This window comes from Klebsiella sp. MBT K-1, assembly GCF_002556465.1.
GTDB lineage: Bacteria > Pseudomonadota > Gammaproteobacteria > Enterobacterales > Enterobacteriaceae > Klebsiella > Klebsiella grimontii.
On the sequence record NZ_PDEL01000003.1, the window covers coordinates 1 to 115,343 of the forward strand.

Sequence of the window (115,343 nt, forward strand, 5' to 3'; positions counted from 1 at the left end):
TTTTTAACATAGTCGGCGTGGCCCGGGCAGTCTACGTGCGCGTAGTGGCGAGTCGGGGTGTCATATTCAACGTGAGAGGTGTTGATGGTGATACCACGAGCTTTTTCTTCCGGCGCGTTATCGATCTGGTCGAATGCACGAGCGGAACCACCGTAGGTTTTAGCCAGAACGGTAGTGATTGCAGCGGTCAGAGTAGTTTTACCATGGTCAACGTGGCCGATAGTACCGACGTTGACGTGCGGTTTTGTACGTTCAAATTTTTCTTTAGACACGGCTATATTCCTTACTATAGTGCTCTCCCCTTCTGGAGAGAGCACGGGACTTTGGTTTTAACCCTGCGGCTTATTTACCACGGGCTTCGATTACGGCCTGAGCAACGTTGTTCGGCGCATCATCATACTTCAGGAACTCCATGGAGTAAGAAGCACGACCTTTGGTCAGAGAACGCAGCTGAGTTGCATATCCGAACATTTCAGACAGCGGAACTTCAGCGTGGATCACAACGCCAGTCACGTTGGATTCCTGACCGCGCAGCATACCGCGACGACGGCTAAGGTCACCGATAACGTCACCAGTGTTCTCTTCCGGAGTTTCTACTTCAACCTTCATGATCGGCTCAAGCAGAACTGGTTTCGCTTTCTTAAAGCCATCTTTAAAGGCAATAGAAGCGGCCAGTTTAAACGCCAGTTCAGAGGAGTCAACGTCGTGGTAAGAACCGAAGTGCAGACGCACGCCCAGATCAACTACCGGGTAACCAGCCAGAGGACCCGCTTTCAGCTGCTCCTGGATGCCTTTATCAACGGCCGGGATGTATTCGCCAGGAATTACACCACCTTTGATGTCGTTGATGAACTCATAACCTTTCGGGTTAGAGCCCGGCTCCAGCGGGTACATGTCGATAACGACGTGACCATACTGACCGCGACCACCAGACTGTTTAGCGTGTTTACCTTCGATATCGGTAACTTTCGCGCGAATCGCTTCACGGTAAGCAACCTGAGGTTTACCGACGTTCGCTTCAACGTTGAATTCACGCTTCATACGGTCAACGATGATGTCGAGGTGCAGCTCACCCATACCGGCGATGATAGTCTGGTTAGATTCTTCGTCAGTCCATACGCGGAAAGACGGGTCTTCTTTAGCCAGACGGCCCAGAGCCAGACCCATTTTTTCCTGGTCAGCTTTGGTTTTCGGTTCAACAGCGATAGAGATTACCGGCTCAGGGAATTCCATACGCTCCAGAATGATCGGCGCATTAGGATCGCACAGAGTGTCACCCGTAGTTACGTCTTTCAGACCGATAGCAGCAGCGATATCGCCCGCGCGAACTTCTTTGATCTCTTCACGTTTGTTAGCGTGCATCTGTACGATACGACCGAAACGCTCACGTGCAGCTTTCACGGAGTTCAGGATGGTATCACCAGAGTTAACCACACCGGAGTACACGCGGAAGAAGGTCAGGTTACCCACGAACGGGTCGGTAGCGATTTTGAATGCCAGAGCAGCAAACGGCTCATCATCGCTAGCGTGACGCTCAGCCGGAGTATCTTTACCGTCGTCCAGGATACCGTTGATCGCAGGTACGTCAACCGGGGATGGCAGGTAGTCAACTACCGCATCCAGCATCGCCTGAACACCTTTGTTCTTGAACGCAGAACCACAGGTTACCAGGATGATTTCGTTGTTCAGAACGCGCTGACGCAGAGCAGTTTTAATCTCTTCTTCAGTCAGTTCTTCACCACCCAGGTATTTCTCCATCAGCTCTTCAGAAGCTTCAGCAGCGGACTCGATCAGGTTCTGGTGCCATTCTTCGGCCAGTTCCTGCATGTCTGCCGGGATATCTTCGTAAGTGAAGGTTACACCTGCATCTTCTTCGTTCCAGTTGATGGCTTTCATTTTCACCAGGTCAACAACACCGGTGAACGCTTCTTCAGCGCCAATCGCCAGCTGCAGCGGAACAGGGTTCGCGCCCAGACGGGTTTTGATCTGACCAACAACTTTCAGGAAGTTCGCACCCATACGGTCCATTTTGTTAACGAACGCAATGCGCGGAACTTTATATTTGTTTGCCTGACGCCATACGGTTTCAGACTGAGGCTGAACACCACCAACTGCGCAGTAAACCATTACTGCACCATCAAGCACACGCATGGAACGTTCTACTTCGATAGTGAAGTCAACGTGCCCCGGGGTGTCGATGATGTTTACGCGATGCGGTTCATACTGCTTAGCCATACCTGACCAGAATGCAGTAGTCGCTGCGGAGGTGATAGTAATACCACGCTCCTGCTCCTGTTCCATCCAGTCCATGGTGGCAGCGCCGTCATGAACTTCACCGATTTTGTGGTTTACACCGGTGTAGAACAGAATACGTTCGGTAGTAGTAGTTTTACCGGCGTCGATGTGCGCACTGATACCGATGTTACGGTAGCGTGCGATGGGTGTTGTACGAGCCATTTGATTCCTCGTTATTTCTTTAGGCGTTCAGTTAAGTTATCCAAAACGGGCGACTTACCTGAAGCGCCCGTCTGGTGACTATGACTCCGAAGGGATTACCAACGGTAGTGTGCGAACGCCTTGTTGGCTTCTGCCATACGGTGAACGTCTTCACGTTTCTTAACTGCAGTACCTTTGTTGTCTGCAGCATCAGAGAGTTCGTTCGCCAGACGCAGAGCCATGGATTTATCACCACGTTTACGAGCAGCTTCAACGATCCAACGCATTGCCAGAGCATTACGACGAACCGGACGGACTTCAACTGGAACCTGATAAGTAGAACCACCAACGCGGCGAGACTTAACTTCTACAGTCGGGCGCACGTTGTCGAGAGCGACTTCGAAAGCTTCCAGTTCATTTTTACCAGAGCGCTGAGCCAGGGTCTCCAGCGCGCTGTATACGATTGCTTCTGCAGTAGATTTTTTACCATCTACCATCAGGATATTTACAAATTTAGCCAGCAGTTCTGATCCGAACTTAGGATCCGGCAGGATTTTACGCTGACCAATGACGCGACGACGTGGCATGGAAATACTCCGTTGTTAATTCAGGATTGTCCAAAACTCTAAGAGTTTAGTTTGACATTAATATAAAACGTTTGGCCTTACTTAACGGAGAACCATTAAGCCTTAGGACGCTTCACGCCATACTTGGAGCGAGCTTGCTTACGGTCTTTAACGCCGGAGCAGTCAAGCGCACCACGAACGGTGTGGTAACGAACACCCGGAAGGTCTTTAACACGACCGCCACGGATCAGGATCACGGAGTGCTCCTGCAGGTTGTGACCTTCACCACCGATGTAGGAGGTGACTTCGAAACCGTTAGTCAGACGCACACGGCAAACTTTACGCAGTGCGGAGTTAGGTTTCTTAGGAGTGGTGGTATATACACGAGTACATACGCCACGTTTCTGCGGGCAGGCTTCCAGCGCCGGCACGTTGCTCTTTGCAACTTTGCGCGCGCGTGGTTTGCGTACCAGCTGGTTAATTGTTGCCATTAAATAGCTCCTGGTTTTAGCTTTTGCTTCGTAAACACGTAATAAATCGCCTCATATAATATGAGGACGCAGAATTTTAGGGCGGTGCCGAAAAGGTGTCAAGAAATATACAACAATCCCGCCATTACCATGCCAACTGACCCGCATGTTTGACGGTCAGTCTGACGAACTCAGTATAGCTAACCCTGATGACGCTGTCCGCAATTTGACCAGCCAGCCCGCGGGCTTCGATATCTTCTTGCAGAGCGTAGATAGAAATGGGGGCAGATTGCAGGATTTCAAGGAAACGCCCTTCCGCGATGGCGGCGATAACGCCGTCCGACAGCAGGAGAAGATCGTCACCCTCTTTTATCAAACGGCGCATCGTCGCCATATCAGCGTGCCAGGGGGAAGTGCTTAGCGTATGGAGCATTCAGGCCTCAGAAACGCAGTATCACGTTAAAATCATCAAGCCGGGCGCGCAGAGCCTCTGGCTCCAGCCATTCACCGTCAACGACCCACGGCGTAGCAGAATTCAGGCCGCGCTCCCGTGCTGAAGCAGCGCAAATCCAGCACTGTTCGATATCGTATAGCGATAAGAGTTTGAAGGTAGAGATATAGTCGCGCGCCAGCACCGCGGCAGGGCGCTGCTCTGAAAGCAGCTGAAATACGCCATCGCCCACGAAGAATACGCCGATCTCTTCCGTCAGGGCTGAGGTTGCCAGCAGGGCATCCAGCCCTTCCCTGCCCGATGCTGAACCATGAGGCGCAGACGAAAAAATAAAGGCTACGCGTTTCATCAGAACTGCACCATGCGATCGCAGGTTAACGCGGCTTCCGCCAGCGCGCCCAAGCCACTCAAGGTAAAACCCGGCTGCAAATTATGCGCAGGCAAACTCAGCTGCCGGGCCTCTTGTTCATCAGTGATTCCACGGCGTAAAGCTGCGGCTACACAGATATGCAAGGAAACAGCGTGTTCCTCATGCAGCGCCTGCCAGGCCCGAACCAGATCAAACTCGTCGCTGGCGGGTGCCGTAAGCTGATTCGCGTTGTAGACGCCTTCACGATAGAAAAAAATGCTAAGCAGCTCGTGCCCCTCCTGCAAAACGGCGCGGGCAAACTGTAATGCGCTGCTGGCCTGCTGGGTACCGTAAGCGGGGCCCGTCACCGTAATGGCAAAGCGCATTATTTATCCAGCCCCTGGAAATCTCCGCTTTTGAACTGACGAATGTAGAGATAAACCGTGTGCTTAGAGATGTTCAGCCGATCGGCTACCTGGTTAATGGCATCCTTGATATCAAAGATCCCTTTCTCATAGAGGTTCAGGACGATCTGCCGATTTTTGGCGTTGTTAGAAACGTTACGGTCAGCGTTCACCTCTTCAATTGTGAACTCAAGCGTCTGGGCAACCAGATCGTCAACCGATGAAGCAAAGTTGACCTGCGAGTTTACCTCCGTCGTTTCCGGCGGAATAAAGGTGCTCATTATTTGTGAGAACGGCACATCAAGATTCATGTTGATGCACAGCAGGCCGATAACCCGATGGTCACGGTTGCGGATGGCGATTGTGACCGATTTCATCAGCACACCGCTTTTTGCGCGGGTAAAATAGCATTTGGAAACGCTGCTATCGGCTCCAGTCATATCGTGCAGCATGCGCAGCGCAAGGTCGGTAATTGGCGAGCCGATTTGTCGGCCGGTGTGTTCACCGTTGGCGATACGAATAGCGGAACATTTTAAGTCCTGCAATGAGTGCAATACGATTTCACAGTGGGAACCGATGAGCATCGCTAACCCGTCCACTACCGCTTCATAGGATTTGAGGATATCGAAGTCGGTCTGGTCAAAAGGACGTTGATCCAGTAAATCAAGCTCACTGGTCTCGTTGGTTAAAAGCGACCTGGACATGAAAAAAAGCACTCCTTTTCAGGAGCCTGTCGTTATCGTCAGGGCAGGCTCATCATCATTATTAATCTATCTAAAGTAATACAGCGCCTGAGGTTCTTTCCAGTTTTAATTATATCTGCCCGCAATAAAAAAGCCGCCGCCCCTGGAGGCGGCGGCTTAAAACCGATTACTTCTTAGCGTCAGCGGCAGGGGCTTCAGCGGCTGCTTCAGGCTTGGCATCCGCTTTCGGGGCCGGTTTAATATCCAGCAGCTCTACATCAAATACCAGAGTAGAGTTCGCCGGGATGCCCGGTACGCCGGTTTTGCCGTAAGCCAGATCCGGTGGAATGACCAGCTGGATTTTACCGCCTTTCTTGATGTTCTTCAGGCCTTCGGTCCAGCCTGGGATCACGCCGTCCAGGCGGAAGGAAAGCGGCTCGCCGCGGGTGTAGGAGTTATCAAACTCTTTACCGTCGATAAGCGTACCTTTGTAGTTAACCACAACGGTATCGCTGTCTTTCGGCGCTTCACCGGTACCCGCTTTTTCGACTTTGTAGAGCAGGCCAGATTTAGAGGTTTTCACGCCTTTCTCTTTCGCAAAGGCGTCACGGTAAGCTTTGCCTTTCGCTTCATTCTCAGATGCGTCTTTTTCCATTTTCTGCTGAGCAGCCGTTTTTACGCGGGTTTCAAACGTCTGCAGAGTCTGTTCGATCTCCTGATCGGACAGTTTGCTCTTATCAGCAAAAGCGTCCTGAACACCGGCGATCAGCTGATCTTTATCTAATTTGATGCCCAGTTTTTCTTGTTCTTTCAGGGAGTTTTCCATGTAACGTCCCAGCGATGCACCCAGCGCATAAGCAGATTTCTGATCGTCATTTTTGAATGCCGATTTGCTGTCCGTTGCGGGTGCCGCTTTCGCTGTCGTCTCAGCAGCGAAGCTCAGCGGTGCATTCAGGGCGACGGCCATTGTGGTCGCCAGCAGCGTTACTTTAAACAGTGATTTCATCCATTTCTCCAGGGCCGGGGCATCTCACCCCAGGGTTATCGTAAAAAACAAAAAACGTACTATAGAACGTTGCAGAACAAATCAACATACAGACGTACCTGAATATCGCCTCATTTCAGACTATTTTTGTATGAATTAGTTTCCCGTCAGACGTAACGATGCTGCGCGGATGCTGAAACTTCAGTAGAATCCGCCCGCAGGATAAGACAGAAGAGGTTACTCATGCACGATAGCACTTTAGAGACTCGCCTTGCGGAGCTGGAGAGCAGACTGGCGTTTCAGGAAATCACTATTGAAGACCTCAACAAAACCGTCACCGCCCACGAGATAGAAATGGCAAGGATGCGCGAACATATGCGCCTGATGGTGGAAAAATTGAAAGCGACTCAGCCATCCCACATGGCTTCACAGGCGGAAGAAACGCCTCCTCCGCATTATTAAGACGTAAAAAAAGCGGGTCTCCCCGCTTTTTTCTATTCCGCAACGCGAGCGTAGCGGAATTAATGACAACCGCAGCCGCCGTTACCGCCGCAACCGCCTTTGCCGTGTTCGTGGCCATGGTCATGGCCGTGACCGCCGCAGCAACCGTCGTGATCGTGGTCGTGGCCATGATCGTGGCCGTGAGCACCGTGTACATGACCATGCTCCAGCTCTTCCGCCGTTGCTTCGCGAATCGCGACGACTTCAACGTTGAACTTCAGATTCTGACCAGCCAGCATGTGGTTACCGTCAACAACAACGTGTTCGTCACCCACTTCGGTGATTTCTACCGGTACCGGACCCTGATCGGTTTCCGCCAGGAAGCGCATGCCCACCTGCAGCTCATCAACGCCCATAAATACATCTTTAGGTACGCGCTGAACCAGGTTTTCGTCGTACTGACCGTACGCGTCGTTAGCGCCGACTTCGACGTCAAATTTGTCGCCTACGTCGTGGCCGTCCAGCGCGTTTTCCAGGCCGGAAATCAGGGAACCGTGACCATGCAGGTAGTCAAGCGGCGCGCTTACCGGAGACTCATCAACCAACACACCGTCTTCTGTACGTACCTGATAGGCCAGGCTGACCACCAGGTCTTTTGCTACTTTCATGATATCTCCTGAGCATGGGAAGAATAGTGGCGCAGATTGTAGCGGAATTCTGCAGCCGTGTACCCTCTAGCTTAAAAAAAGCCGATAGATAACGCTAGTCCGGATGAAAAATGCCTATCACTTGCTCTTCTTTGCGAACATGCTCGCGAACCTCTTTATCCGCCTCACGCATCTGGTGCCCGCACTTAACGCACTCAACAATATCGACATTATTCTCACGCCACATCGCCAGTGAATCCTGAGCCTGGCACGCCGGACATTTCGCACCGGCAATAAAACGTTTACGCACAGCCATATCATTTACCTTTATTCAAATTCATCCCAGCCGTCTAACTGCCTGCTCTCTTTTTGCATCTCACGCTGAAAGATCTCCTCCAGCTCGCGTCTGGCTTCCCGCACGCGGGATATCTGCAGGGTATCACTATGCACCGGCATTAACTCGCGCAGCATCCGCATATCAAGGCGCCGAAAGTGCAGCTGAGCGCGCTGCGCCTGATGGGGATGCATGCCCAGCGAGATCAGCGCTTTTCGTCCCAGCTCCAGCGCGCTGGAGAAGGTTTCGCGAGAAAATTGCGCCACTCCCGCCTGCAGCAGCTCATGGGCCTCAACGCGTCCCCGCGCTCGCACCAGAATATGCAGATGTGGAAAGTGTTGTTGACACATCTCCACCAGCTTCATGGTATCTTCCGGCTCGTTACAGGTAATTACGATCGACTGCGCGTCTTCGGCTCCCGCTGAGCGCAGGAGCTCCAGCTGCGTCGCATCGCCAAAATAGACTTTATAGCCATATTTACGCATCAGATTGACCGCGCTGATATCGCGCTCCAGTACCGTGATACGCATTTTGTTCGCCATCAGCAGACGGCCGATCACCTGACCGAAACGACCAAAACCCACGATAATGACCTGCGGTTTGTCATCTTCAACCCACGGCGCCTCACCCTCTTCTTCGGGTTGATTCAATCGCCGCGAAAGCACTTTATCGATGAGCGTCATCAGCAGCGGCGTGGTCATCATCGACAACGTCACCGTCACCAGCAACAGGGCCATCTGATCGTTTTGAAACAGACGAAGCGAAGCGGGGAGTGAAAACAGCACAAAGGCGAATTCCCCTCCCTGGCTCAGCACGCCGGCAAACTGCACCCGTTCCGAACTGCGCAGGCCGTATACCCGCGCCAGAAGATACAGGACGAGACCTTTTACCGTCACCAGCACTGCGACGCTGACCACAACCCACAGCAAATGGGTATAAAGCACTCCAAGATTCAGCGCCATGCCAACGGAAATAAAGAACAGACCGAGGAGAAGCCCTTTAAACGGATCGATGGCGATTTCCAGCTCGTGGCGATACTCACTCTCTGCCAGCAGAACGCCGGCGATAAAGGTCCCCAGCGCCATCGACAAACCGAGCGCATCCATAAACAAAGCCGATCCGAGCACCAGCAGTAGCGTCGCGGCGGTGAAGACTTCCCGCACGCCGGATCCGGCGATAAAACGAAATACCGGCCTCAGCAGATAACGCCCGCCGACCAGCATTCCGCCGAAAGCCAATACCTTCATCCCTATGGTGAGCCAGTTAAAATGGTCGTCACCAGAACCCGCAAGCAATGGAACCAGCGCCAGGGCCGGGATCACGGCCAGATCCTGAAACAGCAATACGGAGAAACCCAGCTGTCCGGATTCGCTGCGGCTCATGCCCTTCTCACGCATCAGCTGCAGCGCCATCGCGGTGGAAGACATCGCCAGCCCAATCCCGCCGACCACCGCAGCGCGCCATGAGAAGTCGCTCAGCATAAGCAAACCGCCAAGAATGAGCGCGCTGAAGGCGACCTGAGCGGCCCCGACGCCGAAAATGGAGCTTCTCAGCCGCCACAGTTTGGACGGATTCAGCTCCAGTCCGATGATAAACATCAGAAAGACGACGCCTAATTCTGAGAAGTGAAGAATTTCATCCACATCGCTGATGAACCCTAATCCCCAGGGGCCGATGGCGATACCGGCCAGCAGATACCCCAGTACGGCGCCAATACCCAGCCTCGCCGCCAGCGGTACCGCCACCACGGCGGCAAACAGAAATAACACCCCGGCCAGCAGTAAATCAGCTCCCGCCATTTGGACCTCCAGCCGTTACAGGATTAGCCAGCCAATCGCGGTAGGCGCGAGCGCGGCTTTTCAGGTCTTCGGGAGATTGCCGACGCGCCCAGTAGACGATAATCGGGCTCATCCAGTGCATACGGCACATGCCGGCAGTCAATTCAAAAGGGCGGAGAATGTCATTCATCGGATAACGATGGGCATCGCGCCGGTAGGCGCTCTCCGGCTCGCCGGTAGTAATGACGCTACGCCAGTACTTTCCCGCCAGCTGATTCCCTCCCGCCCCGCTGGCGAAGCCGCGGCTGAGCACCCTGTCCAGCCACTCTTTCATCAGCGCCGGGCAGCTCCAGGTATAGAGCGGATGCTGGAAAACAATCACCTCATGCTGGCGCAGGAGATCCTGCTCCCAGGCGATATCAATAAAAAAATCCGGATAGTGCGCGTAGAGATCGTGCACGGTCACATTCGACAACTGTAAGGCCGGTTCAAGCAAAACCCGGTTGGCCACGGAATCCTGAGATTCTGGGTGGGCATACAGCAGCAAAACTTTCGCTGTCTGAGACATCTTTCCCCTCCCGAACGTCTTCTGGCGGCCTGTGCAGCGGCTGCGTCCCGACGCAACCAGAATGACTTTGTGTATCATCTTCATTTTGGGCTACCATTGCGGCCCGGTTGAGCGATTCGCTCCACACTACATTATCATAATGACAAATTAACATAGTCAGAACATACGGCGCCTTATGATTGTTTTCTCCTCCTTACAAATTCGTCGCGGCGTACGCGTCCTGCTGGACAACGCCACCGCTACCATCAACCCAGGGCAAAAAGTCGGCCTGGTGGGTAAAAACGGCTGCGGTAAATCCACGCTGCTTTCGCTTTTGAAAAACGAGATTAGCGCCGACGGCGGCTCGATGACCTTCCCCGGCAGCTGGCAGCTGGCCTGGGTTAACCAGGAAACGCCTGCGCTTGCGCAGCCGGCTATTGACTATGTTATTGATGGCGATCGCGAATTCCGCAAGCTGGAGGCGGATCTGCACGCGGCCAACGAACGTAATGACGGTCATGCCATTGCGACGGTCCACGGTAAGCTGGACGCCATCGACGCCTGGACCATCCGCTCGCGCGCGGCCAGCCTGCTCCACGGGCTCGGTTTCAGCAACGAACAGCTTGAAAGACCGGTGAGCGACTTTTCCGGCGGCTGGCGTATGCGCCTTAACCTCGCTCAGGCGCTGATTTGCCGTTCCGATCTGCTGCTGCTTGATGAACCGACGAACCACCTCGATCTCGACGCGGTCATCTGGCTGGAGAAATGGCTCAAAGGCTATCCGGGGACCCTGATTCTGATCTCCCACGATCGCGACTTTCTCGATCCGATCGTCGACAAAATTATCCATATCGAACAGCAAACGATGTTCGAGTACACCGGCAACTACAGCTCATTTGAAGTGCAGCGCGCGACCCGCCTTTCGCAGCAACAATCGATGTACGAAAGCCAGCAGCTGCGCGTCGCGCATTTGCAGAGCTACATCGACCGTTTTCGCGCTAAAGCCACCAAAGCTAAACAGGCGCAAAGCCGTATCAAAATGCTCGAGCGCATGGAGCTCATCGCGCCTGCCCACGTGGATAATCCGTTCCACTTTAGCTTCCGCGCGCCGGAAAGCCTGCCCAATCCGCTGCTGAAGATGGAAAAGGTTAGCGCCGGCTATGGAGAGCGGGTGATTCTCGACTCAATCAAGCTGAATCTGGTTCCCGGTTCGCGCATTGGTCTGCTGGGGCGCAACGGCGCCGGTAAATCGACGCTGATTAAACTGCTGGCCGGTGAGCTACAGCCGCTGCACGGTGAGATTGGTCTGGCGAAAGGCATCAAGCTTGGCTACTTCGCTCAGCATCAGTTGGAATTTCTGCGCGCGGATGAATCCCCGCTGCAGCATCTTGCCCGCCTCGCGCCGCAGGAACTGGAGCAGAAACTGCGCGACTATCTGGGCGGTTTCGGCTTCCAGAGCGATAAGGTCAACGAACAGACGCAGCGTTTCTCCGGCGGCGAGAAAGCGCGCCTGGTGCTGGCGTTAATCGTCTGGCAACGGCCAAATCTGCTGCTGCTTGATGAACCCACCAACCACCTCGATCTCGATATGCGTCAGGCGCTAACCGAAGCGTTAATCGATTTTGAAGGCGCGCTGGTGGTGGTTTCGCACGACCGCCATCTGATTCGCTCCACCACCGACGACCTTTATCTGGTGCACGATAGCAAAGTCGAACCTTTCGACGGCGATCTCGAAGACTACCAGCAGTGGCTGAGCGACACGCAAAAGCAGGAAAACCAGGCCTCCGAAGAGCCGAAGGAAAACGGCAACAGTGCCCAGGCGCGTAAAGATCAGAAACGCCGGGAAGCCGAGCTGCGTACGCTGACCCAGCCGCTGCGCAAAGAGATTGCCCGCCTGGAAAAAGAGATGGAGAGGTTCAACACGCAGCTGGCGCAGGTGGAAGAGAAGCTGGGCGACAGCGAATTATACGATCAAAGCCGCAAAGCGGAGCTCACCGCCTGTTTACAGCAGCAGGCTAGCGCGAAGTCCGGGCTGGAAGAGTGTGAAATGGCCTGGCTGGATGCCCAGGAACAGCTGGAGCAGATGCTCCAGGAAGGCTAACGGCATGATGCAGTACCAAAAGGCGGGAACGCCCGCCTTTTTTAATCCCACTCCCCGCCGCTTAACGCTGCGCCGCCAGCCGGGCGCGGATCTGCGACAGCGAGGCATAGCCGTACAGCTTGCCATCCAGAAAGCGCGTTTTTAACTCGCCCTGCTGCTCCTGCTCCAGCGTTTGCCCATCGTACAGCTGCAGTTCCCCCACGGCGTCGCGTTCCACGCGCAGCAGACCACGCGCCGAACGTTTGAGGCCATTATCGGTTTTCGGCTCCTTAAAGAGGGCTCTTCCCTCGCCGTTCACCTCCCCCCAGGTCGCCTTCATCGCGAAGCCGAAGGTATCGCGGGTGTTGTACTGGTAGGTAAAGGAACCCACGCCGAACACCACGTTAGCGCTGGCAAAGCCTTTCGCTTCCAGGCGACGCAGGATCTCATCCGCTCTGGCGAGAGTAATGGAATCGCCGTAAATCAGGCCGACATGCGGATCCAGTACCTTGTATCCTTTTTCGTTAATCGTACCGCCGAAGATTTCCCACAGTACTTCAACGGAGCCTTTCTCCTCGGCGCTGCGCTCGCTGCGGGTGTCGTCGTCAGCCGCCGTTCCGCACAGAATAGCCACCGGATCGCCGCTGTCCGGACGGAATACGACTCGCCCCTGGCGCCGCATAATTATCGCCTTCAGCTCGCGGGTGTATTCGGTCAGCACCTGCCAGTAATCCCAGGTATCCGAGACGATAGAGACGAAACCCTGCGGGTGGACTTCGGTAATCAGCCGGCGAAAGGTTTCAATTTCCCGCTCGCGCTCGCCCATACACATCACGCTGTGTTCCGTGGCCGGAATGCTGGCGCCGATAAGCTCATCTTCACCGCGAGTGTAATAATCCCGGGCATACAGCAGCGAAGGCAGGCTATCGGTACCTTTGAAGCTGGCCAGATGTCCGCAGCCCGACTGCGCAGTGTCGTGCAGCCCGGACATCCCCCGAAACGAAAAGTCGTGACATTGGAAATCAAGGTGCGTCAGATCGCTACAGGTTTTCTCCGCCCAGCGTTCGCAAATCAGGCGATAGTGGTGGGCAATGGTCGCGTTGGTTGACGCTTTCCACAGCTCCGCCGAAAGCACCGTCTCCAGATAGTTCACCAGCCAGAAGAACTCAGGTTGCGTATTGGTGATGGTCAGCACCGGTACTTTCATCGGCACCTTGGTGCCTTCATCGAGCGCTTTGATATGCAGCGGTAAATAGCCAAGCCGATGCAGAGCACGAACAGGCTCCACCCCAACCGTATCGCGCCCCAGATAGCCGTCCATCACCTGCTTATACTCGTTGACGACCTCCTCTTCCGGGCGGGCGAAAAACGCCTCGTTAAACAGATCGACCAGGAACCACTGCAGAAACCCCTGCAGGCCGAAAAATACCAGCTTGCCGTCGGCCTGCGGCGACTGGAAAAAACGATCGCTGCGCGGAGTAAAGTTTGAGTAGACCTTCGTAGTCCCCTGCGGATACTGCACGCGATGGGAAACTTTATAACCATCAATAGCCAGAATCGGATTTATTTTCATCATATTATCCCCAATGTGCGCGGTAGATGGCGTCTATATCGATAAGCTCCAGCTGCGGGTGAGCCAGGGCAGGCGAAGTCAAAGAGGTGGTGGCGTAAACGGCATCGATGCCGTTATTCAGCAAATGCTCTACGCCTTTAGAAAAAACGCCGTGGGTCACATACAAACTCACGCTGCGGGCGCCCGCCGCGCGGAGCACCTGCGCCGAGCCGATAAAGGTGCCGCCAGCGTCGCACAGGTCGTCAACGATAAGCACCGCTTTACCTGCAACATCACCGGCCAGCAGAGAAAAACCGGTTAACGCGCCGCTGGCAAGGTCACGCTCTTTACCGAGGATCGCGAACTCTCCGGCACCGCAGGCTTTAGCCACAGGGTGAATCTTCTTGAGCGCGCCGGCATCCGGCGCCACCAGCATCAGCTCCCCGGTAGCAATAGCCTGACGCAGAACGGCGTTCTGCAGAAGACAGTGCTGCTGGGCAACCGCAACCATATTATTGACTGCCGCCGCGGCGGCATCGCTATGCGGGTCAAGCACCACGACTTTGTCAAAGCCAAGGGTATTAAGCTGCCGGGCGAAGACCTTCAAAGCAAAGCTGTCTCCCGGCACCATATGGCGATCCTGGCGCGCCCACGGCAGCCACGGCAGTTCCAGATGGCTAAACGCCACGTCGGTAACATGACGCACGGCCTCCACCAGCTGCGCCAGCAGCATAAAATCGTTCATATCGCGCAGAGTAACCGCCCGGATGCGCATCAAACGGGCGGAAGGCGGTAATTGTTCGGTCACCTTCAGCCACACAGCGCCATCGGGAAAGACGCCGCTGGCAAGCGTAAACGCCTCATCATCCAGTTCCAGGGTAAATTTTTCGCTCATGGTGACCTCCGCTCATTAAATTGTGTCCCTAAGACACAATCAATAGTGTCCCTAAGACACACATGATGCAAGTGTTAAATGTCATTTAAGCGGAAAAATGGATTAGGCTATTGAAAAATAATAACAAAAATAGAGACTTGCTGCTCAGGAAGGGGCTGGTACACTTGTCAGCGTTCTTTTCCGCTGCGAGCGCTCTATGACCACCGATGCCGAATACCTCAGCCAATACGATGCCAGCCGCTTTCCCTCGCCGCTGGTGACCGTCGATAGCGTCCTGTTTACCCTGCATGAAGGGGCGCTATGCGTTCTGCTGGTTGAGCGCGCTCATCCGCCGCAGCAGGGGGCGTGGGGGCTACCCGGCGGCTTTATCGATCTGGCGCACGATGATTCAACCCGCGCCACGGCGCTACGTAAGCTCACGGAAAAAACCGGGATTTCACCGTCATGGCTGGAGCAGCTCGACACCTTTTCCGGGCCGGATCGCGATCCGCGCGGCTGGAGCCTGACTATCGCCTGGTTTGCGTTAATCTCATGGGTAGATTGTCAGCCGCATATCGCCAGCGTCAGCGATGCCCGCTGGGTGCCGGTGGCGCAGCTGGATAGCTATTCGCTGGCTTTCGATCATCAAAAGATCATCGACGCCGGTCTGCACCGCTTACGCCAAAAAACGATGTACTCTTTACTGCCGGTTTACTGTCTGCCGGAGACCTTTACCCATGGTCAGCTGCTGGAAGCCACGGAAATCATCCTTGGTCAGCCGATTCAACGCAAAAGCCTGATTCGCCGCTTCGAAGCCTCCGGAATGTTTGAAGAGACCGGGGAAACAGCGGCAACCGGCGCGCGCAAAGCGCGGCTATGGCGGCGTAAACCCGGCGTCGATTTTCATCTCTTTTCACGTAACCTGCTGACCGATTAGCCGCAAGGCCACATATGGGCTAACCTGCGCACTTCATGCGCGGTATAGTATGTTATAAAGATTATTTATTGCTCTGGTGCTATGGTTGATATCACTCCTACAGAAATGACGCCCCCTGAAGACGACTCGCAGCAGTTTCATCCGATGCGCGGCGTAGGCAATCGTCATTTGCAAACCATGTTGCCGCGGCTAATCCGTCGCAAACTCCGCTTTACTCCCCACTGGCAGCGTCTGGAATTGCCGGACGGCGACTTTATCGATCTGGCGTGGAGCGAAGACCCTTCGCAGGCGCGTCATAAACCACGCCTGGTGGTGTTTCATGGCCTGGAGGGCAGCCTGCACAGCCCTTACGCCCACGGACTTATCCATGCGGCCATGCAGCGCGGCTGGCTGGGCGTGGTGATGCACTTTCGCGGCTGTAGCGGCGAACCCAACCGGAATAACCGCATCTACCACTCGGGCGAAACGGAAGATGGCTCCTGGTTTCTGCGCTGGCTCCAGCGCGAGTACGGCACGGCCCCCACCGCCGCGGTGGGATATTCGCTCGGGGGCAATATGCTGGGCTGCCTGCTGGCAAAAGAGGGCGACGCAATTCCCGTTGATGCCGCGGTTATCGTCTCGGCGCCGTTTATGCTGGAGGCCTGTAGCTATCATATGGACAAAGGTTTCTCCCGCGTTTATCAGCGCTATCTGCTCAACCTGCTGAAAGCCAACGCCGCGCGTAAGCTAAAAGCCTATCCCGGCTCTCTGCCCGTCGATTTACGCCAGCTAAAAAGCATGCGCCGTATTCGCGAATTTGACGATAGCATCACGGCCAGGATCCACGGCTTTGCCGATGCGCTGGACTATTATCGCCAATGTAGCGCCATGCCGCGCTTAAGCGATATCACTAAGCCCACGCTGATTATTCACGCGAAGGACGATCCCTTTATGGATCACCACTCGATTCCCCCGCAGGAACAGCTGCCGGCGAATGTCGAATATCAGCTCACGGAGCACGGCGGGCACGTTGGTTTCGTCGGCGGCACGCTGCGTAAGCCGGAAATGTGGCTTGAAAAAAGAATTCCGGATTGGCTAACCCGTTGGTTAGGAGCGCAAATATGATCATTCCCTGGCAAGATCTCGATCCCGAAACGCTGGATAACCTGATCGAAAGTTTTGTATTACGTGAAGGCACCGATTATGGTGAACATGAACGTTCGCTGACGGATAAAGTCGCTGATGTTAAACTGCAGTTGAAAAGCGGAGAAGTCGTGCTGGTGTGGTCAGAACTGCACGAGACGGTGAACATTATGCCCCGCAAGCAGTTTCACGGCTAAGGCGGCACACACTATCGTTTACTCTGGGAGTTGTTATGTCTGCCAAACATCCGGTGATTGCCGTCACGGGCTCCAGCGGCGCGGGAACCACGACCACCAGCCTCGCCTTTCGCAAAATCTTCGCCCAGCTTAATCTGCACGCCGCCGAAGTTGAAGGCGATAGCTTTCACCGCTATACCCGTCCGGAAATGGACATGGCGATCCGTAAAGCACGCGATCAGGGCAAACATATCAGCTACTTTGGCCCCGAGGCTAACGACTTCGGCCTGCTGGAACACACGTTCGCCGAATATGGGCAAAGCGGCAAAGGCCAGTCGCGCAAGTATTTACATACCTATGACGAGGCCGTGCCGTGGAATCAGGTTCCGGGGACCTTCACGCCCTGGCAGCCACTGCCCGAACCGACTGACGTCCTGTTTTATGAAGGCCTGCACGGCGGCGTGGTGACGCCGCAGCATAACGTAGCAAACCATGTCGACCTGCTGGTTGGCGTGGTGCCCATCGTCAATCTTGAGTGGATCCAGAAGCTTATTCGCGACACCAGCGAACGCGGCCACTCTCGTGAGGCGGTGATGGATTCCGTGGTCCGTTCGATGGAAGACTACATCAACTTTATCACCCCGCAGTTTTCGCGCACCCACCTCAACTTCCAGCGCGTACCGACGGTGGATACGTCCAACCCGTTTGCGGCCAAAGCCATCCCTTCGCTGGATGAAAGCTTTGTCGTTATCCATTTCCGTAATCTAAAAAATATCGATTTCCCCTGGCTTCTGGCGATGCTGCAGGGCTCGTTTATCTCGCATATGAATACGCTGGTGGTACCGGGCGGGAAAATGGGGCTGGCGATGGAACTGATCATGGCGCCGCTGGTTGAGCGCCTGATGGAAGGCAGGAAAATAAGCTAACGGTCAAAACCCCGGTGACGCGTTTGCCGGCCGGGGGCCTTTCGGCTTACCCTTCGATCACTTCATAAGAGTGGGTAATGTTTACCGCTTTCTCAAGCATCAGCGCGACGGAACAATACTTTTCCGCCGACAGGTCGACCGCGCGAGACACGGCAGCGTCCTTCAGTTCTTTACCGGTCACGATAAAATGCAGATTGATATGGGTAAACAGACGCGGAGCCTCTTCGCGACGCTCAGAAGTCAGCTTAACTTCGCAGTTGGTAACGTTATGACGGCCCTTCTGCAATATGGAAACCACATCGATCGCGCTGCATCCGCCTGCCGCCATCAGAACCATTTCCATTGGGCTGGGCGCTTTATCCCCGGAATTGCCGTCCATCAGAATCTGGTGACCAGAAGCCGACTCACCGATGAAGGTTAACCCTTCAACCCACTTCACTCGCGCTTGCATAAATTTAACTCCAGGGCTGTAATTTTCCCGACAGATTACGCGTACATAACAATTCTCGCAACGGAAGGCGACCTGGGTCATGCTGAAGCGAGACACCAGGAGACATGCGGCGAAAGCTATGCTAAAACAATCTGGATGCTACAGTAATACATTGATGTACTGCATGTATGCAGAGGAGTTCACATTACAGGCTGCAGAAAACTTTCAGCCGGATTCCCAGGTATAGGGATTCAATACGATTGCATGCCCGGATGCCGTGTAGTGTCGGCACCCGGAGATAGCTTATAACAGAGGATAACCGCGCATGGTGCTTGGCAAACCGCAAACAGACCCTACCCTTGAATGGTTCTTGTCTCATTGCCACATTCATAAGTACCCATCAAAGAGCACGCTGATCCACCAGGGTGAGAAAGCAGAAACGTTGTACTACATCGTTAAAGGCTCCGTGGCTGTACTCATCAAGGATGAAGAAGGTAAAGAGATGATCCTCTCTTACCTTAATCAGGGCGATTTCATCGGTGAATTAGGCTTGTTTGAAGAAGGCCAGGAGCGTAGCGCTTGGGTACGTGCGAAAACCGCATGTGAAGTGGCCGAAATCTCCTACAAAAAATTCCGTCAGCTGATCCAGGTTAACCCGGACATCCTGATGCGTCTCTCTTCGCAGATGGCTCGTCGTCTGCAGGTCACGTCTGAGAAAGTGGGCAACCTCGCCTTCCTTGACGTTACCGGTCGTATCGCTCAGACGCTGCTGAACCTGGCTAAACAGCCGGATGCGATGACCCATCCGGACGGTATGCAAATTAAAATTACCCGTCAGGAAATCGGCCAGATCGTCGGCTGCTCCCGCGAGACCGTTGGCCGCATCCTGAAAATGCTGGAAGATCAAAACCTGATCTCCGCGCACGGTAAAACTATCGTCGTCTACGGTACCCGTTAAGTCGGTAAAACGGCGTATTGCCTGACGATACGCCGTTTTTGTTTTCTCCTCATGTGGCGCAGGCTGATTTACCACCCTGAAGTCAACTATGCACTGCGGCAAACGCTGGTGTTGTGTCTGCCGGTCGCGATTGGGCTTCTGTTTGGCCACTTACAGCAGGGGCTTCTGTTCTCTCTGGTTCCCGCCTGCTGCAACATTGCCGGGCTGGATACGCCGCATAAGCGTTTCTTTAAGCGTCTGATTGTCGGCGGCAGCCTGTTTGCCGGCTGTAGCCTGATCGTCCAGCTTCTTCTGCAACGCGAAATCCCTTTGCCGCTAATCCTCACAGGTCTGGCGCTAATCCTCGGCGTCACGGCTGAAATCAGCTCTCTGCACGCGCGGCTGCTGCCTGCCTCGCTTATCGCGGCTATTTTTACCCTCAGTCTCGCGGGCAACATGCCGGTGTGGGAGCCGCTGTTAATCTACGCCCTCGGCACCTTATGGTATGGGGTGTTCAACTGGTTCTGGTTTTGGCTCTGGCGCGAGCAGCCGCTGCGCGAATCCTTAAGCCTGCTCTACCGTGAGCTCGCCAACTACTGCGAGGCCAAATACAGCCTGCTTACCCAGCATACGGACCCCGCCACATCGCTGCCGCCGCTGCTCAACCGCCAGCAAAAGGTGGTGGATCTGATTACCCAGTGCTATCAGCAGATGCATATGCTGGCGGCTAACCAGCGCAGCGATCACAAACGCCTACTGCGCGCTTTCCAGGTTGGACTGGACCTTCAGGAGCATATTTCCGTCAGCCTTCATCAGCCAGAAGAGGTGCAGAAGCTGGTGGAACGCAGTCACGCGGAAGCGGTGATTCGCTGGAACGCGCAAACCGTTGCCGCCCGCCTGCGGGAGCTGGCGGACGATCTGCTCTACCACCGTTATCCCCGGCGCTTTCAGATGGACAAACAGATCGGCGCGCTGGAAAAAATCGCCTGGCAGCATCCGGATAATCCTGTCGGCCAGTTCTGCGCCTGGCACTTCAGCCGTATTGCCAGAGTTCTGCGCACCCAGCGCCCGCTGTACGCGCGTAACCTGATGGCGGATAAAACCCGCCGCCTGCCGCTGCTGCCCGCGTTGAAAAACTATCTGTCGCTTAAGTCGCCGGCGTTACGTAACGCCGCGCGTATCAGCGTAATGCTGAGCGCCGCCAGCCTGATGGGCAGCGCGCTGCATCTGCCTAAGCCCTACTGGATCCTGATGACCGTGCTGTTCGTGACGCAAAACGGCTACGGCGCGACGCGGGTTCGTATCGTCCATCGGGCTGCCGGAACCATTGCGGGGCTGGTCATTGCCGGGCTCACGCTGCACTTTCACGTTCCTGAAGGCTATACGCTGACCGCGATGCTGTTCATTACGCTATTGAGCTACCTGATTATTCGCCAGCATTACGGCTGGGCGATGGTCGGATTTACCGTGACGGCGGTGTACACCCTGCAACTGCTCACCCTGAACGGCGAGCAGTTTATCGTCGCCAGACTGATTGATACGCTGATTGGCTGCCTGATTGCTTTCGGCGGCATGGTCTGGCTATGGCCGCAGTGGCAAAGCGGTCTGCTGCGCAAAAATGCCCACGACGCGCTGGAAGCCGATCAGGAAGCCATCAGGCTGATCCTCAGCGACGACCATCAGGCCCCGGCGCTGGCCTATCAGCGCATGCGCGTTAATCAGACGCATAACGCGCTGTTTAACTCGCTAAATCAGGCGATGCAGGAACCCGGTTTTAATTCCCACTATCTCGAAGACATGAAGCTGTGGGTGACCCACAGCCAGTTTATTGTCGAGCACATCAATGCCATGACTACCCTGGCGCGCGAGCACAATATGCTGACGCCGGATTTAGCCCAGCGTTATCTGGAGTCCTGCGAGATTGCGCTCCAGCGCTGCCAGCAGCGGCTGGATTCCGACGGGCCCGGCAGCGCGGGGGATGTGAATATTATGGAGGCGCAGGATGCGGAGGTCCCTCGCGGCCCGCTCAGTACGATGGAGCAGCACTTGCAGCGCATCCTCGGGCATCTGAACACCATGCACACCATTTCATCGGTGGCATGGCGTCAGCGTCCGCATCATGGCATCTGGCTGCGCGCCACTAAGCGCTAAGCACCCGCTCAACCGCCTGGGCAAAGCGCGCCATGCCTTCAGCAATATCGCTATCATCAATCACCAGCGACGGTACGAAGCGCATCACGTCCGGTCCGGCATTGAGCACCATGACGCCCGCCTCTGCGGCTGCATACAAGAAATCGCGCGCCTTCCCGTGATACTGCGGCTTCAGCTCGGCGCCGATCAGCAGACCCATGCCGCGAATATCGCTAAACAGATCGAACCGCGCGTCAATTTGCTGAAGGTGCTGAACAAACAGCTCGCGCTTCGCGGTGACGCCGTCCAGCACTTCCGGCGTGTTAATCAGATCGAAGGCCGCCCCGCCGACCGCGCAGGCCAGCGGGTTACCGCCGTAGGTCGAACCATGGGAACCGGCGTGGAAAGCGCTGGCGATATCATGGGTGGTCAGCATCGCGCTGATAGGGAAGCCGCCGCCAAGCGCCTTGGCGCTGGTCAGAATATCCGGCGTCACGCCGTAGTGCATATAGGCAAACAGCGAGCCGGTGCGCCCCATACCGCACTGGACTTCATCAAACACCAGCAGTGCCTGGTGCTGGTCGCAGAGATCGCGCAATCCTTGCAGGAATTCCGGCGTCGCCGCCGTCACTCCACCTTCACCCTGAATCGGCTCGACCACCACCGCGCAGGTATGATCGTCCATCACCGCTTTCACCGCGTGTAAATCGTTAAACGGTACGTGAACGATATCGGCCGGTTTCGGCCCGAAACCATCAGAATATTTGGGCTGACCGCCGACGGAGACGGTAAACAGCGACCGACCGTGAAAGGCGTTATGGAAAGCGATGATTTTGGTTTTGTACGGACTATGGCGCGTCACGGTGTAATGGCGCGCCAGCTTGAATGCCGTTTCGTTGGCTTCCGTCCCGGAGTTCATAAACACCACGCGATCGGCAAAAGTCGCATCCACCAGCTTACGCCCGAGGCGCAGGGCCGGTTCGTTGGTAAAAACGTTACTGGTATGCCACAGCTTTTCACCCTGCTCATGGAGTGCCGCCACCAGCGCCGGATGGCAATGACCGAGCGCGGTCACGGCAATCCCACCGGCGAAATCAACGTACTCTTTACCCTGCTGATCCCATACTCGGCTCCCCTTGCCCTTCACCGGAATAAATTCTGCCGGTGCATAAATCGGCAAAATGACTTCATCGAATGTAGCGCGGGTGATTGCCGGTTGTTCAGTTGCCATGTGGTGCCCATCCTTTACGTTATGCAGCAATGATTATGATAATCTAATCACAAAATATGCATAAAAAATCAACCCATGGCAACTACAAATCACCGATTGAGGAAGTTTGCCAGCAGCTGATGTCCCTGCTCGCTGAGAATACTCTCCGGATGAAACTGCACGCCCTCGAGATCGAAGATGCGGTGGCGAATGCCCATAATCTCCCCCTTTTCGCTGCGGGCGGTCACCTCAAAGCATTCAGGCAGCGTTAGCGGATCAATGAGCAGGGAGTGGTAGCGGGTCACCGTAAGCGGGTTATTCAGTCCAAGGAACACCCCTTGACCGGTATGGCTGACCGGGGACGTTTTCCCGTGCATCACTTTCGCGGCTCGTACGATCGCGGCGCCGAAAACCTGGGCAATCGCCTGATGGCCCAGACAAACGCCTAAGATCGGCGTCTTACCGGAAAAGTGGCGAATCACCGCCAGCGAAATCCCTGACTCATCGGGCGTGCAGGGGCCCGGCGAGATAACGATTTTCGCTGGCGCCAGAGCAATGATATCCGCTAACGTCAGCTCGTCATTACGTCTGACCAGAACTTCCGCGCCAAGCTCGCAGAAATACTGATACAAATTCCAGGTGAAAGAATCGTAGTTATCGATAAGCAGGATCATAGCGGCTCCGGGAACAAAGAACTGCGCTATTCTACTCAGTTTCCACGGCTTCGCTTACCACTTTGCGAAATATCGTCTGCAGCGGAGAAAGGTCGCCCATCGCTCCGCTCTGGTTGGCCTGGTTCCACGCATCGACCGCAATATCGCGCCAATCCAGCGTATAACCCGCATGGATAGCCAGCTGCTCAAAGAAAATGCGTTGCGCCATGCCGTTACCGAGACGGAAAGGATGCAGGACATTTATTTCGCAATAGTAATGAGCAAGACGTTCAATGAATTTATCCTGCGCGAGCCCCACCAGATAACCTTCCTCTTCAAGATCCTGAAGCAGCGCGTTTCCCTCTTTTTCGATATAGGCGAAATGGCAGAAGCGGGTGTCGCCCTGATAGATATCCACTTCACGCAGTTGCCCCGCCCAGTCGAAAACATCCTGATAGAGCTGGCGATGAATCGCGCACAGATGAGGCAATCCCCGCACCAACGGCCCGAGTTCAATGGTTGCCGCGCGTAATGCGGTCAGATCCCATGCCGCCTGCTCAAGGCGCTGAGCCTGGCGGATGCCCAGGCGGTTGCGCATGACCTTCAGGCCCGAGTAGAGATAAGGATCCCGCCCCTCGCCGAATTTATCGCTCATAGTGACTCCTTAACGCCTCAATACGCGCCAGAGCTTCTTCGGGGGTGAGGGTTATCAGCGGAATATCGACGCCCTCCAGCCGTCGGCTGGCCTGGAAATTAACGTTACGTCGAGCCTCCCAGAGACGGGATTTCTGTTTTTCGGTGAGTTTTTTCATTTAACACCTCCCTGACGATTCCGCGGTTGCCACAAGTATAAGCGGCAAAAAACGATTTCGCAGGGAAGCGGGGGAATGCGCGGGCATGAGTTACCCGCGCAAATAGGTTTACGGCAGCACTTTTGCGGAAAGAATCACGATAGGTTTCGACGGTACATTCTGATACGGCCCAACGTTATGGGTCGGCACCTGAGAAATCTTATCCGCTATGTCCATGCCTTTGACGACTTTACCAAACACCGCATAGCCGAAATCGCGCTGGCCATGATCGAGGAAGGCGTTATCCGCAATATTGATAAAGAACTGGCTGGTGGCGCTGTCCTGATCGGCGGTACGCGCCATGGCGATGGTGCCACGCGTGTTGCGCAGGCCGTTGTCGGCTTCGTTTTTAATCGGCGGATTAGGCTGCTTCTGCTGCATCTGTTCGTTAAAGCCGCCGCCCTGCACCATAAAACCTGGGATCACGCGGTGAAACGTGGTGTTGTTATAAAAACCGCTGTTCACGTACTTGAGGAAGTTATCAACCGAAATTGGCGCTTTCTGGCTATTCAGCTCAAGCTCAATATTGCCCGCAGACGTGGTCAGCAACACATGGGGATCGCCCTTTGCCGCCATGGCCGGGGAGAATGCTGAAATGGCGAAAACGGCAGCCACCGCCGCGAGAGTGGATTTGAGCATGGAAATTCCTTAACGGAGCAGAATAAAAACCGAGTGCTTTGATTCTAAAGAGCCTTTGCATCCTGGGCCAGCCTTTTACCTAATTTTACTTAGCTGAAACACTTGTAACGATGCGTCTATTGATCCGCCAAATAAATAAATGTGAAGTAAGTCACATTAATAATTGCAAAAAGATCTAATTTTCAGAATAAACGTTTGCTTGAATCACGCTAACGCATAAAATCTGTCCGCCCGGCGCAGAGTCAACGCGCTTTACATTTCTATTCACAGGCCAGTCATGACTAACAGCAACCGTATCAAGCTCACATGGATCAGCTTTTTCTCCTACGCCCTGACCGGCGCGTTGGTGATTGTCACCGGGATGGTGATGGGAAACATCGCAGATTATTTTCATCTGCCCGTTTCCAGTATGAGCAACACCTTTACCTTCCTTAACGCCGGTATCCTGATCTCTATCTTCCTGAACGCCTGGCTGATGGAAATTGTTCCGCTGAAAACCCAGCTGCGTTTTGGCTTTATCCTGATGGTTCTGGCCGTCGCGGGTTTAATGTTCAGCCACAGCCTGGCGCTGTTTTCCGCTTCAATGTTCGTGCTTGGCCTGGTCAGCGGGATCACCATGTCGATTGGTACCTTCCTGATCACCCATATGTATGAAGGTCGTCAGCGCGGGGCGCGTCTGCTGTTCACCGACTCCTTCTTCAGCATGGCGGGGATGATCTTCCCGATGCTGGCCGCTTATCTGCTGGCGCGCAGCATCGAGTGGTACTGGGTGTATGCCTGCATCGGCCTGGTCTACGTCGCGATTTTCGTGCTGACCTTCGGCTGTGAATTCCCGGTATTGGGTAAAAAAGCCCTGCAGGAAAGCCAGCCGGTAGCGAAAGAGAAATGGGGCATCGGCGTACTGTTTCTCTCTATCGCCGCGCTGTGCTATATCCTCGGCCAACTGGGCTTTATCTCCTGGGTGCCGGAATACGCCAAAGGCCTCGGTATGAGTCTTGGCGACGCAGGTAAACTGGTGAGTGATTTCTGGATGTCGTACATGATCGGCATGTGGTCATTCAGCTTTATTCTGCGCTTCTTCGACCTGCAGCGTATTCTGACGGTGCTGGCGGGCGTGGCGACGGTACTGATGTATCTGTTTATCAACGGTTCGCCGGAGCATATGCCGTGGTTTATCCTGACCCTCGGCTTCTTCTCCAGCGCTATCTATACGTCGATCATCACCCTGGGCTCGCTGCAGACCAAAGTGTCATCGCCGAAGCTGGTGAACTTCATTCTCACCTGCGGCACCGTAGGCACCATGCTGACCTTCGTGGTCACCGGTCCTATCGTTGCCGCCAGCGGCCCGCTGGCGGCGCTGCATACCGCTAACGTTCTCTACGCGATGGTATTTGTGATGTGTCTGATCCTCGGCTTCGTCTCCCGCCACCGTCAGAACAACGCGGCAGCGGAATCGCACTAAGCCTCAGGCCCCTTTGTTCCGGCAAAGGGGCTATTTCGGGTAAAGAACAGCTCCTCCCCGCCCCTGTCAGTCTGTACCCAGGTCTGCGCCAGCTGCGTGGTGGCAATCACTCTCCCCTGACGAATTGACCAGCGCACCGGCACCTGACAGCGCACGGCCTCAAACCCGTTTTCAGCGGGCAGAATCACCAGATTCGCCGGGTTCCCCGTTGTAATACCGTAATCGCTGAGGCCAAACGTTCGCGCGCTGTTTTCCGTCACCAGCTTCAGTCCATCATTAATCTGCTGATAGCCCATTATCTGACAAACGTGCAGCCCCATATGCAGCACCTGCAGCATATTGCCGGTACCCAGCGGATACCACGGGTCAAATACATCGTCATGGCCAAAGCAGACGTTAATTCCCGCCGCCATCAGCTCCTTCACGCGCGTAATGCCGCGGCGCTTCGGATAGTCGTCAAAGCGTCCCTGAAGATGAATATTGACCAGAGGATTGGCCACGAAGTTAATGCCCGACAGCTTCAGTAAACGAAAAAGACGTGACGTATACGCGCCATTGTAGGAGTGCATTGCGGTGGTATGGCTGGCGGTCACTCGCGGCCCAATACCCTCTTTTAACGCCAGGGCCGCCACGGTTTCAACGAACCGCGACTGTTCATCATCGATTTCATCGCAGTGGATATCCAGAGGCCGCTGATACTTTTTCGCCAGCCGGAAAGCAATGTGCAGGGATTCCACGCCATATTCGCGCGTGAATTCAAAATGCGGAATCGCGCCGACCACATCGGCGCCCAGACGCAGCGCCTCTTCCAGCAGAACCTCACCATTGGGATAGGATAAAATACCCTCTTGTGGGAAGGCGACAATCTGCAGCTCTACCCACGGCGCGACCTCCTTTTTGACCTCCAGCATGGCTTTGAGCGCGGTCAGCGTAGGGTCGGAAACATCAACGTGGGTACGAACAAACTGGATGCCGTTGGCGATTTGCCATTTTAGCGTCTTCCACGCGCGAGCTTTAACGTCCTCATGGCTCAATAACGCCTTCCGCTCCGCCCAACGCTCAATCCCTTCAAACAGGGTTCCGGACTGATTCCAGTTCGGCTCACCGGCGGTTTGCGTAGTATCAAGATGGATATGCGGCTCAATAAACGGAGGGATCGCCAGCCCGCCGCGCGCATTCAGCACTTCATAACTCTCATTGCGCGCCTCACCCATGGGGGTGATATCCCCGAAGCGCCCCTTGTCTATCGCTATCTGCCATAGTCCTTCGCGATCGGGCAGACGAACGTTCTCAATTAACCAAAGCGGCGCTGCTGTCATATTGCTGACTCCCGTAATTGTTGCTGAATATTTAGTCAACCCGCCGTGGGTCTCCGTTGCCAATTTTGTACATAAAAAAAGCAAAAAGGAAAAGCCAGCGTTTTCCAGCACTTATAAAAATACTGACAAATCATAAACATACCACTTAAGTAGTAGGTAAAGGTGTAATTGATTTGCATCAATAAGTGTCGCGGCTGAATCGTTAAGGTAGGCGGTAATATAAAAGAAATCGAGGCAAAAATGAGCAAAGTCAGACTCGCTATCATTGGTAATGGTATGGTCGGCCACCGCTTTATTGAGGACCTTCTTGATAAATCCGACGCCAACCTATTCGATATTACCGTGTTCTGTGAAGAACCCCGTATCGCCTACGACCGCGTGCACCTCTCCTCTTACTTCTCTCACCATACCGCCGAAGAGCTCTCTTTGGTACGGGAAGGTTTCTACGAGAAGCACGGCGTTAAGGTGCTGGTCGGCGAACGCGCCATCACCATCAACCGCCAGGAGAAGGTTATCCACTCCAGCGCGGGCCGTACCGTATTCTATGACAAGCTGATTATGGCGACCGGCTCCTATCCGTGGATCCCGCCGATTAAAGGTTCTGAAACTCAGGACTGCTTTGTTTATCGCACCATTGAAGACCTTAACGCTATTGAAGCCTGTGCCCGTCGCAGCAAACGCGGCGCGGTCGTCGGCGGCGGTCTGCTAGGGCTGGAAGCCGCGGGCGCGCTGAAAAACCTCGGCGTTGAGACCCACGTGATTGAATTCGCTCCCATGCTGATGGCTGAACAGCTGGATCAGATGGGCGGCGAACAGCTGCGCCGTAAAATCGAAAGCATGGGCGTACGCGTTCACACTAGCAAAAACACCAAAGAGATCGTTCAGGAAGGGACGCAAGCGCGTAAAACCATGCGTTTTGCCGACGGCAGCGAGCTGGAAGTCGACTTTATCGTCTTCTCTACCGGTATCCGCCCGCGCGATAAGCTGGCCACCCAGTGCGGTCTGGAAGTCGCTCCCCGCGGCGGTATTGTGATCAACGACGCCTGCCAGACCTCTGACCCGGATATCTACGCCATCGGTGAATGCGCCAGCTGGAACAACCGCGTTTTTGGCCTGGTCGCGCCAGGCTACAAAATGGCCCAGGTTACCGTTGACCATATCCTCCAGACCGAAAACGCCTTTGAAGGCGCGGATCTCAGCGCCAAGCTGAAGCTGCTGGGCGTTGATGTCGGTGGGATTGGCGACGCCCACGGCCGTACGCCGGGCGCGCGCAGCTATGTTTATCTCGACGAAAGCAAAGAGGTCTATAAACGCCTTATCGTCAGCCCTGACAACAAGACCCTGCTCGGGGCGGTGCTGGTGGGCGATACCAGCGATTACGGCAACCTGCTGCAGCTGGTGCTGAACGCCATCGAACTGCCGGAAAACCCGGACTCGCTGATCTTGCCGGCGCACGCGGGCAGCGGTAAGCCGTCCATCGGCGTGGATAAGCTGCCGGACAGCGCGCAAATTTGTTCCTGCTTCGATGTCACCAAAGGCGCACTGATTGCCGCCATTAATAAAGGCTGCCACACGGTGGCGGCGCTGAAGGCGGAAACCAAAGCCGGTACCGGCTGCGGCGGCTGCATCCCGCTAGTAACTCAGGTGCTCAACGCCGAACTGGCGAAACAGGGCATAGAAGTCAACAATAACCTGTGCGAGCACTTCGCGTACTCCCGCCAGGAACTGTTCCACCTCATCCGTGTGGAAGGCATCAAAACCTTCGAAGAGCTGCTGGCGAAACACGGTAAAGGCTACGGCTGCGAAGTGTGTAAACCGACCGTTGGTTCCCTGCTGGCTTCCTGCTGGAACGAATATATCCTCAAGCCGCAGCACACCCCGCTGCAGGATACTAACGACAACTTCCTGGCGAATATCCAGAAAGACGGCACCTACTCCGTTATCCCGCGCTCTGCGGGCGGCGAAATCACCCCGGAAGGCCTGGTGGCGGTGGGCCGCATCGCCCGTGAATTTAATCTGTACACCAAGATCACCGGCTCTCAGCGTATTGGCCTGTTCGGCGCGCAAAAAGACGACCTGCCGGAAATCTGGCGTCAGCTGATCGAAGCCGGATTCGAAACCGGTCATGCCTACGCCAAAGCGCTGCGGATGGCGAAAACCTGCGTCGGCAGCACCTGGTGCCGCTACGGGGTAGGCGACAGCGTCGGCTTCGGCGTCGAGCTGGAAAACCGCTACAAAGGCATTCGTACGCCGCACAAAATGAAGTTTGGCGTCTCCGGCTGTACCCGCGAATGTGCGGAAGCCCAGGGTAAAGACGTCGGCATCATCGCCACGGAGAAAGGCTGGAACCTTTACGTCTGCGGCAACGGCGGCATGAAGCCGCGCCACGCGGATCTGCTGGCGGCGGATCTTGACCGCGAAACGCTGATGCAATACCTCGACCGCTTCATGATGTTCTACATCCGCACCGCCGACAAACTGACCCGTACCGCGCCGTGGCTGGATAACCTGGAAGGCGGCATCGATTACCTGAAGTCGGTCATCATTGATGACAAGCTGGGCCTGAACGCGCATCTGGAAGAAGAGATGGCCCGCCTGCGTGAAGCGGTAGTCTGCGAGTGGACGGAAACCGTCAACACCCCAGCGGCCCAGGTTCGCTTTAAACACTTCATCAACAGCGATAAGCGCGACCCGAACGTCCAGGTGGTCCCTGAGCGTGAACAGCATCGCCCGGCCGCGCCCGACGAACGTATCCCGGTAACTCTGGTGGAGGAAAACGCATGAGCCAGTGGAAAAACATCTGTAAAATCGATGACATCCTGCCGGAAACCGGCGTCTGCGCGCTGTTAGGCGATAAACAAGTGGCGATTTTCCGCCCGTATCACGGCGACCAGGTGTTTGCGATTAGCAATATCGACCCGTTCTTTGAGTCCAGCGTCCTGTCTCGCGGCCTGATCGCCGAGCATCAGGGCGAGCTGTGGGTTGCCAGTCCGCTGAAAAAGCAGCGCTTCCGCCTGCGCGACGGCCTGTGTATGGAAGATGAAAGCCATTCGGTGGCGCACTATGAGGCCAGAGTGAAAGACGGCGTCGTGCAGCTACGCGGTTAATCAATTTATGGGAGGCGCAATGCCTCCTTTTTTTTGCATTTTTTATCTTTATCTCTCAAGGAAACCTATGTTTACGGACACTATCAACAAGTGCGCGGCTAACGCTGCGCGCATCGCACGCCTCTCGGCAAACAATCCGCTGAGCTTCTGGGTAAGTTCGATGATGGCGGGGGCCTATGTTGGCCTTGGCATCATCCTTATTTTCACCCTCGGCAATCTACTCGACCCTTCCGTTCGCCCGCTGGTGATGGGAGCAACCTTTGGCATTGCGTTAACCCTGGTGATTATCGCCGGTTCTGAACTATTTACCGGCCATACGATGTTCCTGACCCTGGGCGTAAAAGCGGGCACCATCAGCCAGGGCCAAATGTGGGCGATTTTGCCGCAAACCTGGGTAGGTAACCTTTTAGGTTCTGTTTTCGTGGCGCTGCTGTATAGCTGGGGCGGCGGCGGCCTGCTGCCGGTCGATACCAGCCTCGTCCATACCGTCGCGTTGGCAAAAACCAGCCAGTCGGCGATGGCGCTCTTTTTCAAAGGCGCGCTGTGTAACTGGCTGGTGTGTCTGGCAATCTGGATGGCAATCCGCACCGAGGGCGCGGCAAAATTTATCGCTATCTGGTGGTGTCTGCTGGCGTTTATCGCCTCCGGTTACGAACACTCGGTCGCCAACATGACGCTGTTTGCCCTCTCCTGGTTCGGCCATCACAGCGATGCCTATACCCTTGCGGGTATCGGTCACAATCTGTTATGGGTAACACTCGGCAATACTTTGTCCGGTGTCGTATTTATGGGGTTGGGTTATTGGTATGCTACGCCGCAATCGGAGCGCCCTGCTCCGGAAAAAATCAAACAATCAGAGGCTGCTGCCAATAATTAAGAGGTAATGTCGTGGACCATTTGCCTATATTTTGCCAACTACGCGATCGCGACTGCCTGTTAGTCGGCGGTGGCGATGTGGCTGAGCGTAAAGCTCGCCTGTTACTGGATGCGGGAGCCAGATTAACGGTCAATGCCCTGGATTTCGTACCGCAGTTCCAGGTCTGGGCCGATTCGAACATGCTGACTTTGGTACAAGGTGAGTTTAATCCTGTGCTGCTGGATAACTGCTGGCTGGCGATTGCTGCCACCGACAACGAAGCGGTTAATCAGCAGGTCAGCAAATCCGCGGAAGAAAGGCGAATATTTTGCAACGTGGTCGACGCTCCTCAGCAAGCCAGCTTTATTATGCCGTCGATTATCGACCGCTCGCCGCTGATGGTTGCCGTCTCTTCTGGCGGCACCTCGCCGGTGCTGGCGCGCCTGCTGCGTGAAAAGCTGGAGTCGGTTCTGCCGCTACATTTAGGTCAATTAGCCCACTACGCAGGTCAGCTGCGCTCCCGGGTGAAGAAACAGTTTGCCACCGTTGGCGAACGCCGCCGCTTTTGGGAGAAACTGTTTGTTAACGACAGGCTGGCGCAGTCGCTGGCCAATGAGGACCGCCAGGCCGTCGCGGACGCGACGGAGCAGCTGCTGACCGAGCCGCTGGATCATCGCGGCGAAGTAGTGCTGGTAGGCGCCGGCCCCGGCGATGCCGGACTGCTGACCCTCAAAGGCCTGCAGCAAATACAGCAGGCCGATGTCGTGGTTTATGACCGCCTGGTCTCCGACGACATTATGAATCTGGTGCGCCGCGATGCCGATCGGGTCTTCGTGGGTAAACGCTCGGGCTACCACTGCGTACCGCAGGAGGAGATCAACCAGATTCTGCTGCGCGAAGCCCAGGGTGGAAAACGCGTTGTACGCCTGAAGGGCGGCGATCCGTTTATCTTTGGCCGCGGCGGCGAAGAGCTGGAAACCTTGTGCCATGCCGGTATTCCATTCTCCGTCGTACCGGGGATTACCGCGGCCTCCGGCTGTTCGGCCTACTCCGGCATCCCGCTGACCCATCGGGATTTCGCCCAGGGCGTGCGTCTGGTCACCGGCCACCTCAAGACCGGCGGCGAGCTGGACTGGGAAAACCTGGCGGTAGAAAAGCAAACCCTGGTGTTCTATATGGGCCTGAACCAGGCCCCGGCGATCCGGGAAAAACTGATTGCCCACGGCATGGCGGCGGATATGCCCGCCGCCATCGTTGAAAACGGAACGGCAATCACTCAGAAGGTTGTCACCGGAACCTTAGAGCAGTTGGATATTCTGGCGAAGCAAATGGCCAGCCCGGCGTTGATCATTGTCGGCCGCGTGGTTGGCCTGCGCGACAAGCTGAACTGGTTCTCAAACCATTAATGGCGAAGATTGAGCTCAAAACGGCTCACATATAAAAAAGCCGGATGCATTGCACCCGGCTTTTTATTGCGCTGCGGCCAGCAGATTACTCAGGGCTTAGCGACGAAACCAATCGCTTCATAGACCGCTTTCAGGGTAACAGAAGCGCGAGCGCTGGCTTTCTCCGCGCCCTCTTTCATCACCTGATTCAGGAAGGCTTCATCACCGCGGAATCGGTGATAGCGCTCCTGCAGTTCGGTCAGCATGCCGGAAACGGCTTCCGCCACTTCGCCCTTCAGGTGACCGTACATTTTGCCTTCAAAATGCTGCTCCAGCTCTGGAATACTCTGACCGGTAACGGCAGAGAGGATGTCCAGCAGGTTGGAGACACCCGCTTTATTCTGAATGTCGTAGCGAACAACCGGCGGCTCGTCGGAGTCGGTGACCGCGCGTTTGATCTTCTTCACCACCGATTTCGGGTCTTCCAGCAGGCCGATAACGTTGTTGCGGTTATCATCTGACTTGGACATCTTTTTGGTCGGCTCCAGCAGCGACATCACGCGCGCGCCGGATTTTGGAATAAACGGCTCAGGGACTTTAAACACATCGCCATAGATCGCGTTAAAACGCTGGGCGATATCGCGGCTCAGCTCCAGATGTTGTTTCTGATCTTCGCCGACCGGGACCTGGTTAGTCTGATACAGCAGGATGTCGGCAGCCATCAGCACCGGATAGTCAAACAGACCGGCGTTAATGTTTTCCGCATAGCGCGATGACTTGTCTTTAAACTGGGTCATACGGCTCAGTTCGCCGAAATAGGTGTAGCAGTTCAGCGCCCAGCCGAGCTGCGCGTGCTCCGGCACGTGGGACTGAACGAAGATGGTGCTTTTTTGCGGGTCGATACCACACGCCAGATACAGCGCCAGCGTGTCCAGCGTGGCCTTACGCAGCTGCTGCGGGTCCTGACGGACGGTAATCGCGTGCTGGTCAACGATGCAGTAAATGCAGTGGTAATCGTCCTGCATGTTTACCCACTGACGCAGCGCACCCATGTAGTTGCCAATGGTCAATTCACCTGAGGGCTGTGCGCCACTAAAAACGATGGGCTTAGTCATTTTTTATTCCTGAGTTTCACTGTACGGTAGCCCGAAAGCGGGCAAGAGTTCATTAAATTGGTCAAAGATATAATCCGGCTCGCTCTGCGAAATCGGCTCGCCGTAGTTGTAGCCGTAGGTCAGACCGATTGAGCGGCAGCCTGCGGCCTTCGCGGCCTGAATATCATTGCGCGAGTCGCCAACGAACAGCAGCTCCGCGGGCGCCAGCCCCAGTTTCTCCGCAACCATAAGCAGCGGTTCCGGATGCGGTTTTTTGTTTTTTACATCATCGCCGCCGATAACAACGGTAAAATATTTGGCGATATCCAGCGACGCCAGAATCGGCGCGACAAACGGCGTCGGTTTATTGGTCACCAGCGCCAGCGGCAGGCCTTTTGCGTGCAGCGCGCCCAGCGTATCGGCAACGGCTGGAAATAAAAAGCTCCCCTCTTCCGCCACTTCACCATAGTAGCGATCGAACAGCTTGCGCAAAATGGTCTGCTGTTCAGCCTGCGGAATATCGTCATGATCGACGGAAGGTTTGCCCTGAGAGGCTCTTAACGCCGCGCGCTCCTGACGAGCCCAGGTCAGGGCTCGCTGGATCAAGACGTCCGCGCCGTTGCCAATCCAGGTCACGACTCGCTCTTCTCCCGCCATCGGGAGCTCCAGCGCATACAGGGCGTTATCAACGGCTGCGGTCAAGCCCGGCGCGCTATCGACCAGCGTCCCGTCGAGATCGAACGCCACGCCGCGAATATTTTGTAACTTATACATGGCTAACCTTTGCTAATTCGCTACGCATTTGATCGACCACTTTTTTATAGTCAGGCTGATCGAAAATGGCCGATCCGGCAACAAACATATCCGCACCGGCTGCAGCAATCTCAGCGATATTGCTGACTTTTACGCCGCCATCGACTTCCAGACGGATGTCGTAGCCGGATTCGTCAATGCGACGACGAACTTCACGCAGTTTTTCCAGAGTGTGTGGAATAAAAGACTGACCGCCAAAGCCCGGATTGACGGACATCAGCAGGATGACATCCAGCTTATCCATCACGTAGTCGAGGTAGCTCAGGGAGGTGGCCGGGTTAAACACCAGACCGGCTTTACAGCCGTGCTCTTTGATAAGCTGCAGCGTGCGGTCAACGTGTTCGGAAGCTTCCGGATGGAAAGTAATGATGCTGGCGCCCGCGGCGGCAAAATCAGGGACGATGCGGTCAACCGGCTTGACCATCAAATGCACGTCAATCGGCGCGGTGATACCGTAATTTCGCAGTGATTTCAGCACCATCGGACCAATGGTCAGATTCGGCACGTAGTGGTTGTCCATCACGTCAAAGTGCACAACATCGGCACCCGCAGCCAACGCATTGGCGGTATCCTCGCCCAGACGGGCAAAATCAGCCGACAGAATCGAAGGGGCAATCAAATACTGCTTCATCCGCATCTCCTTGAAATTTATTTGGTCTTGGGCGGACGGTACAGAGCCAGAAGCTCGTCCACCTTCTTACGTGTACCACCGTTGCTGCTGATGCTGCGTCGAACCTTCACAATATGCGTCTCAGCGGCGTTTTTGTACCACTCCTGAGTGAGCGGCGTGCGATGGTTTGAAATAAGCACAGGAATACGCTTTTTCATCAGCGATTCCGCTTTTTTAGCCAGCAGCTCCTGCTGCTCCTGGCTAAAGCTATTCGTATGATAAGCCGTAAAATTCGCCGTAGACGACAGCGGCGCATAGGGCGGATCGCAGTAAACAACGGAGCGGTTATCTGCCCGCTTCATGCACTCTTCATAAGATTCACAATGAAACTCTGCATGCTGCGCCTTCTCCGCAAAATGATACAGCTCAGCTTCGGGAAAATAGGGCTTTTTATAGCGACCAAACGGCACGTTAAACTCACCGCGCAGATTGTAGCGACACAGGCCATTGTAGCCATGACGGTTCAAATACAGGAACAACACCGCGCGACGCAGCGGCTCCTGGCTCTGGTTGAACTCATCCCGGAACCGATAATACTGCTCTGCGACGTTGTTCTCTGGTGTAAACATCTCACGCGCCGCCGCAACATAGTCATCGGTACGCAGCTTGACGATGTTATACAGACTGATCAAATCACTATTGATATCAGCGAGGATATAACGAGAAAAGTCGGTATTAAGAAATACCGACCCGGCGCCCACAAAAGGCTCAATCAAGCAGTCGCCCTGCGGCAAATGCTTTTTAATATCGTCAAGCAGGGGGTATTTACCCCCTGCCCATTTCAGAAAAGCGCGATTCTTTTTCATGCTGCCTAACTAATTACACATTCTCCGGCTGCGGAGAAAGCTCCGACAGCATCCTGCGCTTCAGACTACTCTGCGGCATTATTTCAGGTCAGACTGAACCTGATGCAGCGGTTTTGCCCACGGGTTTTTCGCCTGTACATCTGCTGGCAGCGTAGCAACAGCACGTTTCGCTTCATCTTTCGAAGCGTAAATGCCGCTCACCAGAACATACCAGGGCTGACCGTTACGCGTAGTCTCATAGACAACATATTTTTCCAGCTTCTCTTTCTTCGCCCAACTGTTGAGGTTGTTGTAGTTAGAAGAGCTGCTGAGCTGCAGCGTGTAGTGACCGGACGGCGCAGACTTCATCGAGCTGACGTCGCCGGCACTTTTACCCGCAGCAGCCGTTGCTGCCGGAGCGGCAGTTGCAGTCGCAGTCGCAGTCGGAGCAGTAGATGCAGTTGCGGCCGTTGCCGCAGGAGCGGTAGTCGCAGCCGGTTTAGCCTGTGCAGTAGCGGTAGAATTAGTGGTCGGCTGAGCTTTTGCCGGAGCCGTAGTCGCGACGCTTTCTGTACGCTTAGGCTGGACCGGAGCCGGTTTCGGCTGGGTCGGCGCTTTCGCCGTGGCCTGCGGTTTCGGTTCGATAACCGTATGCTTACGCTCAGCCGGGCGCGGTGTCGCCGCCGTCTGACGCTCTGTCGTCGCCTGACGCGGGGCAGTGGCGCCATTGCGCACTGGCGCAACGGTAGCAGGCTCAGTTGGCAGAGTAGAGTTCGCTACCGCGCTATCAATCTGACCCTGCTGCTGGGTCAGCGCATTGTTCAGATCGCCCTGAACCTCAACGCGCTGCTGCCCTTGCGGTTCAGCCGTAGCCTGACCTTGAGTCGGGTTAGAGGCGATAGGCGGCAGAGAAACATCCTGCGGCTGCGAGCTGCTAGCCGCTGATGAATCCTGAGCAGCAGGCTGAGTATTATTATTGTCCTGCTCGCCGGAGAGGTTGATGCTCTTCTCACCGGAAGCCGTTTGCTCGTTGGATGAGGATGGTGATTTCAGCGCGGAACCCACGCCAACAATCAGCAGCAGCAGAACGAGGATCCCCACCCCCATCATGATGTACTGACGAGAGGCGGGTTTCGCAGGCGCCTTCTTACGCTTGCGAGGACGACGCTCAACCTGACGCTCTTCGTCATCGCCTTCGTCAGACTCTACCTCTTCTTCGTACTCTTCATACTGTTCTTCGTCGCGCTCACGGCGTGCTTTGCTGCCGCGCGTCGGGCGACCATCGTCAGCATCATCAAGATCGACATCATCAAAATTGATTTGCGGATCGGCATCACGCTCTGAAGACTGACGAGAACGACCAGTACGACGATCGCTGCGATCGGCTTTCATATCGTCTTCTGGTTTTAATTCATCCATTTAACACCCCACTAAAAGGCTTATGCTCACGACTATTGCACATCACCCGAAATGATAACGCCGCGCGAACGCGGCCAGACCTTCTTATTGTTGCGCCTGCTGAGTATCAGCAATCGCGCCAAGAACAACATCGTGCGGTACTCCGCCGCGTATCTCGCTCTTCCCTATCGCGAGGGGTAGCACCAGCCGCATCTCGCCTGCCAGCACCTTTTTATCACGCATCATGTGGGGCAAATACGCCTCTGCCGCCATCTCCTGCGGCCCGCATACCGGCAAACCAGCACGCTGCAACAGATGAATAATTCGCTGCGTATCCTGCGGATCAAAGCGCCCCAAACGCTCGGACGCATGCGCCGCCATCACCATACCGGCCGCGACCGCTTCACCATGCAACCAGTTACCGTAGCCCATTTCAGCTTCGATAGCATGACCAAAAGTATGGCCAAGATTGAGTAAAGCACGTAACCCGGTTTCGCGCTCGTCGGCGGCGACAACTTCCGCTTTCAGCTCACAACAGCGACGGATACAGTACGCCATTGCGGTTTCATCCAGCGCCATCAATGCATCAATGTTATTTTCCAGCCAGTCGAAGAATTCGCCGTCAAGAATAACGCCGTACTTGATCACTTCAGCCAGGCCGGAAGAGAGCTCACGCTTCGGCAGCGTTTTGAGACAGTTGAGATCGACAACAACAGAAACCGGCTGCCAGAAGGCGCCAATCATGTTTTTGCCGAGAGGATGGTTGACGGCCGTTTTGCCGCCGACCGAAGAATCCACCTGCGACAGCAGAGTGGTCGGAACCTGAATAAAGCGTACGCCACGCTGGTAGCTGGCCGCTGCAAATCCCGTTAAATCACCAATTACCCCACCGCCGAGCGCCACTAATGTGGTGTCGCGGCCGTGTGGTTTTTGCAATAGCGCGGTAAAAACGGTATCCATCACCGCCAGGCTTTTAAACTGCTCGCCGTCGGGAAGGATCACGCTATCGACTTTTACTCCCGCTTGCTCAAGTGCGGAGCGTACGGTATCCAGATAAAGCGGCGCCAGCGTCTCATTGGTGACCAGCATAACCTGGTCGCCTGATTTCAGTGGCAGGAAGGAAGCTGGATCGTTAAACAAACCAGCCGCGATGGTAATCGGGTAACTACGTTCCCCGAGGGTTACAGTAAGCCTCTCCATAACGCGACGTCCACCTCAGTTGCTTTTACTCTGACGCACTTTATTAAGCCAGAATCAGTTGCTTTCCAGCATATGAATAATCTGGTTTGCTACCACTTTCGCGCTTTGATCGTCAGTACGGATAGTGACGTCAGCAATCTCTTCGTACAGCGGATTACGCTCATCCGCCAACGCTTCCAGTACTTCGCGAGGCGGCGCATCAACTTGTAGCAAAGGACGCTTTTTATCGCGCTGCGTACGGGCAAGCTGCTTTTCGATAGTTGTTTCCAGGTAGACCACCACGCCGCGGGCGGAGAGACGGTTACGCGTTTCACGGGATTTTACAGAGCCACCGCCGGTTGCCAGCACGATTCCCTGTTTTTCCGTCAACTCATTGATAATTTTTTCTTCACGGTCGCGGAAGCCGTCTTCGCCTTCTACATCAAAGACCCAACCCACATCTGCGCCAGTGCGTTTCTCAATTTCTTGATCGGAATCGTAAAATTCCATGTTGAGCTGTTGGGCTAACTGGCGCCCAATAGTGCTTTTGCCGGCACCCATAGGCCCAACCAGAAAGATATTGCGTTTCTCTGCCATTTTTTCGGTACTACTAAGACTATTCGTTAATGGTAAACCCGCTTCGCAGACACCCAGCGCAGCAGGACATGAACTGAAACCTCATATGCAATAGAGCGAGAGTCAGACTAAAAATTATCTCAATACTCCGGCTGGTTTGGCAACAGAATAAATCACCGGACAAGAAAGGGAGGATTGATGTCGTACCCGACTCTCAAATCGGTACCCCTTGTATGCTAAATCCGTCCTCACGTCAAACACCTGAAACGTGTTTAGCAAGAAAAACCGCTTAATGCACTGCCAGAATACGTGGAGTAATGAAGACAACCAGTTCACGTCGTTCGTTATCCTTACCGTCACGGCGAAACAGCTGGCCAAGCCAGGGGATATCGCCAAGTAGAGGAATACCATCGCGAGACGTTTTATTTTTTTGCGCAAAGATACCGCCTAACGCCAGGGTCTCTCCGCTTTTCACCTCCACCTGCGTTTCTATTTCTTGTTTATCGATAGCCAGCACTTCGCCATTTTCCTGTTTGAGCACCTGGCCCGGCGTATTTTCACTGATCCTCAGTTTTAACCGCACGCGATCGTGATGTAGCACCGTCGGCGTCACCTCCATCCCCAGCACCGCCTCTTTAAACTCAACGGAGGTCGCGCCGCTTTCGCCGCTGGAGACCTGATAGGGTATCTCGCTGCCCTGCTTAATGCTGGCGGGCTGCATATGTGAAGCCAGCAGACGGGGGCTGGCGATAATGTCCACCTTCTGTTTCTGCTCAAGTGCGGAAAGCTCCAGCTCCAGGAGCCGCCCACCGATGCGGCCGATGTTAAACCCGGCCCTCGTACTGGCATCCCCTACCGCCAGGTTGCTGCTCAGGGTCGTCAGTTTACCGGAGCCTGGTGGGCTGCTGGCGTCCGCCAGGCTCCACTTCACGCCCAGTTCACGCAGGCTGGTTTCGCTCATTGAGACAATATGCGCCGCCAGCTCAACCTGGCCGACAGGCACATCCATCTCCTGAACCCATGCTATTAACGCCGGGAGGTGTTGGGCGTCATCGCGAATCAACAGGCGGTTGGTTCGTTTATCGACCGTCAGATGCCCGCGAGCGCTCAGCAGTTTTTCGCCCGCTTTGGCCAGATCCTCTACATCAGCATAACGCAGGCTCATGCTATGCCCCTGTAGAGGGAGATTCTGTAGACGCTTTGCTCTCTCCGCCTCAAGCTGTGCCTGCTGCGCCTTTTGCCAGACCAGAGTATGCACGTACAGTACCGAGCCTTGTTGGGTCAGGGTCAGACCGGCGCTATCGATAACCGATCGCAGCGCCTGCTGCCACGGCACTTCCTTCAGTTGGAGAGATACCGTTCCGCTAACGTCCGGCGCCACCACGAGATTTTTTTGCTTTAGCTCCGCCAACGACTGGAGTACCTGGGCCACCGGCGCATCATCGACGACCAGCGACACGGGAAGATCCTTTTTTACCGCGTCGACCATCATCGGCAGGAGTAGAAACAGCAGGCTTATCCATCGCATCATTCTTTATTCCCTTTCGCAGCCAGACCCACTGCGCGGGTTCACACCCGGCGCTGGTTGATATAGCCATTTTTTCAGATGTCAGAAGCGTCACCCGCCAGCCTGTAGGCAGCGTCTCCGCATCCCTCACGCGGCGCCATTTCCCGGCGCTATCCTGCAGGATGCCAATCAACTCTCGCGGATCGCCTATCGCCCCACCGTAGCGCCATTGATTAAGCTGCGCAGTCCGGCAACTATCGACCGGAGGCTGAAAGGGATCGCGTTCCGCAGCCAGCAGCGGCAGAGGAAACAGCAGTAAACACCAGCCTTTACGGCGCATCTTCCGCCTCCAGTTGCAGGATCAGCCGTAGAGCCTGATTTTCCGGCTGCATTGAGAAAGCCGTGGCTCGCATCCCGCAGCGGGCCAGCCAGGAAAAAAGCGCCGGTACCGCTTGCCAGTCAACCGCCAGCTGCATCTCGCCACCGCGCCCTATTGGCCGCCAGTCCATAAGCGCAGCGCCCGTCACCGGGAGGTCAATGGGAGAGAAAGCCTGGGTTTGTTGCTCATCAATACCAACGTTTTGTAGCGCAGCCCGCAGCGGCAACAATTTGCGCCACTGCGCTTGTATGCGCGGCGTGCCGCCCGCGTTAATGTCTGGTTGGGGGGGCTGCAGTAGCCATCCCCAGACTCCGGCAATGAAAACCAGGACGACAGGTATTGTTAACAGGCTTTTGCGCCCCGTCAGCCAGCGTTCAATCTCAACCCGCATTGTCGTCCTCTCCGGCCATGGAAAAGTGAAATAACCAGCGCCCTTCACCGTCGCGGTGCGTTTCTCCCGCCTTTGGCGGACGCAAGCCGGCAACACTCCCCAGCGCTTTTTCAAGCTCAGCCAGCCCCTTTAGATGCAACGTGAGTCCGCTCAGTACCAGGGTATTCTGGCGGTATTCCAGTTGGGTTAACCAGGCGTGTTCCGGCATAAGCGCCGCTATCGCCTGCAACCTCGACTGCCACGCGGCGGTTTTCTCCCGCCGCAGAGCGCGCAGGCGTCGTTGTTCCTGCTGCTGTAACCGTTGGCGCATGGCGCGCTCACGCTGCTGAAAGGCGGTATACAGCTGGTCTTCAGCGCTAGTCTTCGCGGTTTCAAGCGAGTGGCTGACCCGCTGGTTGAGCCGTGAAGTGAGGAGCGCCGCCAGCAGAATAAGCAGCAAACCAAGAATCAGCAGACCCGCCATCTGCAGACGTTGCCGTCGACGCGTTTCGCGCCAGGGAAGGAAGTTGACTATATGGCTCATGACTGACGCGCTCCCAGCGCCAGGCCGAGGGCAACGGTAAAGCTATCGCCACGTGCCGGGAGCGGGGGCTGCAGGCGATGGATAGCGCTCCAGGCGTCAAAATTCCGCCCGTCGGGCGATGCGGAGGCGCAGAGGCGAAACGTACCGCCATTCACCCGGGATACCAGGTCTGGAAAAGAGGGAGCGTCGCTGCACGGACAGCATCCCCAGCTATCGGCGGTGGCCCAAAGCCAGCTCGCTTCGTCACGCCAGGCCAGCCCCTGAACGTCATCAGGTTGCCAGGGGAGAAAGGCGCTAAGCGTGCTGGCATCCGGAACAATCCCCACCACCCTCAGCTTGAGTCGACTTGCCAGGCGGCACAGAAGGTTAACGTCCAACCGCTGCGCGGCGGTAACCCGCCAGCCATCAACCGCTCCGGTTTGCGCATAATCGACGCATAGCGAAGATGCGGGCATTTCCAGCTGCTGCGCCATCGCGCTGGCAATCCAGGTCGCCTGTTCGCTTTCTCTTAATGAAATCTGCGGGCGCGGGAGCTGCTTTTGCAGGGTTCGCGCCGCCGGGAAGGCGATACAGATCTGATGCTGCAAAGGCAGCTCCCGCCGCCAGCTTTGCAGCTGGCGGGCCAGCGATTCAACGTCCACCACCATTCCCTGCCGCACGCTACCGGGCATGAGCGGGATACTCCACCAGCGGCGTAGCGCCCAGCGTGAGCGCTCATGTAATAACGCGACAATAGCAATATGGTCCTGCTGGATATGCATTCCTATGCGCCAGTTTCTAAACGCCATGCTTACGATCTCCTTATCCGCCGATATGCTTCGCTATATCAATGCTCCAGGCTTGCCTTTATACTACTGCGCGTTTGTTTATAAACTGCCCAATGAAAACTAAATGAGAAATCTCCGGTGAAGTTCGTAAAGTATCTTTTTATCCTTGCAGTATGTTGCGTACTGCTGGGAGCAGGCTCGATTTTTGGTCTCTATAAATATATAGAGCCCCAGCTCCCCGACGTAGCAACCCTGAAGGATGTGCGCCTGCAGATCCCGATGCAGGTCTATAGCGCGGATGGTGAGCTGATTGCGCAATATGGCGAGAAACGCCGTATTCCCGTCACGCTACAGCAAATGCCGCCAGAGCTGATAAAAGCGTTTATCGCCACCGAAGACAGCCGTTTTTATGAGCATCATGGCGTTGACCCGGTCGGGATTTTCCGCGCCGCCAGCGTCGCGATGTTCTCCGGTCACGCCTCTCAGGGGGCCAGTACAATTACTCAACAGCTGGCGCGCAACTTCTTCCTGAGCCCTGAAAAGACGTTGATGCGTAAGGTAAAAGAAGCCTTCCTCGCGATCCGCATCGAGCAGTTGCTCAATAAAGATGAAATCCTTGAGCTGTACCTGAACAAAATCTATCTTGGCTACCGCGCCTACGGCGTCGGCGCGGCCGCGCAGGTCTATTTCGGTAAATCCGTCGACCAGTTGACGCTGAGCGAGATGGCGGTCATTGCGGGCCTGCCTAAAGCGCCTTCGACGTTTAACCCGCTCTACTCCATGGATCGTGCAACCACCCGCCGCAACGTTGTTCTCTCACGGATGCTGAGCGAAGGCTACATCACGCAGTCGCAGTACGATCAGGCGCGTAGCCAGATGATTGACGCCAGCTACCATACGCCGGAAATCGCCTTCTCCTCCCCGTATCTCAGCGAAATGGTGCGTCAGGAAATGGTCAGCCGCTACGGCGAGCAGGCTTATGAAGACGGTTATCGCGTCTACACCACCATTACCCGTAAAAATCAGCAGTCGGCCCAGGAGGCCGTGCGTAAAAACGTGCTGGATTACGACATGCGCCACGGCTATCGCGGCCCGGACAAGGTGCTGTGGAAGGTGGGTGAAACGCCGTGGGATAACCAGAAAATCCTCGATATGCTGAAAAAAACCCCGAATACCGGACCGCTCTCGCCGGCGGTCATCACGTCGGCAAATCCGCAGGAAGCCGTCGCGCTAATGAGTAACGGAACCTCGGTGTCGCTGAATATGGAAGGCGTCCGCTGGGCGCGTCGGTTTATTTCTGATACCCAGCAGGGCGCCACGCCGCGTAAAGTAAACGATGTGGTGCAGACCGGGCAACAGGTCTGGGTACGTCAGGTGGGTAGCAACTGGTGGTTGTCGCAGGTGCCGGATGTCAACTCAGCGCTGGTCTCGATCAACCCGCAAAACGGGGCGATCATTGCGCTAGTTGGCGGCTTCGATTTCAACCAGAGCAAGTTCAACCGTGCGACACAGGCGCTGCGCCAGGTCGGTTCTAACATTAAGCCGTTCCTCTACACTGCAGCAATGGATAAAGGCTTAACGCTGGCGAGCATGCTCAACGATGTGCCAATTTCCCGTTGGGATGCCGGCTCCGGCTCCGACTGGCGCCCCAAAAACTCACCGCCGCAGTATGCGGGCCCTATCCGCCTGCGTCAGGGGCTGGGTCAATCAAAGAACGTGGTGATGGTTCGCGCGATGCGGGCCATGGGCGTGGACTACGCGGCTGAGTATCTCCAGCGCTTTGGCTTCCCGGCACAGAACATCGTTCGGACCGAATCGCTGGCGCTGGGTTCAGCCTCTTTCACCCCGCTTCAGGTTGCTCGCGGTTATTCGGTGATGGCTAACGGCGGTTTCCTGGTGAGCCCTTATTTCATCAGCAAAATCGAGAACGATCAGGGCGGCGTCATTTTTGAAGAGCGGCCAAAAGTTGCCTGCCCACAGTGCGATATTCCGGTGATTTACGGCGATACGCCGAAGTCTGATGTACTGGATAATAAAGATGTTGAGGACGTCGCGACCTCACAGGACCCGCAAAACCCCGGCGTTCCTCCACAGCCGCAGCTTGCGCAGGCGAACCAGTCTCTGGTGGCGCAAAGTGGCGCTCCGGAGTACGCGCCGCACGTGATCAACACGCCGCTGGCGTTCCTGATTAAAAGCGCCCTGAACACCAACATCTTCGGCGAACCGGGCTGGATGGGTACCGGCTGGCGGGCGGGCCGCGACCTGCAGCGTCACGATATCGGCGGCAAAACCGGGACCACCAACAGTTCAAAAGATGCGTGGTTCTCAGGCTATGGTCCTGGCGTCGTAACGTCGGTATGGATTGGCTTTGATGACCACCGCCGCGATCTGGGCCGCACCACCGCCTCCGGAGCAATCAAAGATCAGATATCCGGCTATGAAGGCGGCGCTAAAAGCGCCCAGCCGGCCTGGGATGACTTTATGAAAAGGGTGCTGGAAGGCGTACCGGAAGAGCCGCTAACGCCGCCGCCGGGTATTATTACGGTGAACATCGATCGCAGCACCGGCCAGTTGGCCAGCGGCGGTAACAGCCGCGCCGAGTACTTTATTGACGGCACCCAGCCGACCCAACAGGCGGTTCATGAAGTCGGCACCACCATTACCGATGGCGGGGGCGAGACCCACGAACTGTTCTGACAAAAAAAAGCGCCTGCGGGCGCTTTTTTTATCTGAGAGAGGCGCTACAGCCGCCCCTGCGCCTGCAGCCATTCGCGCAGCAGGAAAAGCGCGCTAACGTTACGCGCTTCGTTGAAATCTTCTTCATCAAGCAGCGTCATCAGCTGCGACAGCGGCCAGCGCACCTGCGGCAGCGGCTCGGGCTCATCGCCGGGCAACGACTCCGGATAAAGGTCTTCCGCCACCAGGATATTCATCTTGCTGGAGAAGTAGGACGGGGCCATGCTCAGCTTTTTCAAAAACGTCAGCTTTTGCGCGCCAAACCCAACCTCTTCTTTCAGCTCACGGTTGGCGGCTTCCAGTACGCTTTCGCCCGGATCGATCAGGCCTTTTGAAAAGCCCAGCTCATAGGACTCCGTACCAACTGCATATTCGCGAATCAGGATTATATGGTCATCGACAATCGGCACAATCATCACGGCTTCACGGGTAGAAGGCCGCATCCGTTCATACACCCGGCGCACGCCGTTGCTGAACTCAAGGTCCACGCTTTCAACATTAAAAAGGCGCGAGCGCGCGACTGTTTCAACATTGAGAATGGTGGGTTTTTGTAATGATTTGCTCATTGTCATCGGTCTATGCTGTGATTACAGCGGTCATTGTGCGATACGCAGCACGGTTTCGGCAATCCTAATCGCCACTAATTTACATAGTTGCAACTTTTTCGTCTTGACCACAGGTATCACAAAGACTAAAAAGTCAATAGGTTGAACGGTATTTGAGAATATACTGATTCCTGGATTTTAACGCTTTTGATAAGGTTGTATGCTGCTGCATTGCATAATAGATTTTCTCCCGTTGACGTAATAAGTGCCGATTTCGACGGCTGTTTTACCTCCATTGATGCATGGCAACCGACGATACCAGTAAGAAAAGAATAACTATGATGGGATGGGCATGGGCACCTTTCTGATATTTTTGTTAGCTCTGCTAATCTGCGCATTGCTTATCGGCTGGTGGTATCGCACGCATACAAGACGTCGTCGCCTGCCGCTGCTGCACGCCTTTAGCGATGCCGCGACGCGCAAGCTTTCCGATGAAGAGCGCAGCGCCGTTGAAAAATACCTCGAAAGCCTCAGCCGCAACCAGCAGTTGCCGGCGTCTGGCGCCAGCACCGCGCCGGTCAACCTGACGCTGAACGAACAGAGCGGCACCGTTTATAGCGTCACCCGCGCCATTACGCGCTATGGCATCACCACCGATGACCTCAATAAATGGCGCTACTTCCTTGATTCAGTTGAAATTCATCTACCTCCCTTCTGGGAGCAACATATCAATGATGAAAACAGCGTCGAGTTAATCTCCACCGATAGCCTTCCGCTGGTGATTGCTCTCAATGGGCAAACGCTCAGCGACTATCCACAGGAATCTCGGGGGTTCGCGCTTGAAAAAGCCGCGGTGCCTCAGGCATCCATCCGCGGGGAAGAGAGCGAGCAAATTGAGCTGCTGAACATCCGCCAGGAAACACCGGAAGAGCATGCGCTCAGCCGCCCTGAGAGTCTGCGCGAAGCCATTCTGGTGGTTGCCGCTTTCCTGCTGTTTTATTGCAGCCTGATAACCCCGAACGTTTTTTCGCCCTGGCTGCTGGGCGGCGGGTTACTCCTGCTGCTGGCAGGCGTATGGGGGATCTACGCTCCCCCGCGCAAAACATCGCTGCGGGAAATTCACTGCCTGCGCGGCATGCCGAAACGCTGGGGATTGTTTGGCGAAAATAACCAGGAACATATCAATAATATTTCCCTCGGCATTATCGACCTTATCTACCCGCGCCACTGGCAACCATGGATTGCGCAGGACCTCGGCCAGCAAACGGATATCGATATCTACCTCAGCCGCCACGTTGTCCGCCAGGGGCGCTTCCTGTCGCTGCATGATGAGGTCAAAGACTTCCCGCTTCAGTACTGGCTCCGCAGCGCGATTATCGCCCTCGGCGCGCTGCTGATCGTCGTGATGCTGTGGGCCAGCGTACCGCTGAATATGCCTTTTAAATTCACCCTTTCATGGCTCAAGGGCGCGCAAACTATCGAAGCCACGACGGTTGCCCAGTTGGAGAAGTCAAAGATTCGCATCGGCGACACGCTGCGCCTGAAAGGCACAGGAATGTGCAACATCCATTCGCCGGGCGCCTGGACGGCAAAAGAAAACTCGCCGTTTATGCCGTTCGATTGTTCGCAAATCGTCTGGAATGATGCCCCTCCCCTGCCGCTGCCGGAATCAGATATCGTCAGTAAGGCCACCGCCCTGATGCAGACCGTCCAGCGCCAGCTCCATCCCGAATCCGATGAAGATTCGCGCGTCAGCCCGGCGCTGCGTTCCGCCATTCAGAAGTCAGGCATGGTGCTGCTGGATGACTTTGGCGATCTCGTCACAAAAACCAACGACCTGTGCTCAGCGAAAGACGATTGCGTTCGTTTGAAGAATGCGCTGGTTAACCTCGGCAACACCCGCAACTGGGAAGCCCTGACCAAACGCGCCAGCGCGGGCAAACTGGACGGCGTCAACGTCCTGTTACGCCCGGTAAGCGCGGAGTCGCTGGAGAACCTGGTCACCACCTCCACCGCGCCGTTCATCAGCCGTGAAACCTCGCGCGCGGCGCAGGCGCTGAATAGCCCGGCGCCCGGCGGTTTCCTGATTGCCAGCGATGAAGGCAGCGACCTGGTGAACCAGCCGTGGCCAGGCACCGGCTTATACGACTTCCCTGCCCACCAGCAATGGAGCGAACTGCAGCGTCTGGCGGGTATGCTAATGCACACGCCGTTCCAGGCAGAAGGCATCGTCACCAATCTTTACACCGATGCCAACGGCACGCAGCATATCAACCTGCATCGTATTCCTGACCGCTCCGGTCTGTGGCGTTACCTCGGCACAACGCTGCTACTGCTGGCCATGCTGGGCTGTTCGGCGTATCACGGTATCCAGGCTTTTCGTCGCTATCAGCGCCATCGCCAGCGACAGGAAGAGATCCAGAAATACTATGAAAGCTGCCTGAATCCGGTTCTGCTTTCCTCACCCGACCCGCAAGAATAATTCTCTGCGCGACGGGGTGTGATAACCTGTCGCGCAATTTTCCCCCTCGCTGGAGACTGACCATGCATTTTGATATCGCCTGGCAAGAGGTTGATACCGTTCTGCTGGATATGGACGGCACGCTACTCGACCTCGCCTTCGACAACTACTTCTGGCAAAAACTGGTTCCGGAAACCTGGGGCGCCGCGCGGGGGCTCAACCTGCAGGAAGCCAGAGACGCGATGCGCCAGGAGTATCATGCGGTACAACATACGCTAAACTGGTACTGCCTGGACTACTGGAGCGAGCGACTGGGTTTGGATATTTGTGCGATGACCAGCGAGCAGGGGCCAAGGGCCGCGCTGCGTGAAGATACCGTGCCGTTCCTTGAGGCGCTTAAAACCAGCGGTAAACGGCGGATTTTGCTGACCAACGCCCATCCGCATAATCTGGCGGTGAAGCTAAAGCATACCGGGTTGGACGCGCACCTTGATTTATTGCTTTCCACCCACACATTTGGTTATCCGAAAGAGGATCAGCGGCTGTGGCACGCGGTAGCTGAAGAAACCGGCTTCGACGCGCGCAATACGCTGTTCGTCGATGATAACGAGGCAATTCTGGACGCGGCGGCGGAGTACGGCATCCGCTATTGCCTCGGTATCACCAATCCCGACTCCGGGCTGGCGGAAAAAAGCTACGCTCGCCATCCAGGGTTGAACGATTACCGGCACCTGATCCCCTCGCTGACCCTACAGGAGAGGCCATGAAAGAAAAACCCGTCGAAGCCGTCAGGCTGGACAAATGGTTGTGGGCAGCCCGCATTTATAAAACCCGTGCGCTGGCGCGCGAGATGATTGAAGGCGGCAAGGTGCACTATAACGGACAGCGCAGTAAGCCGGGAAAGGTAGTCGAGCTGAATGCGACCCTGATGCTCCGCCAGGGCAATGACGAACGCACCATCGTGGTAAAAGGCATTACCGAACAGCGCAGACCCGCCAGTGAAGCCGTCGCGCTTTATGAAGAGACGGCTGAGAGCATCGAGAAACGCGAGAAAGTGGCGCTGGCGCGCAAAATGAACGCCTTAACCATGCCGCATCCCGACAGGCGACCGGATAAGAAAGAGCGGCGCGACCTGATGAGATTTAAACACGGCGATAGTGAATAACTGTGGCCCGCAAGAGAGATGATTATGACTCAACACGATCAATTACACCGCTATCTGTTTGAAAACTATGCCGTACGCGGTGAGCTGGTAACAGTTTCAGAAACTTTAGAACAGATTCTGACCAACCATAGCTACCCGCAGCCGGTGAAAACCGTGCTGGCGGAACTGCTGGTCGCCACCAGCCTGCTGACCGCCACGCTGAAGTTCGCGGGCGATATTACCGTTCAGCTGCAGGGCGATGGCCCGCTGTCGCTGGCGGTGATCAACGGCAACAACCAGCAGCAGATGCGCGGTGTCGCCCGCACCCAGGGTGAGATCCCGGAAGGGGCGGACCTGAAAACCATGGTCGGCAACGGATATCTGGTCATTACCATCTCTCCGGAAGAGGGCGAGCGCTATCAGGGGGTGGTCGGTCTTGAAGGCGATACGCTGGCGGCCTGCCTCGAAGATTACTTCCAGCGCTCCGAACAGCTGCCAACCCGACTGATTATCCGTAGCGGTGAACACGAAGGTAAACCGATGGCCGGCGGCATGCTGCTGCAGGTTCTGCCGGCGCAGGACGCGCAGGCGGCTGATTTCGAACATCTGAGCACGCTGACCGAAACCATCAAAGCTGAAGAGCTGTTTACCCTGCCCGCAAACGATGTGCTCTGGCGCCTGTATCACGAAGAAGAAGTTACCGTATACGAGCCGCAGGGCGTTGAGTTTAAATGCACCTGCTCCCGCGAGCGCTGCGCCGGCGCGCTGAAAACGCTGCCGGATGAGGAGATCGATAGCATCCTGGCCGACGAAGGAGAAATCGATATGCACTGCGACTATTGCGGTAATCATTACATCTTTAATGCGATGGATATTGCCGAAATTCGTAACAACGCCTCCCCGGCCGACCCGCAAATCCACTAATCCTCACTTTGTCAGGCGCGGTTTTCCTCCTCGCGCCTGGCGTCAACAATTTTTCTTCGCGTGGTGAATCGATTCCCCATGAAAGAGTTACGTAATTTTCTTTCAGGTAAGCGATTACATTCACATTTCAACAGTTTTTTTAATTACTTTTTAACAATTAAGAAACATCTACCCCCACTGTAGCCCTAATTCCTGAGATAATCCCCTGCGCCTCGTGACAGGAGTCACAACGTTTTTCGTAAGTCCGCCGTTTGTCGAGATACGTAAATCTATGAGCCTGGTCGCGGTCTATACCCCGTAATAAACCCTACAATTTAAAGCAGTACATATTGGCTAAGGAGCAGTGACATGCGCGTTAATAATGGTTTAACCCCGCAGGATCTCAAGGCTTATGGTATCAATGACGTCCAGGATATCGTCCATAACCCCAGCTACGATACTTTGTATCAGGAAGAGCTCGCCCCCAATCTTCAAGGTTATGAACGTGGCGTATTAACAAATCTTGGTGCAATCGCCGTAGATACCGGTATTTTTACCGGCCGTTCTCCAAAAGATAAGTATATCGTTCGTGACGACACCACCCGCGATACCGTGTGGTGGGCCGATAAAGGCAAAGGTAAGAACGACAACAAGCCGCTTTCTGAGGAAACGTGGCAGCACCTGAAGGGGCTGGTGACCCGCCAGCTCTCCGGCAAGCGCCTGTTTATCGTTGACGCCTTCTGCGGCGCCAACGCCGACACCCGCCTGAGCGTCCGCTTTATTACCGAAGTCGCCTGGCAGGCGCATTTCGTGAAGAACATGTTTATTCGCCCAAGCGATGAAGAGCTGGCGAACTTCAAGCCGGATTTCATCGTGATGAACGGCGCTAAGTGCACCAACCCGCAGTGGAAAGAACAGGGTCTGAACTCCGAAAACTTCGTCGCGTTCAATCTGACCGAGCGCATCCAGCTTATCGGCGGAACCTGGTACGGCGGCGAAATGAAAAAAGGGATGTTCTCGATTATGAACTACCTGCTGCCGCTGAAGGGCATCGCTTCCATGCACTGCTCCGCCAACGTCGGGGAAAAAGAGGATGTCGCTATCTTCTTCGGCCTTTCCGGTACCGGCAAGACCACCCTCTCTACCGATCCGAAACGCCGCCTGATTGGCGATGATGAACACGGCTGGGATGACGACGGGGTATTCAACTTCGAAGGCGGCTGCTACGCTAAGACCATTAAGCTTTCCGAAGCCGCGGAGCCGGATATTTATCATGCGATTCGCCGCGATGCGCTGCTGGAGAACGTGGTCGTGCTGGCCGATGGCACCATCGATTTTAACGACGGTTCAAAGACCGAAAACACCCGCGTCTCTTATCCGATCAATCATATCGAGAACATCGTTAAGCCCATCTCCAAAGCCGGTCATGCCACCAAGGTTATCTTCCTGACCGCCGACGCGTTTGGCGTTCTGCCGCCGGTTTCTCGTCTGACCGCCGACCAGACCCAGTACCACTTCCTGTCTGGCTTCACCGCCAAGCTGGCCGGTACCGAGCGCGGCGTCACGGAGCCGACGCCAACCTTCTCCGCCTGCTTTGGCGCCGCCTTCCTGTCGCTGCACCCGACGCAGTACGCAGAAGTGCTGGTGAAACGTATGCAGGCTTCCGGCGCCCAGGCCTATCTGGTCAACACCGGCTGGAACGGCACCGGCAAACGTATCTCGATCAAAGATACCCGCGCCATAATCGATGCGATTCTTGATGGTTCGCTGGACAATGCCGAAACCTTCACTCTGCCGATGTTTGAGCTGCAGATCCCGACCGAGCTGCCGGGGGTGGATACCCATATCCTCGACCCGCGCAACACCTACGGCTCGCCAGAGCAGTGGCAGGAGAAAGCGGAGCAGCTGGCGAAGCTGTTTATTGAGAACTTCGAGAAGTACACCGATACGCCAGCGGGCGCTGCGCTGGTGGCCGCAGGGCCGAAACGCTAATCAGGTCCGCAGATATGAAAAAGCCGGGAATCGCTTCCCGGCTTTTTTTAGGCTTACATCAGGCAGGCTTCTTCTTACTTGCCGCCTTACGCCGCTTATTCAGATCCTTAATCAGCTTATTCACCTGCTCATCGGCAAACATCGCCTCAAGCGTGGTGGAAAGCTTACGACGCCAGTTTGGATACTCGGTGCTGGTCCCGGGAATATTGACCGGCTCGGCCATCACCAGCCAATCCTCCGGCTGCAGGCCCAGCAGCGCGCTGTTGCTGTCGGCGATATAGCGCTGCATCCCACGATTCAGGGTCGGCGTCATCGCCATCAGCGACGCTTTATGCCCGGTACGCTTCGGCAGACAGCCGTAGCGGTGCAGAGCATCCAGCAGCCCCTGCTTCGCCAGCTCGCGATCCTGATACAGTCCGCGCAGTACCACCTCATCCGGATACAGGCCGAGCGATTTACCCAGCGTCAGGTCGCCGCTTTCCCAGTAGCCGCGCAGCGTTGGCAGGTCATGCGTCGTAGCCACAGCCATTGATTGCTCCGGATACGCCTTCGGCGCACGGAAAGTCTTTTCGTGGTCATTTTCGAAATAGAGCACTTTGTAGGAGTAAACGCCGCTTTTACGCAGCTTGCCGACGATTTCAACCGGTACGGTTCCCAGATCCTCGCCGATCACCATACAGCGATGACGCTTACTCTCCAGCGCCAGAATCGACAACAGATCGTCTACCGGATACTGCACATAGGCGCCATGATCGGCCGTCTCGCCGTAAGGGATCCACCACAGACGCAGTACCGACATCACGTGATCGATGCGGAGCGCCCCGCAGTTTTGCATATTCGCGCGCAGCAGCTCGACGAAGGGCTCATAGGCGCGCGCCACCATGATATGCGGATCCATCGGCGGCAGGCCCCAGTTTTGCCCCAGCGGGCCGAGGATATCCGGCGGCGCGCCGACGGAAGCCTTCAGGCAGTACAGTTCGCGATCGCACCAGGTCTCAGCCCCGCCTTCCGCAACGCCCACCGCCAGGTCACGATACAGGCCGATCGGCATGGAATCGTTCTGGCTGGTATGCCAGCACTCGGCGAACTGGGTGTAAGCGAGCCATTGCAGCCACAGGTAAAAATTCACCTCGTCGGCATGTTCGGCGCAGAACGCTTTAACCTCCGGGCTATCGGTATCCTGATAAGCCTTCGGCCACGCGGGCCAGCCCCAGCGCATCGGATCCTGCTTAACCTGCCAGGCGTGCAGCGCGTCAAACGCCGCCTGCCAGTACAGGCTGTCGCCCTCGCGCGTGACAAACTGGCGGAACTCCGCCATCGCCTCATCGTTGCGCGCGGAAAAACCTTTCCAGGCCATGCGCAGCGCGGTGAGCTTGAGGGTGGTCACGGCGGTATAGTCAACATCATCGGTCTGACGCGCCGCCTGTAAAGTCTGCTGCGTAGCCGGTGAATGCCACCATTTCTGCGCCTCTTTGCTGTGACGGAAATCCTCTACCGCATTGACGTCAATATAGATAACGTTGAGCCAGCGGCGCGAAGAGGGGCTGTACGGACTGGCGCTCTCCGGGTTAGCCGGATAGAGGGCGTGAATCGGGTTAAGTCCGATAAACGAGCCGCCCCGGCGGGCGATTTCCGGTAGCATCGCGCGTAAATCGCCGAAGTCACCAATCCCCCAGTTCTTCTCCGAGCGCAGCGTATACAGCTGCACGCAGGTTCCCCACAGCTTCTGGCCATCCTTCAGCGCCTGCGGTTCGTAGCAGCGCGCGGGCGCGACGATCGCCCGGCAGTGCCAGCGATCGCCGTCCTGAGTCAGCGTCAGCGTATGGTACCCTTCCGGTAATCTTGCCGGCAGCGGCAGCGTTTCACCGCCGCGCGCCTGGCCCTGATACTGTTTCCCTTCTTCGGTGGTGAGGATCCAGTGGAACTCCCCCTGGCCCGCTACCGGCAGAGACATCTTTTTGCCGTGGGTGAATACCTGCACCGCTGGCAGCGGGTTAACCGCCACCTTCGGGGTGACAGTGGTACGATGCATCGCATCAAGCAGCCGCTGCTTAGTGGCCGCAGCAATGGACTGCGGCTTACCGTGCGCGTTGATATAGCTTGGGCTTATTCCCGCCGCCAGGGCTGCGTTATCAAGGCGTTTAGTCTCCATAGGCCTGTCCTTAGCGTTTTGCCTGCCAGATACGTTGCTGATAATCGCGAATCGAGCGGTCGGAGCTGAACATGCCGCAGCGCGCGGTGTTCAGAATCGTCGCGCGCGTCCAGGCTTCCTGGTCGCGATACAGCTCATCAACCTGCTTCTGCGCCGCCACGTAGGCTTCAAAATCCGCCAGCACCAGGTACGGGTCGCCGCCTTTCAGCAGACTGTGCAGCATCTGGTCGAAAGCATGCTTATCGCCATCGCTGTATTTACCGCTCTCCAGCTCTTTCAGCACAGCGTCCAGCAGCTTGTCTTTCTTACGCCATTTCAGCGGATCGTAGCCTTTGGCCTTCAGCGCTTTCACTTCTTCCACGGTATGACCGAAGATAAAGATGTTTTCTTCGCCTACCTGCTCAGCGATTTCCACGTTCGCCCCGTCAAGGGTTCCCACGGTCAGCGCGCCGTTCAGCGCCAGCTTCATGTTGCCGGTACCGGAGGCCTCTTTACCCGCCGTTGAGATCTGCTCTGAGACATCCGCCGCCGGGATCAGCATTTCCGCCGCCGAGACGCAGTAGTCCGGCAGGAACACCACTTTCAGCTTATCGCCGACCAGCGGATCGTTGTTGATCGCGGCGGCAACCTTGTTGATCGCCCAGATAATATTCTTCGCCAGGTAGTAGCCCGGCGCCGCTTTCGCACCGAACAGGAACACGCGCGGTACGCGGTCCGCCTGCGGGTTCTCACGAATTTCTTTGTACTGCGCAAGAATGTTCAGCAGGTTCAGGTGCTGACGTTTGTACTCGTGCAGACGCTTGATCTGGATATCGAAAATCGCCTGCGGGTTGATCTCGATACCGGTACGCCGCTTCACAAACTCCGCCAGACGAACCTTGTTGGCCAGCTTAATGTCGCGATACGTCTGACGGAACTTCGCGTCATCGGCATATTTTTCGAGGTTGATCAGTTGGTCGAGATCGTTGGCCCACTCTTTCTTCAGCGTTTTATCCAGCAGCGCGGCCAGAGCCGGGTTGCACTGTTTGATCCAGCGGCGCGGGGTAATGCCGTTGGTGACGTTATGGAATTTATTCGGCCACAGCTGGTGATATTCCGGGAACAGATCTTTCACCACCAGGTCGGAGTGCAGCGCGGCCACGCCGTTAACCGCAAAGCCGCTGACCACGCACATGTTCGCCATGCGAACCTGTTTATCGTGCACCACCGCCAGTTTCGCCCATACCTGCTTATCGCCGGGCCAGGTTTTATCGACCAGCGTTTTAAAGCGATCGTTAATCTCTTTGATGATCTGCATGTGGCGCGGCAGCAGCGCTTTTACCAGCTTCTCATCCCAGCACTCGAGCGCTTCCGGCATCAGGGTGTGGTTGGTATACGCGAAGGTTTTGCTGGTAATCGCCCAGGCCTCGTCCCAGCTCAGCTGATGCTCATCAATCAGTACGCGCAGCAGTTCCGGAATCGCAATCGTCGGGTGAGTATCGTTAAGCTGGATAACTTCATAATCCGCCAGCTCCGCCAGCTTACGGCCCGCCAGGTGATGGCGACGCAGAATATCGGCGACCGAACAGGCGCACTGGAAGTACTGCTGCATCAGACGCAGTTTTTTACCCGCCTGATGGTTATCGTTCGGATAGAGAACTTTCGTCAGTTTTTCGGCGTCAATGCCCTGCTGTTCAGCACGCAGGAAATCACCGTCGTTGAATTTGGTCAGGTTAAACGGATGCGCGTGTTTAGCCTGCCACAGGCGCAGCGGCTGAGCCACGTTGTTGCGGTAGCCCAGCACCGGCAGATCCCAGGCTTCCCCGGTAATGACGAATGCCGGAACCCACTCACCGCCTTTGGTCACTTTACCGCCGAGGCCAACCTGCACGTCCAGCGCTTCGTTGTGGCGGAACCACGGGTAGCTATTACGCCCCCAGTCATCCGGCACTTCCATCTGCTGACCGTCAGCGAAAGACTGGCGGAACAGGCCGTACTGGTAGTTCAGGCCGTAGCCGGTCGCCGATTGTCCCACGGTGGCCATTGAATCAAGGAAACATGCCGCCAGACGACCGAGGCCGCCGTTGCCCAGGCCCGGGTCGATTTCCTCTTCCAGCAGGTCGGTCAGGTTAACGTCATGCGCCTGAAGCTCATCGCTGACCTGCTGATACCAGCCGAGGTTGAGCAGGTTGTTGCCGGTCAGGCGACCAATCAAAAACTCCATTGAGATATAGTTTACGTGGCGCTGTCCTTCGGTCGCTTTTGCTACCGGCTGAGCCGACAACAGCTCGGACAGCGCGCCGCTTACGGCGCGCCACCATTGACGCTGGGTCATCTCGGAAGCGGACTGTAAACCAAAATGCTGCCACTGACGCGTCAGTGCAGCCTGAAACTGAGCTTTGTTAAAAGAAGTCTGTGACATAAGTAATCCGGGTCCTTTACTAAAACGTTAGCGTTAGTGTGCCGACCTCCCGGAGTCACGTCCTCATCCCGCCAGGGATTAGCCGGGGAGGAGTAGCAGGGATGAGCGAAAAGTGTGATCGTGGCCACTATTACGTTAGCTTACCGGCAAAAATTATGCTGCAAAATTCGCCACGCTGGAACCACAAATCAGCCTGTCTGGCGCGCACAATTTTGTTACAAGCCAGGACGATAAAAGCGGGAAAAACGCCGTTTTGTAAATATTGCCAAATAAAAGTAAATATCCGCAGAATAAACGGACTGTAATGCAGAAATAGCTCAAAAAGATGACTTATAAGATTTCACTGATAATATTTTATTAAAAACAAACAGCTACTAATTTTGTAATAAAAGATTAGCTTATCGTGCCTAAAACTTCCGCAATCCCAATAACCGCGCCCGCTGACGCGCATTTATATGAATTTCTCTCACTATGCAAATTTGTGACATAGAGCAAATTCAAGAGCATAAAACTCGGACATAACTTGCAATAAAATTCATTATGGCCGACCTTATTGGATATTAATTACGAAGCGCAAAAAAATTCGCAATTCCTCCCTTGCACAGCGAAATGAAGAACTATGTTGATTCCGTCTAAATTAAGTCGCCCGGTCCGCCTTGAACACACTGTGGTTCGTGAGCGATTGCTGGCGAAACTTTCCGGCGCGAACAATTATCGTCTCGCGTTGGTGACCAGTCCGGCTGGATACGGTAAAACCACGCTCGTTTCTCAATGGGCTGCGGGGAAAAACGATCTCGGCTGGTTCTCGCTGGATGAAGGCGATAACCAACAGGAGCGTTTTGCCAGCTATCTTATCGCCGCCGTTCAGCAGGCCACCGGCGGCCACTGTGCGGCCAGCGAAGCGATGGTGCAAAAGCGCCAGTACGCCAGCCTGCCCTCTCTCTTTGCGCAACTGTTTATTGAGCTGGCCGACTGGCAGCGCCCGTTATTCCTGGTGATTGATGATTATCATCTGATCACCAATCCGGTTATTCATGATGCGATGCGTTTCTTCCTCCGCCATCAGCCGGAAAATATGACGCTGGTGGTGCTGTCGCGTAATCTGCCGCAGCTGGGCATCGCCAACCTGCGCGTGCGCGATCAGCTGCTGGAAATCGGCAGCCAACAGCTGGCTTTTACCCATCAGGAAGCGAAACAGTTTTTCGACTGTCGTCTCAGTTCGCCTATTGAGGCCGACGATAGCAAAAGGCTGTGCGACGATGTTGCCGGCTGGGCCACCGCGCTGCAGTTGATTGCCCTCTCGGCGCGTCAGAACAATACTTCCGCCCATCACTCCGCCCGCCGTCTTGCCGGTATAAACGCCAGCCATCTTTCTGACTATCTGGTCGATGAGGTGTTGGATAACGTTGACCCGCGGACGCGTAACTTCCTGCTGAAAAGCTCGCTGCTGCGCTCGATGAACGATGCGCTCATCGTCCGCGTCACCGGCGAAGAGAATGGCCAGATGCAGCTGGAAGAAATTGAGCGTCAGGGATTATTCCTGCAACGGATGGACGACTCCGGCGAATGGTTCCGCTACCATCCGCTATTCGGCAACTTCCTGCGCCAGCGCTGCCAGTGGGAGCTGGCGGTCGAACTGCCGGAAATTCACCGTGCGGCCGCTGAGAGCTGGATGGCCCAAGGCTTCCCGAGCGAAGCGATTCATCACGCCCTGGCCGCGGGCGACGCCAAAATGCTGCGCGATATTCTGCTCAACCACGCGTGGGGCATGTTTAACCACAGCGAGCTGAGTTTGCTGGAACAGTCCCTCGCCGCGCTGCCGTGGTCAAACCTGCTGGAAAACCCGCGTTTGATTCTTTTGCAGGCCTGGCTGATGCAGAGCCAGCACCGCTATAGCGAAGTCAATACCCTGCTGGCGCGCGCCGAGCAGGAGATGGATACAGAAATGGACACCGCCATGCACGGTGATTTCAACGCCCTGCGTGCCCAGGTGGCGATCAACGCCGGCGATCAGGACGAAGCCGAGCGCCTGGCGATGGTGGCCCTTGATGAACTGCCGCTGGCCAGCTACTACAGCCGCATCGTTGCCACATCCGTACACGGCGAAGTTCTGCACTGCAAAGGCCAGCTGAGCAAATCGCTGGCGGTCATGCAGCAGACGGAACAGATGGCCCGCCGTCATGACGTCTGGCACTACGCGTTATGGAGCATGATCCAGCAAAGCGAAATTCTCTTCGCGCAGGGCTTCCTGCAGGCCGCCTGGGAAATTCAGGAAAAAGCGTTCCAGCTCATTCGCGAACAGCATCTGGAACAGCTGCCGATGCATGAGTTCCTGCTGCGTATTCGTTCCCAGCTGCTGTGGGCCTGGGCGCGGCTGGATGAAGCGGAAACCTCCGCGCGCAGCGGCATGAACGTACTCTCCTCCTATCAACCGCAGCAGCAGCTGCAGTGCCTGACGCTGATGGTGCAATGCTCGCTGGCGCGCGGCGATCTGGACAACGCCCGCAGCCATTTGAATCGCCTGGAAAACCTGTTGGGCAACGGTCATTACCATAGCGACTGGGTATCCAATGCCGATAAAGTGCGGGTGATCTACTGGCAGATGATCGGCGACAAGGCCGCCGCGGCAAACTGGCTGCGCCAGACGCCAAAACCAGAGTTCGCCAATAACCACTTCCTGCAGAGCCAGTGGCGCAATATCGCCCGCGCGCAAATTCTGCTCGGCGATTTTGATTCCGCCGAAATGGTGCTGGATGAGTTAAACGATAACGCCCGCTCGCTGCGTTTGATGAGCGATCTGAACCGCAACCTGCTGCTGCTCAACCAGCTCTACTGGCAGGCCGGGCGTAAGAGCGAAGCGCAGAAAGCGCTGCTGGAAGCGCTCACCCTCGCTAACCGCACCGGGTTTATCAATCATTTTGTCATTGAAGGCGAAGCGATGGCGCAGCAGCTGCGCCAGCTGATTCAGCTCAATACGCTGCCGGAGCTGGAGCAGCACCGCGCCCAGCGTATTCTGCGCGATATCAACCAGCATCATCGCCATAAGTTCGCCCACTTTGACGAGAGCTTCGTCGAGCGGCTGCTGAACCATCCGGAAGTGCCGGAACTTATCCGTACCAGCCCGCTGACCCAGCGCGAATGGCAGGTGCTGGGGCTCATCTATTCCGGCTACAGCAACGAGCAGATCGCCGGTGAGCTGGACGTGGCCGCCACCACCATCAAAACGCATATTCGCAATTTGTATCAGAAGCTGGGCGTGGCGCACCGCCAGGATGCCGTTCAGCATGCCCAGCAGCTGTTGAAAATGATGGGATACGGCGTATAAGCCGCAATCGGCTGGCCTTATGCATCGCCACCCTGATTCATCGCCGGCGGAAAATGTCCCTCCGCCTGGCGTTCTCCCTCTCCATCACCGGAGATAAGCGTGTGACGTATCACCCGCGGCATCACGCCGTGCAGCGCGCGTTGGTCTGCCGCGGGAAATGTTAATGAATCAGCACAGCTCCAGCTGAAGATTATTGTCGGTAATCACCTTCAGCACGCCAGCCGGCGGCATTACATCGGTGTAGACCGCATCAACCATACTGATGCTGCCCATATTGACCATCGCGTTACGGCCAAACTTAGAATGGTCAACGACCAGCATCACGTGACGGGAGTTTTCAATAATCGCCCGCTTGGTGCGCACTTCATGGTAGTCGAACTCCAGCAGTGAGCCATCGGTGTCGATACCGCTGATGCCGAGAATGCCGTAATCAAGACGAAACTGGGAGATAAAGTCCAGGGTGGCTTCACCGATGATACCGCCATCCCGGCTGCGCAGCTCGCCGCCGGCCAGGATAATGCGGAAGTCCTCTTTCACCATCAACGTATTGGCGACGTTGAGGTTATTGGTGACGATACGCAGATCGTTATGGTTAAGCAGCGCATGGGCTACCGCTTCCGGCGTGGTACCGATATCGATAAACAGCGTCGCGCCGTCGGGGATTTCACTCGCCACCTTGCGGGCGATGCGCTCTTTTTCCTGGGTCTGGGTCGATTTCCTGTCGTGCCAGGAAGTATTCACCGAGCTGGAAGGAAGCGCGGCGCCGCCGTGATGACGCAGGATCATTTTCTGATCGGCTAAATCATTCAGATCGCGGCGAATGGTCTGCGGGCTGACGGCAAACTGCTCGACAAGCTCTTCGGTACTGACGTATCCCTGTTTTTTTACCAGCTCGATAATCGCGTCATGACGTTGTGTTTGTTTCATGAAATATCCCTGGGAATCTCTACGTTCGTTTTCGCACATTCTGCGTATCAACAAACGCCATCGCCAGCCCGGTCACCAGACCGGCCACGTGCGCGCCGTTCGCAATCGACATGCCGAAAACATCAAACCAGCCAGCAATTAACCACACTAAAGAGAAGAGTATCAAGCCGCGCTGTAAATAAACGCCGCTCTGCGGATCGCGCTCACCTCGCAGCCAGACATAGCCCATTAGCGCATAGACCACGCCGGACAGTCCGCCAAACCACGGTCCGCTAAACTGATGCTGAACAAAGCCGCTCAGCAAGGCGCTGATTACGGTAATCACCACCAGCTTGCCGCTGCCAATGCGCTTTTCTACCGCTCCGCCGAGGTACCACCACCATAGCAGGTTGAACAGAATATGCATCAGCGAGAAGTGCATGAGCGCATGGCTAAAGTAGCGCCAGACTTCAAATTTCAGCGAAGGATCGTAGGGCCAGGCCAGCAGCAGCATGACCGGTTGATCGCCAATGACCGTTTGCAGGACAAAGACGGCGATGCAGGCGATAAGCACGCTCCAGGTAAACGGCCCGGCGTTTTGGCGAAGCGTCGCTAAAAAGGGGAAGCGCTGGTAGTGCAGCCCGCTGTTGGTGTGCCCCGACTGCCAGCTGGCGGCGAGGTAACGCGGATCGGCGGGATTTTCCAGAAAACGGGCCAGCTCGGCCTGCACGCGTCCGGCCTGGGACTCATCGGCCAGCCAGATATCGCTCTGCGTATGCTGCTGAATAGTCAGAATAATCCCCTGCGTCGCCATATAGTCGACAAACGCCTGGGCCACGCGCGGGTTGGCAAAAGAGGTAATCATTAACATGCAGCGGATCGCTTATTCCACACAAAGGGAGATATTATAGCCACAACCGACGCTAACGCCTAAAGTGCGCCATGCGCGACTTCCGCCGGGAAATGCCGATGCCAGGCATCAAACCCGCCATCCACGCTATAAACCTTGTCGTAACCCTGCTGCAGCAGGTACTGCGCGGCGCCTTTGCTGCTGTTGCCGTGATAGCACATCACCATGACCGCCGTATCAAAATCGTTGTCGCGCATAAACGCGCCCAGCGTATCGTTAGTCAGATGAAATGCGCCCGGCGTGTGGCCCATCGCATAGCTTTGCGGGTCGCGAATATCGACCAGCACCGCCGTCTGCTGGTGCATTTTCTGGTGGGCTTCTTCTACGTTAATACATTCAAAGCGATCCATAAGCTCTCTTCTTTATATACGGATATACAGGCAGGCGGCGAAACGCCCTGGATTTTAGCGTCTAGTGTACAGCCTGGCGCTAAATAAACGCCAATATGTTACACGCATCACTCTGAAATGTTTTTTTGATGTTACCAATAGCGCGATTGTTTGCTATATTGAGCGATATCGAACATTTATGAGCTTAAACGAAAGTGTAAGAGGTGGCGAGCGTGGAAACCAAAGATCTGATTGTGATAGGGGGAGGCATCAACGGTGCCGGTATCGCGGCAGACGCCGCAGGGCGTGGTTTATCCGTGCTGATGCTGGAGGCGAACGATCTGGCCTGCGCCACATCCAGCGCCAGCTCAAAGCTGATTCACGGCGGGCTGCGCTACCTTGAACACTATGAGTTCCGCCTGGTGAGCGAAGCGCTGGCCGAACGTGAAGTATTGTTAAAAATGGCCCCGCACATCGCCTTTCCGATGCGCTTTCGTTTACCGCATCGTCCGCACCTGCGCCCGGCGTGGATGATCCGCATTGGCCTGTTTATGTACGATCATCTGGGCAAGCGCACCAGTTTACCCAGCTCAACCGGGTTGCGTTTTGGCACAGAATCGGTACTTAAACCTGAAATCGTGCGCGGTTTCGAATATTCCGACTGCTGGGTCGACGATGCACGCATGGTGCTGGCCAACGCCCAGATGGTTGTGCGTAAAGGCGGAGAAGTGCGTACCCGTACCCGCGCCATCTCGGCAAAACGTGAAAACGGTTTGTGGATTGTTGAAGCGGAAGATATTGATAGCGGCGAGAGGTTTACCTGGCAGGCGCGCGGTCTGGTTAACGCCACCGGCCCGTGGGTTAAACAGTTCTTCGAAGAAGGGATGCACCTGCGCTCACCTTACGGTATCCGTTTGATTAAGGGCAGCCATATCGTCGTACCGCGCGTGCATGCGCAGAAGCAGGCCTATATCCTGCAAAATGAAGATAAGCGTATTGTTTTTGTGATCCCGTGGATGGATGAATTCTCCATCATCGGCACCACTGACGTTGAATATAAAGGCGACCCAAAAGCCGTGGCGATCGACGGTAAAGAGATTAACTATCTGCTGAACGTCTATAACGCCCACTTTAAAAAGACGCTCACGCGGGACGATATTGTCTGGACCTACTCCGGCGTGCGCCCGCTGTGCGACGATGAATCCGACTCACCGCAGGCGATCACCCGTGATTACACTCTCGATATTCACGATGAAAACGGACAGGCTCCGCTGCTGTCGGTCTTTGGCGGCAAGCTCACGACCTATCGTAAGCTGGCCGAGCATGCGCTGGAAAAACTGACGCCTTACTACAAAGGCATCGGCCCGGCATGGACCAAAACCGCGGTACTGCCCGGCGGCGATATCGGCGGCGATCGTGACGACTACGCGGCGAAGCTGCGCCGGCGCTTCGCGTTCATTAGCGAATCGATGGCCCGCCACTATGCGCGGACTTACGGCAGCAATAGCGAGTGGATCCTCGGCGAAGCGACTTCACTTGCCGATCTGGGCGAAGATTTCGGCCACGAGTTTTATGAAGCCGAGCTGCGCTATCTGGTAGAACACGAGTGGGTACGCCGTCTGGACGACGCTATCTGGCGCCGGACCAAACAAGGTATGTGGCTGAATGCCGAGCAGCAGGCGCGTATCAGCGAGTGGCTGGCGCAGCACGCGGGAAAGTCTGAACTGTCGTTAGCGTCGTAAAACCGTAAATAGCAACGGGGCCTGGTGGCCCCGTTTTGTTATGGCTAACCCGTTACAAGCGTACCGGATCGATATGCCAGATATGGTCGGCATACTCCTTGATCGTACGGTCAGAAGAGAAGTAGCCCATATTGGCGATATTGAGCATTGCTGTGTTGGCCCACTCTTCCGGGTGAAGATACAGCTCATCCACCTTATCCTGACAATCCACGTAGCTACGGAAATCCGCCAGCACCTGATAGTGGTCGCCGAAGTTGATCAGCGAATCCAGCAGATCGCGATAGCGGCCCGGCTCCGATGGGCTGAACAGGCCGGTGCCGATCTGCGTCAGCGCCTGGTGCAGCTCTTCATCCTGCTCATAGTAATCACGCGGTTTGTAGCCGTCGGCACGCAGGGCCTCCACCTCTTCCGCCGTATTACCGAAGATAAAGAAATTATCCGCCCCTACGTGCTCCTGCATCTCAACGTTAGCGCCGTCCAGAGTACCGATGGTTAACGCGCCGTTAAGCGCGAACTTCATATTACTGGTCCCGGAGGCCTCCGTTCCCGCCAGCGAAATCTGCTCGGAGAGATCCGCCGCCGGAATGATCAGCTGCGCAAGGCTGACGCTGTAGTTAGGGATAAACACCACTTTCAGCTTATCGCCAATCTGCGGATCGTTATTCACCACCGCCGCGACGTCGTTAATTAAATGAATTATATGTTTGGCCATGTAGTAAGCCGACGCCGCTTTTCCGGCGAAGATATTCACCCGCGGCACCCACTCGGCGTCGGGGTTGGCCTTAATGCGATTGTAGCGAGTAATTACGTGCAGCACGTTCATCAGCTGACGTTTGTACTCGTGAATACGCTTGATCTGCACATCAAACAGCGCCTTCGGATTCACTACCACATTAAGCTGCTGACCAATGTAGTTCGCCAGCCGCTGCTTGTTTTCCAGCTTAGCCTGACGCACCGCCTGGTTGACCTTCGGATAGTCAATATGCTGCTCCAGCTCCTTCAGCTGGCTCAAATCCGTGCGCCAGGTATGGCCGATATTTTCATCCAGCACTTTCGATAGCGGCGGATTCGCCAGCGCCAGCCAGCGGCGCGGAGTCACGCCGTTCGTGACGTTGGTAAAGCGCATCGGGAAGATTTTGGCAAATTCGGCGAACAGCGACTCGACCATCAGCCGGGAGTGCAGCTCCGACACGCCGTTGACCTTGTGGCTCACCACCACCGCCAGCCACGCCATGCGTACGCGACGACCGTTGGACTCGTCGATAATCGACGTCCGGCCCAGCATCGCCGTATCGTTGGGGTACTGCTCCTGGAGGGTCTTCAGGAAATAGTCGTTGATCTCGAAGATAATCTGCAAATGACGCGGCAGGATTTTACCCAGCATATCGACAGGCCAGGTCTCCAGCGCTTCGCTCATCAGGGTATGGTTGGTATAGGAGAAGACCTGGCAGGTCACCTCAAACGCCTCATCCCAGCTAAACTTATGCTCGTCAATCAGCAGGCGCATCAGCTCCGGAATCGACAGCACCGGGTGCGTGTCGTTGAGGTGAATCGCGATTTTGTCCGCCAGGTTGGCGTAGGTTTTATGCAGCTGGTAGTGGCGGCTGAGGATGTCCTGCACCGTCGCTGAAACGAGGAAGTACTCCTGCCGCAGGCGCAGCTCGCGTCCTGAATAGGTCGAGTCATCCGGATAGAGTACCCGCGACACGTTCTCGGAATGGTTTTTATCTTCCACCGCCGCGAAGTAGTCGCCCTGGTTGAATTTACCGAGGTTGATCTCGCTGCTGGCCTGGGCGCTCCACAGGCGCAGCGTGTTGGTGGCGTCGGTGTCGAAGCCAGGGATAATCTGGTCATAGGCTTCGGCAATAATCTCTTCGGTCTCCACCCAGCGGGAGTATTTACCTTCCTGCTGAATGCGTCCGCCGAAGCGCACTTTGTAGCGCGTATTATGGCGCTCGAACTCCCACGGGTTACCGTATTCCAGCCAGTAATCCGGGGATTCTTTCTGCCGCCCATCGACGATATTCTGCTTAAACATCCCGTAGTCGTAGCGAATACCGTAGCCGCGGCCCGGTAACCCCAGCGCCGCAAGCGAATCGAGGAAGCAGGCCGCCAGGCGACCAAGACCGCCGTTGCCTAAGCCCGGGTCGTTTTCTTCATCAATTAATTCTTCAAGGTTCAGCCCCATCTCTTCCAGCGCGCTGTTCACATCCTCATAAATGCCGAGCGATAACAGCGCGTTGGACAACGTACGGCCAATCAAAAATTCCATCGACAGGTAGTAAACCTGGCGAACTTCCTGAGAGAGCTGCGCGCGGTTTGAGCGCAGCCAGCGCTCAACCATACGATCGCGAACGGCGAACAGCGTGGCGTTGAGCCATTCATGCTTGTTAGCGATAGCCGGGTCTTTGCCGATGATAAACATCAGCTTATAAGCAATAGAGTGCTTTAACGCCTCAACGCTCAGGGTGGGTGACGAGTAGCTAAAAGGTACATTCATAGCTTTGGCTCCTGGTTACAGCAAGCGTTGATAAAGTTCGCGGTAAGAATTCGCGGCAACCTGCCAGCTAAAATCCATATTCATCGCCTGACGCTGGACGTAGCGCCAGAGCGATGGGCGCGACCACAGAACGAACGTGCGTCGAATCGCCCGCAGCAGCGACAAGGCGTTGCTATCTTCAAACACAAAGCCGGTAGCCAGGCCATCGGCGAGGTTCTCCAGCGAGCAGTCGGAAACGGTGTCCGCCAGGCCGCCGGTACGCCGCACCAGCGGTAGCGTGCCGTACTTCAGGCCGTACAGCTGGGTTAAGCCGCACGGTTCAAAACGGCTCGGCACCAGAATCACATCGGCGCCGCCCATAATGCGGTGCGAGAAGGCTTCATGGTAGCCAATCTGTACGCCGACTTTGCCCGGATGTTCGGCCGCGGCGGCAAGGAACCCCTCCTGCAGCACCGGATCGCCCGCTCCCAGCAGCGCCAGCTGGCCGCCCTGTTCAAGCAGGCCCGGCAGCGCTTCAAGCACCAGGTCCAGCCCTTTCTGGCTGGTCAGACGGCTGACAACGGCAAACAGCGGCGCTTTGTCATCCACCTTCAGCCCCATGGCGATTTGCAGCTGGCGTTTATTCTCCGCTTTTTCTTCCAGCCGATCGCGGTCATAGCGCGCGGCCAACAGCAGGTCGCTTTCCGGATTCCAGATATGATCATCCACCCCGTTGAGGATCCCGGAGAGGCGGCCCTCGTGCTGACGCTGACGCAGCAGCCCTTCCATCCCATAAGCGAACTGCGGCTCGGTGATTTCACGGGCATAGGTTGGACTGACCGCCGTAATATGGTCGGCGTAATAGAGGCCAGCCTTCAGAAAAGAGATTTGGCCGTTAAACTCCAGGCCATGAACGTTATAGAACGACCACGGCAGTTCAATGTCGTTCATATGCCACGAATAGAACATCCCCTGGTAGGCCAGGTTATGCACCGTAAAGACCGACTTAGCCGGGTGGCCGCGCGCCGCCAGATAGGCCGGCGTCAGGCCCGCATGCCAGTCGTGGGCGTGAACAACATCAGGGCGCCAGAAAGGATCCAGGCCGCAGGCCATCTCGCTGCCTACCCATCCCAGCAGCGCAAAGCGCAGCACATTGTCGGTATAGGCGTGCTGATTGGTATCGTGGTAAGGGCTCCCTGGCCGATCGTAGAGATGCGGGGCATCAATCAAATAGATGCCCACGCCGTTAAAGTGCCCGAACAGCAGAGTGATGCGCCCGGCAAAGGTCTCCCGGCGCGTCACCACCTGCGCATCCGTTACGCCACGACGAAGATCGGGAAACGCGGGCAGCAGCACGCGCGTGTCGACGCCCCCTGCGATTTGCGCTGCAGGCAGCGCGCCGATCACATCCGCCAGTCCACCGGTTTTTAACAGCGGGAACATCTCTGAACATACATGTAATACCTGCATTAGCGCTCCTGTGGGTACCCCAATTTCCGCAGCATGTCGCGGGTGACCAGCACGATACCTTCCTCCGAGCGGTAGAAACGGCGTGCATCCTCTTCCGCGTTCTCCCCAACAACCATACCTTCCGGGATCACGCAGGCGCGGTCAATAATGCAGCGACGCAGGCGGCACGAACGGCCAACCCAAACCTCTGGCAACAAAACTGCCGAATCAATGTTACAGAATGAATTCACCCGCACGCGCGGGAACAGCACCGACTGCACGACCACCGAACCAGAGATAATACAGCCCCCGGAGACCAGCGAGTTCAGGGTCATCCCGTGGCTACCCGAGCGGTCCTGAACGAATTTTGCCGGTGGCAAAGGCTCCATATGGGTGCGAATCGGCCAGTTCTGGTCGTACATATCCAGCTCCGGGGTCACCGAAGCCAGATCGAGGTTGGCTTTCCAGTACGCTTCCAGGGTCCCAACATCGCGCCAGTAGGGTTCAGACTGAGGATCGGACTGTACGCAGGAGAGCGGGAAAGGATGTGCATAAGCCATGCCAGCTTTAGTGATTTTCGGGATGATGTCTTTACCAAAATCGTGGCTGGAGCTTTCGTCGTTATCGTCGTCTTCCAGCAGCTCATAAAGGTAATCCGCATCAAAGACATAGATACCCATACTCGCCAACGATTTGCTGGCATCGCCCGGCATCGCCGGAGGGTTAGCCGGCTTTTCGACGAAATCGATAATCTTATCGCTCTCGTCCACCGCCATCACCCCGAACGCCCGTGCTTCTTCAATAGGCACCGGCATACAGGCGACGGTGCAACGCGCGCCTTTTTCGACGTGGTCGATAAGCATCCGCGAGTAGTCTTGTTTGTAAATATGGTCGCCCGCGAGGATAACGACGTACTCCGCCTTGTAGCGACGAATGATGTCGAGGTTCTGCGTCACCGCGTCCGCCGTGCCGCGATACCAGTTTTCGCCCTGCATCCTTTGCTGGGCGGGCAGCAGGTCAACAAACTCGTTCATCTCTTCATTGAAGAACGACCAGCCGCGCTGGATATGCTGCACCAGCGTATGCGATTGATACTGGGTGATGACGCCGATACGGCGAATGCCTGAGTTAATACAGTTAGATAACGCAAAATCGATAATGCGGAACTTGCCGCCAAAATGGACAGCAGGTTTCGCGCGTTTATTGGTCAGATCCTTCAGACGGGTACCACGTCCCCCGGCAAGGATCAGCGCAACGGATTTGATCGGCAACTGACGCGCCAGCATCAACGGATCGTTCTTTTCTACCCCAACCATAATTAACTCCTTTTTTACTCCCCAGCTTGCCTGCCCTTCTCGCCGCGCCGTCGCTTCGAGACCAACCGGAAGCCTCGAGGTTACGACCTTTGAAATACGCACACTCCGTGCGCGGGCCCATGCCAGACAGCCATAGTGACCGGATTATCCTCTCCGGCGAAAGGTGGAATGGCGCGCCATTCCCCCGCAGGTAAAACCATCTCCGCCACCTCGGCGGTGGCGTTGAGCGCCATCAGCCAGCGATCGGACAATATGATCTGCATACGCGGCGCACCGTGCTGCCATTCATCGGCGGACAGCGGCTGCGCTTGTTGGTTTAACCAGCGAACGCGGCCGTCTCCCTCCTGCCACCAGCGATTCTCGGTTAAAGCCGGAATACGCTGGCGCAGATGAATTAACGCGGCGGTGAACGCGGTCAGCCCGCGGTTAGTATGGTTCCAGTCCAGCCAGGTCAACGCATTGTCCTGACAGTAAGCATTATTGTTGCCATGCTGGCTGTGACCGTGTTCGTCACCCGCCAGCAGCATCGGCGTTCCCTGCGCCAGCAGCAGCGTCGCAAGGAGCGCGTGAACGCTGGCACGACGCCGTTCAATCACGGCAAGACTCCCTTCTAATCCTTCTATACCATGATTGTTGCTGTAGTTATTGTTAGTCCCATCGCGATTCTCCTCCCCGTTCGCCTCATTGTGTTTCTGATTGAAACAAACGCAGTCGCGCAGGGTAAAACCGTCATGGGCGGTGATAAGATTCACCGCCGCCGCAGGTGCTCGTCCGTGACGCTGAAAGACGTCGCTGGAGGCGGCAAAACGCTGAGCGAAGTCGCCCAGCGAGACACTCTGCTGCAGCCAAAAACGACGCGCGGTATCGCGGAAATGGTCGTTCCACTCAGCGAACAGCGGCGGAAAATTCCCCACCTGGTAGCCGCCGGGGCCGATATCCCAGGGTTCCGCGATCAGCTTCACCTCCGCCAGGCGCGGATCGTTACGGATGGCCTCGAACAGCGGCGCATCCTGACGAAACGCCGGCGTCCGCCCCATCACCGAGGCCAGGTCGAAACGAAAGCCGTCGACGTGACACTCATCGACCCAAAAGCGCAGGCACTGGCGGGCATACTCCACCACGCCGGGGTGGCTGAGGTTGATGGTGTTCCCGCAGCCGGTCCAATTGTGGTAATCACCGTCTTCCCTGATCCAATAATAGCTACGGTTATCGATTCCGCGCAGGGAGAAGGTCGGCCCTTCCAGGTCTATCTCCGCGCTATGGTTGAGCACCACATCAAGGATCACTTCAATGCCCGCCGCATGCAGCGCTTTAACCGCATCGCGAAACTCATTTAACGCCTGTTCCGGCGCGCTGGCGTAGCGGGTATCGAGGGCGAAAATCGCCAGCGGGTTGTAGCCCCAGTAGTTGCTTAACCCCATCCGCTGAAGGCGCGGTTCGCTGGCGAACTGCGCCACCGGCATTAACTCTAGTGCAGTAATGCCAAGCATGCGGAAGTAATCGATCATCACCGGGTGACCGAGCGCTTTGTAGGTGCCGCGGATATTCTGCGGTAGATCGGGGTGCAGATACGTCAGCCCCTTGACGTGGGCTTCATAAATCACCGTCTGGCCCCACGGCGTGCGCGGCTGCTTATCGCCGCGCCAGTCGTAATGCAGGTCGATCACCCGCGACTTCGGCGCTATCGCCGCGCTGTCGCGGTTGTCGGGAGCGAAGTCGCCGCCGTGCAGACGCTCATCGTCAGGCAGCCCGCCCGCCACCTGATGGCAGCAGGGGTCGAGCAGCAGCTTGGCCGGGTTGAAGCGGTGTCCCTGCGCCGGGTCCCAGGGCCCGTGGACGCGATAGCCATAGCGCAAGCCAGGCCCGGCATCGGCGAGCCAGCCGTGCCAGATATCGCCGCTGCGCGCGGGCATATCGACGCGCCGCTCATTGCCCTGGTCGTCAAACACGCAGAGTTCCACCCGCTCCGCATGGGCGGAAAAGAGCGCGAAATTCACGCCCTTACCGTCGTAGCTGGCCCCTAAAGGCGCGGGCTTTCCTGCCGTGAGTGCGATCATTGCGCCTCCCGCACCAGCCACACCGTCGCCAGCGGCGGCAGGGTAATGGAGAGGGAGTGCTCACGACCGTGGCTGGCGATCGCTTCGCTTTCAACGACCCCGCCGTTGCCGGTATTGCTGCCGTGGTAGTGCATGGAGTCGGTGTTCAGCTCTTCACGCCAGCGGCCGGGCTGGTTGATGCCAAAGCGGTACTCATGACGCGGCACCGGAGTGAAGTTGCTGGCGACGATGATTTCATTGCCCGCCCTGTCGCGACGAACAAAGATAAACACCGAGCGCTCGTGATCGTCCACCACCAGCCATTCGAAACCGTAAGGGTCGAAATCCAGCTCATGCAGCGCTTTGTGGTGACGATAGGTATGGTTGAGGTCGCGCACCAGCCGCTGGACCCCGTGGTGCCAGTTGTCGCCGCCCTCCAGCAGATGCCAGTCGAGGCTCGCATCGTGGTTCCACTCGCGCCCCTGAGCAAACTCATTGCCCATAAACAGCAGCTTTTTACCCGGGAAGGCAAACAGCCAGCCGTAGTAGGCGCGCAGGTTGGCGAACTTCTGCCAGGCGTCGCCCGGCATGCGGTCGAGTATCGATTTTTTGCCGTGCACCACTTCATCATGCGAGAGCGGCAGGACAAAGTTTTCGGTGTAGTTGTAGAGCATACCGAAGGTCATCTTGTCGTGATGATGTCGGCGATGCACCGGGTCCAGCTTCATGTAGTCGAGGGTGTCGTGCATCCAGCCGAGGTTCCACTTGAACCAGAAACCCAGCCCCCCGGTGGAGGAAGGACGGGAAACGCCGGGAAAATCGGTCGACTCTTCCGCCATCGTCACCGCGCCCGGCGTCTGTTCGCCCAGCACGCGGTTGGTATTACGCAGAAACTCAATCGCTTCAAGGTTTTCCCGACCGCCGAACTCGTTCGGCACCCACTCGCCCTGTTTGCGGCTGTAGTCGCGATAAATCATCGACGCCACCGCATCGACCCGCAGCGCGTCAATGCCAAAGCGCTCGATCCAGTACAGCGCATTGCCGACCAGGTAGTTGCTGACCTCGCGACGGCCATAGTTGTAGATCAGGGTATTCCAGTCCTGGTGATAGCCTTCGCGCGGGTCGCTGTGTTCATACAGCGAGGTGCCGTCAAACGAGGCGAGGGCAAAATCATCCGCCGGGAAATGACCGGGAACCCAGTCCAGAATGACGTTAAGCCCCGCGGCGTGCGCGGCGTTGATAAAGTAGCGGAAATCCTCCCGGGTGCCGAAGCGACGGGTGGGCGCGTACAGCCCGGTTGGCTGATAGCCCCAGCTGCCATCAAAAGGATGCTCGTTAACCGGCAGCAGTTCGAGGTGGGTAAAGCCCATCCATTTGGCATACGGGACCAGCTGGTCGGCAAGCTCGCGGTAGCTTAGCCAGAAGTTATTATCGGTGTGGCGACGCCAGGATCCGAGGTGCACTTCATAAATCGAGATCGGCGCATCAAACTGATTCGCCTGCTTGCGCGCCGGCGGCTGCTCGACCTTTTCCGGCAGCCCGCAGATAAGCGAGGCGCTCTCCGGACGCATTTGCGCTTCAAAAGCGTAAGGGTCGGATTTCACCCGCAGGTTGCCGTGAGCATCGATAAGCTCGAATTTATACAGCTGGCCGTTCAGCGCGCCGGGAACAAACAGCTCCCAGATGCCGGACTCTTTGCGCAGGCGCATCGGATGACGGCGACCGTCCCAGTAGTTGAACTGGCCGACAACTGACACCCGGCGGGCGTTAGGCGCCCAAACCGAGAAGCGCGTGCCGACCACGCCGTCCATAGTGTCGGCATGCGCGCCCAGCGTTTCATAAGGACGCAGATGCGTGCCTTCCGACAGCAGCCAGACATCGAGATCCTGCAACAGCGGGCCAAAACGATACGGGTCATCAATCAGGTTCTGCTGCCCGTGCCAGGTGACGGCCAGCTGATAGCGAAAAGGATTTTTGCGGCGCGGCAGAACGCCGCAGAAGAAACCGCGCGAGTCGAGGCATTCTAGCTTGCCGACTTTGCGTCCGGTTTTTGGTTCAATGACCCACACATCGGTGGCATCGGGTAATAATGCGCGAACTTCCAGCCCGGCGTCGGCGTAATGCATGCCAAGCACGGAAAAAGGATCCGCAAAATGGCCGGCGATAAGCGCATTAATCACGTCCTTATCAATACGATTAGACATGGTTTCATCCTGTTGTAGGTGTCGCCCTTTCCTGTATCCGGCGACTTTTTTTGACCTGAACGGCGCAGCACGTTATGCGTCCCCCTGCTCCGTCCCACCTTCAGGTAAGGAGACAGCGTGACTCCTTACTTAAAGCATAGCCAAGGCTGAGTTACCTCCGTTGGGAAAAATCTAACATTCGCGTTTACTCCTTGTATTACGCAAAAAAAAGGGGTGTTTCAACACCCCTTTTCCCATCTTGTGACGGCTACGCCAGCTGTTTTAGCATGCGGCGGAGCGGCTCGGCGGCCCCCCACAGCAGCTGGTCGCCCACGGTGAAGGCCGACAGATACTCCGGCCCCATGTTCAGTTTACGCAGGCGGCCCACCGGGGTAGTCAGGGTGCCGGTGACGGCAGCCGGGGTCAGCTCACGCATCGTGATATCACGATCGTTCGGCACCACTTTGGCCCACGGGTTGTGCGCGGCCAGCAGTTCCTCAACGGTCGGAATAGAAACCTCTTTTTTCAGCTTGATGGTGAACGCCTGGCTATGGCAGCGCAGCGCGCCAACGCGAACGCACAGGCCGTCTACCGGAATCGGTGAGGCGGTCGCGAGAATTTTGTTGGTCTCCGCCTGGCCTTTCCACTCTTCACGGCTCTGGCCGTTATCCAGCTGCTTGTCGATCCATGGGATCAGGCTGCCCGCCAGAGGAACGCCAAAGTTGTCCACCGCCAGTTCGCCGCTGCGGGTCAACGAGGTGACTTTGCGTTCAATCTCCAGGATCGCGGAGGCCGGATCCGCCAGCTCAGCCGCAACGTGGCTGTGCAGTTGGCCCATCTGGGTCAGCAGCTCGCGCATATGACGCGCGCCGCCGCCGGAAGCCGCCTGATAAGTCGCCACGCTCACCCACTCGACCAGATCCTGCGCAAACAGGCCGCCGAGGGACATCAGCATCAGGCTGACGGTACAGTTGCCGCCGACAAAGGTTTTCACGCCGTTGTTCAGACCTGCGGTAATGACATCCTGGTTCACCGGGTCAAGAATGATAATGGCGTCGTCCTTCATGCGCAGCGAAGAGGCCGCGTCAATCCAGTAGCCCTGCCAGCCGCTTTCACGCAGCTTCGGATAAATATCGTTGGTGTAATCGCCGCCCTGACACGTGACAATAATGTCCAGCGCCTTCAGCGCTTCCAGATCAAATGCATCCTGAAGCGTGCCACCGGTACTGCCACCAAAGGATGGAGCAGGCTGCCCCAGCTGAGAGGTGGAGAAAAAAACAGGGCGAATGGCGTCAAAATCGCGCTCTTCAACCATGCGTTGCATGAGGACAGAGCCGACCATTCCGCGCCAGCCGATAAAACCAACATTTTTCATAACGTATTCCTGCGAGGTGTGTGCTGTTTGTTCCAGGCCAGTTTCCTACTGGTTAGTCCTTCACATTACAAAATGCAGCTAAAGTCGCAAGTGAAATTAATCAATGATTGCCAGGCAATCAGTAACGCAGCTAATTTTGCCTGGCGGCCGCCGTCACTGGCACCCCGGAATACCCGAATAATTATCAGGGAATTTAGATTGAGAAGGGAATATTTTCCGCCACTATTTTATTGATCAAGATTATGGATTACAGCAGAAATTGGGTTGTTTTATTCTTGCGGAGAAGACCGATAAAACCAGGCGTGGCGTGGGTTTGTGAGCCGTATGACGTTTATCGTATTTCTGATAGTGGCAGATCGGGAGAGGGTTAAAGCTAAAGGTTTTCGATATAAGTCGAGCATGAAATTAACCCGGCATCGCTTCGCTCCGCCGGGTTATCACTTTGGCGTTTAGCTCAACAGCGTAAACGCAATCATACCGACTATCGCCCCGACGGTGCCGAGGATAGTTTCCATCATCGTCCATGTCTTCAGCGTTTGCGCTTCGGTCGCGCCGGTAAACTTACCGAACAGCCAGAAGCCCGCGTCGTTAACGTGGCTGACGACGATAGAGCCGCCGGCGATGCAGATGGAGAGCGCCGCCATCTGCGCGCCGCTGTAGTGCAGCTGTTCAATAACCGGCATGACCAGACCGACGGCCGTCAGGCAGGCAACGGTCGCGGAGCCCTGAATAATACGTACCGCCGCCGCCAGCACGAAGCAGGTGATCGCAATCGGCAGGCCCATCCCGGTCAGCGCTTCGCCGAGCGCCGGCCCCACGCCGGAGTCGACCAGCACCTGTTTGAACACGCCGCCCGCACCGATCACCAGCAGAATAATGCCCGCTGGCTGGAGCGCATGACCGCAAATCTCCATCACCCGGTCTTTCGCCATCCCCTGACGCACCGCCAGGCCATAGATAGCCACCAGGCAGGCAACCAGAATCGCGGTAAACGGATGACCGATAAACTCAAACCATTCATAGGCGGTAGAGCCTTCCGGCACAAAGCGCGCGGCAATGGTTTTCAGGCCAACCAGCACCAGCGGGAGCAAAATTAAGGCCAGGCTGAAGCCGAAGGACGGCATTTTGCCTTCGCCGAGGTGCGGCTCGCTAATATCGTCAGGCGTATGCAGCTCAACGTAGCGGCTGATAAAATTACCCCACAGCGGCCCGGCAATAATCATCCCCGGGATCGCGGCGCACAGGCCAATCAGGATCATCCAGCCAAAGTCGGCGTGCATCTGCGATGCCAGCAGCATCGGCGCAGGCCCCGGCAGCAGGAACGCCGCCGCGGCGGCCACCCCGGCAAACAGCGGGATCACCAGCTTCACAAGGTTGGTACCGGTATGACGCGCCATTGAGAACGCCACGCTGATCAGCAGCACGATCGCCACTTCGAAAAACAACGGCAGCGCGCAGATAAGGCCGGCCAGGCCTATTGCATAGTGGGCGCGACTATGGCCGAAAGATTTCAACATCTTGACGGCAATCTGGTCGACCGCGCCGGTTTCATGCAGGATCTTCCCGAACATTGCCCCTAGCGCGACGACGATAGCCAGAAAGCCCAGCGTGCCGCCCATGCCTTTTTCCATCGTCGACGCGATCTTGTCCAACGGCATTCCGGAAAAAAGCCCTGCTCCAATAGAAACCACCATCAAAGCCACGAAGGCATGCATACGCGCCTTCATCACTAAAAACAGCAGCAGCAAAACGGAGCCGACTGCTGTTAAAACAAGCGTTAATGTACTCACTATTTACTGCCTTTGTTGATCACCTCAATGGTGCTGGCGACCACGCCTTCCAATGACTGGTCGATATCGACGATTAAAACATCGTTTTCATCCGTGCCCGGCTCTTGCAGCGTTTCAAACTGCGTAACCAACATCTGGGTTTTAAAGAAATGGCCTTTACGCGCCTTCAGACGTTGTTCGATAACCTCGAAATCGCCTTTCAGGTAGATAAAAGAGAGGTTCGGGTTGCCTTTACGCAGGATGTCGCGATAGCTCTTTTTCAGGGCGGAGCAGACAATCAGCGACACTTTATTGGTACGCTGCATGGCAAACGCGGCATCGTTCAGCGCCTGCAGCCACGGGGTGCGGTCATCGTCATTTAACGGTTCGCCGGAAGCCATCTTGTTGATGTTGCTGCGCGGATGCAGAAAGTCGCCGTCGAGAAACGCGGCGTGCAGTTGATGCGCCACTTCGCTGGCGACAGCGGATTTGCCGCTGCCGGAAACGCCCATCAGGACATAGATGTGGTGATCATGGTTAGTCGTGCTCAAAGCTTCCTCCCACTGGACACATACGCGCAGCTGGCAGCGTTTAACGGCGTGAAATACTGGCGTACAGATTGATTGTTACGGGTAACTGTTATCGGTAACATTGTCATGCCGGAGTTGTAGAGAAGCAATAACCATTCGTGCCAGATGTGAATATGTGTGATCTACTTCAAATTTGTCAGTTTAAATAGATCCGCCCGGTGACAATGTGAAACCTAAATCTAACATCTTAGGCGTCACCGCTTCACCGCGTATCCGCGCCAGCAGACGTTCTGCGCCAATCCGCCCCATCCGCTCGCGCGGCGTCAGCACGCTGGCCAGACGCGGCTCCATCACCTGGCCGATATCGTGGCCGTGGAAACCGGCAATCGCCATATCGTCAGGGATTTTCAGCCCCAGGCGCTGGCACTCAAACGCCGCGCCGACCGCAAGGTCATCGTTGGTACAGAATATGCCGTCAAGCTGCGGATATTCACGACGCGCCTGGCGCATCAGCTCAATCCCCGAGGAATAAGAGGAAGACTGCTCAACCATCACGCTGTAGGGCGTCATCCCGGCATCAAGCATCGCCTGCTCGTACCCCTTCTGTTTGATGATAGTACGTTCATCAAGACGTGCGCCAAGATAGGCTACGTGACGGTGGCCATGATTGATAATCGCCGCGGTCATCTGCCGGGCCGCTTCAAAGTTATCAAAGCCGACGGCGATATCGAGACACGGCGACTGGCTGTCCATCAGTTCCACGACCGGGATCCCTGCGACCTCGATCATCTTCAGGGTGCGCGGCGTGTGGGTTCGTTCGGTGAGGATCAGGCCGTCAATGTTCCAGGAGAGCATGGATTCCAGACGTTTTTCTTCCATTTCCGGCTTATAGCCGTAGTGCGCCAGCATCGTCTGGTAACCGAAGGAGTCGGTCACGCTTTCAATACCGCGCAGCACTTCTGAGAAAACCTGGTTGGTTAACGAGGGCAACAACACGCCAATGGCGCGGCTGGTGGCATTAGAGAGGATGTCAGGGGCGCGATTAGGAATATAACCCAGTTCATCGAGAGCAACGGCTATCTTGCCACGCAGCGCTTCGGAAACCTGTTCCGGGTTACGTAAATAGCGACTGACCGTCATTTTGGTCACGCCGACAAGATCGGCTACATCCTGAAGTACGGGTCTTTTCTTTTTCATCGTCCTGACTGCGATCAACGGGGAAACATTTTCCCAGTTTATCACGGACAAAGCGCAACCTTCCCTAACATCCGGAAAGGTTGCGCAATTTATTTAGACCCGATCGGAGAACGATCAGACGGGCGGCAGATCGAACAGCAGAATTTCGCTATCGCTGTCGGCGTGTACGGAAATCGCCTGCTCGTCCCAAATTGCCAGGCCATCGCTGGTGGTGGCTTTCGTTCCGTTGATGGTGACTTCACCTTTCACCACCTGGATCCACACCCGACGTTCAGCGGCAATCTGGTGCACCGACTGCTCATCTTTCAGCAGCGCCCAGCGGTACAGCTCCATATCCTGGTACACCTTCAGCGAACCTTCACGAGCATCCGGCGACAGTACCAGCTGTTTGCCCTGCGCGGCGTCAAAGCGGCGCTGTTCGTAGCGCGGCGTGATGCCATTTTTTTCCGGCATAATCCAGATCTGGTACAGATGCAGTTTTTCCGTGGCGCTTGGGTTGTACTCAGAGTGACGAACTCCGGTACCCGCGCTCATGATCTGGAACTCGCCCGCCGGCACCTGCTCTTTATTCCCCATGCTGTCCTGGTGCTCAACGGCGCCTTCCAGCACGTAGGTCAGGATTTCCATGTCCTTGTGCGGATGGGTACCGAAGCCCTGGCCGGCATCAATCACGTCGTCATTGATTACCCGCAGCGCCGAGAAGCCCATAAAGTTAGGGTCGTAATAGTTCGCGAAAGAGAAAGTATGCCAGGAATCCAGCCAGCCGTGGTTAGCGTGGCCGCGTTCGTTAGCTTTGCGTAAATAGATCATGTTGCACCCCCGTATGTTTTCGATGGACTCAGTGTGGACCCAATCGCCAAACGATCATAGAGGGTGAAAATTGACTCCTCTGTTCAAAAAATATGAATGAGTACAGAGGAGCCATGATGGCTTATCGGCTAAGGGTAATCGTGGCAGGTGATGGCTGTTCAAAGCCGCGTTCGAGGATCTCCAGGTTTGTGAGAACTTCAGATTCCTTGACGAAATTTGGCTGACCGTTAACCAGGGTTTCATACAGCGAATCATAGACCCGCCCATAGTCGCCGCTTTCAAGCGGGATCTCTTCCCGTACGGTTTCACCCGCCTCATTGACGTACTCCAGCAGGCCAACCGTCTCATCCGCGCCGAATCCCGGCTCGCCCGGCATAATATTGGCCTTCAGGCTGGTCTCCTGCTGGTCGATACCGTATTTAATAAACGAACCTTTATGGCCATGGACGATGAATTTTGGGTAGGGCAGCTTCACCAGATGGCTGGTTTTGACAATCGCCTTCAGGTTGCCGTAGAACAGCTGGGCCTCAAAGGTATCGTCCGGGTTGGCTTTGTTGCGCAGGCTACGGATGTCGTAAGAGACATGGTGCGGGCGACCGAACAGGGAGATAATTTGGTCCAGGGTATGGACGCCCAGGCCGTAGAACGTGCCGTCCTGAGGCAGCCCGGGCTTCCCTCCATCTACCGGACGATAGTTGTCGAAATGGTTTTCAATCTCGACGATCTCGCCAAGCTTTCCGCTCTCAATCACTTTCTTAGTGGTCAGGAAGCAGGAGTCGAAACGACGATTCTGGTACGGCGTGACCGTCAGTCCCTTGCTTTTCGCCAGGGCGAATAGCGTTTTTGCCTCCTCAAGCGTCGGGGTAAAGGGCTTTTCAACCAGCACATTTTTGCCCGCCTCCAGCGCTCGTTTCGCATAGGCAAAATGGCTGTCCGCGTGGGTGCAGACAATCACCAGTTTGACCTGCGGGTCGTTAAGCACTTCGTCGAGGTCGCTGGTGAAGTGGATGTGCGAATACTGCGGTGCCTGTTCTTCCGGCTTTGCGCTGCGGCGATAGATATGCGCCACGTGCCAGCGGTCTTTTCGATGCAGGACATAGGGAAGATGGTAGCGGGTGGTGCTTTTGCCAAATCCAATAAATGCGCAGTGCAAAGTCATAACGCTATCCTTATTTAAGGTCTCTGCTGTTAACCATAGCGCAAGCTGGCTGCAAACTTAACCCCTTCAATGAGTGTGACAAATTCTTAAATGTTAAATTTAGCGCGCAAATTTATTGACCCTGCAGGCTAAATTCTGGATAAGAGGACCCCTCGGGAAAAGAACGTTTTTTATCCAGCGCGCCCACCGTTTCCCAAAATACGATGACTAAAGGAGTAGCCATCTCGTTCGCATGGAAAGCAAATATATCGCCTTAAATAGCGCCCTTCTCTTTTGGCTGCTTGGCCTGATGGCCTGGTGCTTCGAATCCACGTATCTGGCCTGGCTATCGGGCTCTTTCTCCTTATCCTCCTTCGTTTTTCATTTTCAATATCAGCGGATTAACCATCTGTTTAAAAAAAACAAAAGCATTGAAGCTACGCCACCGGCGGTGAATACGGCGGTACTCAACGGTGAATCTCCATCCGCCGTGGCCCGAAAACCGGCCACCACGGTTATCGCCAGCGGTATCCGCTTTGACGGAAACATTATCGCCGAGGGAGACGTCGATATTTACGGCACCGTAAGCGGCAATATCGACGCGCGCGAGAGTCAAATTAAGATCATGACCGGCGGTCTGGTAGAGGGGAATATCACCTGCCGCGAGCTGGTTATCGACGGCTGCGTCATCGGCCAGTGCCACAGCGAGACGATTGAAATCGATAAGAACGGCAACGTTACCGGCACGTTGGCCTACCGCACGCTGACCATCAAAAAGGGCGGTGTTTTTTCCGGCCAGGCAGAACTGCTGCCGGCGGCAGATAAGAGCAACGTCGTGGGGTTTATCGCGGATACCGCTATTGAAACTAAAGATAAGATTGAGGCGCAGTAGCAGCCATCCGGGCGCGGCGGAAAAAAAGCAAAAAAAAAGCCAGCACCCGGCTGGCTAAAGTAATACTGGAAGCAATGTGAGCAATGTCGTGCTTTCAGGCTTTCCGCAAGGGTCTCCCTGAATGCAGAGCAATAATAATCATTCTCATTCGCACTTGTCTACTCCTTTTTGCCAAAAATAGTCGTTGATCCCTTTTTTAAAGTCAGTGATGTTTAAAGGGACGATTAACCCAAAAAGGAAAATGAAGAATGAGCGACATAGTGATACGCCACGCCGAGCCACGGGATGCGGAACCTTTACGCCAGATGACTGCGCTTCCGGAGGTCTATCACGACACGCTACAGCTTCCTCATCCTTCTATGGAAATGTGGCAGGAACGCCTGCAACCGAAACCCGGTAGCCGTCATCTGGTCGCGACAATCGACGAACAGGTGGTGGGCCACCTTAAGCTCAGCGTGGAGCCCAATCCTCGCCGCAGTCACGTCGCGACCTTCGGCGTTAGCGTTGCCGCGCAGGCGCACGGTCGTGGGGTAGGCAGCGCGCTGATGTGCGAGATGATTAATCTCTGTGATAACTGGCTGCGCGTCGATCGTATCGAGTTAACCGTGTTTACGGATAACCCCTCCGCGGTAGCGCTTTACCGCAAATTTGGCTTTATTGTCGAAGGGACCGGCAAGAAATACGCCCTGCGCAACGGCGAATATGTCGATGCCTACTTTATGGCGCGGCTGAAGGGGTGACGCTCAACTAACCCTCTCCCGGCAGGGAGAGGGTCGGAGTGAGGGTAAACCTAATACCCTGCCGTTAAATCATCCGGGGAACGCGGATCGGATGCGCCGTACAGCGTGCCGTCCGGGCCAACCATAATACTCTGAGTGCTGCCCATCGCCTCTTTCACCGCCACTTTCTGCCCCTTGCTCTCCAGCAGCTTCAGCGTATCCGGGCTGAATCCCTTCTCCACCCGCAGTTCATCCGGCAGCCATTGATGATGGAAGCGCGGGGCGTTAGTGGCTTCCGCGACGTTCATTCCAAAATCGATGGTATTCACCACCATCTGCAGTACGGTAGTGATTATGCGGCTGCCTCCGGGACTACCGGTTACCAGCCAGGTTTTGCCATCTTTCACCACAATCGTTGGCGACATCGACGACAGCGGGCGCTTTTTCGGCTCGACGGCGTTGGCGTCACCGCCCACCAGCCCGTAGACGTTCGGCACGCCGGGTTTAGCCGAGAAATCATCCATCTGATTATTCAGCAGAATGCCGGAGTTCCCCGCCACGATGCCGGTGCCAAAGGTCGTATTCAGCGTATAGGTCACCGCAACGGCGTTACCGTCTTTATCCACCACCGAGAAATGGGTGGTCTGATTGCTTTCGTACGGCGCCAGCTTGCCGGGACGGATCTGGCTCGACGGCTTCGCTTTATTGATATCAATCTGTTCAGCAATCGATTTGGCGTACGCTTTACTGGTCAGCGCCTGCCACGGCACTTTGACGAAGTCCGGATCGCCAAGGTATTCCGAACGGTCGGCATAGGCGTGTTTTTCAGCTTCCGCCATCACCTGCATGGCATCGGCGCTGCCGAAGCCGTACTTATGCATATCGAAGTTTTCCAGGATATTCAGGATCTGCACGATATGAATGCCGCCGGATGAAGGCGGCGGCATTGAGAACACCTGGTAGCCGCGATATTCGCCGCTCACCGGCGTACGTTCGACCGCTTTGTAATTCGCCAGGTCCGCTTTGGTGATAAGCCCGCCGTGATTCTTCATCTCAGCGGCAATCTGGTCGGCAATCGCGCCTTTATAGAACGCGTCCGGTCCCAGCTCGGCAATCAGTTCCAGGCTTTTCCCCAGTTGTTTTTGCACCAGCTTATCGCCCTTTTTCAGCGGCTCGCCGTTTTTCCAGAAGATAGCCCGGCTGTTGGCATGGTCGGGGATCACTTCGCTACCGTAGGTTTTCAAGTCATCGGCCAGCGCATCGTTGACCGTGAAGCCCTCTTCGGCCAGCTTAATCGCCGGGCGAATCACTTTGTTGAGCGGCATCGTGCCGTATTTCTCCAGCGCCAGGGAGAAGCCGGCCACGGTACCCGGCGTACCGGAAGCCAGATGCGAGGTCAGCGATTTCTTACTGTCCGGGTTGCCCTGGTCGTCGAGAAACATATCGCGGGTAGCCTGTTCCGGCGCCATCTCGCGGAAGTCGATCGCCGTGGTATTACCGTCTTTGGTACGCAGCATCATAAAGCCGCCGCCGCCGATATTACCGGCCTGCGGATGGGTAACCGCCAGCGCGTAGCCCACCGCCACGGCGGCATCCACCGCGTTGCCGCCCTGACGCAGAATATCCACGCCGACCTTCGTTGCCAGCGCGTCCACCGAGGCCACCATCCCCTGCTGAGCGCGGACCGGATGAAAAACATCTTCCTCTACACCATAAGACACCGGCGGAGGAGCGGGATTTGCCGCGATGGTAAAACTGCCGCCCGCCAGCAACGCAGCGATAACCACCTGACGCCAGAACGTTGTTTTTATCATTGTCATACTCCTGAATGATGTTTTTATTTACCCATAATCCTGGATGATAAGTCTTAAAAAATCATTGTTGTGCCGGAAAGAGGGTAAACTTAAGAGATCCCATGAAAGGGAGGAGAGAACAATGAAAGCTATGTTATATCTGGCGGCGCTGCTGCCGCTGAGCGTCCTGGCGCAGCCGATCAATATCGACAATAACCCCAATCAGCCGGGGTACGTGGTGCCCAGCCAGCAGCGGATGCAAAATCAGATGCAAACCCAGCAAATGCAGCAGCAAAACAATCTGAAACAGAGTATTCAGAACCAGTCGCGCGCGCAGCAGCAGCATCTGCAGACGCAGTTGAATAACGACCGGCAGCGGGTACAGCAGAATGACAACCTGAACCGGCAGCAGCCTCTGCCAAACACCAACGGTGGGATGCTGCAGCGCCAGACGACCCCGTAAGGGCCGCCTGACGCAGGCGCAGATTACGCCGGGAAGTTGGGGCCGATGACGTCAATCGCATCGGTGCAGATGCTGTCCACGCCCCAACGCAGCAGCTCGGCGGCGCGCTGCGGTTTGTTAACGGTATACACCAGAATATGCAGGCCCGCGGCCTTCAGGCTCGCCACGCGCGCTTCATCCAGCAGCTTATGGTTGAGATGAAGAGAGACGCAGCCGAGGCCCGCGGTCAGTTCGCGCCAGTCGTTCCGCCACTCATCCAGCAGCAGCCCGCGCGGCAGCTCGGGGGCGGCTTCCTGCGCGGCTTCCAGGTCATCGATTTCAAACGACGAGAGTAGCGGCGGGGTCATGCCCTGCCAGAGCTCACGCGCCGCCAGCGCTACCGCTTTACCGGTCAGCGGACCGGTACCAGTGGTCGGTTTAATTTCGATATTCGCCATCATGCCGTGCAGACGGCAGCGGTCCGCGACCTCGCTCAGCAGCGGCAGCGGCTCGCCTTTGAACTCGCCGCTGTACCAGCTGCCGGCATCCACTTTCAGCAGATCGCTCCACGTCAGATCGCCCGCCACGCCCCAGCCGTTGCTGGTGCGTTCGAGATTGTCGTCGTGCAGTAAAAAAATCTGCCCGTCTTTCGATAACTTCGCATCAAACTCAATCATCGTATGGCCGTAACGAGCGCCGGTATCGATAGCCGCCAGGGTATTTTCCGGGGCCAGTTTACCGCCGCCGCGGTGGGCGACGATAGGGGGATAAGGCCAGTGACTCATGCGCGTTGTCCTGTTTCACTATCAAAAAGGTGCAGACTTTCCTGCGGCAGATGCAGCCACAGGGTACTGCCCGCCTGCGGTCGCTGCTGGTGCGGCAGCCGGACCACCAGCTTCTGCTCACCCCAGCGCCCGTGGGCGAGGTTATCGGCGCCTAAAATTTCCAGCGTATCCATCACCAGCGGTACGCCACCTTCCGCCTGGGAGCTTAATGCAAAATGTTCCGGACGGATACCCAGCGTCATCTTACGCCCGGCATAGCGGCGATGTTCGCTGTTGATCGGTAAAAGCATCCAGCCCGCAAGCTCGAAGCGGCTACCGTCGTCGCTGACCCGGCCTTCCAGCAGGTTCATTGCCGGGCTGCCGATAAAGCTCGCCACAAAGCGGCTGGCCGGTTTTTCGTAGACCTCAACCGGTGTGCCAATCTGCTCGGCAACGCCTTTATTCATCACCATCACCCGCTGCGCGAGGGTCATCGCCTCCACCTGATCGTGGGTCACGTACAGCGAGGTGGTTTTCAGCCGACGATGCAGGTGCTGCAGTTCAAGACGCATCTGCACGCGCAGTTTCGCATCAAGGTTGGAGAGCGGCTCATCAAAAAGAAATACCGCCGGGTCGCGTACGATAGCCCGCCCCATCGCCACGCGCTGGCGCTGCCCGCCGGAAAGCTCGCGCGGACGGCGCTTCAGCAGGCCATCCAGCTCCAGAATGCGCGCCGCCTCCTGGACGCGCTCAGCAATTAATCCTTTACCCAAACCGCGAATTTTCAGGCCCCACGCCATATTCTCTTCCACGCTCATATGCGGATAGAGGGCGTAGTTCTGGAACACCATCGCAATGCCGCGATCTTTCGGCTCCATTTCGGTGACGCGCTTGCGGTCGATCCAGATATCGCCGCTGGTGACCCGCTCCAGACCCGCCACCATGCGCAGCAGAGTTGATTTTCCGCAGCCCGAGGGGCCCACCATCACAATAAATTCGCCGTCCGCGACGTCCAGCGTCAACGGTTGGATCACCTGGGTTTTGCCATCCCAGCTTTTGGTTACTGCCTGTAGCTTAAGTCCTGCCATTTTATTTCTCACTATCCACTAAACCACGCACAAACGCGCGCTGCATGGCTAAAACGATGACAACTGGAGGAATCAGCGTGAGCAGCATCGCCGCCATCACCTGATTCCACTGCGTGGTGCCCTGGCCGATGGCGATCATCCCTTTGATGCCCGCGACCGTCGTGCCGAGATTCACGTCGGTAATGATCAGCAGCGGCCACAGATACTGGTTCCAGCCGTAGATAAAGGTGATGACGAACAGCGCCGCCAGGTTGGTTTTCGACAGCGGCAGCACGATGTCGCGGAAGAAGCGCATCGGCGACGCGCCATCGATACGCGCCGCTTCAATCAGCTCGTCCGGCAGGGTCATAAAGAACTGGCGAAACAGGAAGGTCGCAGTGGCCGAGGCCATCAGCGGCAACGTAAGCCCGGCATAGCTGTCGAGCATTTTCAGGTTGGCGATCACTTCCACCGTCGGGAAAATACGCACCTCAACCGGCAGCATCAGCGTGATAAAGATCATCCAGAAGAACAGATTGCGCAGCGGAAAACGAAACCAGACGATGGCGAAAGCGGAGAGCATCGAGACCGTAATTTTGCCCACCGTAATGCCGAAGGCCATGATGAAGCTGTTGAGCATCATCAGCCAGAACGGCGCGCTGTTGGCTCCTACGCCGTTCACCCAGATAAATTTCATGTTTTCGAGCAGATGCCCGCCGGGAATCAGCGTCATCGGCGTGTCAAAGACCGCTTTACTGTCCAGCGTCGCCGCGACAAAGGCGACGTACAGCGGGAACAGAATGACCGCAATCCCTAAAATCAGCATGGTGTGGCTGAAAATCGTCAGCCCGCGACGGTTCTCAATCATTGGTAGCGCACCTTTCTTTCAACGTAGCGGAACTGCACCACCGTCAGAATAATGACGAGGAACATCAGCACCACCGACTGGGCGGCGGAAGCGGAAAGGTCGAGCCCGGCAAAACCTTCACGATAGATCTTATAAATCAGCGTCGTCGTCGCCTGAACCGGCCCGCCGCCGGTTGCGGCATCGATAACCGGGAAGGTATCAAAGAAGGCGTACACCAGATTGACCACCAGCAGAAAAAAGCTCACCGGGGCGATCAGCGGCAACGCCAGCCTGAAGAAGCGGCGAACCGGGCCGGCGCCGTCAATGGCGGCGGCTTCTACCAGCGAGCGAGGAATCGATTGCAGCGCGGCGAAGAAGAACAGGAAGTTGTAACTAATCTGCTTCCACACCGAGGCGAAAACCACGAGGAACATCGCCTGGCCGCTGTTCTGCGCGTGGTTCCAGTCGTAGCCCATCTCACCGAGGAGATGGGTAATTAGCCCGCGGCCGGGGTTGAACAAGAAGATCCACAGCACCGCCGCCACCGCGGGCGCAACGGCATAGGGCAGCAGCATCAGCGTCTGATAGAAACGGCTGCCGCGCACCACGTAATCCACCAGCGCGGCGAAAAATAGCGAGATTAGCAGGCCGCTGACGGTAACCATCGTGCTGAACTTAATGGTGGTCCAGAAGGAGTCCAGGTAGTACGGGTCCTGGAAGAGGGCTAAAAAGTTATCCAGGCCGACAAACTGGCTGGAGAGCCCAAACGGATCGACGCTCTGCAGCGAATACCACAGCGCTTCGCCCGCGGGCCAGATAAAAAAGATGACGGTGATGACCAGCTGCGGCGCGACCAGCAGATAGGGCAGCCAACGCGAGCGGAACACCGGACGGGATGATGACATAGTTAAACTCTGAGTTGGTTTCCCCTCATCCCGGCCCTCTCCCTAAACGGATGAGGGTGAAAAGACGGCTCCGGGCGATCCCCTCTCCCCGGCGGGGAGAGGGTGAGGGGCTGGCTATAAGATTACGACTTCGTTGACTGCTCGAAACGGCGCAGCAGCTGATTACCGCGCTCAACGGCCGCGTCCAGCGCCTGCTGAGGCGTTTTCTTACCGGTCCATACGCTTTCCAGTTCTTCATCAACGATGGTGCGGATCTGCGGCATATTGCCCAGGCGCAGACCTTTGGTGAACGGCAGCGGCGGCTTGTTCAGCATCTGGCGCGTCGCGATATCGGCGCCGGGGTTCTTATCATAGAAACCCTGTTCGCGGGTCAGGTTGTAAGCGGCGGTGGTAATCGGCAGATAGCCGGTTTTCTGATGCCATTCGGCGGCATTTTCCGGCTTAGTCAGGAAATCGAGGAATTTGGCGACCCCGGTATAGGTTTCTTTGTCTTTACCCTGCATCACCCACAGGCTGGCCCCGCCGATAATGGCGTTTTGCGGCGCACCCTTCACGTCGGCGTCGTACGGCATCATGCCTACGCCATAGTTGAACTTCGCATACTGACGGATATCCGCCAGCGAGCCGGAGGAAGCGGTGGTGATGGCGCAGTCGCCGTTATAGAACTTCTCGGTTGACTCGTCTTTGCGCCCAAAGTAGCTGAAGTCGCCTTTCTTGTTCAGCTCTGCGAGCAGGGCGATATGCTTCACCTGCTCTGGCTTGTTGAACTCCAGTACCGCATCGGTACCGTCGAAGCCGTTGTTTTTAGTGGCGACCGGCAGGCCGTGCCAGGCGCTGAAGTTTTCAATCTGGATCCAGCCCTGCCAGCCGCTGGCGTAGCCGCACTTCATCCCGGCGGCCTTCAGCTTCGCGGTATACGCCGCCAGATCCTGCCAGGTTTTCGGCGGCTGTTCCGGGTCTAAACCGGCTTTTTTAAAGGCGTCTTTGTTGTAGTACAGCACCGGCGTGGAGCTGTTAAACGGCTGGGAGAGCAGATGGCCGGTTTTGGAGTCGGTGTAATAACCGGAGACGGTAGGCACGAACTGCGTTTCATCAAACTGAATGCCCGCATCGCTGAACACCTGATAGACCGGCTTTATCGCCTTAGAGGCCATCATCGTCGCGGTGCCGACCTCATAAACCTGCAGAATAGCCGGCGCGTTGCCGGTACGGAAGGCGGCGATGCCGGCGCTCAGGCTCTGTTCGTAGTTGCCTTTGTATACCGGAACAATTTTGTAGTCCGGGTTGGCTGCGTTGAAACGTTGCGCCAGTGAATCAACTTCTTTCCCCAACTCCCCTTCCATGGAATGCCAGAACGGGATAGTGGTTACCGCCAGGGCTTGTCCGGCAAATGCCAGGCTGAGCGCCAGTCCTAAAGCTGTATGTCGTAACGATATCATCGGTTATCTCTCTTGTTGTTCCGGATGCGCGATTTCACGCGTTTTATGTTCGCGGGGGTAACATGACATGCTCGAATGACAGAAAAATAACTATTGCATTACAAAAATATTACAATAAATTGGCAAAAACATGATGAAACGGTGAAAAAAAAGTGGCAGGGAAATGGCAAAGCGAAAAAGAGCGCCCGCGCAGACTACAGATAATCAGGGATCTGTAGTTAAATAGGGTTCGTTAAAGAGCACTCTCCGGCGAGCCGTCACAAGGAAAAATATGAAGACGCTGCATAAACCTACCGAGCGCGTTTTACTCATTCTGGAAACCTTAGCCAACGCGGACGGAATGACGCTTTCCGAGCTATCGCTCAAGACGGATATTTCAAAGGGAACCATTTTCCCGATCCTCAAATCACTGCAGTACCGGAAATATATCAGCCACGACGATCGCAACGGTATTTACACGCTGGGTATCTCATGCGCGGTGCTGGCCAGCTCAACGGTGGAAAAAGAGTTCTGGCTGAAAACGATCAATAGCGAAATGCACGCGGTGGTCAACGAATGCAATGAAGTTTGTCAGCTCGGCATTCTGGATGACGCCTGGGTGCTCTATGTTGATAAAGTCCAGGGCGACCAAACCGTGCAGCTGGTCTCTAAGGTAGGGACTCGCCTTCCGGCGATCTGCTCTGCGCTGGGCAAAGCGCTGCTGCATAAGCACCGCGACGAAGAGATTCTCGAGCTCTATCCGCAGGGTTTTCCCTCCGTTACCGCCCGCAGCGTGACCAATATGGCTCAGCTTCGCCAGCAGCTGGAACGGGTCGCCGCCAGCGGTTATGCCATGGACGATCGGGAAATCAACGATGACACTATTTGCTTCGCGGTGCCGCTGCTGCAGAAAGGCGTCATTCTGGCGGCGATCAGCGTCTCCTTGCCCTCTTTCCGCGCCAGCGATGAGAAAACGCAGCAGGTCATTCGCGCGTTAAAAGAGGCAAAGGGTCGTATTGAGAGCGTGCTCAACAAGCTGCCGGATATCAAAAATTACTGATTTATTCGCCAACGGCGCCAGCGTAATTGTGATTACCCACACAATACCGATATTTAATGATCCACCGCGGCGCCCGATTCTTCTGCATAATTCCCCGTCTATTCATTGATTTAACCAATCATCCATACATCTTTTGCGTCATTTGACTTCACGTCGAGGGCATGTTTACTTATGCCTAATCGCAAATACAAACACAGTTTGTATATACGAACAAACAAAGAGGTTAAATATGCAAAGTCGTTATATCACCCCGGCAATAACGGTTTTTGATGAGCAGGGCAGGCTGGATCCTGACGGAAACTTTCGCCTGTACGATTTCATTAAAAACAGCGTATCGGGATTTGTCGTCATGGGCAGTACCGGCGAGTTTTTCTCGCTGGATATGAAAACATCCCGTCAGATAATTCAAATGGCGGCAGAATTCCCCCGTCAGGGAATAAAGGCCTATGCGGGAGCCAGCCGCATGGATATTGACGAATGCGTAGAGCTGGCAAACTACGCTGATGAGTGCGGGCTGGATGGCGTCATGATTATCAGCCCGTGGTACTTCCGCCTGACGGATGAAGGCATTTATACCTTTTATAGCCAGATTGCTCGCCGCACCGCCGCCAAAATATTCATCTATAACTTTCCGGAGCGCACCGGCTATTCCGTCTCGCCGGAGGTCTGTTTACGACTCGCCAGAGAGTTCCCAAACATTATCGGTCTTAAAGATACTATTCCGGACACCAATCATACGTCGCAGGTGATTCGCCAGGTAAAATCTGAGCTGCCGTATTTTGAAGTCTACGCCGGTTATGACAATAACTTCGCGCACAATGTCCTGTCAGGAGGCAATGGATGTATCGGCGGGTTATCCAATATTTGCCCTGAGCTATTCCGCGACTGGATGCAGGCATTTAGCGATAACGATTTACCGCAAATTAGGCGGTATCAACAAAAAGTGGATGGGTTAATGGATATTTACGCGGTTAACGATCCGTTCATTCCAACATTTAAAAAAGCATTACAGCTGCGCGGAATTATTCAGTCCGACCGCTGCACGCCACCGTTTAGCTCGCTCGCCACCTGCCAGACCGAAAGTATTCAGCGGATACTTTCCCGTGCGGGTATTGAAATTAATGCCTGACCCCTACGTGGAGGTATTATGAAAACCATCACAGCTTACGATAATCCGGCCCTCAATTCAGCGATTACCAAATCATGGAAGCGTCTGGTGCCGCTGATGTTTATTTTGTACTTCATCGCCTTTATCGACAGGGTGAACGTGGGATTCGCCAAAGAGGCGATGCAGGTGGATATTGGGCTCTCCAATTCCGCTTTTGCCCTCGGCGCGGGGATCTTTTTCGCCGCCTATGCGCTGTTTGGCATTCCTGCCAACCTGATTTTGAATAAAATTGGTGCACAGAAATGGTTAAGTATCACCACCGTGCTGTGGGGCGTCCTCTCTGCCCTTACCGGGCTGGTGCAGACGGAAACCCAGTTTATCGTTCTGCGCTTTTTACTGGGATTAGGCGAAGCCGGTTTTTATCCCGGTATCCTGCTGCTGGCCTCCATCTACTTTCCCAATAAAGTTCGCGCCTCCGTCGTCGGTATTTTCGTACTCGGCGTACCGCTGGCGTTAACCTTAGGCTCGCCTATCTCCGGGGCGCTTCTGGAAATGCACGGCTTCCTCGGCAGGCCCGGCTGGTTCTGGATGTTCTTTATCGAAGGCATTCCGGCAGTCATCATGGGGATCTTCGCCTGGTTCTGGCTTGACGATACGCCGGCCAAAGCGCGCTTCCTCAACGACGAAGAGAAAAAGGCGCTGATTGCCCAGCTTCAGCAGGAGCAGCGGCAGACGGAAACCAGCAGCGTCGGCACCGCGCTGAAAAGCCTGAAAGTCTGGCACCTGGCGCTGATCTACGGCACCATCCAGATCAGCGTTTACGGGCTGATGTTCTTCCTGCCTTCGCAAGTCGCCTCGCTAATGGGCTCCACGCTCGGCTTTAAGGAGTCGCTGGTCGCCGCCATTCCCTGGGCCTGCTCCGCCGTCGGCGTCTATTACATTCCGCGTCTGGCGGACAAAATGCCGGCCCGCCGGGTACTGATTTCGGTCATCTGTATGCTGGCTGCGGCGCTGGGGCTGTTTGTTTCCGCCTGGTCCGGCCCGGTACTCGCCATTGCCGCGCTCTCGCTGTCGGCCATCGGCTTCCTCTCCGTGCAACCTATCTTCTGGACTTTCCCGGCGCAGATTGTGTCAGGCTCAGCGCTGGCCGCCAGTATCGGCTTTTGCACCACCATGGGCGCATTTTGCAGCTTCCTCGCGCCGCTGATTCGCGTTGAGGTCGATGCCTTCTTCGGCAACGATTCGGCGGGGCTGGTCGCCCTGTCGCTCATCACCGTCTGTTGTGCGCTGCTGATTGCCGCCCTCGCGGGCAGAAAAGCGACAAACGGCGTCGCGGTCCCCCATCACTAAGTCCTGACGCGCGTATAACAAAGGATAAATAACATGCAGACCATCTTAAAAATTGACCCTACCGATAACCTGATCGTTGCGCTGCAGGACTTACGCAAAGAGCAGCAGGTAAACTGGAACGATGAAGCCTACGTTCTGCGTAGCGATGTCAAAGCCAAGCATAAGTTCGCCACCGAGGATATTGCGCCCGGCGATATCGTTTCGCTGTACGGCGTACCGGTCGGCAAAGCGACGCGGCCCATTGCCCGCGGCGAAGCCATCACTACCGACAATATCAAACACTACGCGGCCCCGGTTTCGCTTAACGACGTCGCGCCTTATGACTGGCAGCAGCCCGATGTGTTCGCCTGGCAGCAGCGGACGTTTAAGGGGATCGTTCGTGAAGATGGCAGGGTCGCCACCGCGAACTACTGGCTGGTCATTCCGCTGGTATTCTGTGAAAACCGCAACGTTCAGCGCGTCACCGACGCATTAAACGACGCTCTCGGCTACGCCAATAACGGCCTGAAAAATTTTGCTCGCCAGGTGACCTCGGCGGGGGCCTTAAACGATACCCGGCATCTGCCCTTCCCGCATCTTGACGGTATCCGCTGTATTACCGTCAACTCCGGCTGCGGCGGCGCCACCTCGGACAGCATGACCATGTGCGACGTGCTGGCCGCCTATTCCGATCATCCCAACGTTCTTGGGGTGACGGTCTTTGCCCTCGGCTGTGAAAAAGCGCGAATTGTCGATTTCAAGGCCGCGCTGGCGAAGCGCAACCCGAACTTCAGCAAACCGATTATTTATTTCAGGCAGCAGGACTGGAGTAGCGAAGAAAAAATGATGCAGGATGCGTTGACCGAAACCTATAACGCGATCCGCGAAGCCCCCGTCGCCGAGCGGCAGAACGTCCCACTCTCCCGGCTCAAAATCGGCGTGAAGTGCGGCGCCTCCGACGGTTTCTCGGGGATCAGCGCAAACCCGGCGATGGGTGAGGTTTCAGATCGTCTTGTCGCCCTCGGCGGCGCGTCGGGGCTGGCGGAATTCCCCGAGCTGTGCGGCGCGGAAGGGGATATCGTTCAGCGCTGCACGACCCGCGAGCTGAAAGAGAAGTTTCTGTCGCTGATGAAAAACTATGAGCATGTCGCGAACTTCTTCGGCACCACCATCGCCGATAATCCCAGCCCGGGAAACATTGCCGATGGGCTGATCACTGACGCTATCAAATCCGCCGGCGCGGCGAAAAAAGGCGGCAGGGCGCCGGTAAGCGCGGTATGCGACTATGCCGAACCGATGGGAGAAAGCGGCCTTTCGCTGGTCTGTACGCCGGGCAACGATGTGGATGCGGTAACGGGCCTGGTCGCGGCGGGGTGCAACGTGGTGATCTTCTCAACCGGGTTAGGTACGCCGACGGGAAACCCCATCGTGCCGGTGCTTAAGGTTTCAACCAACTCCGCGCTGGCGAAAAAGATGCCGGACATTATCGATTATGACTGCGGGCCGATTATCGAAGGTACGCCGCTGGCGGACATCGCCGACGGCCTGTTTGAGAAAATCATCGCCACCGCCAGCGGAACCTGGCGCACCAAAGCGGATGCGCTCGAACAGTATGATTTTATGTTGTGGAAGCGCTCTCTGGAGCTGTAGGAATCCAGCAAAACGCCCGACAGACGCCGGGCGTTTTGACTTCACTAGCCGCCCAGATAGGCGCTACGTACCGCTTCATTCGCCAGCAGCGCGTCTCCGGTATCCTCCAGCACCACGTGGCCGTTTTCCAGCACGTAGCCGCGGTCGGCCAGCTTCAGCGCCTGGTTGGCGTTCTGCTCGACGAGGAAGATGGTCATCCCCTGCTCGCGCAGCTGTTCAATGGTGTCGAAGATTTGCTGAATGATGATCGGCGCCAGACCGAGCGAAGGCTCATCCAACAGCAGCAGGCGCGGCTGGCTCATTAGCGCGCGACCGATGGCCAGCATCTGCTGCTCGCCGCCGGACATGGTGCCCGCCCGCTGAACCCGACGCTCATGCAGGCGCGGAAACAGCTCATAGACCCACTTGATGCGGGTCTGGAACTGGTCGCGGTCGGCAAAGAAACCGCCCATCGCCAGGTTCTCTTCCACCGTCATCCGCGAGAAGACGCGACGCCCTTCCGGTACAATCGCCACCGCTTCGCGCATGATTTTCGCCGTCTGCCAGTCGGTAATATCTTTACCGTCGAACACCACGCGTCCGCTAGAGGCGCGCGGGTCGCCGCACAGGGTGCCCAGCAGGGTGGTTTTCCCCGCGCCGTTCGCGCCAATCAGGGTGACAATCTCTCCCTGATTGATATGCAGGCTGACGTTGTGCAGCGCCTGGATCTTGCCGTAGTGCGCGCTGACGTTGTCAAAAGATAACATCACTTTTTCCATCTTATGCCTCACCAAGGTATGCGCGGATCACGTCCGGGTTGTTGCGGATCTCTTCCGGCGTACCGTTGGCCAGCGGCGTACCCTGGTTTACCACGTAAATACGGTCGGAAATGCCCATCACCAGCTTCATATCGTGCTCAATCAGCAGGATAGTGGTGTTGTGATGGCTGCGCAGCTCGGCGATCAGTTCGTCCAGCTCTTTGGTCTCTTTCGGGTTCAGCCCCGCCGCCGGTTCATCCAGCATCAGGATTTCCGGCTGAGTCACCATACAGCGGGCAATCTCCAGACGACGCTGGTCGCCGTAGGCCAGGTTACTGGCCTGACGGTTGGCGTGCTCAAGCAGGCCGATACGCTCAAGCCAGGTCGCGGCGCGATCGAGCGCTTCGCTCTGGGCGCGGCGGAAGGATGGCGTCTTCAGCAGGCCGGAGAAAACCCCGGTTTTCAGCTGCTGATGCTGCGCCACCAGCAGGTTTTCAATCACCGTCATTTCGCGGAACAGACGCACGTGCTGGAAAGTTCGCACCACGCCCATGCGGGCGATCTGCTGGCCCGGCAGCCCTTCCAGGTGCTGGTCGCGCAGCATAATGGTGCCGCCGGTTGGCTTATAGAAACCGGTCAGGCAGTTGAAGACGGTGGTTTTGCCCGCGCCGTTAGGGCCGATAAGCGAAACGATTTCCCGCTCGCGCAGCTCCAGCGACACGTTGTTGACCGCCAGCAGGCCGCCAAAACGCATCATCAGACCGTTTACGGATAATAATGGCTGACTCATGCCTGCTCTCCTTCTTTGGCCTGCCCATTTTTCAGCTTCAGCTGTGGACGGGTCATCGGCAGAAGCCCCTGCGGACGCCAGATCATCATCAGTACCATCAGCGCACCCAGCATCAGCATGCTGTATTCATTGAAATCACGCATCAGCTCGCGCGAGACTACCAGCAGAACCGCCGCCAGGATCACCGCGAACTGCGAACCCATACCGCCGAGAACCACAATCGCCAGCACAAAGGCCGACTCGGCGAAGGTAAAGGATTCCGGGCTGACGAAGCCCTGACGGGCGGCGAACAGGGTGCCGGCAAAACCGGCAAACGCGGCGCTGATGGTAAAGGCGGTCAGCTTGATGCGCGTCGGGCTGAGGCCCAGCGAGCGACAGGCGATCTCATCTTCGCGCAGCGCTTCCCACGCGCGGCCCAGCGGCATCCGCAGCAGACGGTTAATCACGAACAGGCTTAACACCACCAGCAGCAGAGCGACCAGATAGAGGAAAATCACGCGATCGGAGGGGTCGTACTTCACGCCGAAGAAATTGCTGAACGTATCCCAGCCGCCTTCACGAGCGCTGCGGCTAAATTCAAGGCCGAAGAGCGTCGGTTTTGGGATCTGGCTAATGCCGTTCGGACCGCCGGTTATTTCGGTGTTGTTGAGCAGCAGGATGCGCACGATTTCGCCAAAGCCGAGCGTGACAATCGCCAGATAGTCGCCGCGCAGGCGCAGAACCGGGAAGCCAAGCAGGAAGCCCGCCGCCGCCGAAACCAGCCCCGCCAGCGGCAGACAGGTCCAGAACCCCAGGCCGTAATAGTGGTTCAGTAGCGCAAAGGTATAGGCGCCGATGGCATAAAAGCCGCCGTAGCCCAGCACCAGCAGGCCGGAAAGCCCCACCACCACGTTAAGTCCCAGGCCGAGAATGATATAGATCATCGTCAGGGTAGCGATATCCACCGTCCCGCGCGACACCATAAACGGCCACGCCACGGCGATAACCAGCAGGGCGATCAGGAACAGCTTCTGTTTTACCGTCGAACCGTCGATAGCCGGCAGAATAAACTTCGGCCCGGAGACGTTCTTAATGGTTTTCTGGAAAACAGGACGCAGCAGCTGGAAGAAGAAGACCACTGCGGTACCGATATAGATCCACTGCCAGCGGATATCGGCGGCGGTATCCACCACCAGTTTGGTGCCATCCAGCTCCAGCTGCACGCCCATAAAGACGCCCGCCAGAATAAAGAACATCACCGCGGACAGCAGCGCCATCGCAAAATGCATCGGTTTCATACTTTTTCTACCTCCGGACGACCCAGGATACCGGTAGGCATCACCAGCAGAACCAGGATCAGCAGCGCGAAGGAGACCACGTCTTTATATTCCGTGCTGAGATAGGCAGAAGAGAGCGCTTCGGCGATACCGAGGATCAGCCCGCCGATCATCGCCCCAGGAATGCTGCCGATACCGCCAAGAACCGCCGCGGTGAAGGCCTTCATCCCGGCCATAAAGCCGATGTACGGGTTGATAACGCCGTAAAACTGACCGAGCAGAACCCCGGCAACCGCCGCCATTGCCGCACCGATAACAAACGTCAGCGCAATCACGCGGTCGGTGTTAATCCCGAGCAGGCTGGCCATTTTCAGATCTTCCGCGCAGGCGCGGCAGGCGCGCCCCATGCGGGAATAGCGGATAAACAGCGTCAGCGCCAGCATCGCGATAAACGTCACCACCCAGATAACCAGCTGCATGGTGGTAATGGTCGCGGAGAAGTTGTCGCTGCTGCCCACCGTCCACTGGCCGTTAAACAGGCTTGGCAGCGCGACATCGCGCGAACCTTCCGTCAGGCTGACGTAGTTTTGCAGGAAGATGGACATCCCGATGGCGGAGATCAGCGCAATCAGGCGTTTGGAGCTGCGCACGGGCCGGTAGGCCACGCGTTCGATACTCCAGCCGTAGGCGCTGGCAATGACGATAGCGCCGACGAATCCGGCGGCAACCAGCAGCCAGCTGGTATCAATGCCCATCATCATCAGGGCGGCAATGATCATGAAGGAGACGTAGCTGCCAATCATATAGACCTCGCCGTGGGCGAAGTTGATCATGCCGATAATGCCGTACACCATGGTATAGCCGATGGCAATCAGCGCGTAGGTGCTTCCCAGCGTGACGCCGTTAAACATCTGCTGCAGAAAATAGAGAAACTGCTCGGACATAAGGTAACCTTTTTCTACCCGCCCGCTTTGCGCGGGCGGTGGGATAACTTGTCTTATGGCTTATTTCGCGAGGGTGGATGACCCGTCCGCGTGCCACTGGAAGACACCAAACTCAAATCCCTTCAAATCGCCTTTTTCGTCCCAATTCAGCGGCCCAATCACGGTTTTCGCGCCGTGAGCTTTCAGATCTTTGATTAAATCCAGCGGCTCCTGGCTTGCGGCCCGGTCCATCGCCTGCGCCAGAGACTGCACGGCGGCGTAGGTGATCCAGACATACGGACCGCTCGGGTCTTTCTTCTCTGCTTTGAGCGCGTCAACGATAGCGCTGTTGGCCGGGTCCTGGTCATAGCGTTTCGGCATCGTGACCAGCATGCCTTCCGCCGCATCGCCCGCGATGTTGGACAGCGACGCGTTACCCACGCCTTCCGGGCCCATAAACACGGTTTTCAGGCCCACGGAGCGCGCCTGGCGCAGCATCTGGCCCATTTCCGGGTAGTAGCCGCCGTAGTAAACGAAGTCGATATTCTCTTTTTTCAGGCGCGCCAGCAGCGCGGAGAAGTCTTTTTCACCGGCGGTAATGCCGTCGAAGAAGACGATATTCGCGCCGCCTTTTTTCAGGCTCTCCTGGACAGAACGCGCCAGGCCTTCACCGTACTGCTGCTTATCATGAATGATAGCAATACGCTGCGGTTTGACGGTTTCCATGATGTATTTTGCGGCGGTCGGCCCCTGCGAAGAGTCCAGACCGGCGGTACGCATGATGTACTGATAGCCGCGCTGGGTCAGCTCCGGGTTGGTTGCTCCCGGGGAGATCATCAGAATGCCTTCATCTTCATAGATATCGGATGCCGGCTGAGTGGAAGAAGAACACAGGTGGCCGATAACGTACTGAATACCGTCATTGACGATTTTATTCGCCACCGCAACGGCCTGTTTCGGGTCGCAGGCGTCATCGTACTCCACGGCAACCAGCTTATCGCCCTTGATGCCGCCCTGGGCGTTAATATCTTTGATCGCCTGGCGCGCGCCGTTGAATTCCATATCGCCCCACTGGGCTACCGGGCCAGACATTGCGCCAACAACGGCGACCTTAATATCTTTGGCAAAAGCCGCCTGGGACATCGCCAGTGCGACTAACCCCGCGATAACCGTTTTCGCGTTCCTTTTCATGCTGCAGAACCCCGTTCGTGATGTGGTGTAAATATTTTGTATTTTTATGGTTAAAAAGCATTCTGTGCTTTTATTAAACAACGCTACTTTTACCATTATCTTTAATGGTTTAGCGAGGTTTTTTGCCTGAATCCAGAGTAAAATCTCTATTTTTCAGGCGATTAAGCAAAGATAATATTCTGTATTTGCTGGAAGATAAACAAAAAAAGTCCAGTAAACAGCATAAAATAACGATACATAAGGCGGAATAAAACGCTACACATCAGGTTAAAATTCTGCTTATTTTTCGATCCATGATGAATTGCACTACCCTGCTCCTTCCAGGAAAACGAATCCCCTGATGAACAGGCAAAAAAGGGCGCTCCGCCCGGCGGGGAATTTGGATACACTAACGCATCCGTTTTGACTGGACCCTCGCGTATGAAACTGACCATTATTCGTTTACAGCACTTCAGCGATCAGGATCGCATCGACTTAGGTAAAATCTGGCCGTCGCAGGATCTCGCGGCGCTGCCGTTAGATGAGAGCCATCGTATTTATGCCGCCCGCTTCAATGAGCGCCTGCTGGCAGCGGTTCGCGTAACGCTGAACGGCGTTGAGGGCGAGCTCGGCGCGCTGTGCGTGCGTGAAGTGACCCGCCGTCGCGGCGTCGGACAATATTTAGTGGAACAAGCGCTAAAGGATAATCCAGAAATCACCAGCTGGCGGATCGCGGATGTCGGCGTGGAAGACCGCGGCGTGATGGCGGCGTTTATGCAGGCGCTGGACTTTAGCGCGCAAACCGGCGGTTGGGTAAAAAATCACTAAATCGGCGAAAGAAGGCCGAATATTCCCGGATTGCGGCGTAACGCCTTACCCTGGCTACCGACTCGCAGATGTTTGCAAATCTGTAGCCCACTCAGCTAAGCGTCAGCAGGGCGTGTTCGTCTATTTAACCCAGCATTTCGCGATGCAGAAAGGCGTCAAGCCCCTCAACCCCGGAAGCTTACATCAGTAAGTGACCGGGGTTGAGGGGCGCAGACAACGCCTCTGCGGCGTGAAAGGCGCAGGTTAAATTATTTGGCGTCGGTCGCCGTACCATTAGCATGCCAGGTAAACACGCCGAACTCGAAGCCCTTCAGGTCGCCCTTCTCGTTCCAGGTGAGCGGCCCCATTACGGTATCGACCGTAGCCCCTTTCAGATATTTGGCGATTTCAGCCGGATCTTCTGACTGATTCAGACCTGCCTGCAGCGACTGCAGCGCGGCATAGGTGGTCCACACGAACGCGCCGCTCGGATCCTGTTTCTTCGCTTTGATCGCATCCACAATCGGTTTGTTCGCCGGCACCTGGTCGTAGTTCTTCGGCTTAGTCACCAGCATACCTTCCGCAGAAGCGCCCGCGATATTAGACAGGGACACGTTCGCTACCCCTTCCGGCCCCATAAACTGCGTTTTCAGGCCAGCGGCGCGAGACTGACGCAGGATCTGCCCCATCTCCGGGTGGTAGCCGCCGTAGTAGACGAAGTCGATGTTCTCTTTCTTCAGACGCGCCACCAGGGTAGAGAAGTCTTTCTCACCGGCGGTGATGCCGTCAAAGAACACCACGTTGGCGCCGCCCTTCTTCAGGTTGTCCTGCACCGCGCGGGCCAGACCCTCGCCGTACTGCTGCTTGTCGTGGACAATCGCGATGCGCTGCGGCTTCACTTTTTCCAGGATGTATTTGGCAGCGGTTGGCCCCTGATCGGAGTCCAGACCGGTAGTGCGCAGAATCAGGTGATAGCCGCGGGCCGTCAGCTCCGGCGCGGTGGCGGCCGGAGTGATCATCAGCACGCCTTCATCTTCATAGATATCAGACGCCGGCTGAGTGGAAGAAGAGCACAGGTGGCCGATAACGTATTTGATACCGTCGTTAATCACTTTGTTAGCGACGGCAACCGCTTGTTTCGGGTCACAGGCGTCGTCGTATTTTACCATCTGCAGCTTATTGCCTTTGATGCCGCCTTTGGCGTTGATATCGGCAATGGCCTGCTCAGCGCCAGTAAACTCCTGGTCGCCGTACTGCGCTACCGGACCGGACATCGCGCCAACGACGGCGACTTTGATATCTTCGGCCATTGCCGTACCGCTCATGATTAAGGCAATACATCCTGCCAGTAACGCTTTACCCTTCATATTCATCCTGAGGCTCCCCATTATTATGGTTTTTGCATTTGTTGTGATGTTGTTTATTAGCGCATTATTCTAATTAGACACATAAGAAAAGCATATGATAGTTAGATTAGGGTCTGCCGCCTGCGCTTTTGCAGCACACTATGCTAAACATACCGTCATTCAGGAGAATTGGAAACGATAAAATTGCGGAGTATGTAACAGATAAGTGACAAATAAAAACCCGCGCCGGAATAAACCGAACGCGGTGGCATGAGCAACGCGACTACCAGCCCGCGGGCAGATAGCCAAAGGCAGAAGCGATGGCGTAGACGGCGCTGCAAAGATAGAGCAATACGATGAAGATCTGGATGAACGGGTGCGTTATCAGCGCCGGGCAGGTCCAGCCGGGAGTGATATCCCCCTGCCGCCGCGAACCTTTCAGGATAAGGATCGGCATGATGGACAAAATCACCCCGCTAAATACCCCGGCAAAATAGAGCGCGTTCACGAAGGACACCATCCCGCTGTAGGCCAGAATAAATGGCGGCACGGCGACCACCAGCAGCACCTTAAAGCGTTTGAACGGCTGCTCGTCGTTGCCCAGGCGAAACTGATCGAAAATATTGGTCAGGAAGCTTCCGCCCAGTCCCCAATAGGAAGTCAGCATCGCGCAGAGCGCAAAGAGATTTGCCGAGAAGAAAGCCCACTCGCCGAGCGCCCTGCCCCAGGAAATGGTCGCCACATCAGAAATATTATCCAACCCGCTTAACGCAATCACCGAAAGCGGGACCAGCGCCAGCAGGCAAAAGGTTAACAGCATCCCTACCATAATGGCCTTCGGCAGTTTCTCCGGTTTATCAGCGAAACCGCGCGCCATTTCCGGCACGATATACTGCGCGGAGAAGCAGAAGGCGACGACGTTAAATACTGGCACCATATACAGCCAGTTACCGTCGAGTAAATACCCCACGCTGGCGGTCTCTTGCAGCAACGTGGCGGCGACAAGAATGGCGATCATGACGACCATGCCGATACTAATGAATTTTTCACCCCGGCCAATCGCCTTCAGGCCAAGATAAAGCACTCCGGCCGCGGGAATAAAAAACAGCGCGCTACCGAGGGCCGGCGAGATGCCGAATAACGAATGCAGGAGTTTACCGCTGCCGGTCATATAAGCCGTCAGCGCGCCGACGCTGTTGACGCAAACGGAGAGGAACATCATCAGCGCGCCAAAGCGGCCGACGTAGCGCTGCGACAGGCCGCTAAGCTGCAGATGCTTACGCGTGCGCAGCGTCGACTCCGCGACGTAGAGCATCGTAACGGTTGTCAGGCTACCGACAACGATCAGCCAAAACAGCAGCGGCAGAAAGCCCGCTTTGCTGGAGGCATAGGCGATGGATAGCACCCCAGCGCCGATATTGGTGCCGACGATCATCGACACGCCTTCAATGAAACTCAGAGATTTTGCAGGTACAGCGGTACGCTCCCGGCTCGTCAGAACCGGAGAAAAGGTGGAGTTGTCAGACATAATATTTTCCGTTTTATTCCGGCAACATCCGCTGCCGGAAAAAAGGTGATATCAGGGTGATAAACCACTCACGCTGAGCATGACTGGCCAGAACGCGGCATCCTGTTTCTCTTCGGCTTCCCTGCCGCCGCAGTCTGACCGGGCGAAAAGTTAGGGCTTCAGCACGCGGGCCAGAATATCCAGCGCCTTCGTAAACTGCGCATCCGGAATCGTTAACGGATAGAGGAAGCGAATGACGTTGCCGTAGACGCCGCAGCTCAGCAGCAGCAGACCGTTCTCCTGGGCTTTTTGCTGGATTTGACGAGTGATCTCCGCCGACGGCTCGCCGGTTTGCGGATCGTTAAACTCCACCGCCACCATCGACCCCTGGCCGCGTACGTCCGCAATGGCCGGGCAGCTTTGACGCGCCTGATTCAGCACTTCTTTCAGATGGCTGCCTAAGCGCTCAGCGCGCTGGCACAGTTGCTCTTCTTCAATCACGTCCAGCACCGCGTGCGCAGCCGCGACCGCCAGCGGGTTACCGGCATAGGTACCGCCCAGGCCGCCCGGCGCAGGCGCATCCATCACCTCGGCGCGACCGACCACGCCGGAGAGCGGGAAACCGCCGGCCAGGCTTTTAGCCATCGTCATCAGGTCAGGCTTCACATCATAGTGCTGCATCGCAAACAGCTTGCCGGTGCGCGCAAAGCCGGTTTGTACTTCATCGGCAATCAGCAGAATGCCGTGGGTATCGCACAGCGCGCGCAGCGCCTGCATAAACTCAGGCGGGGCGACGTTAAAGCCGCCTTCCCCCTGAATCGGCTCCAGCACAATCGCCGCCACCTGGTCGGCCGCGATATCGGCTTTAAAAATACGATCCAGGCTTTTCATCGCGTCAGCGGTGGTAATGCCATGGGCGGCATTCGGGTAGACTGCGTGATACACCGATCCCGGGAACGGACCGAAACCAATCTTATAAGGCGCCACTTTACCGGTCAGCGCCATGGTCATAAACGTGCGGCCGTGGAATCCGCCGCCGAAGGTAATCAACCCCGGACGACCGGTATAAGCGCGCGCAATTTTCACTGCGTTTTCAACCGCTTCCGCCCCGGTGGTAAAGAACGCCGTTTTTGCCGGACCGTCAATCGGCGCCAGCGCGTTAATCCGCTCGGCCAGCGTGACGTAGCTTTCGTACGGGACAATCTGATAAGCAGTATGGGTAAAGGCCTGCAGCTGTTGTTCAACGGCTGCAATGATTTTAGGGTGCCGATGGCCGGTATTCAGCACCGCGATGCCGGCGGCGAAATCAATCACCTCATTCCCTTCAATATCCCACAGCGTAGCGTTCTCTGCTTTCTCAACAAAGTAGCTGCACATTACCCCTACGCCGCGCGGAGTCGCCTGCTGGCGACGCTGATTCAGTTCTGAACTTTTCACCGGGAATCTCCTGTCATGTGTGTCACGTTATCGCAACAAATCCGAAACTATGTCGTTTATTTACACAGGATTTGGCCCTATAATCGAGTACCAATTCAGATTATCTGAGGGATCCAATTGCGTTCGCTCATCGCAGACCTGGTGCTGGTCAGATTGCAGAAAGAAACCGATCCGCTCCTGCACAAGCGCCTTTACAAGGCGATTCGCCACGCCATTCTGGATGGTTCTCTGCCGCCCCATAGCCGCCTGCCGCCGTCGCGGGATCTGGCGGGGGAGCTGAGAATGTCCCGCAACACAATTTTAACAGTTTATGAACAACTACTGGCCGAGGGGTACGTCGTGTCCCGTCGCGGCAGCGGAACATTCGTCGCGAAAACGCTGCCCGATATGTTCCTTCCCGCCAGCAGCGCCAGTGAAAGCAGCCCGGCGCCGGCAACCAGCGCGCCTATCTCCCGGCGCGGCCAGCATCTGCTGGGACAGGTCAGCGCCAGCCCGCGTCAGTGGGGGGCATTTATCCCCGGTGTACCGGACGTCAACGCGTTTCCCCATCCGCTGTTCAGTAAAATCCAGGCGCGTATCAGCCGCCGTCCAAAACCGGAACAGCTCAGCTACAGCTGTAACGGCGGAACGGCCGAGCTACAGCACGCGTTGGTGGACTATCTGAGAGTAGCGCGCGGCGTTCAGTGTCAGGCAGATCAAATTCTTATCACCGAAGGGATCCACCAGGCTATCGACCTGATCACCCGCATGCTGTGCGACCGCGGCGATCTCGCCTGGGTGGAGGAGCCGTCCTACTGGGGCATTCGCCATGTGCTGGCGATGAATGAAGTGCGGGCCGAGCCCGTGGTGGTTGATGCCAGCGGCCTGTGTCCGCCCGAAAGCATAGCCGAAGCGCCGCGGCTGATCTTCGTGACGCCGTCCCATCAGTATCCCCTCGGCGCGGTAATGAGCCTTGAGCGCCGACAGCGCCTGCTCACGCTGGCCCATCAGCACGGCAGCTGGATTGTGGAGGATGATTACGACAGCGAGTTTCGCTTTTCCGGCCAGCCGATCCCGGCGCTACAGGGCTTAGTCGCCGAAGCGCCGGTGGTCTACGTCGGGACGTTCAGTAAGACGCTCTACCCGGGGCTGCGGCTGGGCTATGTCGTGCTGCCTCGTCCGCTGGCGGCCGAACTCAAAAACGCCCATGCCGAGCTCTATCGCGGTGGCCATTCGCTTATCCAGCTGGCGCTGGCGGAATTTATCAACGCCGGTCATTACTCGGCGCATATTCGCCGCATGCGCCTGCTCTACAGCCGCCGTCGCGTCTTTTTGACCGAGCTGATTGAGCGGCACTGCGGGCCGCACGCGCTGTCGGACTTCAGCGATAATGCCGGACTGCATCTGATCCTGAATTTGCCGGATGAGGCGGATGACGTGGCGATTGCCCGCGATGCCAACGCACGCAATATTTTAGTGCGTCCGCTGTCGCGCTATTACCTGACAACGCAACGCAAGAAAGGGCTGTTGATGGGTTTTGCTTCGCAGCCGGAAACGCAGATGGAGCCGGCGTTCAACATCCTGCTTGCGTGCCTGAAAATGCACTGCCCGCAGGCGCTGGCGGAGGCAGAAAAACAAAACGCCCCAACGTAATGTGGGGCGTTATCGGGGACTGGCGCTCAGATTAGGCTTCGATAGCGGCGCGCAGTTTTTTCATGGCGTTCTTTTCAAGCTGACGTACACGTTCAGCCGACACGCCGTAGCGGTCCGCCAGCTCCTGCAGCGTGGACTTGTTGTCTTCGTCCAGCCAGCGGGCGCGGATGATGTCCTGGCTACGTTCGTCAAGACCCTGCATCGCGTCGGTCAGCTTGTTCGCCGCCTGCTCTTCCCAGTTATCGTCTTCGATGCCGTCGGCAAAGTTAGACGATTTATCCTGCAGATAGAGCACCGGCGCCATCGGCTGGCTATCGGACTCATCATCCGAAGACATGTCGAAGGTCATGTCCTGCGCCGCCATACGTGACTCCATCTCACGCACGTCTTTGCTCGACACGCCCAGCTCGCGGGCGACCATTTCGACTTCGTCCTGGTTGAACCAGCCCAGACGCTGCTTGGTTTTACGCAGGTTAAAGAACAGCTTACGCTGCGCTTTCGTGGTCGCGACCTTCACGATACGCCAGTTACGCAGCACGTATTCATGAATTTCCGCTTTGATCCAGTGCACGGCGAAGGAAACCAGACGCACGCCCACTTCCGGGTTAAAACGGCGCACGGCTTTCATCAGGCCAATGTTGCCTTCCTGAATCAGATCCGCCTGCGGCAGGCCATAGCCCGAGTAGTTACGAGCAATATGAACAACAAAGCGCAGGTGAGACAGGATCAGCTTTTTCGCTGCTTCCAGATCGCCCTGGTAATGCAGCTTTTCAGCAAGCTCCCGCTCTTCATCAGCCGATAACATCGGCCAAGTGTTAGCAGCCCGGATGTACGATTCCAGGTTACCAACGGGGGCTAAGGCTAAAGTTTGCATATCTTTGGTCATTCAAATCCTCTCAATCGATATCTTCTGGCATCATTCTGTCCTCACAACGGAGCAACAAACATGCCAGCATTGATGAGCAACGAGAATATCACTCACATTAGTATCAGACAGTGATTTTATCCACAAGTTCCATGCAATGATGTGAATAGATTACGCACAAAATGTGACATGGTTATGAAGTTTAGGGAAGCGTCAACAGGGACTCTTTCCCTGCAGAGAGATATTCAGTGCAGGGAAAGATTATACCAGATTTTTATTACTCGGGAGTAAAGTGACGTAAATGTTGAACGGTTGCCAGCCAGGCGGCGACCCAGCCAATCATTGAGCAAACAATCAGCATCAGGAGACACTCGTCAAAGCCTAAGCCGCTGAGTTCAAACTGCGTCCCGAACACTTTCGCCACTTCGGTGACCGCCGACGACAGGCGCATGACCATAATCTCCGACAGGATCAGCGACAGAAACGCGCCGGAGAACCCCAGCAGCGCCCCGCCGTAAAGGAACGGACGCAGAATAAAACCATCCGTCGCGCCAATCAGTTTCTGCACGTTAATGGTATCGCGACGGGCGAAGATGCTCAGACGCACGCTGTTGCCGATGACCAGGAAGACCGCCGCCACCATCAGTACGCCGATCATCGCCGACACGCGTCCGACCAGCCCGGTTAGCGACGAGAGGCGCGCAAACCAGCTGTCATCCATACGCACTTCATCAACGCCCTGAACGTGGCTCACGCGGTCGCGCAGCGTGTTCAGCGCCTCAACGCTCTGGAAATCAATCTTAGGCACCACGATCGCTACCGCCGGCAGCGGGTTCTCTTCCAGCATATCCAGCGCGCCGCCAAAGCCAGACCAGTTGCGGAATTCGCCAAGGGCTTCATCACGCGACAGATAGTTGACCTTCTCGACGCCCTGCTCCGCCTGCAGCTGGCCGACTACCCGCGCAGCGGCATCGTCATCCAGCGTTTTCTCCAGATAGACGGTGATTTGCGGCGTAGGGTAATACTGCGACGCCGCGGTGCTGACGTTTTTGTAAACCATGTAGCATACGCTCGGCAGGGTCAACGAAATGGCGATCACCATCACCGTCAGGAACGTCGCCAGCGGCGTACTTTTCAGATCCTGTATCGCGCCGTGCCAGGCGTAGCGCACCTGCTCATTGAATACGTTGCTCTTGCGGGAAGCCGGATTCGGCGCCGCTTTTGGCCGTTTCGACGCATTGCGTCCGCCGCTACCGCCCGCCCCGCCCGCATTGCGGAAACGGTCGAATCGATTGCCGAATCGGCGAATGTGGTTCATTGCCTCGCGCTTATTCACCGATATGGCCTCCATGCATATGCCCCTCGCTGAGGGACAGGACGCGGTACGGACGACTGGAGATAAGCCCCAGGTCATGCGTCGCCATCAGTACCGTCACCCCAACGCGGTTAAACTCTTCAAACAGACGTAAGATCCCTTCCGACAGCGCTTCGTCGAGGTTACCGGTCGGTTCATCCGCCAGCAGGACCGCGGGTTTGTTCACCACCGCGCGGGCGATGCCCACGCGCTGTTGTTCACCGCCTGAAAGCTGAATCGGCAGGTTTTTCGCTTTGTCCAACAGCCCGACTTTATCCAGCGCCGCCGAGACGCGACGACGGATATCATCGCCGCTGGCGCCGGCGATAATCAGCGGGATCGCCACATTATCGTAAACGGTACGGTCCATCAGCAGATGGTGGTCCTGGAAAATCATGCCAATCTGACGGCGCAAAAACGGCACCTCGCGGCTCTTCAGGCGGCTGATATCATGGCCGCCGAAGAGGATTTTGCCGGCGCTGGGCCGTTCGATACCGCAGATAAGCTTCAGCAGGGTACTTTTCCCCGCGCCGGAATGGCCGGTCAGAAACGCCATCTCGCCCGCCTGCAGGTGGAAAGTCACCCCCTGCAGCGCTTGTCTCCCACCGAGATAGGCTTTGCTGACTTGTTCAAAGCGAATCATTTTTAATCCTCTCGGGCAAAAAGTGCCTCAATAAAGTCGCCCGCATTAAACGGACGCAGATCTTCAATACGTTCGCCAACACCGATGTAGCGAATCGGAATACCGAACTGATCGGCAACCGAGAAGATAACCCCGCCCTTGGCGGTACCATCCAGCTTAGTCAAGGTGATACCGGTCAGTCCAACCGCTTCGTGGAACAGTTTGGCCTGGCTAATCGCGTTCTGCCCTGTGCTGGCGTCAATGGTCAGCATAACTTCATGCGGCGCATCGACATCGAGTTTTTTCATGACGCGGACAATCTTCTTCAGTTCTTCCATCAGGTGCGATTTATTCTGCAGACGGCCCGCGGTATCGGCAATCAGGACGTCAATATTGCGCGCCTTCGCCGCCTGGATGGCATCGAAAATGACCGATGCCGAGTCCGCGCCGGTATGCTGGGCAATCACCGGAATATTATTACGCTGCCCCCAAACCTGGAGCTGCTCAACCGCCGCCGCACGGAAGGTATCGCCCGCCGCCAGCATCACCGACTTGCCCTGCTGCTCGAACTGACGCGCCAGCTTACCGATGGTGGTGGTTTTACCGACGCCGTTGACGCCGACCATCAGAATCACAAACGGCGTTTTGCCTTCTACGTTCAGCGGCTCATCCACTTTCGCCAGGATATCGCCCATCTCTTCTTTCAGCAGGCCGTACAGCGCCTCGGCGTCGCGCAGCTGCTTACGGCTGGCGTCGTTGGTCAGATTAGTGATGATCTTACGCGTGGTCTCCACACCGACGTCGGCAATCAGCAGCTGCTCTTCCAGCTCTTCAAACAGATCATCGTCGATTTTCTTACCGCGGAACAGACTGATAAATCCGGAACCGAGGTTTTGTTTGGTTTTCACCAGGCTGCGTTTGAGGCGGGCGAAGAAACCTTCTTTGGTCGGTTTTTCCTGCTCTAACGGCGTCACGACGGTTTCGTCCGGCACCACCTCCACGGCGTTTTCCGCCGCATCGGCTGCCGCCAGAGCCTGCGCTTCCAGCTCTTCATCGCTGATATCGGCTTGCGCATCCGCTAACGGTTCGCCTGCTTCGGCATCTTCGACAACGGCTTCTTCAATCACCGCTTCCGGTTCGGCAATCACCGCTTCCGGCGTCTGCTCAGCGACGGCTTCAGCCGCGACCGGCTCGGCAATGACCTCTTCAACCAGCGGCTCAGCGACAATTTCTTCAACCGCAGGCTGCTCCGCAACCTCTTCAACGACCGGAGATTCGACAACCGCCTGCGGTTGTTCGCTATCAACGACCTGCTCGGTCACCTCAACCACCTCGGCGGCAAAGGCTTCGGCGTCCGGTTTCTCCGTCGCAGGCGCGTCGACCGTTTGCGGCGCAGCGGCAGGCGCTTCGCTTTCCGCGGACGGTTCTGCAACCTCTTGCTGGGCTTCTACTTTTTGTTCTGTTTCGCTTTCCTGCGCCTGTTCTTTTTGGCCAAAGCCCAGCCAGGAAAAGAAGCCACGTTTTTTGTCTTTCGCCATTTGCGACTACACTCCTCGCTGTTAATTCATGGCACAGCTTCGGCCAGTTGGTAGCGGAAGCTGAAAAATGATGAAATTAGTCGGATAGTCTACCACTTAACTTAACTCGCATCACCGCCCCCGGATTAAGGTTTCGTCAACCGCTGCCGATCGTTAGAATAGCAGCCCGGAAGTTGAGACTTGAGCAAAGAGATGAAGAAACCAAACCACGCAGGCAGCGGCCAGATCCGTATTATCGGCGGGCAATGGCGGGGCCGTAAATTACCGGTGCCGGAGAGCCCGGGTCTGCGCCCGACCACCGACCGGGTACGCGAAACGCTATTTAACTGGCTGGCGCCATCGATCGTTGACGCGAGCTGCCTCGACTGCTTCGCCGGCAGCGGCGCGCTGGGCCTAGAAGCCCTCTCCCGCTACGCGGCCAACGCCACGCTGCTGGAAATGGAACGCGGCGTCGCGCAGCAGCTGCAAAAAAACCTTGCGACCCTCAAAGCCAGCAACGCTAAGGTCGTGAACACCAATACTTTAGCGTTTCTCGCTCAGGCGGGCGCGCCGCACGATATCGTGTTTGTCGATCCCCCGTTTCGTAAAGGGCTGCTTGAAGAAACGCTGAAACTGCTGGAAAACAACGGCTGGCTTAGCGATGAAGCGCTCATCTACATCGAGAGTGAAGTCGAAAACGGTTTACCGCCGGTGCCGATGAACTGGCACGTCTATCGTGAAAAAGTGGCCGGACAGGTCGCCTACCGTCTCTATCAACGTGAGGCCCAAGGAGAAAACTATGCTGATTAATTTTGGCCGCTTGCTGATGCTGTGCGTGTGGGCGTTTCTATTGCTGAATCTGTTTCAACCGTTCCCAAAGCCGCTGAATATCTTCGTTAACGTGGCGCTAATCTTTATGATTCTGATGCACGGCCTGCAGCTGACGCTGCTCAAGGCGACGCAGACGAAAGAGATGCCGCCGCTGGGGCGCTTCGAGCAGGTCCGTATTTTCATCTTCGGCGTGTTCGAACTGGTCGCCTGGCAGAAAAAGCTCAAGGCGACCCTGAAGAAGAAGTAATGCCCGGAAAAGGTTCAGGGATCTGGCGCAAAGCCCATAAACCGCGAACCTTTATAGCTCAGGACGCCTTTATCGCCGACGCTTAACGCATGATACTGCGGCGCCTGCAGACGAAAAACCATTTCCATCCCGCCGCTTACCGGCCTGAAGCTGGCTTCGTAACGCATCTCGCTGCCGGCAGGCGTCACCGTCTGCTGGCGTGAACGGCGATCGTTAATCACCTTCTCCCGCTTATTGCTCACCACCACCCGTTTTTGCAACAGCGGCGCGGCGTCGTTCTCCATTTTTTCCCGGCGCTGCTGCGCATAACGATACGATGCGGCAACCGCAATGATGGCAACGGCAACCATAAAAAACAGCGGAACTTTACTCATTCACCTTGCCCCCAGGAATTATCAGGAATAAGCATACTGTGGCTTGATTATCATTGTCATCTTCCTCTGCAAACCACTACACTGAGATTCAGTACTGTAAGTACAATCACTTACTTAATGATAACAGATACAGGGACTTACTATGCTTTGGTCATTTATTGCTGTCTGTTTCTCCGCATGGCTTTACGTCGATGCGTCCTATCGTGGGCCTGCCTGGCGTCGCTGGGTGTTTAAACCCGTCACGCTGATCCTGCTTCTGTTACTGGCCTGGCAAGCGCCGATGTTTAACGCCATCAGCTACCTGGTGCTGGCCGGGCTTTGCGCCTCGCTGGTCGGCGACGCCTTGACCCTACTGCCCCGGCAGCGGGTGATGTACGCCGTGGGGGCGTTCTTTCTCTCCCACCTGCTCTACACCATCTGGTTTGCCAGCCAGCTGACGCTGTCGTTCTTCTGGCCGCTGCCGCTGGTGCTGCTGATCCTCGGCGCGCTGCTGCTGGCCATCATCTGGACGCGGCTGGAAGAGATGCGAATGCCGGTGTTTACCTTTATCGCGATGACGCTGGTGATGGTCTGGCTGGCCGGCGAGCTGTGGTTCGCTCGCCCGACGGACACCGCGCTGTCCGGCTTCGTTGGCGCCGCGTTCCTGCTGCTCGGCAACGCAGTCTGGCTCATCAGCCATTATCGCCGCCGCTTCCGCGCTGACAACGCGATCTCCTCGGCGTTTTACTTCGCCGGGCACTTCCTGATCGTCCGCGCGCTCTATTTGTAATTAAGCGCTTGACTCTGGAGTCGACTCCAGAGTGTATCCTGCGGGTAATGAGAAAATTATCATTACCCGGAGGGTCCTATGTCGGCTCCAGAATCGCAGGATAAAAAAGTCCCACACTTCTCATCGTTAAAATTTACCCCTGCCGCGCAGCCTGCGGAAAGCTGCTGCGCGGACCACGCCTGCAGCAGCGAAACCGCCGCTGAAAACGACGCGCTGAGTCATGCACGCTTTAGCTGGCTGGTAGAAGGCATGGATTGCGCGGCCTGCGCCCGCAAGGTCGAAACCGCCGTTCGCCAGGTGCCGGGAGTGAGCCAGGTTCAGGTGCTGTTCGCCACCGAAAAGCTGCTGGTCAACGCCGAGGGCGACGTTGGTCCGCAGATCGAAAGCGCCGTGCGCGCCGCGGGCTACCAGCTGCGGGATGAAAACGCCCCCCGGACAGAGGACGCCACCTCGTGGCTGCGCGAGAATCTGCCGCTCATCACCCTCGTCGCCATGATGGCGCTCAGCTGGGGGCTGGAGCAGTTTAACCCTCCTCTGGGCGAAATCGCCTTCATCGCAACCACCCTTGTCGGCCTGTGGCCGGTCGCCCGGCAAGCAATACGCCTGATCAAAAGCGGAAGCTGGTTCGCCATCGAAACTCTGATGAGCGTCGCAGCCATCGGCGCGCTGTTTATCGGCGCCACCGCCGAAGCGGCGATGGTGCTGCTGCTGTTCTTAATCGGCGAACGCCTTGAGGGTTGGGCCGCCAGCCGCGCGCGTCAAGGCGTCAGCGCGTTGATGGCGCTGAAACCCGATACCGCAATCCGCGTGCGCGACGGCGTACGCGAAACCGTAGCCCAGCGCGACCTGCGCCCCGGCGACGTGATTGAAGTGGCCGCCGGGGGCCGTCTGCCCGCCGATGGCCAGCTGCTCTCGCCCTTCGCCAGCTTCGATGAGAGCGCGCTAACCGGTGAATCCGTACCGGTGGAGCGTAACGCCGGGGAACGCGTGGCGGCCGGCGCCACCAGCGTCGATCGTCTGGTACAGCTGACGGTGATCTCCGAACCGGGCGACAGCGCCATCGATCGCATTCTTAAGCTGATTGAAGAAGCGGAGGAGCGCCGCGCGCCGATTGAGCGCTTTATCGATCGCTTCAGCCGCATCTATACCCCGGCGATTATGGTCGTCGCGCTGCTGGTCGCCATTGTTCCGCCGCTGCTGTTTGCCGGCGCATGGCTGCCGTGGATCTATAAAGGTTTAACGCTGCTGCTGATTGGCTGTCCGTGCGCGCTGGTGATCTCCACCCCGGCGGCGATTACCTCCGGCCTGGCGGTGGCGGCGCGTCGCGGCGCGCTGATTAAAGGCGGCGCGGCGCTGGAGCAACTGGGCCGCGTGCGCCAGGTGGCGTTTGATAAAACCGGTACCCTGACCATCGGCCAGCCGCGCGTCACCGCGGTGATGGCGACCACGGACATCGGCGAAAACGATCTGCTGGCGCTGGCAGCCGCCGTAGAGCAAGGCTCCAGCCACCCGTTAGCCCAGGCCGTCGTACGTGAGGCGGAGCAGCGTCAGCTGGTGATTCCGCCGGCCAGCGGCCAGCGCGCGCTGGCTGGCTCCGGCATTGAGGCGCAGGTCGAAGGTCGTCAGGTGCTGATTTGCGCCGCCGGGAAAAATAACGATCCGCAGTACGATGCACGTATTCAGCAGTTGGAGAGCGCCGGGCAAACCGTGGTGCTGGTGATGCGCGATGAGACGCTGCTGGGGATTCTGGCGCTGCGCGATACGCTGCGCGACGATGCCCGCCAGGCGGTGGATGAACTCCATCAGTTAGGCGTTCAGGGAGTGATACTGACCGGCGACAATCCGCGCGCGGCGGCGGCCATCGCCAGCGAGCTGGGGCTGGCGTTCCGCGCCGGGCTGCTGCCCGCGGATAAAGTGCAGGCGGTGATGGCGCTCAACGCCGAGTCGCCGCTGGCGATGGTCGGCGACGGAATCAACGACGCGCCAGCGATGAAAGCGGCGACGATTGGCATCGCCATGGGCAGCGGCACCGACGTCGCTCTGGAGACCGCCGATGCGGCATTGACCCATAACCGTCTGACCGGGCTGGCGCAGATGATTTCGCTGGCGCGCGCCACCCACGCCAATATCCGGCAGAACATCGCCATCGCGCTGGGTCTGAAGGGCATTTTTCTGGTCACCACCCTGCTTGGCCTGACCGGCCTGTGGCTGGCGGTGCTGGCGGATACCGGGGCGACGGTGCTGGTCACCGCTAACGCGCTGCGGCTGTTGCGTAAGAAATAAGGAGAAATCCCGGGGGCGGCGCCTGACGCGCCTTGCCCGTATACAGGCTGCTGCAGTCTGGTTTTTGTAGCCCGGACAGGTGCGCAGCACCGCCTCCGGGAAGACGTACCCAGACTCAGTGGCTTTTACGGATCAGGTAGCGGTACGGCAGCGCCTCGGTTTGCTGCGCCAGCAGCTCATGCTCCATAAAGCGGCAGAAACCGGGAATATCGCGGGTCGTCGCCGGATCGTCGGC

At 56.3% G+C, this 115,343-nt stretch carries 105 protein-coding genes (1 of these 105 running past the window's edge); 34 read left to right on the forward strand and 71 right to left on the reverse strand.

Going from position 1 to position 115,343, the window contains the following annotated elements; translation table 11 throughout:
* The 9 genes from CMQ96_RS04655 to fkpA form a co-directional block, all read right to left on the reverse strand.
* On the reverse strand, window positions 1–272 hold a 272-nt coding region (locus CMQ96_RS04655; RefSeq protein ID WP_048955487.1), incomplete at its 3' end, for a GTP-binding protein.
* A gap of 70 nt (window positions 273–342) precedes the next feature.
* Complete coding sequence (gene fusA, locus CMQ96_RS04660; protein ID WP_004115957.1) at window positions 343–2,457, reverse strand: elongation factor G; 2,115 nt, start codon at window positions 2,455–2,457, stop codon at window positions 343–345.
* Between the two features lie 95 nt (window positions 2,458–2,552).
* A complete protein-coding gene (gene rpsG / locus CMQ96_RS04665; protein ID WP_004106370.1) occupies window positions 2,553–3,023 on the reverse strand; it encodes a 30S ribosomal protein S7 in 471 nt (156 codons plus the stop codon).
* Window positions 3,024–3,118: 95 nt separating this feature from the next.
* Window positions 3,119–3,493 (reverse strand): 30S ribosomal protein S12, encoded by a 375-nt coding sequence (gene rpsL / locus CMQ96_RS04670; protein ID WP_002920115.1) that lies wholly within the window; start codon window positions 3,491–3,493, stop codon window positions 3,119–3,121.
* Window positions 3,494–3,617: 124 nt separating this feature from the next.
* Entirely contained in the window at window positions 3,618–3,905 is a 288-nt protein-coding gene (tusB, locus tag CMQ96_RS04675) for a sulfurtransferase complex subunit TusB (RefSeq protein WP_024359852.1), read from the reverse strand.
* Window positions 3,906–3,912: 7 nt separating this feature from the next.
* Complete coding sequence (gene tusC, locus CMQ96_RS04680) at window positions 3,913–4,272, reverse strand: sulfurtransferase complex subunit TusC (RefSeq protein WP_049087547.1); 360 nt, start codon at window positions 4,270–4,272, stop codon at window positions 3,913–3,915.
* A complete protein-coding gene (gene tusD / locus CMQ96_RS04685; RefSeq protein WP_004138410.1) occupies window positions 4,272–4,658 on the reverse strand; it encodes a sulfurtransferase complex subunit TusD in 387 nt (128 codons plus the stop codon). Before tusD ends, tusC begins: the two co-directional genes overlap by 1 nt.
* Window positions 4,658–5,380: a transcriptional regulator gene (locus tag CMQ96_RS04690; protein WP_004106380.1), complete on the reverse strand. Its 723-nt coding sequence runs from the start codon at window positions 5,378–5,380 to the stop codon at window positions 4,658–4,660. Before CMQ96_RS04690 ends, tusD begins: the two co-directional genes overlap by 1 nt.
* Before the next feature lie 166 nt (window positions 5,381–5,546).
* Entirely contained in the window at window positions 5,547–6,365 is an 819-nt protein-coding gene (gene fkpA / locus CMQ96_RS04695) for an FKBP-type peptidyl-prolyl cis-trans isomerase (protein WP_004125943.1), read from the reverse strand.
* A 222-nt stretch (window positions 6,366–6,587) separates the two neighbouring features.
* On the opposite strand from fkpA, the gene CMQ96_RS04700 reads away from it, so the two are divergent.
* Entirely contained in the window at window positions 6,588–6,806 is a 219-nt protein-coding gene (locus CMQ96_RS04700) for a protein SlyX (RefSeq protein WP_004106384.1), read from the forward strand.
* A 59-nt stretch (window positions 6,807–6,865) separates the two neighbouring features.
* Here the strand turns inward: CMQ96_RS04700 and slyD are convergent, their stop codons facing one another.
* The 4 genes from slyD to kefG form a co-directional block, all read right to left on the reverse strand.
* A complete protein-coding gene (slyD, locus tag CMQ96_RS04705; protein ID WP_004125951.1) occupies window positions 6,866–7,453 on the reverse strand; it encodes a peptidylprolyl isomerase in 588 nt (195 codons plus the stop codon).
* A 94-nt stretch (window positions 7,454–7,547) separates the two neighbouring features.
* Window positions 7,548–7,748 (reverse strand): YheV family putative zinc ribbon protein, encoded by a 201-nt coding sequence (locus tag CMQ96_RS04710; RefSeq protein ID WP_004106389.1) that lies wholly within the window; start codon window positions 7,746–7,748, stop codon window positions 7,548–7,550.
* 11 nt (window positions 7,749–7,759) lie between these two features.
* On the reverse strand, window positions 7,760–9,565 hold the full coding sequence (gene kefB / locus CMQ96_RS04715; RefSeq protein WP_098066112.1) for a glutathione-regulated potassium-efflux system protein KefB: 1,806 nt from the start codon (window positions 9,563–9,565) through the stop codon (window positions 7,760–7,762).
* The gene (gene kefG, locus CMQ96_RS04720) at window positions 9,552–10,112 is read right to left on the reverse strand and encodes a glutathione-regulated potassium-efflux system ancillary protein KefG (protein WP_004138406.1); all 561 of its coding nucleotides are present in this window, start codon (window positions 10,110–10,112) and stop codon (window positions 9,552–9,554) included. The genes kefB and kefG overlap by 14 nt, the downstream gene beginning before the upstream one ends.
* Before the next feature lie 175 nt (window positions 10,113–10,287).
* On the opposite strand from kefG, the gene CMQ96_RS04730 reads away from it, so the two are divergent.
* The gene (locus CMQ96_RS04730; protein ID WP_098066114.1) at window positions 10,288–12,192 is read left to right on the forward strand and encodes an ABC transporter ATP-binding protein; all 1,905 of its coding nucleotides are present in this window, start codon (window positions 10,288–10,290) and stop codon (window positions 12,190–12,192) included.
* A gap of 61 nt (window positions 12,193–12,253) precedes the next feature.
* On the opposite strand, the gene CMQ96_RS04735 is transcribed toward CMQ96_RS04730, so the two are convergent.
* Window positions 12,254–13,744, reverse strand: coding sequence for a nicotinate phosphoribosyltransferase (locus tag CMQ96_RS04735; protein ID WP_004138401.1), 1,491 nt, complete (start codon window positions 13,742–13,744; stop codon window positions 12,254–12,256).
* Window positions 13,745–13,748: 4 nt separating this feature from the next.
* Entirely contained in the window at window positions 13,749–14,618 is an 870-nt protein-coding gene (gene prs / locus CMQ96_RS04740; RefSeq protein ID WP_098066116.1) for a ribose-phosphate diphosphokinase, read from the reverse strand.
* Window positions 14,619–14,814: 196 nt separating this feature from the next.
* On the opposite strand from prs, the gene CMQ96_RS04745 reads away from it, so the two are divergent.
* The 4 genes from CMQ96_RS04745 (at window position 14,815) to CMQ96_RS04760 (ending at window position 17,758) form a co-directional block, all read left to right on the forward strand.
* Window positions 14,815–15,534, forward strand: coding sequence for an NUDIX hydrolase (locus tag CMQ96_RS04745; RefSeq protein ID WP_024359847.1), 720 nt, complete (start codon window positions 14,815–14,817; stop codon window positions 15,532–15,534).
* A gap of 144 nt (window positions 15,535–15,678) precedes the next feature.
* Complete coding sequence (locus CMQ96_RS04750) at window positions 15,679–16,638, forward strand: hydrolase (RefSeq protein WP_229295910.1); 960 nt, start codon at window positions 15,679–15,681, stop codon at window positions 16,636–16,638.
* Window positions 16,635–16,853, forward strand: coding sequence for a YheU family protein (locus CMQ96_RS04755; RefSeq protein ID WP_098066118.1), 219 nt, complete (start codon window positions 16,635–16,637; stop codon window positions 16,851–16,853). The genes CMQ96_RS04750 and CMQ96_RS04755 overlap by 4 nt, the downstream gene beginning before the upstream one ends.
* Before the next feature lie 35 nt (window positions 16,854–16,888).
* Complete coding sequence (locus CMQ96_RS04760; RefSeq protein ID WP_004138395.1) at window positions 16,889–17,758, forward strand: phosphoribulokinase; 870 nt, start codon at window positions 16,889–16,891, stop codon at window positions 17,756–17,758.
* A gap of 46 nt (window positions 17,759–17,804) precedes the next feature.
* On the opposite strand, the gene CMQ96_RS04765 is transcribed toward CMQ96_RS04760, so the two are convergent.
* Window positions 17,805–18,209: an OsmC family protein gene (locus CMQ96_RS04765; RefSeq protein WP_004106401.1), complete on the reverse strand. Its 405-nt coding sequence runs from the start codon at window positions 18,207–18,209 to the stop codon at window positions 17,805–17,807.
* A gap of 304 nt (window positions 18,210–18,513) precedes the next feature.
* On the opposite strand from CMQ96_RS04765, the gene crp reads away from it, so the two are divergent.
* Both crp and CMQ96_RS04785 read left to right on the forward strand, forming a co-directional pair.
* Window positions 18,514–19,146 (forward strand): cAMP-activated global transcriptional regulator CRP, encoded by a 633-nt coding sequence (crp, locus tag CMQ96_RS04780; protein ID WP_000242758.1) that lies wholly within the window; start codon window positions 18,514–18,516, stop codon window positions 19,144–19,146.
* Window positions 19,147–19,197: 51 nt separating this feature from the next.
* Window positions 19,198–21,276 carry a YccS/YhfK family putative transporter gene (locus CMQ96_RS04785; RefSeq protein WP_098066120.1) on the forward strand — a complete coding sequence of 693 codons (2,079 nt, stop codon included), beginning with the start codon at window positions 19,198–19,200 and terminating at the stop codon, window positions 21,274–21,276.
* Here CMQ96_RS04785 and CMQ96_RS04790 read toward each other — a convergent pair.
* The 5 genes from CMQ96_RS04790 to ppiA all read right to left on the reverse strand — a co-directional run bounded on the left by CMQ96_RS04790 (window position 21,266) and on the right by ppiA (window position 24,608).
* Window positions 21,266–22,486, reverse strand: a complete 1,221-nt coding sequence (locus CMQ96_RS04790; protein ID WP_004138387.1) for an aspartate aminotransferase family protein — start codon at window positions 22,484–22,486, stop codon at window positions 21,266–21,268. The genes CMQ96_RS04785 and CMQ96_RS04790 overlap by 11 nt on opposite strands.
* An 89-nt stretch (window positions 22,487–22,575) precedes the next feature.
* The gene (pabA, locus tag CMQ96_RS04795) at window positions 22,576–23,139 is read right to left on the reverse strand and encodes an aminodeoxychorismate synthase component 2 (RefSeq protein WP_024359843.1); all 564 of its coding nucleotides are present in this window, start codon (window positions 23,137–23,139) and stop codon (window positions 22,576–22,578) included.
* A gap of 31 nt (window positions 23,140–23,170) precedes the next feature.
* On the reverse strand, window positions 23,171–23,773 hold the full coding sequence (locus CMQ96_RS04800; protein WP_024359842.1) for a putative adenosine monophosphate-protein transferase Fic: 603 nt from the start codon (window positions 23,771–23,773) through the stop codon (window positions 23,171–23,173).
* Complete coding sequence (locus tag CMQ96_RS04805) at window positions 23,763–23,930, reverse strand: YhfG family protein (RefSeq protein ID WP_004138384.1); 168 nt, start codon at window positions 23,928–23,930, stop codon at window positions 23,763–23,765. Before CMQ96_RS04805 ends, CMQ96_RS04800 begins: the two co-directional genes overlap by 11 nt.
* Before the next feature lie 108 nt (window positions 23,931–24,038).
* A complete protein-coding gene (ppiA, locus tag CMQ96_RS04810; protein WP_098066122.1) occupies window positions 24,039–24,608 on the reverse strand; it encodes a peptidylprolyl isomerase A in 570 nt (189 codons plus the stop codon).
* 277 nt (window positions 24,609–24,885) lie between these two features.
* Between ppiA and tsgA the strand changes: the two genes are divergently transcribed.
* Window positions 24,886–26,070 (forward strand): MFS transporter TsgA, encoded by a 1,185-nt coding sequence (tsgA, locus tag CMQ96_RS04815; RefSeq protein ID WP_098066124.1) that lies wholly within the window; start codon window positions 24,886–24,888, stop codon window positions 26,068–26,070.
* On the opposite strand, the gene CMQ96_RS04820 is transcribed toward tsgA, so the two are convergent.
* The gene (locus tag CMQ96_RS04820) at window positions 26,067–27,389 is read right to left on the reverse strand and encodes a cytosine deaminase (protein WP_049090176.1); all 1,323 of its coding nucleotides are present in this window, start codon (window positions 27,387–27,389) and stop codon (window positions 26,067–26,069) included. The genes tsgA and CMQ96_RS04820 overlap by 4 nt on opposite strands.
* 240 nt (window positions 27,390–27,629) lie before the next feature.
* On the opposite strand from CMQ96_RS04820, the gene nirB reads away from it, so the two are divergent.
* From nirB to cysG, 4 genes are all read left to right on the forward strand, one after another.
* Window positions 27,630–30,173 carry an NADPH-nitrite reductase large subunit gene (gene nirB, locus CMQ96_RS04830; RefSeq protein ID WP_064343280.1) on the forward strand — a complete coding sequence of 848 codons (2,544 nt, stop codon included), beginning with the start codon at window positions 27,630–27,632 and terminating at the stop codon, window positions 30,171–30,173.
* On the forward strand, window positions 30,170–30,496 hold the full coding sequence (nirD, locus tag CMQ96_RS04835; RefSeq protein ID WP_004132244.1) for a nitrite reductase small subunit NirD: 327 nt from the start codon (window positions 30,170–30,172) through the stop codon (window positions 30,494–30,496). Before nirB ends, nirD begins: the two co-directional genes overlap by 4 nt.
* A 67-nt stretch (window positions 30,497–30,563) precedes the next feature.
* A complete protein-coding gene (gene nirC, locus CMQ96_RS04840) occupies window positions 30,564–31,373 on the forward strand; it encodes a nitrite transporter NirC (protein ID WP_004132246.1) in 810 nt (269 codons plus the stop codon).
* Between the two features lie 11 nt (window positions 31,374–31,384).
* A complete protein-coding gene (cysG, locus tag CMQ96_RS04845) occupies window positions 31,385–32,758 on the forward strand; it encodes a siroheme synthase CysG (RefSeq protein ID WP_024359838.1) in 1,374 nt (457 codons plus the stop codon).
* Between the two features lie 89 nt (window positions 32,759–32,847).
* Here the strand turns inward: cysG and trpS are convergent, their stop codons facing one another.
* The 12 genes from trpS to CMQ96_RS04910 all read right to left on the reverse strand — a co-directional run bounded on the left by trpS (window position 32,848) and on the right by CMQ96_RS04910 (window position 42,840).
* The gene (trpS, locus tag CMQ96_RS04850; RefSeq protein WP_004132248.1) at window positions 32,848–33,852 is read right to left on the reverse strand and encodes a tryptophan--tRNA ligase; all 1,005 of its coding nucleotides are present in this window, start codon (window positions 33,850–33,852) and stop codon (window positions 32,848–32,850) included.
* Between the two features lie 3 nt (window positions 33,853–33,855).
* Window positions 33,856–34,605, reverse strand: a complete 750-nt coding sequence (gene gph, locus CMQ96_RS04855; protein ID WP_098066126.1) for a phosphoglycolate phosphatase — start codon at window positions 34,603–34,605, stop codon at window positions 33,856–33,858.
* On the reverse strand, window positions 34,598–35,275 hold the full coding sequence (gene rpe, locus CMQ96_RS04860) for a ribulose-phosphate 3-epimerase (RefSeq protein ID WP_064410534.1): 678 nt from the start codon (window positions 35,273–35,275) through the stop codon (window positions 34,598–34,600). The genes gph and rpe overlap by 8 nt, the downstream gene beginning before the upstream one ends.
* 17 nt (window positions 35,276–35,292) lie before the next feature.
* Window positions 35,293–36,120 (reverse strand): adenine-specific DNA-methyltransferase, encoded by an 828-nt coding sequence (dam, locus tag CMQ96_RS04865; protein WP_004132251.1) that lies wholly within the window; start codon window positions 36,118–36,120, stop codon window positions 35,293–35,295.
* Between the two features lie 78 nt (window positions 36,121–36,198).
* Entirely contained in the window at window positions 36,199–37,518 is a 1,320-nt protein-coding gene (gene damX / locus CMQ96_RS04870) for a cell division protein DamX (protein WP_049087554.1), read from the reverse strand.
* A gap of 84 nt (window positions 37,519–37,602) precedes the next feature.
* Window positions 37,603–38,697, reverse strand: coding sequence for a 3-dehydroquinate synthase (aroB, locus tag CMQ96_RS04875; protein WP_004132253.1), 1,095 nt, complete (start codon window positions 38,695–38,697; stop codon window positions 37,603–37,605).
* Between the two features lie 54 nt (window positions 38,698–38,751).
* Window positions 38,752–39,273 (reverse strand): shikimate kinase AroK, encoded by a 522-nt coding sequence (aroK, locus tag CMQ96_RS04880; protein ID WP_004106441.1) that lies wholly within the window; start codon window positions 39,271–39,273, stop codon window positions 38,752–38,754.
* 268 nt (window positions 39,274–39,541) lie between these two features.
* The gene (gene hofQ / locus CMQ96_RS04890) at window positions 39,542–40,783 is read right to left on the reverse strand and encodes a DNA uptake porin HofQ (protein ID WP_049087555.1); all 1,242 of its coding nucleotides are present in this window, start codon (window positions 40,781–40,783) and stop codon (window positions 39,542–39,544) included.
* Window positions 40,692–41,099 (reverse strand): HofP DNA utilization family protein, encoded by a 408-nt coding sequence (locus tag CMQ96_RS04895; RefSeq protein ID WP_004132254.1) that lies wholly within the window; start codon window positions 41,097–41,099, stop codon window positions 40,692–40,694. Before CMQ96_RS04895 ends, hofQ begins: the two co-directional genes overlap by 92 nt.
* Complete coding sequence (locus CMQ96_RS04900; protein WP_049090180.1) at window positions 41,089–41,529, reverse strand: hypothetical protein; 441 nt, start codon at window positions 41,527–41,529, stop codon at window positions 41,089–41,091. Before CMQ96_RS04900 ends, CMQ96_RS04895 begins: the two co-directional genes overlap by 11 nt.
* On the reverse strand, window positions 41,519–42,052 hold the full coding sequence (locus tag CMQ96_RS04905; RefSeq protein ID WP_082237849.1) for a PilN domain-containing protein: 534 nt from the start codon (window positions 42,050–42,052) through the stop codon (window positions 41,519–41,521). Before CMQ96_RS04905 ends, CMQ96_RS04900 begins: the two co-directional genes overlap by 11 nt.
* Window positions 42,049–42,840, reverse strand: coding sequence for a pilus assembly protein (locus tag CMQ96_RS04910; RefSeq protein WP_098066128.1), 792 nt, complete (start codon window positions 42,838–42,840; stop codon window positions 42,049–42,051). Before CMQ96_RS04910 ends, CMQ96_RS04905 begins: the two co-directional genes overlap by 4 nt.
* Window positions 42,841–42,957: 117 nt before the next feature.
* On the opposite strand from CMQ96_RS04910, the gene mrcA reads away from it, so the two are divergent.
* Window positions 42,958–45,516: a peptidoglycan glycosyltransferase/peptidoglycan DD-transpeptidase MrcA gene (mrcA, locus tag CMQ96_RS04915; protein WP_098066130.1), complete on the forward strand. Its 2,559-nt coding sequence runs from the start codon at window positions 42,958–42,960 to the stop codon at window positions 45,514–45,516.
* Window positions 45,517–45,560: 44 nt separating this feature from the next.
* Here the strand turns inward: mrcA and nudE are convergent, their stop codons facing one another.
* Complete coding sequence (nudE, locus tag CMQ96_RS04920; RefSeq protein ID WP_004854946.1) at window positions 45,561–46,121, reverse strand: ADP compounds hydrolase NudE; 561 nt, start codon at window positions 46,119–46,121, stop codon at window positions 45,561–45,563.
* Window positions 46,122–46,452: 331 nt separating this feature from the next.
* Between nudE and CMQ96_RS04925 the strand changes: the two genes are divergently transcribed.
* The 5 genes from CMQ96_RS04925 to pckA all read left to right on the forward strand — a co-directional run bounded on the left by CMQ96_RS04925 (window position 46,453) and on the right by pckA (window position 52,600).
* On the forward strand, window positions 46,453–48,582 hold the full coding sequence (locus CMQ96_RS04925; protein WP_098066132.1) for an intracellular growth attenuator family protein: 2,130 nt from the start codon (window positions 46,453–46,455) through the stop codon (window positions 48,580–48,582).
* Window positions 48,583–48,644: 62 nt separating this feature from the next.
* The gene (gene yrfG, locus CMQ96_RS04930) at window positions 48,645–49,328 is read left to right on the forward strand and encodes a GMP/IMP nucleotidase (RefSeq protein WP_004126058.1); all 684 of its coding nucleotides are present in this window, start codon (window positions 48,645–48,647) and stop codon (window positions 49,326–49,328) included.
* Complete coding sequence (gene hslR / locus CMQ96_RS04935; RefSeq protein ID WP_004126060.1) at window positions 49,325–49,726, forward strand: ribosome-associated heat shock protein Hsp15; 402 nt, start codon at window positions 49,325–49,327, stop codon at window positions 49,724–49,726. The genes yrfG and hslR overlap by 4 nt, the downstream gene beginning before the upstream one ends.
* Window positions 49,727–49,744: 18 nt before the next feature.
* The gene (gene hslO, locus CMQ96_RS04940; RefSeq protein ID WP_162685354.1) at window positions 49,745–50,629 is read left to right on the forward strand and encodes an Hsp33 family molecular chaperone HslO; all 885 of its coding nucleotides are present in this window, start codon (window positions 49,745–49,747) and stop codon (window positions 50,627–50,629) included.
* 348 nt (window positions 50,630–50,977) lie between these two features.
* Window positions 50,978–52,600, forward strand: coding sequence for a phosphoenolpyruvate carboxykinase (ATP) (gene pckA, locus CMQ96_RS04945; RefSeq protein ID WP_004870264.1), 1,623 nt, complete (start codon window positions 50,978–50,980; stop codon window positions 52,598–52,600).
* A gap of 58 nt (window positions 52,601–52,658) precedes the next feature.
* Here the strand turns inward: pckA and malQ are convergent, their stop codons facing one another.
* Both malQ and malP read right to left on the reverse strand, forming a co-directional pair.
* A complete protein-coding gene (malQ, locus tag CMQ96_RS04950) occupies window positions 52,659–54,752 on the reverse strand; it encodes a 4-alpha-glucanotransferase (protein ID WP_024359829.1) in 2,094 nt (697 codons plus the stop codon).
* Window positions 54,753–54,762: 10 nt separating this feature from the next.
* A complete protein-coding gene (malP, locus tag CMQ96_RS04955; RefSeq protein WP_098066134.1) occupies window positions 54,763–57,153 on the reverse strand; it encodes a maltodextrin phosphorylase in 2,391 nt (796 codons plus the stop codon).
* Between the two features lie 619 nt (window positions 57,154–57,772).
* On the opposite strand from malP, the gene malT reads away from it, so the two are divergent.
* A complete protein-coding gene (gene malT / locus CMQ96_RS04965) occupies window positions 57,773–60,478 on the forward strand; it encodes an HTH-type transcriptional regulator MalT (RefSeq protein ID WP_004870255.1) in 2,706 nt (901 codons plus the stop codon).
* A 168-nt stretch (window positions 60,479–60,646) separates the two neighbouring features.
* Here malT and CMQ96_RS04970 read toward each other — a convergent pair whose 3' ends face one another.
* Genes CMQ96_RS04970 through glpE form a run of 3 tightly spaced genes read right to left on the reverse strand, consistent with a single transcriptional unit; the run spans window position 60,647 to window position 62,644 of the window.
* Complete coding sequence (locus tag CMQ96_RS04970; protein ID WP_024359827.1) at window positions 60,647–61,405, reverse strand: DeoR/GlpR family transcriptional regulator; 759 nt, start codon at window positions 61,403–61,405, stop codon at window positions 60,647–60,649.
* 19 nt (window positions 61,406–61,424) lie between these two features.
* Window positions 61,425–62,255, reverse strand: coding sequence for a rhomboid family intramembrane serine protease GlpG (gene glpG / locus CMQ96_RS04975; protein ID WP_098066136.1), 831 nt, complete (start codon window positions 62,253–62,255; stop codon window positions 61,425–61,427).
* Between the two features lie 59 nt (window positions 62,256–62,314).
* Complete coding sequence (gene glpE, locus CMQ96_RS04980) at window positions 62,315–62,644, reverse strand: thiosulfate sulfurtransferase GlpE (protein WP_004126086.1); 330 nt, start codon at window positions 62,642–62,644, stop codon at window positions 62,315–62,317.
* 212 nt (window positions 62,645–62,856) lie between these two features.
* On the opposite strand from glpE, the gene glpD reads away from it, so the two are divergent.
* On the forward strand, window positions 62,857–64,365 hold the full coding sequence (gene glpD / locus CMQ96_RS04985; protein ID WP_098066138.1) for a glycerol-3-phosphate dehydrogenase: 1,509 nt from the start codon (window positions 62,857–62,859) through the stop codon (window positions 64,363–64,365).
* Window positions 64,366–64,417: 52 nt separating this feature from the next.
* Here the strand turns inward: glpD and glgP are convergent, their stop codons facing one another.
* The 11 genes from glgP to CMQ96_RS05045 form a co-directional block, all read right to left on the reverse strand.
* Window positions 64,418–66,865 carry a glycogen phosphorylase gene (gene glgP, locus CMQ96_RS04990; protein WP_024359825.1) on the reverse strand — a complete coding sequence of 816 codons (2,448 nt, stop codon included), beginning with the start codon at window positions 66,863–66,865 and terminating at the stop codon, window positions 64,418–64,420.
* Between the two features lie 15 nt (window positions 66,866–66,880).
* Window positions 66,881–68,314 (reverse strand): glycogen synthase GlgA, encoded by a 1,434-nt coding sequence (glgA, locus tag CMQ96_RS04995; protein ID WP_004126091.1) that lies wholly within the window; start codon window positions 68,312–68,314, stop codon window positions 66,881–66,883.
* Window positions 68,314–69,609 (reverse strand): glucose-1-phosphate adenylyltransferase, encoded by a 1,296-nt coding sequence (glgC, locus tag CMQ96_RS05000; protein WP_004126094.1) that lies wholly within the window; start codon window positions 69,607–69,609, stop codon window positions 68,314–68,316. Before glgC ends, glgA begins: the two co-directional genes overlap by 1 nt.
* 80 nt (window positions 69,610–69,689) lie before the next feature.
* On the reverse strand, window positions 69,690–71,666 hold the full coding sequence (gene glgX, locus CMQ96_RS05005) for a glycogen debranching protein GlgX (RefSeq protein WP_098066140.1): 1,977 nt from the start codon (window positions 71,664–71,666) through the stop codon (window positions 69,690–69,692).
* Window positions 71,663–73,849, reverse strand: a complete 2,187-nt coding sequence (glgB, locus tag CMQ96_RS05010; RefSeq protein ID WP_004870234.1) for a 1,4-alpha-glucan branching enzyme — start codon at window positions 73,847–73,849, stop codon at window positions 71,663–71,665. Before glgB ends, glgX begins: the two co-directional genes overlap by 4 nt.
* Window positions 73,850–74,096: 247 nt before the next feature.
* Window positions 74,097–75,203 carry an aspartate-semialdehyde dehydrogenase gene (asd, locus tag CMQ96_RS05015; protein ID WP_004126104.1) on the reverse strand — a complete coding sequence of 369 codons (1,107 nt, stop codon included), beginning with the start codon at window positions 75,201–75,203 and terminating at the stop codon, window positions 74,097–74,099.
* A 449-nt stretch (window positions 75,204–75,652) separates the two neighbouring features.
* Window positions 75,653–76,993 (reverse strand): gluconate transporter, encoded by a 1,341-nt coding sequence (gntU, locus tag CMQ96_RS05025; protein WP_098066142.1) that lies wholly within the window; start codon window positions 76,991–76,993, stop codon window positions 75,653–75,655.
* Entirely contained in the window at window positions 76,993–77,523 is a 531-nt protein-coding gene (gene gntK, locus CMQ96_RS05030; RefSeq protein ID WP_004126110.1) for a gluconokinase, read from the reverse strand. Before gntK ends, gntU begins: the two co-directional genes overlap by 1 nt.
* Before the next feature lie 180 nt (window positions 77,524–77,703).
* Window positions 77,704–78,699, reverse strand: coding sequence for a gluconate operon transcriptional repressor GntR (gntR, locus tag CMQ96_RS05035; RefSeq protein ID WP_004106498.1), 996 nt, complete (start codon window positions 78,697–78,699; stop codon window positions 77,704–77,706).
* Window positions 78,700–78,813: 114 nt separating this feature from the next.
* Complete coding sequence (locus CMQ96_RS05040) at window positions 78,814–79,509, reverse strand: pirin family protein (protein WP_024359821.1); 696 nt, start codon at window positions 79,507–79,509, stop codon at window positions 78,814–78,816.
* Between the two features lie 121 nt (window positions 79,510–79,630).
* Window positions 79,631–80,668, reverse strand: coding sequence for an oxidoreductase (locus CMQ96_RS05045; protein WP_004870212.1), 1,038 nt, complete (start codon window positions 80,666–80,668; stop codon window positions 79,631–79,633).
* Between the two features lie 232 nt (window positions 80,669–80,900).
* Here CMQ96_RS05045 and CMQ96_RS05050 point away from each other — a divergent pair, with 232 nt between their 5' ends.
* Together CMQ96_RS05050 and yhhY are read left to right on the forward strand one after the other, a co-directional pair.
* The gene (locus tag CMQ96_RS05050) at window positions 80,901–81,539 is read left to right on the forward strand and encodes a polymer-forming cytoskeletal protein (protein ID WP_098066144.1); all 639 of its coding nucleotides are present in this window, start codon (window positions 80,901–80,903) and stop codon (window positions 81,537–81,539) included.
* Between the two features lie 248 nt (window positions 81,540–81,787).
* Window positions 81,788–82,279, forward strand: coding sequence for an N-acetyltransferase (gene yhhY / locus CMQ96_RS05060; protein WP_098066146.1), 492 nt, complete (start codon window positions 81,788–81,790; stop codon window positions 82,277–82,279).
* Window positions 82,280–82,329: 50 nt separating this feature from the next.
* On the opposite strand, the gene ggt is transcribed toward yhhY, so the two are convergent.
* Complete coding sequence (gene ggt, locus CMQ96_RS05065) at window positions 82,330–84,072, reverse strand: gamma-glutamyltransferase (protein WP_098066148.1); 1,743 nt, start codon at window positions 84,070–84,072, stop codon at window positions 82,330–82,332.
* A gap of 121 nt (window positions 84,073–84,193) precedes the next feature.
* Here ggt and CMQ96_RS05070 point away from each other — a divergent pair, with 121 nt between their 5' ends.
* Window positions 84,194–84,514: a DUF2756 family protein gene (locus CMQ96_RS05070; protein ID WP_004870201.1), complete on the forward strand. Its 321-nt coding sequence runs from the start codon at window positions 84,194–84,196 to the stop codon at window positions 84,512–84,514.
* 23 nt (window positions 84,515–84,537) lie between these two features.
* Here the strand turns inward: CMQ96_RS05070 and ugpQ are convergent, their stop codons facing one another.
* From ugpQ to ugpB, 5 genes are all read right to left on the reverse strand, one after another.
* Window positions 84,538–85,278 carry a glycerophosphodiester phosphodiesterase gene (gene ugpQ, locus CMQ96_RS05075; protein WP_098066149.1) on the reverse strand — a complete coding sequence of 247 codons (741 nt, stop codon included), beginning with the start codon at window positions 85,276–85,278 and terminating at the stop codon, window positions 84,538–84,540.
* Complete coding sequence (locus CMQ96_RS05080; protein ID WP_098066150.1) at window positions 85,275–86,345, reverse strand: sn-glycerol-3-phosphate import ATP-binding protein UgpC; 1,071 nt, start codon at window positions 86,343–86,345, stop codon at window positions 85,275–85,277. The genes ugpQ and CMQ96_RS05080 overlap by 4 nt, the downstream gene beginning before the upstream one ends.
* Before the next feature lies 1 nt (window position 86,346).
* The gene (ugpE, locus tag CMQ96_RS05085) at window positions 86,347–87,192 is read right to left on the reverse strand and encodes a sn-glycerol-3-phosphate ABC transporter permease UgpE (RefSeq protein WP_098066151.1); all 846 of its coding nucleotides are present in this window, start codon (window positions 87,190–87,192) and stop codon (window positions 86,347–86,349) included.
* A complete protein-coding gene (gene ugpA, locus CMQ96_RS05090; RefSeq protein WP_004870196.1) occupies window positions 87,189–88,076 on the reverse strand; it encodes a sn-glycerol-3-phosphate ABC transporter permease UgpA in 888 nt (295 codons plus the stop codon). Before ugpA ends, ugpE begins: the two co-directional genes overlap by 4 nt.
* 122 nt (window positions 88,077–88,198) lie before the next feature.
* Entirely contained in the window at window positions 88,199–89,515 is a 1,317-nt protein-coding gene (gene ugpB / locus CMQ96_RS05095) for a sn-glycerol-3-phosphate ABC transporter substrate-binding protein UgpB (protein ID WP_004870193.1), read from the reverse strand.
* Window positions 89,516–89,786: 271 nt separating this feature from the next.
* On the opposite strand from ugpB, the gene CMQ96_RS05100 reads away from it, so the two are divergent.
* The 4 genes from CMQ96_RS05100 to CMQ96_RS05115 all read left to right on the forward strand — a co-directional run bounded on the left by CMQ96_RS05100 (window position 89,787) and on the right by CMQ96_RS05115 (window position 94,641).
* The gene (locus tag CMQ96_RS05100) at window positions 89,787–90,554 is read left to right on the forward strand and encodes an IclR family transcriptional regulator (protein WP_004870191.1); all 768 of its coding nucleotides are present in this window, start codon (window positions 89,787–89,789) and stop codon (window positions 90,552–90,554) included.
* A gap of 229 nt (window positions 90,555–90,783) precedes the next feature.
* Window positions 90,784–91,683, forward strand: a complete 900-nt coding sequence (locus CMQ96_RS05105; protein ID WP_004870189.1) for a dihydrodipicolinate synthase family protein — start codon at window positions 90,784–90,786, stop codon at window positions 91,681–91,683.
* 18 nt (window positions 91,684–91,701) lie between these two features.
* Window positions 91,702–93,012, forward strand: a complete 1,311-nt coding sequence (locus CMQ96_RS05110; RefSeq protein ID WP_024359817.1) for an MFS transporter — start codon at window positions 91,702–91,704, stop codon at window positions 93,010–93,012.
* A 33-nt stretch (window positions 93,013–93,045) separates the two neighbouring features.
* Entirely contained in the window at window positions 93,046–94,641 is a 1,596-nt protein-coding gene (locus CMQ96_RS05115) for a UxaA family hydrolase (protein ID WP_024359816.1), read from the forward strand.
* Between the two features lie 44 nt (window positions 94,642–94,685).
* Here CMQ96_RS05115 and livF read toward each other — a convergent pair whose 3' ends face one another.
* The 5 genes from livF to livK are packed head-to-tail and all read right to left on the reverse strand — an operon-like array spanning window position 94,686 to window position 99,538.
* A complete protein-coding gene (gene livF, locus CMQ96_RS05120) occupies window positions 94,686–95,399 on the reverse strand; it encodes a high-affinity branched-chain amino acid ABC transporter ATP-binding protein LivF (RefSeq protein WP_004126158.1) in 714 nt (237 codons plus the stop codon).
* 1 nt (window position 95,400) lies between these two features.
* Window positions 95,401–96,168, reverse strand: a complete 768-nt coding sequence (livG, locus tag CMQ96_RS05125) for a high-affinity branched-chain amino acid ABC transporter ATP-binding protein LivG (RefSeq protein WP_004126165.1) — start codon at window positions 96,166–96,168, stop codon at window positions 95,401–95,403.
* Entirely contained in the window at window positions 96,165–97,445 is a 1,281-nt protein-coding gene (gene livM / locus CMQ96_RS05130) for a branched chain amino acid ABC transporter permease LivM (protein WP_004126168.1), read from the reverse strand. Before livM ends, livG begins: the two co-directional genes overlap by 4 nt.
* Window positions 97,442–98,368, reverse strand: a complete 927-nt coding sequence (gene livH, locus CMQ96_RS05135; RefSeq protein ID WP_004106541.1) for a high-affinity branched-chain amino acid ABC transporter permease LivH — start codon at window positions 98,366–98,368, stop codon at window positions 97,442–97,444. The genes livM and livH overlap by 4 nt, the downstream gene beginning before the upstream one ends.
* Window positions 98,369–98,428: 60 nt before the next feature.
* Entirely contained in the window at window positions 98,429–99,538 is a 1,110-nt protein-coding gene (livK, locus tag CMQ96_RS05140) for a high-affinity branched-chain amino acid ABC transporter substrate-binding protein LivK (protein ID WP_004133035.1), read from the reverse strand.
* A 420-nt stretch (window positions 99,539–99,958) separates the two neighbouring features.
* On the opposite strand from livK, the gene panM reads away from it, so the two are divergent.
* Window positions 99,959–100,345, forward strand: coding sequence for an aspartate 1-decarboxylase autocleavage activator PanM (gene panM, locus CMQ96_RS05155; protein ID WP_004133033.1), 387 nt, complete (start codon window positions 99,959–99,961; stop codon window positions 100,343–100,345).
* Window positions 100,346–100,593: 248 nt separating this feature from the next.
* On the opposite strand, the gene livJ is transcribed toward panM, so the two are convergent.
* The 3 genes from livJ to CMQ96_RS05170 form a co-directional block, all read right to left on the reverse strand.
* Window positions 100,594–101,697: a branched chain amino acid ABC transporter substrate-binding protein LivJ gene (gene livJ / locus CMQ96_RS05160; RefSeq protein WP_004133032.1), complete on the reverse strand. Its 1,104-nt coding sequence runs from the start codon at window positions 101,695–101,697 to the stop codon at window positions 100,594–100,596.
* A 256-nt stretch (window positions 101,698–101,953) separates the two neighbouring features.
* Window positions 101,954–103,198, reverse strand: coding sequence for an aromatic amino acid transport family protein (locus CMQ96_RS05165; protein WP_004133030.1), 1,245 nt, complete (start codon window positions 103,196–103,198; stop codon window positions 101,954–101,956).
* Window positions 103,199–103,348: 150 nt separating this feature from the next.
* Window positions 103,349–104,614, reverse strand: a complete 1,266-nt coding sequence (locus CMQ96_RS05170) for a 4-aminobutyrate--2-oxoglutarate transaminase (protein ID WP_024359814.1) — start codon at window positions 104,612–104,614, stop codon at window positions 103,349–103,351.
* A 117-nt stretch (window positions 104,615–104,731) separates the two neighbouring features.
* Here CMQ96_RS05170 and CMQ96_RS05175 point away from each other — a divergent pair, with 117 nt between their 5' ends.
* Window positions 104,732–106,246, forward strand: coding sequence for a PLP-dependent aminotransferase family protein (locus CMQ96_RS05175; protein ID WP_049130725.1), 1,515 nt, complete (start codon window positions 104,732–104,734; stop codon window positions 106,244–106,246).
* Between the two features lie 31 nt (window positions 106,247–106,277).
* Here CMQ96_RS05175 and rpoH read toward each other — a convergent pair whose 3' ends face one another.
* From rpoH to ftsY, 4 genes are all read right to left on the reverse strand, one after another.
* Complete coding sequence (gene rpoH / locus CMQ96_RS05180) at window positions 106,278–107,132, reverse strand: RNA polymerase sigma factor RpoH (protein ID WP_004133023.1); 855 nt, start codon at window positions 107,130–107,132, stop codon at window positions 106,278–106,280.
* Between the two features lie 256 nt (window positions 107,133–107,388).
* Window positions 107,389–108,447 (reverse strand): permease-like cell division protein FtsX, encoded by a 1,059-nt coding sequence (ftsX, locus tag CMQ96_RS05185; protein ID WP_024359812.1) that lies wholly within the window; start codon window positions 108,445–108,447, stop codon window positions 107,389–107,391.
* The gene (gene ftsE, locus CMQ96_RS05190; protein ID WP_004106557.1) at window positions 108,440–109,108 is read right to left on the reverse strand and encodes a cell division ATP-binding protein FtsE; all 669 of its coding nucleotides are present in this window, start codon (window positions 109,106–109,108) and stop codon (window positions 108,440–108,442) included. Before ftsE ends, ftsX begins: the two co-directional genes overlap by 8 nt.
* Window positions 109,109–109,110: 2 nt before the next feature.
* Entirely contained in the window at window positions 109,111–110,625 is a 1,515-nt protein-coding gene (gene ftsY / locus CMQ96_RS05195; RefSeq protein ID WP_049087063.1) for a signal recognition particle-docking protein FtsY, read from the reverse strand.
* A gap of 192 nt (window positions 110,626–110,817) precedes the next feature.
* Here ftsY and rsmD point away from each other — a divergent pair, with 192 nt between their 5' ends.
* Complete coding sequence (gene rsmD, locus CMQ96_RS05200) at window positions 110,818–111,414, forward strand: 16S rRNA (guanine(966)-N(2))-methyltransferase (RefSeq protein WP_004133018.1); 597 nt, start codon at window positions 110,818–110,820, stop codon at window positions 111,412–111,414.
* Window positions 111,404–111,682 carry a DUF1145 family protein gene (locus tag CMQ96_RS05205; RefSeq protein ID WP_004126191.1) on the forward strand — a complete coding sequence of 93 codons (279 nt, stop codon included), beginning with the start codon at window positions 111,404–111,406 and terminating at the stop codon, window positions 111,680–111,682. Before rsmD ends, CMQ96_RS05205 begins: the two co-directional genes overlap by 11 nt.
* Window positions 111,683–111,696: 14 nt before the next feature.
* Here CMQ96_RS05205 and CMQ96_RS05210 read toward each other — a convergent pair whose 3' ends face one another.
* On the reverse strand, window positions 111,697–112,056 hold the full coding sequence (locus tag CMQ96_RS05210; RefSeq protein ID WP_004133016.1) for a DUF2500 domain-containing protein: 360 nt from the start codon (window positions 112,054–112,056) through the stop codon (window positions 111,697–111,699).
* Window positions 112,057–112,198: 142 nt separating this feature from the next.
* Here CMQ96_RS05210 and CMQ96_RS05215 point away from each other — a divergent pair, with 142 nt between their 5' ends.
* Together CMQ96_RS05215 and zntA are read left to right on the forward strand one after the other, a co-directional pair.
* Complete coding sequence (locus tag CMQ96_RS05215) at window positions 112,199–112,825, forward strand: lysoplasmalogenase (RefSeq protein ID WP_004126194.1); 627 nt, start codon at window positions 112,199–112,201, stop codon at window positions 112,823–112,825.
* A 78-nt stretch (window positions 112,826–112,903) separates the two neighbouring features.
* The gene (gene zntA, locus CMQ96_RS05220) at window positions 112,904–115,108 is read left to right on the forward strand and encodes a Zn(II)/Cd(II)/Pb(II) translocating P-type ATPase ZntA (protein WP_064343293.1); all 2,205 of its coding nucleotides are present in this window, start codon (window positions 112,904–112,906) and stop codon (window positions 115,106–115,108) included.
* Window positions 115,109–115,223: 115 nt separating this feature from the next.
* Here the strand turns inward: zntA and tusA are convergent, their stop codons facing one another.
* Window positions 115,224–115,343: the final stretch of a sulfurtransferase TusA gene (gene tusA / locus CMQ96_RS05225; RefSeq protein ID WP_004134789.1), read on the reverse strand. The gene runs 126 nt beyond the window's last position; only the last 120 of its 246 coding nucleotides appear in the window; the start codon falls outside the window, past its right edge; its stop codon occupies window positions 115,224–115,226.

Excerpts from the sequence above, each read along its gene's own strand:
- CMQ96_RS04905 (WP_082237849.1), bottom strand. The coding sequence starts at position 42,052 with ATGAGCCATATAGTCAACTTCCTTCCCTGGCGCGAAACGCGTCGACGG.
- CMQ96_RS05045 (WP_004870212.1), bottom strand. The coding sequence starts at position 80,668 with ATGACTTTGCACTGCGCATTTATTGGATTTGGCAAAAGCACCACCCGC.
- CMQ96_RS05215 (WP_004126194.1), top strand. The coding sequence starts at position 112,199 with ATGCTTTGGTCATTTATTGCTGTCTGTTTCTCCGCATGGCTTTACGTC.
- nudE (WP_004854946.1), bottom strand. The coding sequence starts at position 46,121 with ATGAGCAAATCATTACAAAAACCCACCATTCTCAATGTTGAAACAGTC.
- ugpB (WP_004870193.1), bottom strand. The coding sequence starts at position 89,515 with ATGATATCGTTACGACATACAGCTTTAGGACTGGCGCTCAGCCTGGCA.
- ppiA (WP_098066122.1), bottom strand. The coding sequence starts at position 24,608 with ATGCTCAAATCCACTCTCGCGGCGGTGGCTGCCGTTTTCGCCATTTCA.
- CMQ96_RS04735 (WP_004138401.1), bottom strand. The coding sequence starts at position 13,744 with ATGAAAATAAATCCGATTCTGGCTATTGATGGTTATAAAGTTTCCCAT.
- glpG (WP_098066136.1), bottom strand. The coding sequence starts at position 62,255 with ATGTTAATGATTACCTCTTTTGCCAACCCGCGCGTGGCCCAGGCGTTT.
- livF (WP_004126158.1), bottom strand. The coding sequence starts at position 95,399 with ATGGAAAAAGTGATGTTATCTTTTGACAACGTCAGCGCGCACTACGGC.
- CMQ96_RS05040 (WP_024359821.1), bottom strand. The coding sequence starts at position 79,509 with ATGATCTATTTACGCAAAGCTAACGAACGCGGCCACGCTAACCACGGC.
- ugpA (WP_004870196.1), bottom strand. The coding sequence starts at position 88,076 with ATGTCATCATCCCGTCCGGTGTTCCGCTCGCGTTGGCTGCCCTATCTG.
- CMQ96_RS04760 (WP_004138395.1), top strand. The coding sequence starts at position 16,889 with ATGTCTGCCAAACATCCGGTGATTGCCGTCACGGGCTCCAGCGGCGCG.
- fusA (WP_004115957.1), bottom strand. The coding sequence starts at position 2,457 with ATGGCTCGTACAACACCCATCGCACGCTACCGTAACATCGGTATCAGT.
- kefB (WP_098066112.1), bottom strand. The coding sequence starts at position 9,565 with ATGGCGGGAGCTGATTTACTGCTGGCCGGGGTGTTATTTCTGTTTGCC.
- CMQ96_RS04970 (WP_024359827.1), bottom strand. The coding sequence starts at position 61,405 with ATGAAACAAACACAACGTCATGACGCGATTATCGAGCTGGTAAAAAAA.
- crp (WP_000242758.1), top strand. The coding sequence starts at position 18,514 with ATGGTGCTTGGCAAACCGCAAACAGACCCTACCCTTGAATGGTTCTTG.
- CMQ96_RS05105 (WP_004870189.1), top strand. The coding sequence starts at position 90,784 with ATGCAAAGTCGTTATATCACCCCGGCAATAACGGTTTTTGATGAGCAG.
- tusC (WP_049087547.1), bottom strand. The coding sequence starts at position 4,272 with ATGAAACGCGTAGCCTTTATTTTTTCGTCTGCGCCTCATGGTTCAGCA.
- CMQ96_RS04730 (WP_098066114.1), top strand. The coding sequence starts at position 10,288 with ATGATTGTTTTCTCCTCCTTACAAATTCGTCGCGGCGTACGCGTCCTG.
- fkpA (WP_004125943.1), bottom strand. The coding sequence starts at position 6,365 with ATGAAATCACTGTTTAAAGTAACGCTGCTGGCGACCACAATGGCCGTC.
- CMQ96_RS05100 (WP_004870191.1), top strand. The coding sequence starts at position 89,787 with ATGAAGACGCTGCATAAACCTACCGAGCGCGTTTTACTCATTCTGGAA.
- CMQ96_RS04765 (WP_004106401.1), bottom strand. The coding sequence starts at position 18,209 with ATGCAAGCGCGAGTGAAGTGGGTTGAAGGGTTAACCTTCATCGGTGAG.
- rsmD (WP_004133018.1), top strand. The coding sequence starts at position 110,818 with ATGAAGAAACCAAACCACGCAGGCAGCGGCCAGATCCGTATTATCGGC.
- kefG (WP_004138406.1), bottom strand. The coding sequence starts at position 10,112 with ATGTCTCAGACAGCGAAAGTTTTGCTGCTGTATGCCCACCCAGAATCT.
- CMQ96_RS05115 (WP_024359816.1), top strand. The coding sequence starts at position 93,046 with ATGCAGACCATCTTAAAAATTGACCCTACCGATAACCTGATCGTTGCG.
- livG (WP_004126165.1), bottom strand. The coding sequence starts at position 96,168 with ATGAGTCAGCCATTATTATCCGTAAACGGTCTGATGATGCGTTTTGGC.
- livH (WP_004106541.1), bottom strand. The coding sequence starts at position 98,368 with ATGTCCGAGCAGTTTCTCTATTTTCTGCAGCAGATGTTTAACGGCGTC.
- hslR (WP_004126060.1), top strand. The coding sequence starts at position 49,325 with ATGAAAGAAAAACCCGTCGAAGCCGTCAGGCTGGACAAATGGTTGTGG.
- glgB (WP_004870234.1), bottom strand. The coding sequence starts at position 73,849 with ATGTCTAATCGTATTGATAAGGACGTGATTAATGCGCTTATCGCCGGC.
- ugpQ (WP_098066149.1), bottom strand. The coding sequence starts at position 85,278 with ATGAGTCACTGGCCTTATCCCCCTATCGTCGCCCACCGCGGCGGCGGT.
- glgC (WP_004126094.1), bottom strand. The coding sequence starts at position 69,609 with ATGGTTGGGGTAGAAAAGAACGATCCGTTGATGCTGGCGCGTCAGTTG.
- yhhY (WP_098066146.1), top strand. The coding sequence starts at position 81,788 with ATGAGCGACATAGTGATACGCCACGCCGAGCCACGGGATGCGGAACCT.
- CMQ96_RS04690 (WP_004106380.1), bottom strand. The coding sequence starts at position 5,380 with ATGTCCAGGTCGCTTTTAACCAACGAGACCAGTGAGCTTGATTTACTG.
- CMQ96_RS05080 (WP_098066150.1), bottom strand. The coding sequence starts at position 86,345 with ATGGCAGGACTTAAGCTACAGGCAGTAACCAAAAGCTGGGATGGCAAA.
- CMQ96_RS05210 (WP_004133016.1), bottom strand. The coding sequence starts at position 112,056 with ATGAGTAAAGTTCCGCTGTTTTTTATGGTTGCCGTTGCCATCATTGCG.
- malT (WP_004870255.1), top strand. The coding sequence starts at position 57,773 with ATGTTGATTCCGTCTAAATTAAGTCGCCCGGTCCGCCTTGAACACACT.
- gntR (WP_004106498.1), bottom strand. The coding sequence starts at position 78,699 with ATGAAAAAGAAAAGACCCGTACTTCAGGATGTAGCCGATCTTGTCGGC.
- rpe (WP_064410534.1), bottom strand. The coding sequence starts at position 35,275 with ATGAAGCAGTATTTGATTGCCCCTTCGATTCTGTCGGCTGATTTTGCC.
- nirC (WP_004132246.1), top strand. The coding sequence starts at position 30,564 with ATGTTTACGGACACTATCAACAAGTGCGCGGCTAACGCTGCGCGCATC.
- malQ (WP_024359829.1), bottom strand. The coding sequence starts at position 54,752 with ATGGAGACTAAACGCCTTGATAACGCAGCCCTGGCGGCGGGAATAAGC.
- CMQ96_RS04925 (WP_098066132.1), top strand. The coding sequence starts at position 46,453 with ATGGGCACCTTTCTGATATTTTTGTTAGCTCTGCTAATCTGCGCATTG.
- CMQ96_RS04790 (WP_004138387.1), bottom strand. The coding sequence starts at position 22,486 with ATGGCAACTGAACAACCGGCAATCACCCGCGCTACATTCGATGAAGTC.
- nirD (WP_004132244.1), top strand. The coding sequence starts at position 30,170 with ATGAGCCAGTGGAAAAACATCTGTAAAATCGATGACATCCTGCCGGAA.
- zntA (WP_064343293.1), top strand. The coding sequence starts at position 112,904 with ATGTCGGCTCCAGAATCGCAGGATAAAAAAGTCCCACACTTCTCATCG.
- slyD (WP_004125951.1), bottom strand. The coding sequence starts at position 7,453 with ATGAAAGTAGCAAAAGACCTGGTGGTCAGCCTGGCCTATCAGGTACGT.
- CMQ96_RS05205 (WP_004126191.1), top strand. The coding sequence starts at position 111,404 with ATGCTGATTAATTTTGGCCGCTTGCTGATGCTGTGCGTGTGGGCGTTT.
- ugpE (WP_098066151.1), bottom strand. The coding sequence starts at position 87,192 with ATGATTGAGAACCGTCGCGGGCTGACGATTTTCAGCCACACCATGCTG.
- livK (WP_004133035.1), bottom strand. The coding sequence starts at position 99,538 with ATGAAAAGGAACGCGAAAACGGTTATCGCGGGGTTAGTCGCACTGGCG.
- damX (WP_049087554.1), bottom strand. The coding sequence starts at position 37,518 with ATGGATGAATTAAAACCAGAAGACGATATGAAAGCCGATCGCAGCGAT.
- CMQ96_RS05165 (WP_004133030.1), bottom strand. The coding sequence starts at position 103,198 with ATGTCTGACAACTCCACCTTTTCTCCGGTTCTGACGAGCCGGGAGCGT.
- pabA (WP_024359843.1), bottom strand. The coding sequence starts at position 23,139 with ATGATCCTGCTTATCGATAACTACGATTCTTTCACCTGGAATTTGTAT.
- CMQ96_RS04895 (WP_004132254.1), bottom strand. The coding sequence starts at position 41,099 with ATGCGCCGTAAAGGCTGGTGTTTACTGCTGTTTCCTCTGCCGCTGCTG.
- panM (WP_004133033.1), top strand. The coding sequence starts at position 99,959 with ATGAAACTGACCATTATTCGTTTACAGCACTTCAGCGATCAGGATCGC.
- ftsY (WP_049087063.1), bottom strand. The coding sequence starts at position 110,625 with ATGGCGAAAGACAAAAAACGTGGCTTCTTTTCCTGGCTGGGCTTTGGC.
- livJ (WP_004133032.1), bottom strand. The coding sequence starts at position 101,697 with ATGAATATGAAGGGTAAAGCGTTACTGGCAGGATGTATTGCCTTAATC.
- CMQ96_RS04700 (WP_004106384.1), top strand. The coding sequence starts at position 6,588 with ATGCACGATAGCACTTTAGAGACTCGCCTTGCGGAGCTGGAGAGCAGA.
- CMQ96_RS04910 (WP_098066128.1), bottom strand. The coding sequence starts at position 42,840 with ATGGCGTTTAGAAACTGGCGCATAGGAATGCATATCCAGCAGGACCAT.
- ftsE (WP_004106557.1), bottom strand. The coding sequence starts at position 109,108 with ATGATTCGCTTTGAACAAGTCAGCAAAGCCTATCTCGGTGGGAGACAA.
- CMQ96_RS04755 (WP_098066118.1), top strand. The coding sequence starts at position 16,635 with ATGATCATTCCCTGGCAAGATCTCGATCCCGAAACGCTGGATAACCTG.
- glpE (WP_004126086.1), bottom strand. The coding sequence starts at position 62,644 with ATGGATCGCTTTGAATGTATTAACGTAGAAGAAGCCCACCAGAAAATG.
- rpsL (WP_002920115.1), bottom strand. The coding sequence starts at position 3,493 with ATGGCAACAATTAACCAGCTGGTACGCAAACCACGCGCGCGCAAAGTT.
- rpsG (WP_004106370.1), bottom strand. The coding sequence starts at position 3,023 with ATGCCACGTCGTCGCGTCATTGGTCAGCGTAAAATCCTGCCGGATCCT.
- tusB (WP_024359852.1), bottom strand. The coding sequence starts at position 3,905 with ATGCTCCATACGCTAAGCACTTCCCCCTGGCACGCTGATATGGCGACG.
- CMQ96_RS04800 (WP_024359842.1), bottom strand. The coding sequence starts at position 23,773 with ATGAGCGATAAATTCGGCGAGGGGCGGGATCCTTATCTCTACTCGGGC.
- CMQ96_RS05070 (WP_004870201.1), top strand. The coding sequence starts at position 84,194 with ATGAAAGCTATGTTATATCTGGCGGCGCTGCTGCCGCTGAGCGTCCTG.
- CMQ96_RS05050 (WP_098066144.1), top strand. The coding sequence starts at position 80,901 with ATGGAAAGCAAATATATCGCCTTAAATAGCGCCCTTCTCTTTTGGCTG.
- ggt (WP_098066148.1), bottom strand. The coding sequence starts at position 84,072 with ATGATAAAAACAACGTTCTGGCGTCAGGTGGTTATCGCTGCGTTGCTG.
- rpoH (WP_004133023.1), bottom strand. The coding sequence starts at position 107,132 with ATGACCAAAGATATGCAAACTTTAGCCTTAGCCCCCGTTGGTAACCTG.
- CMQ96_RS04750 (WP_229295910.1), top strand. The coding sequence starts at position 15,679 with ATGCGCGGCGTAGGCAATCGTCATTTGCAAACCATGTTGCCGCGGCTA.
- dam (WP_004132251.1), bottom strand. The coding sequence starts at position 36,120 with ATGAAAAAGAATCGCGCTTTTCTGAAATGGGCAGGGGGTAAATACCCC.
- yrfG (WP_004126058.1), top strand. The coding sequence starts at position 48,645 with ATGCATTTTGATATCGCCTGGCAAGAGGTTGATACCGTTCTGCTGGAT.
- aroB (WP_004132253.1), bottom strand. The coding sequence starts at position 38,697 with ATGGAGAGGCTTACTGTAACCCTCGGGGAACGTAGTTACCCGATTACC.
- tusD (WP_004138410.1), bottom strand. The coding sequence starts at position 4,658 with ATGCGCTTTGCCATTACGGTGACGGGCCCCGCTTACGGTACCCAGCAG.
- CMQ96_RS04820 (WP_049090176.1), bottom strand. The coding sequence starts at position 27,389 with ATGACAGCAGCGCCGCTTTGGTTAATTGAGAACGTTCGTCTGCCCGAT.
- hslO (WP_162685354.1), top strand. The coding sequence starts at position 49,745 with ATGATTATGACTCAACACGATCAATTACACCGCTATCTGTTTGAAAAC.
- CMQ96_RS04745 (WP_024359847.1), top strand. The coding sequence starts at position 14,815 with ATGACCACCGATGCCGAATACCTCAGCCAATACGATGCCAGCCGCTTT.
- tsgA (WP_098066124.1), top strand. The coding sequence starts at position 24,886 with ATGACTAACAGCAACCGTATCAAGCTCACATGGATCAGCTTTTTCTCC.
- pckA (WP_004870264.1), top strand. The coding sequence starts at position 50,978 with ATGCGCGTTAATAATGGTTTAACCCCGCAGGATCTCAAGGCTTATGGT.
- aroK (WP_004106441.1), bottom strand. The coding sequence starts at position 39,273 with ATGGCAGAGAAACGCAATATCTTTCTGGTTGGGCCTATGGGTGCCGGC.
- gph (WP_098066126.1), bottom strand. The coding sequence starts at position 34,605 with ATGTATAAGTTACAAAATATTCGCGGCGTGGCGTTCGATCTCGACGGG.
- nirB (WP_064343280.1), top strand. The coding sequence starts at position 27,630 with ATGAGCAAAGTCAGACTCGCTATCATTGGTAATGGTATGGTCGGCCAC.
- glgX (WP_098066140.1), bottom strand. The coding sequence starts at position 71,666 with ATGATCGCACTCACGGCAGGAAAGCCCGCGCCTTTAGGGGCCAGCTAC.
- malP (WP_098066134.1), bottom strand. The coding sequence starts at position 57,153 with ATGTCACAGACTTCTTTTAACAAAGCTCAGTTTCAGGCTGCACTGACG.
- glgA (WP_004126091.1), bottom strand. The coding sequence starts at position 68,314 with ATGCAGGTATTACATGTATGTTCAGAGATGTTCCCGCTGTTAAAAACC.
- CMQ96_RS04785 (WP_098066120.1), top strand. The coding sequence starts at position 19,198 with ATGTGGCGCAGGCTGATTTACCACCCTGAAGTCAACTATGCACTGCGG.
- CMQ96_RS04900 (WP_049090180.1), bottom strand. The coding sequence starts at position 41,529 with ATGCGGGTTGAGATTGAACGCTGGCTGACGGGGCGCAAAAGCCTGTTA.
- CMQ96_RS04710 (WP_004106389.1), bottom strand. The coding sequence starts at position 7,748 with ATGGCTGTGCGTAAACGTTTTATTGCCGGTGCGAAATGTCCGGCGTGC.
- CMQ96_RS05110 (WP_024359817.1), top strand. The coding sequence starts at position 91,702 with ATGAAAACCATCACAGCTTACGATAATCCGGCCCTCAATTCAGCGATT.
- asd (WP_004126104.1), bottom strand. The coding sequence starts at position 75,203 with ATGAAAAATGTTGGTTTTATCGGCTGGCGCGGAATGGTCGGCTCTGTC.
- CMQ96_RS04805 (WP_004138384.1), bottom strand. The coding sequence starts at position 23,930 with ATGAAAAAACTCACCGAAAAACAGAAATCCCGTCTCTGGGAGGCTCGA.
- livM (WP_004126168.1), bottom strand. The coding sequence starts at position 97,445 with ATGAAACCGATGCATTTTGCGATGGCGCTGCTGTCCGCGGTGATGTTC.
- trpS (WP_004132248.1), bottom strand. The coding sequence starts at position 33,852 with ATGACTAAGCCCATCGTTTTTAGTGGCGCACAGCCCTCAGGTGAATTG.
- hofQ (WP_049087555.1), bottom strand. The coding sequence starts at position 40,783 with ATGATGCGATGGATAAGCCTGCTGTTTCTACTCCTGCCGATGATGGTC.
- glgP (WP_024359825.1), bottom strand. The coding sequence starts at position 66,865 with ATGAATGTACCTTTTAGCTACTCGTCACCCACCCTGAGCGTTGAGGCG.
- prs (WP_098066116.1), bottom strand. The coding sequence starts at position 14,618 with ATGAGCGAAAAATTTACCCTGGAACTGGATGATGAGGCGTTTACGCTT.